The 115,343-nt window shown below is 42.4% G+C and carries 117 protein-coding genes (2 of these 117 running past the window's edge); 115 read left to right on the top strand and 2 right to left on the bottom strand.

Features of this window, described 5'->3' with window-relative positions; genetic code table 11:
* The 33 genes from mraY to pyrE form a co-directional block, all read left to right on the top strand.
* Positions 1-427, top strand: partial view of a phospho-N-acetylmuramoyl-pentapeptide-transferase gene (gene mraY / locus ACZ9AO_RS13045; protein ID WP_034313901.1) — the 3' end only. Its footprint begins 551 nt before the window's first position; 427 of the gene's 978 nt are visible here — the last part of the coding sequence; its start codon lies beyond the left edge, outside the window; it ends in the stop codon at positions 425-427.
* On the top strand, positions 428-1,780 hold the full coding sequence (gene murD, locus ACZ9AO_RS13040; protein ID WP_048684588.1) for a UDP-N-acetylmuramoyl-L-alanine--D-glutamate ligase: 1,353 nt from the start codon (positions 428-430) through the stop codon (positions 1,778-1,780). It abuts the gene before it with no gap.
* A 157-nt stretch (positions 1,781-1,937) separates the two neighbouring features.
* A complete protein-coding gene (spoVE, locus tag ACZ9AO_RS13035) occupies positions 1,938-3,038 on the top strand; it encodes a stage V sporulation protein E (RefSeq protein WP_095389937.1) in 1,101 nt (366 codons plus the stop codon).
* Between the two features lie 354 nt (positions 3,039-3,392).
* Positions 3,393-4,301 (top strand): UDP-N-acetylmuramate dehydrogenase, encoded by a 909-nt coding sequence (gene murB / locus ACZ9AO_RS13030; RefSeq protein ID WP_034313894.1) that lies wholly within the window; start codon positions 3,393-3,395, stop codon positions 4,299-4,301.
* Positions 4,302-4,430: 129 nt separating this feature from the next.
* A complete protein-coding gene (locus ACZ9AO_RS13025) occupies positions 4,431-5,213 on the top strand; it encodes a cell division protein FtsQ/DivIB (RefSeq protein WP_251538904.1) in 783 nt (260 codons plus the stop codon).
* Positions 5,200-5,892: a DUF881 domain-containing protein gene (locus ACZ9AO_RS13020; RefSeq protein ID WP_048684595.1), complete on the top strand. Its 693-nt coding sequence runs from the start codon at positions 5,200-5,202 to the stop codon at positions 5,890-5,892. The genes ACZ9AO_RS13025 and ACZ9AO_RS13020 overlap by 14 nt, the downstream gene beginning before the upstream one ends.
* Before the next feature lie 43 nt (positions 5,893-5,935).
* Positions 5,936-6,646 (top strand): DUF881 domain-containing protein, encoded by a 711-nt coding sequence (locus ACZ9AO_RS13015; protein ID WP_251538907.1) that lies wholly within the window; start codon positions 5,936-5,938, stop codon positions 6,644-6,646.
* The gene (locus ACZ9AO_RS13010) at positions 6,646-7,011 is read left to right on the top strand and encodes a small basic family protein (RefSeq protein WP_063596311.1); all 366 of its coding nucleotides are present in this window, start codon (positions 6,646-6,648) and stop codon (positions 7,009-7,011) included. Before ACZ9AO_RS13015 ends, ACZ9AO_RS13010 begins: the two co-directional genes overlap by 1 nt.
* 255 nt (positions 7,012-7,266) lie before the next feature.
* A complete protein-coding gene (ftsA, locus tag ACZ9AO_RS13005) occupies positions 7,267-8,565 on the top strand; it encodes a cell division protein FtsA (protein ID WP_034313882.1) in 1,299 nt (432 codons plus the stop codon).
* 44 nt (positions 8,566-8,609) lie between these two features.
* The gene (ftsZ, locus tag ACZ9AO_RS13000) at positions 8,610-9,767 is read left to right on the top strand and encodes a cell division protein FtsZ (protein ID WP_034313879.1); all 1,158 of its coding nucleotides are present in this window, start codon (positions 8,610-8,612) and stop codon (positions 9,765-9,767) included.
* A 371-nt stretch (positions 9,768-10,138) separates the two neighbouring features.
* Positions 10,139-11,065, top strand: coding sequence for a sigma-E processing peptidase SpoIIGA (gene spoIIGA, locus ACZ9AO_RS12995; RefSeq protein WP_476109204.1), 927 nt, complete (start codon positions 10,139-10,141; stop codon positions 11,063-11,065).
* A gap of 58 nt (positions 11,066-11,123) precedes the next feature.
* Entirely contained in the window at positions 11,124-11,843 is a 720-nt protein-coding gene (gene sigE, locus ACZ9AO_RS12990) for an RNA polymerase sporulation sigma factor SigE (protein WP_034313874.1), read from the top strand.
* 150 nt (positions 11,844-11,993) lie between these two features.
* Positions 11,994-12,773 carry an RNA polymerase sporulation sigma factor SigG gene (gene sigG / locus ACZ9AO_RS12985; protein WP_034313871.1) on the top strand — a complete coding sequence of 260 codons (780 nt, stop codon included), beginning with the start codon at positions 11,994-11,996 and terminating at the stop codon, positions 12,771-12,773.
* A gap of 228 nt (positions 12,774-13,001) precedes the next feature.
* Positions 13,002-13,271, top strand: a complete 270-nt coding sequence (locus ACZ9AO_RS12980) for a YlmC/YmxH family sporulation protein (protein ID WP_034313870.1) — start codon at positions 13,002-13,004, stop codon at positions 13,269-13,271.
* A 55-nt stretch (positions 13,272-13,326) separates the two neighbouring features.
* Entirely contained in the window at positions 13,327-14,154 is an 828-nt protein-coding gene (gene pgeF / locus ACZ9AO_RS12975) for a peptidoglycan editing factor PgeF (protein ID WP_048684601.1), read from the top strand.
* A gap of 2 nt (positions 14,155-14,156) precedes the next feature.
* Positions 14,157-14,828 (top strand): YggS family pyridoxal phosphate-dependent enzyme, encoded by a 672-nt coding sequence (locus ACZ9AO_RS12970; protein WP_476109203.1) that lies wholly within the window; start codon positions 14,157-14,159, stop codon positions 14,826-14,828.
* A 21-nt stretch (positions 14,829-14,849) separates the two neighbouring features.
* Positions 14,850-15,314 (top strand): cell division protein SepF, encoded by a 465-nt coding sequence (locus tag ACZ9AO_RS12965; RefSeq protein ID WP_034313864.1) that lies wholly within the window; start codon positions 14,850-14,852, stop codon positions 15,312-15,314.
* A 6-nt stretch (positions 15,315-15,320) separates the two neighbouring features.
* Positions 15,321-15,587, top strand: a complete 267-nt coding sequence (locus ACZ9AO_RS12960) for a YggT family protein (RefSeq protein WP_034313862.1) — start codon at positions 15,321-15,323, stop codon at positions 15,585-15,587.
* Between the two features lie 134 nt (positions 15,588-15,721).
* A complete protein-coding gene (locus tag ACZ9AO_RS12955; RefSeq protein WP_048684605.1) occupies positions 15,722-16,495 on the top strand; it encodes a YlmH family RNA-binding protein in 774 nt (257 codons plus the stop codon).
* Positions 16,496-16,580: 85 nt separating this feature from the next.
* Complete coding sequence (locus ACZ9AO_RS12950) at positions 16,581-17,096, top strand: DivIVA domain-containing protein (protein ID WP_034313857.1); 516 nt, start codon at positions 16,581-16,583, stop codon at positions 17,094-17,096.
* Between the two features lie 394 nt (positions 17,097-17,490).
* The gene (gene ileS / locus ACZ9AO_RS12945) at positions 17,491-20,259 is read left to right on the top strand and encodes an isoleucine--tRNA ligase (protein ID WP_476109202.1); all 2,769 of its coding nucleotides are present in this window, start codon (positions 17,491-17,493) and stop codon (positions 20,257-20,259) included.
* Between the two features lie 206 nt (positions 20,260-20,465).
* The gene (gene lspA, locus ACZ9AO_RS12940) at positions 20,466-20,936 is read left to right on the top strand and encodes a signal peptidase II (RefSeq protein ID WP_034313851.1); all 471 of its coding nucleotides are present in this window, start codon (positions 20,466-20,468) and stop codon (positions 20,934-20,936) included.
* A complete protein-coding gene (locus ACZ9AO_RS12935; protein ID WP_476109201.1) occupies positions 20,929-21,846 on the top strand; it encodes an RluA family pseudouridine synthase in 918 nt (305 codons plus the stop codon). Before lspA ends, ACZ9AO_RS12935 begins: the two co-directional genes overlap by 8 nt.
* Positions 21,847-22,042: 196 nt before the next feature.
* Entirely contained in the window at positions 22,043-22,585 is a 543-nt protein-coding gene (pyrR, locus tag ACZ9AO_RS12930; protein ID WP_048684666.1) for a bifunctional pyr operon transcriptional regulator/uracil phosphoribosyltransferase PyrR, read from the top strand.
* 176 nt (positions 22,586-22,761) lie between these two features.
* Positions 22,762-24,051, top strand: a complete 1,290-nt coding sequence (locus ACZ9AO_RS12925; protein WP_082196681.1) for a solute carrier family 23 protein — start codon at positions 22,762-22,764, stop codon at positions 24,049-24,051.
* 197 nt (positions 24,052-24,248) lie between these two features.
* Positions 24,249-25,184, top strand: a complete 936-nt coding sequence (locus ACZ9AO_RS12920; RefSeq protein WP_251538913.1) for an aspartate carbamoyltransferase catalytic subunit — start codon at positions 24,249-24,251, stop codon at positions 25,182-25,184.
* Positions 25,147-26,433 carry a dihydroorotase gene (locus ACZ9AO_RS12915; protein ID WP_476109200.1) on the top strand — a complete coding sequence of 429 codons (1,287 nt, stop codon included), beginning with the start codon at positions 25,147-25,149 and terminating at the stop codon, positions 26,431-26,433. Before ACZ9AO_RS12920 ends, ACZ9AO_RS12915 begins: the two co-directional genes overlap by 38 nt.
* On the top strand, positions 26,430-27,536 hold the full coding sequence (locus ACZ9AO_RS12910) for a carbamoyl phosphate synthase small subunit (RefSeq protein WP_048684617.1): 1,107 nt from the start codon (positions 26,430-26,432) through the stop codon (positions 27,534-27,536). The genes ACZ9AO_RS12915 and ACZ9AO_RS12910 overlap by 4 nt, the downstream gene beginning before the upstream one ends.
* Complete coding sequence (gene carB / locus ACZ9AO_RS12905; protein WP_053534349.1) at positions 27,515-30,721, top strand: carbamoyl-phosphate synthase large subunit; 3,207 nt, start codon at positions 27,515-27,517, stop codon at positions 30,719-30,721. Before ACZ9AO_RS12910 ends, carB begins: the two co-directional genes overlap by 22 nt.
* Positions 30,718-31,497: a dihydroorotate dehydrogenase electron transfer subunit gene (locus tag ACZ9AO_RS12900; RefSeq protein WP_476109199.1), complete on the top strand. Its 780-nt coding sequence runs from the start codon at positions 30,718-30,720 to the stop codon at positions 31,495-31,497. The genes carB and ACZ9AO_RS12900 overlap by 4 nt, the downstream gene beginning before the upstream one ends.
* Positions 31,494-32,435 carry a dihydroorotate dehydrogenase gene (locus tag ACZ9AO_RS12895; protein WP_251538921.1) on the top strand — a complete coding sequence of 314 codons (942 nt, stop codon included), beginning with the start codon at positions 31,494-31,496 and terminating at the stop codon, positions 32,433-32,435. Before ACZ9AO_RS12900 ends, ACZ9AO_RS12895 begins: the two co-directional genes overlap by 4 nt.
* Complete coding sequence (pyrF, locus tag ACZ9AO_RS12890; protein ID WP_054396936.1) at positions 32,407-33,123, top strand: orotidine-5'-phosphate decarboxylase; 717 nt, start codon at positions 32,407-32,409, stop codon at positions 33,121-33,123. The genes ACZ9AO_RS12895 and pyrF overlap by 29 nt, the downstream gene beginning before the upstream one ends.
* A complete protein-coding gene (gene pyrE, locus ACZ9AO_RS12885) occupies positions 33,117-33,752 on the top strand; it encodes an orotate phosphoribosyltransferase (protein WP_034313822.1) in 636 nt (211 codons plus the stop codon). The genes pyrF and pyrE overlap by 7 nt, the downstream gene beginning before the upstream one ends.
* Before the next feature lie 46 nt (positions 33,753-33,798).
* On the opposite strand, the gene ACZ9AO_RS12880 is transcribed toward pyrE, so the two are convergent.
* Positions 33,799-35,520, bottom strand: coding sequence for an Rqc2 family fibronectin-binding protein (locus tag ACZ9AO_RS12880; protein ID WP_134783284.1), 1,722 nt, complete (start codon positions 35,518-35,520; stop codon positions 33,799-33,801).
* 287 nt (positions 35,521-35,807) lie between these two features.
* Here ACZ9AO_RS12880 and ACZ9AO_RS12875 point away from each other — a divergent pair, with 287 nt between their 5' ends.
* The 18 genes from ACZ9AO_RS12875 (at position 35,808) to spoVM (ending at position 53,925) form a co-directional block, all read left to right on the top strand.
* Complete coding sequence (locus ACZ9AO_RS12875; RefSeq protein WP_262869245.1) at positions 35,808-35,936, top strand: hypothetical protein; 129 nt, start codon at positions 35,808-35,810, stop codon at positions 35,934-35,936.
* On the top strand, positions 35,936-38,614 hold the full coding sequence (locus ACZ9AO_RS12870; RefSeq protein WP_476109234.1) for a calcium-translocating P-type ATPase, SERCA-type: 2,679 nt from the start codon (positions 35,936-35,938) through the stop codon (positions 38,612-38,614). The genes ACZ9AO_RS12875 and ACZ9AO_RS12870 overlap by 1 nt, the downstream gene beginning before the upstream one ends.
* Before the next feature lie 157 nt (positions 38,615-38,771).
* On the top strand, positions 38,772-39,647 hold the full coding sequence (locus tag ACZ9AO_RS12865; RefSeq protein ID WP_251538924.1) for a YicC/YloC family endoribonuclease: 876 nt from the start codon (positions 38,772-38,774) through the stop codon (positions 39,645-39,647).
* A gap of 53 nt (positions 39,648-39,700) precedes the next feature.
* Positions 39,701-39,964 carry an extracellular matrix/biofilm regulator RemA gene (gene remA, locus ACZ9AO_RS12860; RefSeq protein WP_034313813.1) on the top strand — a complete coding sequence of 88 codons (264 nt, stop codon included), beginning with the start codon at positions 39,701-39,703 and terminating at the stop codon, positions 39,962-39,964.
* A gap of 10 nt (positions 39,965-39,974) precedes the next feature.
* The gene (gene gmk, locus ACZ9AO_RS12855; RefSeq protein ID WP_034313809.1) at positions 39,975-40,589 is read left to right on the top strand and encodes a guanylate kinase; all 615 of its coding nucleotides are present in this window, start codon (positions 39,975-39,977) and stop codon (positions 40,587-40,589) included.
* A gap of 3 nt (positions 40,590-40,592) precedes the next feature.
* Entirely contained in the window at positions 40,593-40,796 is a 204-nt protein-coding gene (gene rpoZ / locus ACZ9AO_RS12850) for a DNA-directed RNA polymerase subunit omega (protein WP_034313807.1), read from the top strand.
* Between the two features lie 226 nt (positions 40,797-41,022).
* Entirely contained in the window at positions 41,023-42,231 is a 1,209-nt protein-coding gene (gene coaBC / locus ACZ9AO_RS12845) for a bifunctional phosphopantothenoylcysteine decarboxylase/phosphopantothenate--cysteine ligase CoaBC (protein ID WP_476109198.1), read from the top strand.
* A 6-nt stretch (positions 42,232-42,237) separates the two neighbouring features.
* Entirely contained in the window at positions 42,238-44,649 is a 2,412-nt protein-coding gene (gene priA, locus ACZ9AO_RS12840) for a primosomal protein N' (RefSeq protein WP_476109197.1), read from the top strand.
* 95 nt (positions 44,650-44,744) lie between these two features.
* On the top strand, positions 44,745-45,230 hold the full coding sequence (def, locus tag ACZ9AO_RS12835) for a peptide deformylase (RefSeq protein WP_034313798.1): 486 nt from the start codon (positions 44,745-44,747) through the stop codon (positions 45,228-45,230).
* A complete protein-coding gene (gene fmt, locus ACZ9AO_RS12830; protein ID WP_251538928.1) occupies positions 45,227-46,186 on the top strand; it encodes a methionyl-tRNA formyltransferase in 960 nt (319 codons plus the stop codon). The genes def and fmt overlap by 4 nt, the downstream gene beginning before the upstream one ends.
* Complete coding sequence (gene rsmB / locus ACZ9AO_RS12825) at positions 46,173-47,525, top strand: 16S rRNA (cytosine(967)-C(5))-methyltransferase RsmB (RefSeq protein ID WP_476109196.1); 1,353 nt, start codon at positions 46,173-46,175, stop codon at positions 47,523-47,525. Before fmt ends, rsmB begins: the two co-directional genes overlap by 14 nt.
* Positions 47,525-48,619 carry a dual-specificity RNA methyltransferase RlmN gene (gene rlmN / locus ACZ9AO_RS12820; RefSeq protein WP_034313788.1) on the top strand — a complete coding sequence of 365 codons (1,095 nt, stop codon included), beginning with the start codon at positions 47,525-47,527 and terminating at the stop codon, positions 48,617-48,619. The genes rsmB and rlmN overlap by 1 nt, the downstream gene beginning before the upstream one ends.
* Positions 48,620-48,623: 4 nt before the next feature.
* Positions 48,624-49,373, top strand: a complete 750-nt coding sequence (locus ACZ9AO_RS12815; protein WP_034313784.1) for a Stp1/IreP family PP2C-type Ser/Thr phosphatase — start codon at positions 48,624-48,626, stop codon at positions 49,371-49,373.
* A 5-nt stretch (positions 49,374-49,378) separates the two neighbouring features.
* The gene (gene pknB / locus ACZ9AO_RS12810; RefSeq protein ID WP_476109195.1) at positions 49,379-51,412 is read left to right on the top strand and encodes a Stk1 family PASTA domain-containing Ser/Thr kinase; all 2,034 of its coding nucleotides are present in this window, start codon (positions 49,379-49,381) and stop codon (positions 51,410-51,412) included.
* A 23-nt stretch (positions 51,413-51,435) separates the two neighbouring features.
* Positions 51,436-52,317, top strand: a complete 882-nt coding sequence (rsgA, locus tag ACZ9AO_RS12805; RefSeq protein ID WP_053534359.1) for a ribosome small subunit-dependent GTPase A — start codon at positions 51,436-51,438, stop codon at positions 52,315-52,317.
* Between the two features lies 1 nt (position 52,318).
* The gene (gene rpe / locus ACZ9AO_RS12800) at positions 52,319-52,966 is read left to right on the top strand and encodes a ribulose-phosphate 3-epimerase (protein ID WP_476109194.1); all 648 of its coding nucleotides are present in this window, start codon (positions 52,319-52,321) and stop codon (positions 52,964-52,966) included.
* Between the two features lie 102 nt (positions 52,967-53,068).
* Positions 53,069-53,722 carry a thiamine diphosphokinase gene (locus ACZ9AO_RS12795; protein WP_048684650.1) on the top strand — a complete coding sequence of 218 codons (654 nt, stop codon included), beginning with the start codon at positions 53,069-53,071 and terminating at the stop codon, positions 53,720-53,722.
* 122 nt (positions 53,723-53,844) lie between these two features.
* The gene (spoVM, locus tag ACZ9AO_RS12790; protein WP_034313769.1) at positions 53,845-53,925 is read left to right on the top strand and encodes a stage V sporulation protein SpoVM; all 81 of its coding nucleotides are present in this window, start codon (positions 53,845-53,847) and stop codon (positions 53,923-53,925) included.
* 186 nt (positions 53,926-54,111) lie between these two features.
* On the opposite strand, the gene rpmB is transcribed toward spoVM, so the two are convergent.
* On the bottom strand, positions 54,112-54,300 hold the full coding sequence (rpmB, locus tag ACZ9AO_RS12785; protein ID WP_034313767.1) for a 50S ribosomal protein L28: 189 nt from the start codon (positions 54,298-54,300) through the stop codon (positions 54,112-54,114).
* A 253-nt stretch (positions 54,301-54,553) separates the two neighbouring features.
* Between rpmB and ACZ9AO_RS12780 the strand changes: the two genes are divergently transcribed.
* The 64 genes from ACZ9AO_RS12780 to ACZ9AO_RS12465 all read left to right on the top strand — a co-directional run.
* Complete coding sequence (locus tag ACZ9AO_RS12780; protein ID WP_048684651.1) at positions 54,554-54,916, top strand: Asp23/Gls24 family envelope stress response protein; 363 nt, start codon at positions 54,554-54,556, stop codon at positions 54,914-54,916.
* An 18-nt stretch (positions 54,917-54,934) separates the two neighbouring features.
* Entirely contained in the window at positions 54,935-56,605 is a 1,671-nt protein-coding gene (locus ACZ9AO_RS12775) for a DAK2 domain-containing protein (protein WP_476109193.1), read from the top strand.
* Between the two features lie 433 nt (positions 56,606-57,038).
* Positions 57,039-57,701, top strand: a complete 663-nt coding sequence (gene sdaAB, locus ACZ9AO_RS12770) for an L-serine ammonia-lyase, iron-sulfur-dependent subunit beta (RefSeq protein WP_034313754.1) — start codon at positions 57,039-57,041, stop codon at positions 57,699-57,701.
* A 37-nt stretch (positions 57,702-57,738) separates the two neighbouring features.
* Complete coding sequence (sdaAA, locus tag ACZ9AO_RS12765) at positions 57,739-58,623, top strand: L-serine ammonia-lyase, iron-sulfur-dependent, subunit alpha (protein WP_048684931.1); 885 nt, start codon at positions 57,739-57,741, stop codon at positions 58,621-58,623.
* Positions 58,620-60,671 carry an ATP-dependent DNA helicase RecG gene (gene recG, locus ACZ9AO_RS12760; RefSeq protein ID WP_054396921.1) on the top strand — a complete coding sequence of 684 codons (2,052 nt, stop codon included), beginning with the start codon at positions 58,620-58,622 and terminating at the stop codon, positions 60,669-60,671. The genes sdaAA and recG overlap by 4 nt, the downstream gene beginning before the upstream one ends.
* Positions 60,672-60,789: 118 nt before the next feature.
* Positions 60,790-61,347: a transcription factor FapR gene (gene fapR / locus ACZ9AO_RS12755; protein WP_034313744.1), complete on the top strand. Its 558-nt coding sequence runs from the start codon at positions 60,790-60,792 to the stop codon at positions 61,345-61,347.
* Positions 61,348-61,370: 23 nt separating this feature from the next.
* Positions 61,371-62,357, top strand: coding sequence for a phosphate acyltransferase PlsX (gene plsX, locus ACZ9AO_RS12750; RefSeq protein WP_476109191.1), 987 nt, complete (start codon positions 61,371-61,373; stop codon positions 62,355-62,357).
* 27 nt (positions 62,358-62,384) lie between these two features.
* A complete protein-coding gene (gene fabD / locus ACZ9AO_RS12745) occupies positions 62,385-63,332 on the top strand; it encodes an ACP S-malonyltransferase (RefSeq protein WP_034313737.1) in 948 nt (315 codons plus the stop codon).
* Positions 63,329-64,072 carry a 3-oxoacyl-[acyl-carrier-protein] reductase gene (gene fabG, locus ACZ9AO_RS12740; protein ID WP_053534365.1) on the top strand — a complete coding sequence of 248 codons (744 nt, stop codon included), beginning with the start codon at positions 63,329-63,331 and terminating at the stop codon, positions 64,070-64,072. The genes fabD and fabG overlap by 4 nt, the downstream gene beginning before the upstream one ends.
* Positions 64,073-64,129: 57 nt before the next feature.
* On the top strand, positions 64,130-64,363 hold the full coding sequence (locus ACZ9AO_RS12735; protein ID WP_034313729.1) for an acyl carrier protein: 234 nt from the start codon (positions 64,130-64,132) through the stop codon (positions 64,361-64,363).
* A 260-nt stretch (positions 64,364-64,623) separates the two neighbouring features.
* Positions 64,624-65,367 (top strand): ribonuclease III, encoded by a 744-nt coding sequence (gene rnc / locus ACZ9AO_RS12730; protein WP_251539082.1) that lies wholly within the window; start codon positions 64,624-64,626, stop codon positions 65,365-65,367.
* A gap of 20 nt (positions 65,368-65,387) precedes the next feature.
* A complete protein-coding gene (gene smc / locus ACZ9AO_RS12725) occupies positions 65,388-68,951 on the top strand; it encodes a chromosome segregation protein SMC (RefSeq protein ID WP_476109189.1) in 3,564 nt (1,187 codons plus the stop codon).
* 27 nt (positions 68,952-68,978) lie between these two features.
* Positions 68,979-69,995 carry a signal recognition particle-docking protein FtsY gene (gene ftsY / locus ACZ9AO_RS12720; RefSeq protein WP_034313721.1) on the top strand — a complete coding sequence of 339 codons (1,017 nt, stop codon included), beginning with the start codon at positions 68,979-68,981 and terminating at the stop codon, positions 69,993-69,995.
* 216 nt (positions 69,996-70,211) lie between these two features.
* Positions 70,212-70,544, top strand: a complete 333-nt coding sequence (locus ACZ9AO_RS12715) for a putative DNA-binding protein (RefSeq protein WP_034313718.1) — start codon at positions 70,212-70,214, stop codon at positions 70,542-70,544.
* Between the two features lie 11 nt (positions 70,545-70,555).
* Positions 70,556-71,896, top strand: coding sequence for a signal recognition particle protein (ffh, locus tag ACZ9AO_RS12710; RefSeq protein WP_034313716.1), 1,341 nt, complete (start codon positions 70,556-70,558; stop codon positions 71,894-71,896).
* A gap of 152 nt (positions 71,897-72,048) precedes the next feature.
* Entirely contained in the window at positions 72,049-72,321 is a 273-nt protein-coding gene (gene rpsP / locus ACZ9AO_RS12705) for a 30S ribosomal protein S16 (protein ID WP_048684918.1), read from the top strand.
* A 13-nt stretch (positions 72,322-72,334) separates the two neighbouring features.
* Positions 72,335-72,565 (top strand): KH domain-containing protein, encoded by a 231-nt coding sequence (locus ACZ9AO_RS12700; protein WP_048684915.1) that lies wholly within the window; start codon positions 72,335-72,337, stop codon positions 72,563-72,565.
* 221 nt (positions 72,566-72,786) lie between these two features.
* Entirely contained in the window at positions 72,787-73,173 is a 387-nt protein-coding gene (locus ACZ9AO_RS12695) for a YlqD family protein (RefSeq protein ID WP_034313711.1), read from the top strand.
* Positions 73,174-73,183: 10 nt separating this feature from the next.
* Positions 73,184-73,702: a ribosome maturation factor RimM gene (gene rimM / locus ACZ9AO_RS12690; protein WP_476109188.1), complete on the top strand. Its 519-nt coding sequence runs from the start codon at positions 73,184-73,186 to the stop codon at positions 73,700-73,702.
* Positions 73,702-74,436: a tRNA (guanosine(37)-N1)-methyltransferase TrmD gene (gene trmD, locus ACZ9AO_RS12685; protein ID WP_251538940.1), complete on the top strand. Its 735-nt coding sequence runs from the start codon at positions 73,702-73,704 to the stop codon at positions 74,434-74,436. The genes rimM and trmD overlap by 1 nt, the downstream gene beginning before the upstream one ends.
* A gap of 130 nt (positions 74,437-74,566) precedes the next feature.
* Positions 74,567-74,914, top strand: coding sequence for a 50S ribosomal protein L19 (rplS, locus tag ACZ9AO_RS12680; protein ID WP_034313702.1), 348 nt, complete (start codon positions 74,567-74,569; stop codon positions 74,912-74,914).
* A gap of 219 nt (positions 74,915-75,133) precedes the next feature.
* Complete coding sequence (lepB, locus tag ACZ9AO_RS12675) at positions 75,134-75,694, top strand: signal peptidase I (RefSeq protein WP_063231882.1); 561 nt, start codon at positions 75,134-75,136, stop codon at positions 75,692-75,694.
* Positions 75,695-75,711: 17 nt separating this feature from the next.
* Positions 75,712-76,584: a ribosome biogenesis GTPase YlqF gene (gene ylqF, locus ACZ9AO_RS12670; protein ID WP_048684908.1), complete on the top strand. Its 873-nt coding sequence runs from the start codon at positions 75,712-75,714 to the stop codon at positions 76,582-76,584.
* 155 nt (positions 76,585-76,739) lie between these two features.
* Positions 76,740-77,522, top strand: coding sequence for a ribonuclease HII (locus ACZ9AO_RS12665; RefSeq protein WP_476109233.1), 783 nt, complete (start codon positions 76,740-76,742; stop codon positions 77,520-77,522).
* Positions 77,523-77,534: 12 nt separating this feature from the next.
* Positions 77,535-79,457, top strand: coding sequence for a hypothetical protein (locus ACZ9AO_RS12660; protein ID WP_476109186.1), 1,923 nt, complete (start codon positions 77,535-77,537; stop codon positions 79,455-79,457).
* A complete protein-coding gene (locus ACZ9AO_RS12655) occupies positions 79,454-79,726 on the top strand; it encodes an EscU/YscU/HrcU family type III secretion system export apparatus switch protein (RefSeq protein WP_251538944.1) in 273 nt (90 codons plus the stop codon). Before ACZ9AO_RS12660 ends, ACZ9AO_RS12655 begins: the two co-directional genes overlap by 4 nt.
* 477 nt (positions 79,727-80,203) lie before the next feature.
* Entirely contained in the window at positions 80,204-81,364 is a 1,161-nt protein-coding gene (sucC, locus tag ACZ9AO_RS12650) for an ADP-forming succinate--CoA ligase subunit beta (RefSeq protein ID WP_048684894.1), read from the top strand.
* A gap of 18 nt (positions 81,365-81,382) precedes the next feature.
* Positions 81,383-82,285, top strand: coding sequence for a succinate--CoA ligase subunit alpha (sucD, locus tag ACZ9AO_RS12645; protein WP_048684890.1), 903 nt, complete (start codon positions 81,383-81,385; stop codon positions 82,283-82,285).
* Between the two features lie 118 nt (positions 82,286-82,403).
* Positions 82,404-83,270, top strand: a complete 867-nt coding sequence (dprA, locus tag ACZ9AO_RS12640; RefSeq protein ID WP_053534373.1) for a DNA-processing protein DprA — start codon at positions 82,404-82,406, stop codon at positions 83,268-83,270.
* Between the two features lie 265 nt (positions 83,271-83,535).
* Entirely contained in the window at positions 83,536-85,611 is a 2,076-nt protein-coding gene (gene topA, locus ACZ9AO_RS12635; protein ID WP_048684883.1) for a type I DNA topoisomerase, read from the top strand.
* A gap of 401 nt (positions 85,612-86,012) precedes the next feature.
* Entirely contained in the window at positions 86,013-87,320 is a 1,308-nt protein-coding gene (gene trmFO / locus ACZ9AO_RS12630) for an FADH(2)-oxidizing methylenetetrahydrofolate--tRNA-(uracil(54)-C(5))-methyltransferase TrmFO (protein WP_251538951.1), read from the top strand.
* Positions 87,321-87,379: 59 nt separating this feature from the next.
* Positions 87,380-88,282 (top strand): tyrosine recombinase XerC, encoded by a 903-nt coding sequence (gene xerC, locus ACZ9AO_RS12625; RefSeq protein WP_048684877.1) that lies wholly within the window; start codon positions 87,380-87,382, stop codon positions 88,280-88,282.
* A gap of 20 nt (positions 88,283-88,302) precedes the next feature.
* On the top strand, positions 88,303-88,830 hold the full coding sequence (hslV, locus tag ACZ9AO_RS12620) for an HslVU peptidase proteolytic subunit (protein ID WP_048684874.1): 528 nt from the start codon (positions 88,303-88,305) through the stop codon (positions 88,828-88,830).
* 12 nt (positions 88,831-88,842) lie between these two features.
* Positions 88,843-90,252: an HslU--HslV peptidase ATPase subunit gene (gene hslU, locus ACZ9AO_RS12615; protein WP_476109185.1), complete on the top strand. Its 1,410-nt coding sequence runs from the start codon at positions 88,843-88,845 to the stop codon at positions 90,250-90,252.
* 107 nt (positions 90,253-90,359) lie between these two features.
* A complete protein-coding gene (gene codY, locus ACZ9AO_RS12610; RefSeq protein WP_034313657.1) occupies positions 90,360-91,139 on the top strand; it encodes a GTP-sensing pleiotropic transcriptional regulator CodY in 780 nt (259 codons plus the stop codon).
* A gap of 745 nt (positions 91,140-91,884) precedes the next feature.
* Positions 91,885-92,280, top strand: coding sequence for a flagellar basal body rod protein FlgB (gene flgB, locus ACZ9AO_RS12605; RefSeq protein ID WP_063596280.1), 396 nt, complete (start codon positions 91,885-91,887; stop codon positions 92,278-92,280).
* Positions 92,280-92,738, top strand: a complete 459-nt coding sequence (gene flgC / locus ACZ9AO_RS12600; protein ID WP_063596279.1) for a flagellar basal body rod protein FlgC — start codon at positions 92,280-92,282, stop codon at positions 92,736-92,738. The genes flgB and flgC overlap by 1 nt, the downstream gene beginning before the upstream one ends.
* 22 nt (positions 92,739-92,760) lie before the next feature.
* Positions 92,761-93,069, top strand: coding sequence for a flagellar hook-basal body complex protein FliE (fliE, locus tag ACZ9AO_RS12595; protein ID WP_251538955.1), 309 nt, complete (start codon positions 92,761-92,763; stop codon positions 93,067-93,069).
* A 93-nt stretch (positions 93,070-93,162) separates the two neighbouring features.
* The gene (fliF, locus tag ACZ9AO_RS12590; protein ID WP_476109184.1) at positions 93,163-94,761 is read left to right on the top strand and encodes a flagellar basal-body MS-ring/collar protein FliF; all 1,599 of its coding nucleotides are present in this window, start codon (positions 93,163-93,165) and stop codon (positions 94,759-94,761) included.
* A gap of 12 nt (positions 94,762-94,773) precedes the next feature.
* The gene (gene fliG, locus ACZ9AO_RS12585) at positions 94,774-95,793 is read left to right on the top strand and encodes a flagellar motor switch protein FliG (RefSeq protein ID WP_063596276.1); all 1,020 of its coding nucleotides are present in this window, start codon (positions 94,774-94,776) and stop codon (positions 95,791-95,793) included.
* Positions 95,786-96,550 (top strand): flagellar assembly protein FliH, encoded by a 765-nt coding sequence (fliH, locus tag ACZ9AO_RS12580; protein ID WP_476109183.1) that lies wholly within the window; start codon positions 95,786-95,788, stop codon positions 96,548-96,550. Before fliG ends, fliH begins: the two co-directional genes overlap by 8 nt.
* Positions 96,551-96,552: 2 nt before the next feature.
* Positions 96,553-97,872 carry a flagellar protein export ATPase FliI gene (gene fliI / locus ACZ9AO_RS12575; RefSeq protein WP_476109182.1) on the top strand — a complete coding sequence of 440 codons (1,320 nt, stop codon included), beginning with the start codon at positions 96,553-96,555 and terminating at the stop codon, positions 97,870-97,872.
* Positions 97,872-98,321: a flagellar export protein FliJ gene (gene fliJ, locus ACZ9AO_RS12570; RefSeq protein WP_311292701.1), complete on the top strand. Its 450-nt coding sequence runs from the start codon at positions 97,872-97,874 to the stop codon at positions 98,319-98,321. Before fliI ends, fliJ begins: the two co-directional genes overlap by 1 nt.
* Positions 98,322-98,325: 4 nt before the next feature.
* Positions 98,326-98,934, top strand: a complete 609-nt coding sequence (locus ACZ9AO_RS12565; RefSeq protein ID WP_476109181.1) for a MotE family protein — start codon at positions 98,326-98,328, stop codon at positions 98,932-98,934.
* A 25-nt stretch (positions 98,935-98,959) separates the two neighbouring features.
* Positions 98,960-100,264 carry a flagellar hook-length control protein FliK gene (locus tag ACZ9AO_RS12560; RefSeq protein ID WP_476109180.1) on the top strand — a complete coding sequence of 435 codons (1,305 nt, stop codon included), beginning with the start codon at positions 98,960-98,962 and terminating at the stop codon, positions 100,262-100,264.
* 8 nt (positions 100,265-100,272) lie between these two features.
* Positions 100,273-100,908 carry a flagellar hook assembly protein FlgD gene (gene flgD, locus ACZ9AO_RS12555; RefSeq protein ID WP_476109179.1) on the top strand — a complete coding sequence of 212 codons (636 nt, stop codon included), beginning with the start codon at positions 100,273-100,275 and terminating at the stop codon, positions 100,906-100,908.
* A gap of 163 nt (positions 100,909-101,071) precedes the next feature.
* Positions 101,072-101,203 (top strand): hypothetical protein, encoded by a 132-nt coding sequence (locus ACZ9AO_RS12550; RefSeq protein WP_285856381.1) that lies wholly within the window; start codon positions 101,072-101,074, stop codon positions 101,201-101,203.
* Between the two features lie 86 nt (positions 101,204-101,289).
* Positions 101,290-102,558: a flagellar hook protein FlgE gene (locus ACZ9AO_RS12545; RefSeq protein ID WP_476109178.1), complete on the top strand. Its 1,269-nt coding sequence runs from the start codon at positions 101,290-101,292 to the stop codon at positions 102,556-102,558.
* Positions 102,559-102,584: 26 nt separating this feature from the next.
* Positions 102,585-102,821: a flagellar FlbD family protein gene (locus ACZ9AO_RS12540; RefSeq protein WP_207117682.1), complete on the top strand. Its 237-nt coding sequence runs from the start codon at positions 102,585-102,587 to the stop codon at positions 102,819-102,821.
* Positions 102,818-103,246: a flagellar basal body-associated protein FliL gene (gene fliL / locus ACZ9AO_RS12535; RefSeq protein WP_063596269.1), complete on the top strand. Its 429-nt coding sequence runs from the start codon at positions 102,818-102,820 to the stop codon at positions 103,244-103,246. Before ACZ9AO_RS12540 ends, fliL begins: the two co-directional genes overlap by 4 nt.
* 52 nt (positions 103,247-103,298) lie before the next feature.
* Positions 103,299-104,297, top strand: coding sequence for a flagellar motor switch protein FliM (gene fliM / locus ACZ9AO_RS12530; RefSeq protein ID WP_063596268.1), 999 nt, complete (start codon positions 103,299-103,301; stop codon positions 104,295-104,297).
* Complete coding sequence (gene fliY, locus ACZ9AO_RS12525) at positions 104,287-105,504, top strand: flagellar motor switch phosphatase FliY (RefSeq protein ID WP_318291408.1); 1,218 nt, start codon at positions 104,287-104,289, stop codon at positions 105,502-105,504. The genes fliM and fliY overlap by 11 nt, the downstream gene beginning before the upstream one ends.
* A 17-nt stretch (positions 105,505-105,521) precedes the next feature.
* Entirely contained in the window at positions 105,522-105,884 is a 363-nt protein-coding gene (locus tag ACZ9AO_RS12520) for a response regulator (RefSeq protein WP_048684828.1), read from the top strand.
* Between the two features lie 15 nt (positions 105,885-105,899).
* Complete coding sequence (locus ACZ9AO_RS12515) at positions 105,900-106,559, top strand: flagellar biosynthetic protein FliO (RefSeq protein ID WP_476109177.1); 660 nt, start codon at positions 105,900-105,902, stop codon at positions 106,557-106,559.
* Complete coding sequence (gene fliP / locus ACZ9AO_RS12510) at positions 106,556-107,221, top strand: flagellar type III secretion system pore protein FliP (protein ID WP_063596265.1); 666 nt, start codon at positions 106,556-106,558, stop codon at positions 107,219-107,221. Before ACZ9AO_RS12515 ends, fliP begins: the two co-directional genes overlap by 4 nt.
* 14 nt (positions 107,222-107,235) lie before the next feature.
* A complete protein-coding gene (fliQ, locus tag ACZ9AO_RS12505; protein ID WP_048684818.1) occupies positions 107,236-107,505 on the top strand; it encodes a flagellar biosynthesis protein FliQ in 270 nt (89 codons plus the stop codon).
* Positions 107,506-107,508: 3 nt separating this feature from the next.
* Positions 107,509-108,285 (top strand): flagellar biosynthetic protein FliR, encoded by a 777-nt coding sequence (fliR, locus tag ACZ9AO_RS12500; protein WP_476109176.1) that lies wholly within the window; start codon positions 107,509-107,511, stop codon positions 108,283-108,285.
* Position 108,286: 1 nt separating this feature from the next.
* A complete protein-coding gene (flhB, locus tag ACZ9AO_RS12495) occupies positions 108,287-109,369 on the top strand; it encodes a flagellar biosynthesis protein FlhB (RefSeq protein ID WP_476109175.1) in 1,083 nt (360 codons plus the stop codon).
* A gap of 41 nt (positions 109,370-109,410) precedes the next feature.
* Positions 109,411-111,447: a flagellar biosynthesis protein FlhA gene (gene flhA / locus ACZ9AO_RS12490; protein WP_476109174.1), complete on the top strand. Its 2,037-nt coding sequence runs from the start codon at positions 109,411-109,413 to the stop codon at positions 111,445-111,447.
* The gene (gene flhF, locus ACZ9AO_RS12485) at positions 111,444-112,601 is read left to right on the top strand and encodes a flagellar biosynthesis protein FlhF (protein WP_421161957.1); all 1,158 of its coding nucleotides are present in this window, start codon (positions 111,444-111,446) and stop codon (positions 112,599-112,601) included. Before flhA ends, flhF begins: the two co-directional genes overlap by 4 nt.
* On the top strand, positions 112,585-113,445 hold the full coding sequence (locus ACZ9AO_RS12480) for a MinD/ParA family protein (RefSeq protein ID WP_476109173.1): 861 nt from the start codon (positions 112,585-112,587) through the stop codon (positions 113,443-113,445). Before flhF ends, ACZ9AO_RS12480 begins: the two co-directional genes overlap by 17 nt.
* A gap of 10 nt (positions 113,446-113,455) precedes the next feature.
* A complete protein-coding gene (locus ACZ9AO_RS12475) occupies positions 113,456-114,553 on the top strand; it encodes a protein-glutamate methylesterase/protein-glutamine glutaminase (RefSeq protein WP_476109172.1) in 1,098 nt (365 codons plus the stop codon).
* A gap of 21 nt (positions 114,554-114,574) precedes the next feature.
* Entirely contained in the window at positions 114,575-115,114 is a 540-nt protein-coding gene (locus ACZ9AO_RS12470) for an Hpt domain-containing protein (protein WP_476109171.1), read from the top strand.
* Positions 115,048-115,343, top strand: partial view of a chemotaxis protein CheW gene (locus ACZ9AO_RS12465; protein ID WP_476109170.1) — the start only. 1,282 nt of this gene lie beyond the right edge of the window; the window shows 296 of its 1,578 coding nt (coding positions 1-296); it begins with the start codon at positions 115,048-115,050; the stop codon falls past the right edge of the window. The genes ACZ9AO_RS12470 and ACZ9AO_RS12465 overlap by 67 nt, the downstream gene beginning before the upstream one ends.

The raw sequence follows: 115,343 nt of genomic DNA, 5'->3' as shown, positions 1-115,343 counted from the left end.
ATCAGCCATTGCCTTTGGTGCTTTTGCCATTTTGGCCTGGAGTCAGTCACAATATGATGTCGCCATTTTTTCGGTGGCGGTTGTCGGTGCAGTACTCGGATTTTTGGTATTCAATGCACACCCGGCAAAGGTTTTCATGGGGGATACGGGTTCCTTGGCCCTTGGGGGAGCGATCGCAACCATCGCCTTGTTAACGAAGCTTGAAATCCTCCTGGTAATCATTGGCGGAGTCTTCGTCATTGAAACGCTCTCGGTCATCCTTCAGGTAGGATCTTTTAAAACGACTGGTAAACGTATTTTTAAAATGAGTCCGCTTCACCACCATTATGAGCTTTCCGGCTGGTCGGAATGGCGTGTTGTCGTCACTTTCTGGACAGTGGGGCTGCTGTGTGCGGTACTCGGAATCTATTTAGAGGTGTGGATATAATTGAAAGAGACTGCAAAGTATTCAGAGAAAAAGATATTAGTATTGGGTTTGGCAAAAAGCGGAGTGATGGCAGCTTCGCTTCTACATAAATTAGGTGCTTTCGTGACGGTTAATGACATGAAGCCATTATCGGAAAATCCTGAGGCTCAAGGTCTTCTTGAACAGGGAATCAAAGTCATCTGCGGCAGTCATCCAATCGAGCTTCTGGATGAGGGGTTCGAGCTGATCGTGAAAAATCCGGGAATTCCCTATCGGAACCCTATAGTAAAAGGGGCATTGGAAAAAGGGATTCCTGTTATCACGGAAGTTGAACTGGCCTACCAGATAAGTGAAGCACCTTTCATAGGAATCACTGGTACAAATGGGAAAACGACCACGACAACATTGATATACGAAATGTTGAAGTCCGGTGAAAAATCCCCTCTGATTGCCGGTAATATCGGGACAGTGGCATCTGGTGTTGCTGAACATGCAAAACCAGATGACTCGATCGTCATTGAATTATCATCGTTTCAGTTAATGGGAATAGACGAATTTCGTCCTGAAATCTCAATCGTGACAAATTTGTATGATGCACATTTGGATTATCACAGTTCTAAACAGGAATATGTCGAAGCAAAAGCTGCCATCACGAAAAATCAAATAGCATCAGATTTCATGATTTATAATGCAGATCAAGATCTTGTTTTATCCATGGCGAAAGAGACCAAGGCTGAACTTGTTCCTTTTTCAGCTGAAGTGAAACATGAGAATGGAGCATATGTGGAAGATGGTGCCGCCTGTTTCCGAGGGGAAAAAATCATTGAAGTTTCAGAGATAGCCCTTCCCGGGAAGCATAATTTGGAAAATGTGCTCGCCGCCATCTCAGCGGCCAAGCTGAAGGGTGTAACTAATGAAGCCATTCAGACTGTACTGAAAACATTTTATGGTGTGGAACACCGTCTGCAGTTCGTGGCAACGATCGATAACCGTAAATTTTATAATGATTCGAAAGCGACGAACATTCTTGCAGCATCCAAAGCGTTAACATCCTTTACGGAACCTGTCATTTTATTGGCAGGCGGTCTGGATCGCGGAAATGAATTTGATGAGTTGAAACCGGCGATGAAAAATGTCAAAGCCGTGATAACTTTTGGTGAAACGGCGGAAAAAATTGAACGGGTAGCCAAAGAAATAGGAATAGCGAATATAAAACGTGTCGATAATGTAGAAAAGGCCGTGCCGGCTGCATTTGAATTATCAAATGAAGGCGACTGTATTCTTCTCTCCCCGGCTTGTGCAAGCTGGGATCAATATAAAACTTTTGAGCAAAGAGGAGACATGTTTATGGAGGCCGTGCATAAACTTAAGTAAGAGCTTTCGCAGAGAGAAGTGAACCTGCTTCTACGTTGACACCATGAAAAAAAGCGATAATGAGCCGTTATCGCTTTTTTTTTGACTAAAGTGCTGACAAGCAATCAGCACTGATGTTTATATTCGTAGGCTAAAAACTTCCTAGAGGTGGATGTCCGTGCCATTAAAAAAATCGAATCCTGATCTCATTCTCATTATCGTCACCTTAAGTCTTTTGACTGTTGGATTAATCATGGTTTACAGCGCGAGTGCCATTTGGGCAACATATAAATTTGATGATTCGTTTTATTTTGCTAAAAGGCAGTTGCTTTTTGCCTGCGTCGGTGTCATAGCCATGTTTTTCATCATGAATGTGGATTACTGGACGTGGCGGACATGGGCCAAAATCCTTATCATCATTTGTTTCATTATGTTACTGGCTGTGCTTGTACCAGGTATAGGGATGGCGAGAAATGGTTCGAGGAGCTGGATTGGTGTGGGTGCTTTTTCGGTCCAACCCTCAGAGTTTATGAAGCTGGCAATGATCGCTTTTTTAGCTAAGTTTTTATCAGAACGGCAAAAGCTGATCACCTCCTTTAAAAAAGGGATGCTTCCATCCTTGGGTTTAGTGTTTTTGGCATTTGGTTTGATCATGTTACAGCCGGACCTTGGAACGGGAACGGTAATGGTTGGAACGTGCATTGTCATGATTTTTATTTCCGGGGCAAGAATCAGTCATTTTGTCGGTTTGGGGCTAATTGGGGTAGCAGGTTTTATCGGTCTGATTTTGTCAGCGCCTTACCGGATAAAAAGGATCACGTCATTTCTGGATCCATGGGAAGACCCTTTGGGCAGTGGATTTCAGATGATTCAATCGTTTTATGCAATCGGGCCAGGGGGATTGTTCGGATTGGGACTCGGGCAAAGCCGCCAAAAGTTTTTCTATTTACCCGAACCGCAGACTGATTTCATTTTTGCCATACTTTCCGAGGAACTTGGCTTCATCGGGGGTTCTCTTGTCATTTTATTATTTGCGCTAATGCTTTGGCGGGGCATTCGGATCGCACTTGGTGCCCCTGATCTATACGGGAGCCTTGTAGCGGTGGGAATCATTGCAATGGTCGCCATTCAAGTGATGATCAATATAGGGGTGGTAACGGGACTTATGCCGGTTACGGGTATCACCTTGCCCCTCTTAAGTTATGGCGGTTCATCGCTGACGCTCATGTTGATGGCGATTGGGGTGCTCCTGAATATTAGCCGATATTCGAGGTTCTGAAATAAGTAATAAATGTGGTTTGGCAAAAGGGAAGTCCTGTTGAACGCAGGGCTTCCCTTTTTTACGTTGAAAACCCTTCCAGGAAAAACAATTTTTTGGTGGGGCTTGCCGAAATTTAGAAATAAATGAAATGCCGCTTAAATATTACCATGTATGAATGTTGGGGAATCCACAATAAATATTGGCAATACGTCTTTGTTTAGACTATAGTATAAGAGGGTTAGGCCGTACTGGGGCTTGCTTCTGTTCATTTTTCTGCTAAAAAGGCGTTATTAATCTTGTAATATAAGTGACCTCATGGAAGAGGAAATGAAAATTATAACTTGGAATTTTGGAACAACAAGGAGGTTTATCATGGATAATGTGATAAAGCAATTAACTGAAATGAAAATCGGCAAAGTTCTTGAACAGGAACCGCTTGCAAATCATACAACTATGAAAATTGGGGGGCCGGCTGATTTATTCATCATGCCGTCATCCATTGAAAATATAGAAAAAACGATGCAGGTCATCAAAGAAAATGGGATGCCGTGGAGGGTGATTGGCAGGGGCTCGAACCTGCTGGTCAGTGATGGCGGAATTGAAGGTGCCGTGCTTAAATTGGGTAGAGGACTTGATCATCTCGAGATAAATGGGACGGAGATCAAAGCAGGAGCTGGGGTATCACTTGTCAGCCTCTCCGTACAAATCAGTAAAAAAGGATATGCAGGATTGGAATTTGCCAGTGGGATTCCTGGTTCCGTCGGCGGAGCAGTCTATATGAACGCTGGTGCACATGGTTCCGATATGAGTGAAATCCTCAAGCAGGCACATGTTCTTTTTGAAGATGGAACTTTAGCTTGGCTTTCGAAAGAGGAAATGGAGTTTTCTTATCGAACTTCTCTGCTTCAGAAGAAAAGACCTGGTATCGTACTGGAAGCAATTTTTCAATTGACAGAGGGGGATAAAACCGAAATCGTTGAAAGAATGCAAAATAACAAGAATTATCGTAAAGATACCCAGCCGTATAATCTTCCATGTGCCGGGAGCATATTTAGGAATCCACTTCCACACCATGCTGGTAAATTGGTCGAGAATGCAGGCCTGAAGGGACATTCTATTGGCGGAGCTCAGATTTCACCGATGCACGGGAACTTCATCGTTAACACAGGTAATGGAAGTGCAGCGGATGTTCAAGCCTTGATACAGCATGTGAAGGATACTGTATATGATAAATTTGAAGTTGAAATGGAAACAGAAGTGGAGATCATTGGAAGAAAATAATGAGATTCATTATATCCAAATATTGTGATATAATGTGTTACCTTTAAAGTTTGTTAAGAACATAATATTGAGTTTTCTTGATTTCGCACTGTCAAGAACCATCCATTTTTTCAGGAAGAGGTGAAGGGGATGGAAAAGGGAAAAATCGTTTCCATTGAGGACCGCATCCCGAAATTAAAACAATTAAGAAAAAGCAAAGCAAACAGGCGACTTGTTCTTTTGCTGTCCCTTTTCTTCATTCTTGTTGCTTGTGTGCTATATTTCTTATCCCCGTTGAGCTATGTGAAATCCGTGCAGGTAGAGGGGAATCGGTATATTACTTCCAAACAGATCATTAAATTGAGTAAGGTGAAGAAGGATCGAAGCATCTGGAAGGTTGATACAGGGACAGCCGAAGCCAATATCAAAAAAAATCAAGAAATAAAAAGCGTTAAGGTGACACCGGTATTTCCTAATTCCATTAAAATTACGGTTTCGGAACATAACAGGATGGCATATTTGTCCAATAATGGGAAGTTTGCACCCATTTTGGAAAACGGGTCCGTTTTAGAGGAGTTAGCAACAGGAGAAATTCCAGTATTTGCCCCTGTTTTAATTGGTTTCAAAGAGGGTAAACCATTAAAGTTGCTTTTAGAAGAGCTGGACAAGCTTCCTGTCGAGATCCAGAATGCCATTTCGGAAATTCATTACGCTCCTACAAAAACCGATGAATACCATATCGTCATGTTCATGAACGATGGGTTTGAAGTAAGTGCGACAAGCCGGACTTTATACGAGAAAATGATTCACTATCCATCGATAGTCAGCCAGCTGGATCCAAATGTAAAGGGAGTCATCGATCTGGAAGTGGGTTCTTATTTTAAAGCATATGAAGACGCTGAACAAAAGGAAGACTCCAATGAGGAAAATTAATGGCAAACGGGTGGTTTTACCCCTTGTTTGCGTGGTTCTCGGATTCATGATTGCCTTCTCTTACAATCTGACCAAAGAAGGTGAAGGTGCAGGGAAGGACAAAGCCTGGGATCAGGAATATGAGCTCAGGCAGCAGCTGATCGAACAAGAGAAGCAGAACCGGGAACTTCAAAAGGAACTCCTCCAGAAGCAAGAAAATGTATCCCAAATAGAAAAAGACCTAGCGCAGGAAAAGCAGCTTTTTTTCAATTTGGCAAAGGAAACGGAAAAATACCGAATGTTTCTCGGAAAAGTGAAAGTAAAAGGCTCAGGCCTTCAGGTGACGCTTGAAGATGGTACAGATATGGAATCAGAAGCCAATGTTAATAATTACCTCGTCCATGAACAGCATGTCTTCAAGGTCGTCAATGAACTATACATATCAGGTGCAGAAGCTGTTGCGATTAACGGTCAAAGGTTAAATCATGATTCATACATAATCTGTAATGGGCCTGTGATTACAATTGATGGCCATCAGCATCCTGCTCCCTTCATCATATCTGCGATAGGGGACCCGGAAGTCCTGGGTGCTTCACTGGATTTACCGGGTGGCATCAAGGAACAGCTGGTTAATGAGAATATTATCTTTACAGTGGAAAAACAAAAGAATATCATTTTTGATCCAATTATTGGAGGGTGATCGTGACTGCCGGATTCGATGAAAGATTGGTGAGAAACTGGAAATGAAAAAAAAGCTTTCTTTTAGTTTGGTTACGTTGATTGCTGGCTTCATGCTCGCTATTCAATTCAATTTGGTGAATCAGCCTGTTGTATCCGATACAAGGGATATGTGGGAACTGAAAAATGATTTATTGAAAGAACAGCAGACCCAGGCGGAATTAATAGAGGGTATCAGTAAGCTTGAGGGAAAAATAGCATCTTATGAAACAAAGAAAAATGAGGGTAAAGAAGAAGTCTTGCGTGACACCCTGATCGAATTGAAGACTGACGCAGGTTTGACCGAAATAAGAGGTAATGGGGTAGTCGTATCTATACAGCCTATCAAGGCCGATATCCTTCTCGGTGAGAAGGTCAAGTATATTTCACCAGTATTGATCATTCGGCTCATTAATGAAATGTATAGGTATGGCGCTGACGAAATTTCCATTTCAGGACAAAGGTATATATCAACATCGGTTATTCGTGATATTAATGGGCAGCCGAAAATGGACGGATATCCTCTGGTTCATTACCCGGTCGAAGTGCAGGCAATAACCGTTAATCCAAAGAAACTGAAGCAGCGCATTGAAGGTTCCGAACTTATGGATGATTTCTTTATAGACAATTTTGAAGTGCAGATTAAGGTGCCTTCCGGCGAGTTGACATTGCCGGCTTATCAAAATGCTATTAACGTGGAACATATGGAACCCATTATGGATGGGGGGGAATCGTAATGTGGCTTTCAGTTTTTGGTCTGTTGATTGGAATCACCCTTGGTTTTTTGGTGGATTTTGATATTCCCCATGAATATTCAAATTATCTCTCCATTGCCGTGCTTGCTGCTTTTGATACCTTATTTGGGGGGATACGGGCTCATTTGCAAAATCTTTATGATGAAGTTGTATTTGTAACAGGATTCTTCTTTAATATTGTTTTAGCCGCAGGTTTGGCTTTTCTAGGTGTACATCTTGGTGTAGACTTATATTTAGCCGCAATCTTTGTGTTCGGTGTCAGGCTCTTTCAAAATATTGCCCTGATTAGAAGGATCCTGATTGAAAAATGGTCCATTTCCCGGAAAAAGCAGAAAAAAAATCTATAATTTTAAAGGGAATTAAGTTATAAATGACGAATAGTTTATGGCAGTATCTAGTTTTTTTAGTAAATCAGTCTCGTAGAGAAGCGAACAATATGCACCATAAAGTACGAGTTTTGTTCGGGAAATACAAAATGAAACGCTTATCTATGAAATTCGTCAGTTGTTGTAAACAGTTCTGTTATTCTATAATGTATAAGTCTTCGATATAAAAATGTTATTCTACTAATACATGTATAAAACTGAAGGAGGTGCCATGGAATGAACAGCAACGAAATATACGTAAGTCTTGACATCGGTACATCCAGTGTAAAAGTTATCATTGGGGAAATGGTCAATGACACATTAAATATAATCGGTGTAGGAAATGTTAAATCAGAAGGGCTCAAAAAGGGTTCGATCGTCGGTATAGATGAAACCGTCCAATCCATTCAAAAGGCTATAGAGCAAGCAGAACGGATGATAGGGATGGAGATAACAAAGGTAATCGTCGGCATAAGCGGAAATCATGTGACGCTTCAGCCGTGTCATGGGGTAGTAGCGGTATCCAGTGACAATAAAGAGATAACCGAGCATGACGTTTTCCGTGTCAGGGAAGCAGCGGAGTTAATAACGATACCATCCGACAGGGAAATCATCGACGTGGTGCCGATTCACTACAAAGTTGATGAACTTGATGAAATCAGTGATCCACGGGGCATGATAGGTGTCCGGTTGGAAATGAGAGGGATTTTAATCACAGGTCTTCGGACAATTTTACATAATACGCTGCGCTGTGTGGAAAGGGCAGGATTGGAAATAACCGATATCGCCCTTCAGCCCTTAGCCGCAGGTTCCCTTGTTTTATCCAAGGATGAAAAAGAACTTGGTGTGGCACTTGTCGATATTGGCGGGGGTTCCACGACCCTGGCAATTTTCGAACAAGGCTATTTACAATATACGTCTGTGATACCTATAGGCGGGGAAACACTTACGAAAGACCTTTCCATCGTTCTAAGGACGACTATGGAAGAAGCTGAGAAAATAAAAGTGAAGCATGGACATGCCTTTTATGATGACGCGTCTGAAGATGAAGTATTCCAAATACCGATCATCGGCAGCGATCAGCAACAGACCTGCAACCAGTTAATGCTTTCGGATATCATTGAAGCGCGGGTGACCGAAATATTCGAGTTGATTCAAGATGATTTGAAGAGACTTGGCTTCCAGGATATACCGGGTGGTTTCGTGTTGACCGGGGGCGTCGTCAAGATGCCGGGTGTCCTGGAGCTAGCTCAATATGTGTTCCAAAACCGAGTAAGGACAGCTGAACCCAATTACATCGGTGTTAGGGAACCCCAATACACCACGGCTGTTGGTTTGATTAAACACGCATGCAAGAAAGAGAGAATGCAAAAAAACACCGCTAATAAAACTCCTGTAGCAGCTGGACAAGCTCAAGAAGATAACGACCAGCGCAGCCAGAAGGTTTCTCAGAAAAATAAAGAGAACACGGCTAAAAAACAAGGTGAAAAAGGTGAATCTAAATTCAAAAAAATCCTGGGTTACTTTTTTGAATAACAATCATTAAGAATCGGGAATTTCGTCAAAATAGGAGGATTGTCATGTTGGAGTTTGATTCTAATCTAGAACAATTAGCAACGATAAAAGTAATAGGTGTTGGCGGCGGCGGAAACAATGCGGTAAACAGAATGATCGAGCATGGTGTACAGGGTGTTGAGTTTATTTCTGTCAATACTGACGCACAGGCTCTTAATCTATCAAAAGCAGAAATCAAAATGCAAATCGGTGGGAAGCTTACACGCGGTTTGGGTGCAGGTGCCAATCCAGAGGTAGGAAAAAAAGCTGCTGAAGAAAGCAAAGAGCAGATTGAAGAAGCGCTTAAAGGTGCCGATATGGTATTCGTAACGGCTGGAATGGGCGGCGGTACGGGAACAGGGGCAGCTCCTGTCATAGCGGGCATTGCTAAAGATCTAGGGGCCCTTACAGTGGGTGTAGTTACCCGTCCATTTACTTTCGAAGGCCGAAAACGTGCAACACAGGCACAAGGCGGCATTTCATCCATGAAGGAATCGGTTGACACACTGATCGTCATTCCGAACGACCGCCTCCTTGAAATCGTCGATAAAAGCACGCCAATGCTTGAAGCATTCCGTGAAGCGGATAATGTACTTCGCCAAGGTGTACAAGGGATTTCAGATTTAATTGCTGTTCCAGGTCTTATTAACTTGGACTTTGCCGATGTGAAGACGATCATGTCCAACAAAGGTTCAGCTCTTATGGGAATCGGGATTTCCTCCGGGGAAAACCGTGCGGCGGAAGCGGCGAAAAAAGCCATTTCCAGTCCGTTGCTTGAAACATCGATTGATGGCGCCCAAGGCGTACTGATGAATATTACCGGTGGTACGAACCTAAGTCTTTTTGAAGTCCAGGAAGCGGCCGATATCGTGGCTACGGCATCCGATCAAGACGTCAACATGATTTTTGGTTCTGTTATCAATGAAAACCTTAAAGACGAAATCGTCGTTACGGTAATTGCTACAGGATTTAACGAGGTTGAAGCTTCAATTCGGCCTACTGGACGTCCAACACTCGGACAGCAGCAGCAATCAAGACCTCAGACACAACAAACGCCACAGTCTAACGTGAAGCGTGAAGTGAAGAGGGAAGAAGTCAATGAACAGCCTGCACGTAATGCCAATCAAGGTGATGAGGCTTTGGATATTCCAACATTCCTCCGTAACCGTAACAGACGCCGTTAATACCGACGTTATATGCCGTTCCCATTTGGGGACGGTTTTTTGTCGTTAATAAAATGCATTCCTAGACGGAATTGTGCTGGATGTTACCTGGGCAGAAGGGAGCTTCCGTCTTTTGTTCACTTCCATTCATTAATGTAAAAAGATGAGAGAGAAATTATTAAACTTTTATAACATAAATCGACAGCAGTAAAAGGGAGCAGGATAGTCTCTAAGACAGTATTGAAAATATCAATAGCTGATTTTCTACAAAAAGGGTAAAAATGACTGAAAAACTCTTAAGTTTTCAGTACAAAAAGTGACACACTTTCTTAGGGCAGTACGCTATACTTTTTGCTAGTGGAAGGTTAGTTCATATAAGGAGGGGAGGGCGTTTGACTTTATATTTAGATGTGATCTGGTTATTGAATTGGTTATTTGACTGCCTCCTTTTATATTGGACCGCAATCATTCTCAAACGAAGGGTAGCTCTTTGGCGGGTATGCATCGGCGGATTGATTGGTTCCTTCATTATCGTATTGGCATTCACTCCTTTTTATGCAATTGCCGACCGGGTATACATGAAGATTTTAGTATCCATGGTCATGGTGCTGGCAACCTTTGGGTTTAATAGGTTAAAACTATTCGTGAAATCGGTGGCCACTTTATATTTTGTGACATTTTTATCGGGAGGAATCCTTCTGGGACTTCACTACCTATTTGAATTCCAAATCGTGTCCAAGGACCCTGGTCAATATGCCGGAATCAATCGTTTTGGCGACCCTGTCAGCTGGATATTCATCATGATCGGGTTCCCGCTCGCATGGCAATTTTCCAAGCGAACACTAGAAGGGATGGAAATGACCAAGCTTACACATGAACAAATGGTTTCGGTCTCGGTTAAAATTTCTGACTTTGAAGGAACGTTTCATGGATTGGTGGATAGCGGCAATCAACTATATGACCCGATTACACGTTCCCCAGTAATGATCATTTCTCTTTCAGGCGCGGAAACAGGAATTCCGAATGATATGCTAGAGCTCTTTAAAAACCCCGATACCCTGATTAGTCAGGAAGTGCAGCCCGAATATTCATGGACAGGAAGAATGCGTGTCATCCCTTATAAAGTCGTAGGTCATGAACATCAGCTGTTAACCGCAATCAAACCGGATTATATTAAAATCGTTCAAGGAGAAAAAGAATTTCATGTCAAGCAGGGTCTCATTTCGTTTACCTTTCAACAACTCTCTCCCGACAATAGCTATCAATCTATCGTTCACCCGAAGATGTTAACCGGCATACCGGTGCAAACTGCCTCCTGAACCATCGATTCACTCTTAAATTTGACCCATAATCCGTTTATTAGAAGGGAGAATTATTTTGAAGAAATTCATTCTTCGGCTTACTTACTTTTGGTACAAACTATTGTTCAAGCTCGGATTGAAAACGGACGAAATATTTTATATAGGAGGGAGTGAGGCACTGCCGCCGCCCCTTTCAAAGGAAGAAGAGGCAATACTGATCAATAAATTACCAAATGGCGATGAAGCTGCACGCTCGATCTTGATTGAACGTAATTTAAGGCTGGTTGTTTATATTGCCAGGAAATTCGAAAATACAGGCATCAACATTGAAGATTTAATTAGCATAGGCACCATAGGTTTGATCAAAGCTGTGAATACATTCAATCCTGAGAAGAAAATAAAACTGGCTACATATGCATCGAGATGCATCGAGAATGAAATATTGATGTATTTACGCAGAAATAACAAAATCCGCTCTGAAGTTTCTTTTGATGAACCACTGAATATTGATTGGGATGGAAATGAACTTCTGTTATCCGATGTACTTGGAACCGATGATGACATTATCACGAAAGACCTTGAGGCAAACGTTGACCGTAAGTTGCTGACAAAAGCACTTACACAGTTATCGGAACGTGAAAAACAGATAATGGAACTCCGTTTTGGACTTGCAGGAGGAGAAGAAAAAACCCAAAAGGACGTTGCCGACATGCTGGGCATTTCCCAATCTTACATTTCGCGTTTGGAAAAACGGATTATTAAGAGGCTTCGTAAAGAATTTAATAAAATGGTGTAAAAAAATAAAGTGCTTGAATGTCAATCAAATCAATACTTCGGTAGCTATATTGAAAAATAATCGGGATTTTCTGTTCTAGCCTTGTGCATATTTTTTCCTCCCGCGGAAATACTGTTTTTTGTACAGCGCTCCTGTGAGGAGGGAATAATTTTGTCTCGTAATAAGGTTGAAATCTGCGGTGTGGATACATCAAAATTACCGGTTTTAAAGAATGAAGAAATGAGAAAACTCTTTAAAGAACTGCAAGATGGCGATATTTCAGCAAGAGAGAAACTGGTAAACGGGAATCTTCGACTCGTTCTAAGCGTCATTCAACGCTTCAACAATCGGGGAGAGTATGTAGATGATCTATTTCAGGTAGGCTGTATAGGGTTGATGAAGTCGATAGATAACTTTGACCTAGGTCAAAATGTTAAGTTTTCAACGTATGCTGTACCGATGATTATTGGAGAAATCAGAAGATATCTTCGTGACAATAATCCGATTCGGGTATCCCGTTCTTTAAGAGACATCGCTTACAAAGCTTTGCAGGTAAAAGAAAAGCTCATAAGCCAGACCCTTCGTGAGCCGACAGCTGAAGAAATCGCCAAGGTGTTGGAAGTACCTCATGAAGAAATTGTTTTTGCACTAGATGCTATACAAGATCCAGTTTCACTTTTTGAACCGATTTATAATGATGGCGGGGATCCGATTTATGTACTCGACCAACTGAGTGATGAAAAAAATAAAGATAGTACCTGGATTGATGAAATAGCTATAAATGAAGGCATGAGACGGTTGAATGACCGGGAAAAAATGATCCTTCGCAAACGGTTTTTCCAAGGGAAGACGCAAATGGAGGTAGCCGAGGAAATCGGCATTTCACAAGCACAGGTCTCCCGCTTGGAAAAAGCGGCAATCAAGCAAATGAATAAAAATATCCAACAGTAGAAGCTGAGCATGAGAAAAAGTTAGCTGAAGCGGGCAGGGAAAAAATGTCGATACCCGCTTCATAGCTACTTATCCATTGCGGCTTTTTTATTTTGTTGAAAATCCCTTCCGGAAGGGATCGTGAATCGGGGACGTTTATTTATCGTAATCTTCATCCTTGAGCGCATCTTGTCATATACATAGGAATAGGACCTTCATCTATGATGAATTTTTGAGGAGCTGAGTGATGTGACCAGGATTTCAGAATTTCAAATAAAGGATATCGTCAATATAGCGGATGGAAAGAAGTTGGGTAATATGTCAGACCTTGAAATAAATACGGCCACGGGGAAAATAGAGGCCATCGTCGTTTCAAATGGCACCCGATTAATGGGTTTTTTTGGAAGAGAACAAGACATTGTGATTCCATGGCGCAAAATAAAAAAAATCGGTGCGGATGTCATACTTGTTGAACATCAGACGGTATTTCAAGGAGAACTGAAAGATGAACGTTTTTAAAGGTGCATGGCGCAAATATATGATACACTAGACTAAAAATAAAGAGGTTTTTAGCATGAAAGAGCCATTTGTTTTAATAAAAGACCAATATATGCTCATTGACAGCTGGAGACAAAAAAATCTCCAGCTCGTAGCGGGCTTCACCACAAAAAATGGGGGAGTCAGTACAGGTGAATTTCAAACATTGAATACCGGTTTTCATGTCGGGGATAAACTTGGTGATGTCCAGGGAAACCGCAGGATTATAGCCGATAAGCTGATGTATCCGCTTAATGAATGGATAGGGGCCGAGCAGACACATGAAACGAATATCCATCAGGTTACCAGCCGAGATTGCGGGAGAGGTGCTGCGGATTATGATTCAGCCTTTAAAGCGACTGATGGATTCTATACGAAGGACCCAAACGTTCTATTGACCCTTTGCTATGCAGACTGCGTGCCCTTATACTTTCTTGCTCCGGCACATGGTATGATTGGGGTGGCACATGCTGGCTGGAAGGGCACGGTTAATGGGATTGCACGAAAAATGGTTGAGGCATGGCTGAATGAGGGTATAAAAGCAAGTGAGATATTTGCTGTTATTGGACCTTCGATTTGTTCGAAATGCTATGTAGTTGATGATTATGTCATGGATTTAGTGCAGAATTTGCTGGTAGATATTGACGAAAAGCCCTATAATTTAATCAGTGAAGGACAATATCAGTTAGACCTTAAGCAACTTAATGCATTGATTCTTCAAAAATCAGGAATTCCAAATAGTCAGATCGACGTTACATCATACTGTACAAGCTGTGATCATGAATTGTTTTTTTCACATCGCCGTGATAACGGGAAGACAGGCAGATTGATGAGTTTTATCGGTTGGAAGGAGGATTTAGAGTAACAGTGAAAGTAGTGGACAATTTAAAAAACATCGAAGAAAAAATAAATATAGCATGTGAAAATAGTGGAAGGGACCGTGAAGCGATAAAGTTGATCGCAGTGACGAAATATGTTTCGGTCGAGAGAGCGAAAGAAGCATTGGAAGCGGGAATACTTGATTTGGGCGAAAACCGTGACGAAGGTCTATTGGCTAAATATGAAGTGCTGAAGGACAAGCCAAACTGGCATTATATTGGTTCCATGCAAACACGCAAAGTGAGGAATGTCATCGATAAAATTTCATATATCCATTCATTGGATCGAATTTCTTTGGCAGAAGAAATTCAAAAACGCGCAAATGAGCCGATAAACTGTTTAGTGCAGGTGAACGTATCTGGTGAGGAATCAAAACATGGTCTGAATCCAGAGGCGACTATTGATTTCATAAAAGGGTTATCTACTTTTGATAAGGTGAATGTTGCAGGATTGATGACGATGGCTCCATTGACCGATGATGAACGGATTTTGCGGGAATGCTTCCGGAAACTGAAAGGCATCCAGGTCGAAGTACAAGCTTTGGAGTTGAAGCATGCCCCCTGTACTGAATTGTCCATGGGTATGTCCAATGATTTCATGATTGCCATTGAGGAAGGCGCTACAATGATCCGGATTGGTACAGCACTTGTAGGCGAATAATTTTAAGGAGGTACGCTATAGATGTCGTTCGTATCAAAATTTAAATCTTATTTCGCGCTGGATGATGAGTATGAGTACAGGGATGAAGTGGTGGAAGAAGAGGAGGCTGAACCAAAAGTCGTGAAGTCAGCTAAACAGCAGCAGTCAGCTTCTGCAGGGAATAATACCAATCAGAATATCGTAAGTTTGCAAAGCGTACAGAAATCTTCTAAAGTAGTATTATTGGAGCCGCGTGCTTATGCAGAAGCCCAGGAGGTAGCTGATCATTTGAAAAACAGGCGCGCAGTAGTCGTGAACCTTCAACGAATCCAGCATGACCAAGGAAAGCGAATCATCGATTTTCTAAGTGGGACTGTCTATGCAATCAGCGGGGATATCCAAAAAATCGGAACAGATATATTCTTATGTACCCCGGACAACGTCGATGTTTCCGGTAATATTACCGGCTTCGCCGCCGAAGAGGAGTACGAAGAAGCGAGGTGGTAATGGTTAATGGGTCTAGTGCTTCAGGGTTTATATTATTTAATTGAAATTTATTCAATGGCATTAATCGTTTACATATTGATGTCATGGTTCCCCAATGCAAGGGAGACATCAATCGGTCAATTTTTGGAAAAAATTTGCGAACCGTATTTAGAACCGTTCAGAAAGTTCATTCCTCCACTTGGCATGATTGATCTTTCACCTCTTGTGGCCTTGCTGGTTCTTAATTTTGCCAGCGGTTATGGAATCTATTACTTACAGACATTAATTGGATGATCAACAATTAACCTGACATGCATATTACTACACAGTCGGAACATTTTCCGCTGTGTAGTTGCAACGCAGAATGAGTTCAATCAATTCCTTATGATCGACCATTAAATTGATAACTAAGGAGCATTTATTCAATCATGAGTATTTATCAGCATTTCAGGCCGGAGGAAAAAGATTTTATCGACCAGGCTATGAATTGGATTGATCAGGTTAAACATTCCTACGCTCCGAAACTATCTGATTTTCTTGATCCGCGTCAGCAGGAAATCCTTACTTCCTTAATAGGGAATGATCCGGAAGCGAAACTGCAATTCAATGGCGGGAGCGATTTCGTAGAGCGAAAACGTGTGCTCATTTTCCCTGATTATTACTCTCCTGAACCATCTGATTTCAATATCTCCTTATACGATATCTCCTATCCAAAAAAATTTGTAACGCTTGAACATAGGCAAATACTTGGAACCTTGATGTCACTAGGGGTAAAACGTGAAAAATTTGGTGATATAATAGTGACGGAAGAGCATATTCAATTTATAGCTGCCGAAGAGATGGATTCATATCTCACTGGGAATCTGGAGAAAATAGGGAATGCTTCCGTTTCCATCAAACGGCTTCCAATCGAGAATATCGTCCAAGTTAAGGAAAAGTGGGAAGAGCAAGTAACCACCGTCAGTTCTCTTAGGCTTGACAGTGTGCTATCGGCCGTCCTGAATTTGTCCCGTCAAAAAACCCAGTCCTTGATAACGTCAGGAAAAGTAAAGGTGAATTTCAAGCAAACGGAAAACGTCTCGGAAGAATGCCGTGAGGGTGACACACTTTCCATCAGAGGTTTTGGCAGATGTAAAATAACTTCAATCGATGGGAAAACCAAGAAGGATAAGTGGAGAATCTCGTTAGGCAGACAAAAATAATTCAAGAAAAAGCAGGAATCATAAATTTATTGTCGAATATAGAGTTTTAACATACTAGAGTAGAAACCGTTCTGGAGGTGCCGTAATGCCCTTAACCCCGATAGATATACATAACAAGGAATTTAACAAAGTATTTCGAGGGTATGATGAAGATGAAGTAAATGAATTTCTCGACCAGGTCATTAAAGATTATGAACTGATTTTGAGGGAGAAGAAGGAACTTGAAGATAAACTGAACGAGACTTTCGATCGTTTGGGACATTTTACGACAATTGAGGGTACACTTAACAAGTCGATTATTGTCGCTCAGGAAGCAGCCGAAGAATTAAGGCGCAATGCCCAAAAAGAAGCGAAACTGATCATAAAGGAAGCAGAGAAAAATGCTGACAGGATTGTAAATGAGTCACTTGTGAAAGCAAGGAAAATAGCGATGGATATTGAAGATTTGAAAAAGCAATCCAAAGTATTCCGGACACGTTTCAAAATGCTTGTCGGTGCACAGCTGGATTTGCTGGACAATGACGATTGGGATCATCTTCTGGATTATGAAGTGGATGCGACTGAAATAGAATTAAATGAGAGAGTGGAAGAGGAAATTTAAACGATCCCTTGACTTTGAACACTTTTTTCGCATATAATTTTTTAACAATACAATTCATTATGAAATTAGACGATGACAGGGAAAGTAAATTCTTCACACACTTATTTTTAGCGAACCGGGGATGGTGAAAGCCCGGAATAAGCGAAGATATTGAAGATCACCCTTGAGTTCTGAGTTGAACCTGCTTTTGCAGTAAGTAAATGAAGCGTTTCATTCACGTTACGAATGCTCGAGAGGTTGGATTCACTTCGTGAATCTTTCTAGCCAGGGTGGTACCGCGGGAAGCAAAGCTTTCTCGTCCCTTTTTTAGGGATGAGAGGGCTTTTTATTTTGGCCGGATATCAAGTCATCGGTTCGAATGAATTTTTTTAAAAGACGGATGGAGGATTTTATGATGGAATACAAAGATACCTTATTGATGCCTAAAACTGAATTTCCAATGCGGGGGAATTTGCCGAAGCGTGAACCGGAAATCCAAGAAAAATGGAAAGAAATGAACATCTATAAAAAAGTGCAAGAACAAACGGAAGGACGTCCTTTATTCATTTTGCATGATGGACCTCCATATGCCAACGGCGATATCCACATGGGCCATGCAATGAATAAGGTTTTAAAGGATTTCATTGTCCGATTTAAATCGATGAGCGGTTTTCAAGCACCGTATGTACCTGGCTGGGATACACATGGGCTTCCAATCGAAACGGCATTGACGAAAAAAGGCGTGAAACGGAAAGAAATGAGCGTTGCCGAATTCAGAAAGCTTTGTGAAGAGTATGCTTATGGCCAGATTGACAATCAACGTGAGCAGTTTAAGAGAATAGGGGTCCGTGGTGATTGGGAAAATCCTTATATCACATTGAAACCTGAATATGAAGCACAGCAAATCAAGGTATTCGGTGAAATGGCGAAAAAAGGCTACATTTATAAAGGGAAAAAACCTGTTTACTGGTCCCCTTCAAGTGAATCAGCGCTAGCCGAAGCCGAAATCGAATATCAAGACAAACGCTCTGCTTCGATCTATGTTGCTTTTGAAGTCACAGATGGCAAAGGAGTAATCGATGAAGGCGTCAAGATCATCATCTGGACGACAACTCCATGGACGATTCCGGCTAATCTTGGTATTTCATTGCATCCGCAATTAAATTATGTAGTAGTGGCTGTCGAAAATGAAAAATTCTTAATTGCTGAGGCACTGCTTGAATCGGTTACGGAAACATTAGGCTGGGAAAACCCGTCCATCCAAAAAACAGTAAAAGGGGGCGAGTTGGACCGTGCTGTTGCCAAACATCCTCTTTATGACCGTGAATCTTTAGTGATGTTAGGTGAGCACGTAACGACTGAAGCTGGAACGGGCTGTGTTCATACTGCGCCAGGTCATGGTGAAGATGACTTTATCATTGGGCAAAAATATGGCTTGGACGTACTTTGTCCTGTAGATGAAAAAGGGGTCATGACGGAAGAAGCAGGGGAATTTGCCGGATTATTTTATGATCAAGCGAATAAACCGATTACCGAAAAATTAACTGAAGCTGGCGCGTTATTGAACTTGACGTTCATCACGCACTCTTATCCACATGACTGGCGGACGAAGAAGCCAACGATCTTCCGTGCAACAGCACAATGGTTCGCGTCAATCAAGGACTTCCGCAATGAACTTCTGGAAGCGATTGAAGAAACGGAATGGGTACCGGCTTGGGGCGAAACGCGCCTATTCAATATGGTCCGTGACCGTGGGGATTGGTGTATTTCCCGCCAACGCGCTTGGGGCGTGCCAATTCCAGTGTTTTATGCAGAAAATGGCGAGCCGATCATTACGGATGAAACCATCGACCATATTTCAAACCTATTCCGCGAACACGGTTCAAACATCTGGTTTGAGCGTGAAGCGAAAGATCTTCTGCCTGAGGGCTATACACATGAAGGCAGCCCGAATGGTATCTTCACGAAAGAAACGGATATCATGGACGTATGGTTCGATTCCGGTTCTTCTCATCAAGCGGTACTTGAAGAAAGAGACGACTTGCAACGCCCTGCTGACCTTTATTTAGAAGGGTCCGATCAATATCGCGGCTGGTTTAACTCATCACTTTCAACAAGCGTTGCCGTTACAGGCAAAGCACCATATAAAGGTGTACTTAGCCACGGGTTCGCATTGGATGGCGAAGGCCGTAAAATGAGTAAGTCGATTGGGAATGTTGTACTGCCATCCAAGGTCATGAACCAACTGGGTGCAGATATCTTACGCCTTTGGGTAGCTTCGGTGGATTACCAATCGGATGTCAGGGTTTCCGATCCTATTTTAAAACAAGTTTCGGAAGTTTACCGTAAGATCCGTAATACTTTCCGCTTCCTGTTAGGGAACTTGGATGGATTCAATCCTAAGACCGATAAAGTGGCTGTTCAAGAATTGCCTGAAGTCGATCGATACATGCTGGTTAAATTAAATAAACTGATCAAACAGTCGAAGCTAAGTTATGAAAATTATGAGTTTGCTACCATTTATAATATGGTCAATAATTTCTGTACACAGGATTTAAGTTCGTTCTACCTTGATTATGCTAAAGACATTCTTTATTGTGAAGCACCAAATGGGAAAGAGCGTATGGCCATCCAAACGGTCCTTTACGAATCATTGGTCAGCTTGACTAAATTGGTATCACCGATCCTCTCTCATACAGCTGATGAAGTATGGGCGTTCATTCCGGGTGTAACGGAAGAAAGTGTACAGTTGACATTGATGCCTGAAGAAATTTCCATTGATGATGCTGAAGTCATTGAAGCAAAATGGACGGCGTTCATGGATGTCCGTGATAATGTTCTGAAAGCATTGGAAGAAGCCCGGAACCAGAAGGTCATCGGAAAATCACTGAATGCTAAAGTGACGGTATATGTTAATGAAGAAACGAAAAACCTGCTTGATGGCATCAAGGAAAGCTTTGAACAGCTATTCATCGTATCTGAATTTGAAATCGCTGGAGAAGTGGCAAGTGCCCCAGCTGAAGCGGTTAAACTTGAGGATATAGCAATCCTTGTTACAAAAGCAGAAGGTGAAACGTGTGAACGTTGCTGGAATGTTTCGAAGGAAGTAGGTCAAGTGGAGGATCATCCAACACTTTGCCCGCGTTGTGCTACAGTCGTGAAAGAACATTACGTGAATCAATAATTCCTGCAAAAAAGCCGGCCCTATATGAAGGGCCGGCTTTTTTGTGTGAATGAAAGCTAAAGCCCCAATCGGGAATTTTGCCTTTATCCAATCTTCCCGATATTCTTAAAGAACAGTTAGCGGACTTCTGTTTTTCGGATTAGTCATTATTTCTAGTTTATGCTACAATTCAAAAGTGAAGATTTGATTAGTTTGGGGGAAAAAATGTGTTTTATTATTTGATTGCCCTTTTGGTCATAGCTCTCGATCAGCTGACAAAATGGATGATTGTGAAAAAAATGGAGTACGGAGAAAGCATTGAAATTATTGAAAACCTTCTATATATCACCTCGCATCGTAATCGTGGGGCAGCATGGGGAATTCTACAAGGTCAAATGTGGTTTTTCTACATCATCACCATCGCTGTCATTATTGGACTTGTCTATTATATTCAGAAAATGGCGAAGGAAAGCATTTTGCTCGGAGTTGCACTTGGTCTCATGCTAGGCGGTGCGATTGGTAATTTCATCGATCGTGTTGCTCGTCAGGAAGTAGTGGATTTCGTTCATACCTATATTTTCAGCTATAGTTTCCCGGTATTTAATGTTGCTGATGCTGCGCTTTCAATTGGTGTCGGACTGCTCGTGATTCATATGTTTTTAGAAGAAAAAAACGCTAAGGAGAAAGATAATGGATAAAAGGTTATACAGCATCGATGAAACACTAAAAGGAGTTAGGATTGATAAGGCCCTTTCCACTTTAAATGAGGAATGGTCTCGCACGCAAGTCCAGCAATGGATCAAGGAAGATCACGTTTTGGTAAATGGCGCGGTTATTAAGACGAATTACAAAGCCGTTCCTGGCGATACAATCGAAGTGACGATTCCAGAACTTGAGGAATTGGATGCGGTAGCAGAGGAAATGGATTTGGATATCTATTATGAAGATGCAGATGTACTCGTGGTTAATAAACCGAGCGGTATGGTCGTCCATCCGGCACCGGGACATGTATCTGGCACGCTTGTAAATGGATTGATGGCTCACTGCAAGGATCTTTCTGGAATCAACGGTGTCATGCGTCCTGGAATCGTCCATCGGATCGACAAAGATACATCAGGGCTATTGATGGTTGCCAAAAATGATATGGCACATGAGAAACTGGTACAGCAGCTCGTTGACAAAACGGTTACCCGTAAGTATCAAGCTGTAGTTCATGGTGTGATCCCTCATGATTTCGGAACGATCGATGCACCGATCGGCCGCGATAAAAAAGATCGCCAAAGCATGACTGTCACAGATTCGAATGCCAAAAATGCCGTCACGCATTTCCGTGTCATCGAACGCTTCAAAGATTTCACTTTGGTGGAATGCCAGCTTGAAACAGGAAGGACGCATCAAATCCGTGTTCATATGAAATACATTGGTTTCCCACTGGCGGGAGATCCTAAATATGGTCCAAAAAAGACCCTGAAATTGGATGGACAAGCGTTGCACGCCGGTCTTCTAGGTTTCATTCATCCACGAACAAATGAGTATATGGAATTCGAAGCTCCGATTCCGGAGGAGTTTGAAAATCTAATTAATCAATTACGTAGAAGTAATGATTGACAAATTCATTTTTTTGATATATTATAATAACAACTTAATAAGAACCTTTAACACAGTTCAGAGAGACTGAGAAGGAAACGGATACGCAAAGTGGGATAATTATGCCCATGGCGATAAAATCCTCATGCCTTCTTGGCATGAGGATTTTTTTGTTGAAATTGACTTATCAGAAAAAAGAATCGGGGTGGCCGACGTGTTGAATGAGAAAGCCATAGTACTTGATGAGCAGGCCATTAGCAGAGCCTTGACAAGGATTGCCCATGAAATCATTGAGAAAAATAAGGGGATTGAGGATTGCGTCTTAATCGGGATACGTACACGCGGGATTTTCCTCGCTGACCGACTTGCAAAGCGCATCAATCAAATAGAAGGCAAGGAAATAGAGCTGGGTGAACTGGATATTACACTTTATCGCGACGACCTTTCGAAAAAGACCAATGATGGGGAACCCATCGTAAAAGGTTCGGACATTCCGGTCAATATCACTGACAAGAAAGTGATTTTAGTGGATGATGTTCTTTTCACAGGCAGAACCGTTAGAGCGGCAATGGATGCTCTGGTGGATTTGGGAAGACCTTCGCAGATCCAGCTTGCCGTATTAGTGGATAGGGGACATAGGGAACTGCCGATTCGCGCGGATTTCGTCGGTAAAAACGTTCCGACTTCCCAATCTGAAAAAATTACAGTTACTTTAACAGAAGTAGATCAAGTAGATCAAGTTACTATATTAGAAAACTAAACACCATGAAAATTTCATATTACCCTTTTAAAGACAGTCCAGAGAGGCTGGCAAAGGGGAGTCAATCGGAAGAGCTATGCCCATGTATAGGCATTTACCTTCTGAGAAACCCTCTTTGTATACTGCAAAGAGGGTTTTTACAGTTTTGATGGAATTTTCATGAGGGGGATACGGAAATGGAAGAAATGAAAAGGGACATCGTACTGGATGTCGAGGACGTGCCAAAGGCTGGACAGTGGATTACGTTAAGCATCCAGCATTTGTTCGCCATGTTCGGCGCAACGGTGCTGGTGCCATTCCTGGTAGGTTTAAGCCCGGCGGTAGCACTGGTTTCAAGCGGGTTGGGAACACTTTCGTACTTATTGATAACGAAAGGTCAGATACCAGCTTATCTCGGTTCATCTTTCGCTTTCATTACGCCAATCATCGCGGCTAAGGCTTTGGGAGGTCCGGAAGCGGCCATGATCGGCTGTTTTGCGGCAGGGTTCATATATGGGATTGTAGCTTTGATCATCCAAAAAGTCGGTTTGAGCTGGTTAATGAATATACTTCCTCCGGTTGTGGTGGGTCCGGTGATTATCGTAATCGGATTAAGCCTTGCCGGAACGGCAGTGGACATGGCAATGTATGATCCGCAAGATAAATACAGCGTCACTTATATAATTATAGCGCTGATCACTTTAGCGGTAACAATCATCTGCAACGTATTCTTTAAGGGATTCATTAACTTGATCCCCATTTTAATGGGAATCATAGTGGGCTACGGCTGTTCGGCTGTAGCAGGTATAATAGATTATGAACCAATCAAGGCAGCAAAATGGTGGGAAATGCCTGAATTCATGTTTCCGTATGTAACCTATACACCGACCTTCTCATGGGAAGTCATTGCCATCATGGTACCGGTTGCCATCGTAACTTTATCAGAACATATCGGTCACCAGATGGTACTGAGCAAAGTAGTCGGCAGAAACTTTTTGGAAAAGCCAGGTTTGCATCGCTCGATTTTAGGAGATGGCGCAGGAATCATGATTGGGTCCTTCATCGGTGGGCCGCCGCTGACTTCGTATGGTGAAAATATTGGGGTCCTGACTATGACGAAGGCTTACAGTGTCTATATCATCGGAGGGGCGGCATTGACTGCAATCATCTTTGGCTTTAACGGTAAGATTTCAGCAGTCATCAGCTCGATACCTACAGCTGTGATGGGCGGCATTTCCATCTTGCTCTTCGGTATCATCGCCTCAAGTGGATTGAGGATGCTAATTGATAATAAGGTCGACTTTGACAAGAAAAGAAACCTGATGATAGCTTCAGTCATCCTGGTGTTAGGAATCGGAGGAGCGTTCGTACAACTATCGGAAACGGTATCGCTTTCCGGAATGGCACTTTCAGCCATCGTCGGAATCCTTCTTAACTTGATTCTTCCTGACCGGGAAAAAATATCCGGAGATATATTTGGAAAATAAGATATTGCATCAAAACAATAGATCACCTTTTAAAAGAAGTCCAGAGAGGCTTAAAAGGGTGTTGCTGTAAAGATGAATGAGAACGGAGAAAAGTGTAAACCATTCCGTGTCCTCACAATCTTTATGACCTACACCCTGTCCTTAATGGCGGGGTGTTTTTTATGCCCCGCATCACAAATGTGAGAGGAGCAGGATCGATGAAAAAATTATTGACCATGAATGAATTGACAATAAGTGAGATTGAAGGGATTTTACATGAGGCAGAGTGTTTTGCCAACGGAACCAGCTGGATTCCAAAGCAACTGACCACAGTTGCCAATCTCTTCTTTGAACCAAGTACACGTACAAAATCAAGCTTTGAAATGGCTGAAAGAAAATTGGGACTTGAGGTCATTCCTTTTGATGCGGGTACATCATCCGTGTTAAAAGGCGAAACCTTATATGACACAGTTAAAACGTTAGAAGCGATAGGTGTAAATGCCTTGATCATCCGTCATGAACAGGATAATTATTTTGACGAATTGAATGAGAAGATCGCGATTCCAATAATCAATGCAGGGGATGGCTGCGGAAATCACCCAACCCAATCATTACTGGACTTATTGACGATTAAACAAGAGTTTAAAAGTTTCAAAGGTTTGAAGATTGCGATAATCGGTGATGTAAGGCATAGTCGGGTTGCAAAATCGAATGCAGAAGCACTGACTCGTTTAGGAGCGAATGTCGTATTTTCGGGTCCGCCTGAATGGTTTGACAGAACAAACAGTTTAGGAAGGTATGAAGACATCGATCATGCGGTAGCTACATCAGATGTGGTCATGCTGCTCAGAATACAGCATGAAAGGCATATTGATAAATACGATCAGGCAAATGGAGATTACCTGGAAAAATTCGGCCTGACCAAACAACGTGAAAAAAATATGAAACCGGATGCGATCATCATGCATCCTGCACCAATAAACCGCGGTGTTGAAATAGACAGTGATTTAGTCGAATGCAGCCGCTCGAGAATTTTTAAACAAATGGAAAATGGCGTGTTCATTAGAATGGCCGTATTAAAAAATGTGCTTGAACAAACCGAAGGGGGAAACATCCATGAAAACAGTAATCAAAAATGGAGTATTGCTAGATAATCAAAACTCATTCAAAAAAGCGGACATTGAGATAGAAGGCAAGGTCATCACAAAGATCGGCGAGGACTTGGCGACGGAAAATTGTAACGTAGTTGACGCTGGAGGATTACTGATTACACCTGGGCTTGTTGACCTGCATGTCCATTTACGCGAACCGGGCGGTGAACATAAGGAAACAATCGCAAGCGGGACGCTTGCAGCGGCAAGAGGCGGTTTCACTACGGTAGCGGCGATGCCTAATACAAGGCCAGTTCCTGATACAGTGGAGAACCTAGAAGCGCTTAACAGGAAAATTGAAGAAACGGCTCATGTCAGGGTACTCCCATATGCATCCATTACGATTAGGGAAGCTGGCAAGGAGCTGACCGACTTTGCTTCACTAAAACAAACGGGTGCTTTCGCCTTTACAGACGATGGCGTAGGAATTCAAGAAGCCGGGATGATGCTGGAAGCGATGAAACGGGCAGCAGCTCAAGATATGGCCATTGTTGCTCATTGTGAAGACAATAGCTTAATCAATAAAGGCTCCGTCCATGAAGGAAGATTCTCAAAAGAACAGGGGATCAATGGAATTCCGTCGGTATGTGAAGCTGTACATATCGCCCGGGATATACTTCTTGCCGAAGCGGCAGACTGCCATTATCACGTGTGCCATATATCCACTAAGGAATCGGTAAGGACGGTAAGGGATGCAAAGCGTGCAGGTATCCGCGTCACCGCCGAAGTAACACCGCATCACTTATTATTGTGTGAAGATGATATACCGGGACTTGATACGAATTATAAAATGAACCCGCCATTAAGGGGCCGTGAAGATCGGGACGCGTTGATTGAAGGACTGCTTGACGGAACCATCGATTTTATAGCAACAGACCATGCCCCGCATGCGGCAGAGGAAAAGGCGCAGGGAATGCAGCTGGCTCCTTTCGGAATCGCAGGATTGGAAACGGCCTTCCCGCTGCTTTACACCGAATTGGTTAAAAAGGGCGTCATAACATTAAAGCAATTGATCGATTTCATGACAATCAAACCATCCGAAAGCTTCTCCCTTCCTTATGGAGAGCTAAAAGAAGGTGCTACTGCGGATATCGTACTCATCGATTTGGAAACGGAAAAAGAAATTAATGCTGAAGAGTTTGCTTCAAAAGGGAAAAATACACCTTTTAATGAAAAGAAATGTTATGGCTGGCCAGTCATGACGATTGCAGAAGGAAAAATAGCTTGGGAAAAAGGACGTGTTCAAGGATGAAAAGACAGCTAATTTTAGAAGATGGGACAGTATTCCTTGGGGAAGCATTCGGCGGGGACGTAGAAAAAATAGGTGAAGTCGTTTTTAACACAGGAATGACCGGTTACCAAGAGATTCTATCCGATCCATCGTATTGCGGTCAAATCGTTACACTTACGTATCCATTAATCGGGAACTACGGGATAAACCGCGATGACTTTGAATCCATCAATCCAGCCATAGCAGGATTCGTCGTTAAGGAAACAGCAGAACTTCCTTCCAACTGGCGAAACCAATTATCACTAGATGAATATCTGAAAATGAAGAACATACCTGGAATAAGCGGAATCGATACGAGAAAGCTGACAAGAATCATCAGGAAATCAGGTGCACTAAAAGGGGCGCTTTGCAATATCAATAAAGATGCAAGTGAAGTGGTTTCCCAATTGAAGGCAACAGTGATTCCTTCTAATCAGGTAAAACAGGTTTCAACAAAAGCACCTTATTCCAGCCCGGGCAGAGGCCCGCGGGTTGTTCTTGTAGACTACGGCATGAAGCATGGGATTTTACGTGAGTTGACGAAGCGCGGCTGTGATGTCGTGGTTGTACCTTATAACGTCACGGCCGAAGAAGTGATGCAATACCATCCGGATGGCGTGATGCTTTCAAACGGCCCTGGAGATCCGAAAAGTGTTCATGAGACGCTCGAAATGATCCGTACAATCCAAACGCAAGTACCGTTATTCGGAATCTGTTTAGGACATCAATTATTCGCACTTGCAAACGGGGCGGATACGGCAAAATTAAAATTCGGCCATCGAGGTTCGAATCATCCGGTTAGGGACCTTCGTACCGGAAAGGTATCCATCACATCTCAAAATCATGGATATACAGTTGAAGAGCTTTCCATTGAAAGTACAGATCTTATTGTGACACATACAGCATTGAATGACGATACGATTGAAGGTCTGCGCCATAAAAAGTATCCAGCTTTCACCGTACAATATCACCCGGAAGCATCACCAGGTCCGGAAGATGCCAACTACCTATTCAATGAATTCTTACAAATGATTGAAGCTGCAACCAACAAGGGGGAAAAAACATGCCAAAACGCAATGATATAAAAAGCATCCTAGTAATTGGTTCCGGTCCGATCGTCATCGGACAGGCCGCCGAGTTCGATTATGCAGGAACCCAAGCGTGTATAGCCTTAAAAGAAGAAGGCTATCGAGTGATCCTGATTAACTCTAACCCTGCGACAATCATGACAGACACTGAAATGGCTGACGCGGTTTATATCGAACCGATCACATTGGAATTTGTCAGCAAAATCATTCGTAAAGAGCGCCCGGATGCATTGTTACCTACCTTGGGCGGACAGACTGGCTTGAACATGGCAGTTGAGCTTGCCGAATCAGGAATCCTGGAAGAATGCAATGTCCAAATTCTTGGGACCAAACTTTCGGCTATCCAACAAGCGGAAGACCGTGACCTTTTCCGTACGCTAATGAATGATCTGGGGGAACCAGTGCCTGACAGTGACATTATTCATAACCTGGAAGAAGCTTATACATTTGTTGAACGAGTCGGCTATCCGGTCATTGTTCGTCCAGCCTTCACGCTTGGCGGAACGGGCGGTGGGATTTGTGATAACGAAGAGCAGCTTATCGAGATCGTTGAGGGTGGCCTGAAAAGCAGCCCGGTTCACCAATGTCTGCTTGAGAAGAGCATTGCCGGTTTCAAAGAAGTGGAATATGAAGTGATGCGTGATTCCAATGATAATGCAATAGTTGTTTGTAATATGGAAAACTTCGATCCTGTCGGTGTCCATACAGGCGATTCAATCGTTGCGGCACCAAGCCAAACATTAAGTGACAGAGAGTATCAAATGCTTCGAAATACGTCTTTGAAGATTATCCGCGCCTTGAAAATTGAAGGTGGATGTAATGTTCAGCTTGCGCTAGATCCAAACAGCTATCAATATTATGTCATTGAAGTGAACCCAAGGGTCAGCCGTTCTTCGGCACTTGCTTCAAAAGCGACTGGGTATCCAATTGCAAAGCTAGCAGCAAAGATAGCCGTTGGTTTGACGCTCGATGAAATGATGAACCCTGTCACTGGCAAAACCTATGCCAGCTTTGAACCGGCACTGGACTATGTCGTTACGAAAATTCCGCGCTGGCCTTTCGATAAGTTCGAAAGCGCCAACCGTAGGCTCGGTACCCAAATGAAAGCGACCGGAGAAGTCATGGCAATCGGCCGTACATTCGAGGAATCAATCTTAAAAGCTGTGCGTTCCCTTGAAGCGGGTATATTCCATCTTAATTTGAATGACGAGTTTGAGGATGGAAAGATAGAGAAACGGATCAGAAAAGCCGGAGATGAACGGTTATTCTATATCGGTGAAGCGTTAAGAAGGGGAAAAACGATCGAAACCATCCACGAATGGAGCCAGATCGATTTATTCTTCTTGCATAAGTTGAAAAAGATAATCGACTTTGAAAAGCAGCTTAAAGAACATTCTTTTGATTGTGAAGTATTGCAAAAGGCTAAAGAACTAGGGTTTTCTGATAAAACGATCGCGGAAATATGGGGAGTTCCCGAAATTGATGTCTATGAATACCGGAAACAGCAAGGAATCATCCCTGTTTACAAAATGGTTGATACATGTGCTGCCGAATTCGAATCGGAAACTCCGTATTTTTATGGGACATACGAAGATGAGAATGAATCCATCGTCACTGACAAGAAAAGTGTCATTGTTCTGGGATCAGGCCCAATTCGGATCGGGCAAGGAGTAGAGTTTGATTATGCGACCGTACACTCTGTATGGGCCATTAAGGAAGCGGGATATGAAGCGATCATCATCAACAACAATCCAGAAACAGTTTCGACGGATTTCAGTATCTCCGACAAACTTTATTTCGAACCATTGACTATTGAAGATGTCATGCATGTCATCGATTTGGAAAAACCGGAAGGGGTCATCGTACAGTTTGGCGGACAGACAGCTATCAACCTTGCAGATGGTCTTGTTGAAAGAGGAGTGAAAATCCTTGGTACTTCACTTGAAGACCTGGATAGGGCGGAAAATCGAAATAAATTTGAAAAAGCACTTAAGGATTTAGGCATCCCTCAGCCAAAGGGCAAAACTGCAACATCGGTTGATGAAGCGATCATCATCGCTGAAGATATCGGGTACCCGGTTTTAGTAAGGCCATCGTATGTCCTCGGAGGAAGAGCGATGGAAATCGTCTATAAACAAGAAGAATTGCTGCATTACATGAAAAATGCCGTAAAAATAAATCCGGATCATCCTGTCCTGATAGACCGCTACTTAACGGGTAAGGAAATCGAAGTGGATGGTATTTCCGATGGAGAAACGGTCGTTATCCCTGGGATCATGGAGCATATTGAGCGCGCCGGCGTCCATTCAGGTGACTCGATTGCAGTCTATCCGCCACAAAACTTAACGGAAAAACAAAAAGAAGTAATCATTGATTATACGACCCGATTGGCAAAAGGCTTGAATATAATTGGTCTCTTGAACATTCAATATGTCATCAGCAATGAAGAAGTGTATGTGATTGAAGTAAATCCACGTTCCAGCCGAACCGTTCCATTCTTAAGTAAGATTACGAATGTGCCGATGGCTAACTTAGCCACGAAGGTCATCTTGGGCCACACGCTTGAAAGCCAAGGTTACAAATCGGGGTTAGTGCCAGAACAAACTGGGGTCTATGTGAAAGTGCCGGTCTTCTCATTTGCGAAATTAAGAGGTGTGGACATCTCACTCGGACCTGAAATGAAATCGACCGGTGAAGTAATGGGGAAAGATAGCACCCTTGAAAAAGCTTTATATAAAGGGCTGGTCGCTTCCGGTTTCAAGATCAAGGGGCATGGTTCGGTGTTATTGACGATATCGGATAAAGATAAGCAAGAAGCGCTGCTTTTAGCAAGGCGTTTCCATAATATCGGCTTCAAGCTGATAGCCACCAGCGGAACTGCTGCCCTATTGGAGCAATCAGGAATCCCGACTGCGATTGTCGGAAAAATTGGCGAAGAAGGTACAAACCTGCTGGATGTCATCCGGAACGGGGAAGCGCAATTTGTCATAAATACTTTGACAAAAGGTAAGCAGCCGGCACGGGATGGTTTTAGAATCCGACGTGAATCGGTTGAAAATGGAGTGACATGCCTAACATCACTTGATACGGCAGAAGCCATTTTAAGAGTGATAGAATCCATGACCTTCTCGGCAGAAGCAATGGGAAAAACGGAAAAAAGTCGTGAGGTGAGCTATATATGATCAAGAAGGAAAGAATGAAGGTGTTAAATCATAAGGAACTGGCCCCATCCATCTTTGAACTTACCCTGCAAGGTGAATTGGTTTCAGAGATGAATCAACCAGGCCAGTTTGTCCAAGTCAAGACAACAGAAGGCACTGAGCCATTGTTAAGACGCCCGATTTCGATTTCTTCTTACAACAGCAGTGAAAAACAGTTCACGATGATATACCGGGCTGAAGGTAAAGGAACGACACTGTTATCGCAGCGTAAAGAGGCGGAAGCGGTCGATATCCTTGGACCTCTTGGCAACGGATTTCCCGTTCATGAGGCTAAACAGGGTGAAACGGCATTATTGGTTGGCGGCGGGATTGGTGTCCCGCCCCTGTATCAATTATCAAAAATGTTGGTTGCGAAAGGTGTTACGGTAATCCATGTATTGGGCTTCCAGACCAAGTCAGCCATCTTTTACGAAAAAGAATTCAGTGAATTAGGTGATACCTATATTGCCACGGTGGATGGTTCATACGGGACAAAAGGATTTGTTACGACTGTAATAGACAATCTGGAGCAAGAGTTTGCAACGATCTTTTCATGCGGGCCTACACCAATGTTAAGAGCCTTGGAATCGGGCTATCGTGAGAAAAAGCTTTTCCTGTCACTTGAGGAAAGGATGGGATGCGGCATCGGTGCATGCTTTGCTTGCGTGTGTCATACAGGGGATGATCCAACTGGTTTCAGTTATAAAAAGGTTTGCAGCGATGGACCCGTATTCCGGGCAGGAGAGGTGGTATTATGAGCAGGCTTTCAGTTGAATTACCAGGATTACACTTGAAAAACCCGGTCATGCCAGCATCTGGATGCTTTGGATTCGGCCGTGAATACAGTCAATTTTTCGACTTGGATATTCTTGGGGCGATCATGATCAAAGCGACCACTCCTGAGCCGAGGTTCGGCAACCCGACTCCGCGTGTTGCGGAAACCTCTTCGGGAATGCTGAACGCCATCGGTCTGCAGAATCCAGGCTTGGAAAAGGTCATCAGTGAAGAACTGGCCTGGCTAGGTAGGTATGATGTTCCCATCATTGCCAACGTTGCAGGTTCGCAAATAGATGACTATGTAAAAGTTGCCAGTGAAATAAGCAAGGCGGGGAATGTGAAAGCACTTGAATTGAATATCTCTTGTCCGAATGTAAAAGAAGGAGGCATAGCTTTCGGTACGGTACCGGAAGTTGCCAAAGAGGTAACCAAGGCGGTAAAGGAAGTATCTTCCGTCCCAGTCTATGTGAAGCTTTCACCGAATGTCAGTAATATTGTGGATATGGCCAAAGCGGTTGAAGATGGCGGGGCCGACGGGTTGACAATGATAAATACATTAGTCGGCATGCGATTGGATTTAAAAACGGGCAAACCGATCCTTTCTAACAGAACGGGTGGATTATCTGGTCCTGCAATAAAACCTGTAGCGCTCCGGATGATTTATGAGGTTAGCCAGCAAGTTTCTATTCCAATAATCGGAATGGGCGGCATCGCTACGGCGGAAGACGTCATTGAATTTTTCTATGCGGGTGCCAGTGCTGTTGCGGTGGGAACCGCGAACTTCGTGGATCCCTTTGTATGCCCGACCATCATCGAAGAATTACCGAAATTGTTGGATGAGCTGGGATTTGACCATATTTCAGAATGTACCGGAAGGAGCTGGAAGCAAAATGAAACAGTCACTAATAATCGCTCTTGATTTCCCTGACCTCCTTCAAACGGAGACATTCCTAAAACAGTTCCATTCGGAAAAACTGGCTGTAAAAGTGGGGATGGAATTATTTTATCAGAATGGTCCATCAATCGTTTCTTTCGTAAAGGAGCAAGGTCACGATGTGTTTTTGGACTTGAAGCTTCATGATATTCCAAACACCGTTAAAATGGCCATGACCGGATTGGCAGCTTTAGGCGCTGACATGGTCAATGTACATGCGGCAGGTGGACAAAAAATGATGGAAGCAGCCATGGAAGGTCTGGATAAGGGTACGTCCGCTGGTAAAAAACGACCATTATGCATTGGGGTTACCCAACTGACGAGCACGTCACAAGAACAAATGAATGCTGAGCAAAACATTGCCGGGTCTCTGGAAGATTCGGTCCTCCATTATGCAAAACTTACTAGACAGGCAGGATTGGATGGCGTCGTCTGTTCTACCCATGAAGTAAAGAACATACATGAACGCATCGGTCATGAATTCTTAACCGTCACACCTGGAATCCGAAGTGCAGGTGGACAGACGCATGATCAAAAGAGAATTGCCACGCCTGAACAAGCTAGGGATTTTGGAGCGGATGCCATCGTTGTAGGGAGAGCCATAACGGGGGCGGCAGATCCATTAAGGGCGTATTTGGATATGAAAGCAGCTTGGGAGGGAATATCATGTTAAATAATAAGATAGCTGAACATCTATTGGAAATAAAAGCAGTGTACCTACAGCCGAATGACCCCTTTACTTGGGCATCTGGAATTAAATCACCCATTTATTGTGATAATCGCTTAACCCTTTCATACCCAGAGGTTCGCAATGAAATAGCGGAAGGATTGAAAGGTTTAATTGAACAGCATTTCCCTGAGGCTGAACTGATTGCGGGCACAGCAACTGCCGGCATTCCGCATGCAGCTTGGGTGAGTGAAAAATTAAATGCACCGATGTGCTATGTTCGATCCAAAGCCAAGGAGCACGGAAAGGGCAATCAAATCGAAGGCCGCGCAGTTCCAGGACAAAAAGTGGTGGTTGTAGAAGACTTGATTTCAACCGGCGGAAGTGTGATTACTGCTGTTAACGCGCTGAAAGAGGCCGGATGTGATGTTCTAGGAGTCGTTTCGATCTTTACTTACGAATTGGAAAAGGGAAAAGAAAAATTCGAAGCTGAGGGCATTATTAACCATTCGTTGAGTGACTACTCTACTTTGATAAAAGTCGCTAATGATAAAGGGTACATCACGGCAGAAGAATTGGAAAAGCTAAAAAAATGGCGGGAGAATCCGGCTGATACAGCTTGGATTTCGGCATGAAAATAGAGGGGGCCCAATCACTTAGGACTGGGCCCCCTCTATTTTTTTACTCCTTTACCGCTTCCTTTAAGCGTATAACAGTATCGGCATCCGGTGTAATATAAACGGTCTGCTGCTGGTCATAGATTACGAACCCGGGCTTGGAACCATTCGGTTTCTTAACATGGCGAACCTGTGTGAAATCAACGGGCACTGAACTCGATTGCTTTGCTTTACTGAAGAAAGCTGCTAATACGGCTGCCTCTTTTATCGTTTTTTCACTTGGCGATTCATTTCGAATCACAACATGTGAGCCGGGTATATCTTTGGTATGAAGCCATATTTCATCACGGCGTGCAAACTTATTCGTTAAATAATCATTTTGTTTATTATTCTTCCCGACAAAAATGAGATCTCCATCCGTAGCATAATATGTTTCAAGCTGCGGTTTTGCATTTGCAGGCTTTTTCATGCCTTTTTTCTTTTTTTGCCTAATGTATCCTTCTTCCTGAAGTTCTTCGCGTATCTCCTCTATATCCCTGGGTGACGCTGATTGGAGCTGCTGATGCAAGGCTTCGAAGTAGGCCAATTCCAATTTAGTTTTTTCGATTTGTTCTTGGACCACTCCGACTGCATTTTTGGACTTTTGGTATCTGGAGAAGTACTTTTGTGCATTATCTGACGGATTTTTTAATGGGTCAAGCGGGATGGTGACCATACTTTGTTCTTCATCATAATAATTGACGACTTCTATTTCCTTCATGCCTTTTTTCATTTGATATAGATTAGCTGTAAGCAGCTCACCGAACAACTGATACTGTTCTCCGCGTTCAGTATCTTTCAATGTACGTTCGAGCTTGCCGATTTTTTTTGAGTTCTTTTCGATTTCATTAGTAATGAAACGTTCTACATCCTGGCTTTTTTGCTTAACCCGATCTCTTTCTGCCTTTCCGAAGTAATAGCGGTCCAGCATCTCGCTCAATGAAGAAAACGTACGTTGATTCCCAGACAGATGCTCTAGTGAAAGCATATAAAAAACTTCTTTATTTCCATCTTGTTTGATCGTGGCAGCATATTTCTGTTCCGAGATTTCCTGGATAATCTTTAAAAAGGCTGTTGGAAGGGTCGTGCTGTTGGCAAGTCCGGCCCGGTAGACGGCTTCCTTTGCAACTAATGGTGAAACTCCTGAAAAATGGGCAACAAGCTGTCGATCCAGCTTTCCTGCATTGAAGTCAATATTCTTCCTGATATCGTCCTCGGTAGCCTTGAAGGGATCATTCTTTTCCTGTGCGGGTGGAGCCTTATATTCCTGGCCGGGCAATATCGCCCGATAACTGTTGACGGCATGTGAAACATGCTTAATGCTGTCCAAAATCATATTTCGTTCTTTATCTACTAAAACAATGTTGCTGTGTCGCCCCATGATTTCGATGATTAACTGCTTTTGAGAGACATCGCCAAGCTCATTACGGCCCTTCACTTCAAAAATGATCATCCTATCAAGTTCATATTGATAAATATTTTCTATCGTATAGCCTTCGAGGTGCTTCCTAAGAAGCATGCAGAACATGGGTGCCTCTTTGGGATTTTCATAACTTTCTTCGGTCATTTGCACCCTCGAATAACTTGGATGGGCTGATAATAAGAGCTTATGGTTCTTACCTCCAGCACGAACAACCAGTATTACTTCATTTTTATAAGGCTGATGTACCTTATTGATTCGTCCACCTTCTAATAAAGAAGCGATTTCTTCCGTCATCGCTTTTGTAAATAATCCATCAAATGACATTCTATTTTTACTTCCTTTACATAAGATTTTCTAAGAACTCATTTTTGCCGGGCGTTATAAATGCATCACGGCTGCCCATTTTAGTTAATCACAATTTCTTTAGCGAACTGGGTGAAAGCAGCAGTTCAGTACAGTGAATGGGTGCTTTTTTTATTTCCTGATATTGAATAAAAAATTGGTCCATTCATCATGATTACAGTTCGTTCATACAAAAAAAATATCCGGATCGTTCTTCTTTCCGCAATTCTGTTTAATTATAGCATTATTTTGGACGAGTCTGAATAATCATGGAAGAAGAGCAGGTTGTTTTATGTATCGGTAAGCAGGCAGGTGTTGGAAGAGTAAAGCAAAAAGCGCCTGTTGAGATGTATACAGGAGCCTATTTCATTCTATTCAAAGGGATGTGTGATACTTGATGGAGTTCAGGGAAATGAATAATCAAGAAATGGAGAAAGCGCTTCAAACAAACGTTACACACGGTTTGGACGATGATGTAGTAAAGGACAGGCTGCGAAAGAATGGTTTTAACGAATTGAAGGAAGGAGAAAAACAGTCAGCCATTCTTTTATTTTTCGCCCAATTCAAAGATTTCATGGTCATAGTTTTACTTGCCGCGACATTGGTTTCCGGGATATTGGGTGAATATATCGATGCGATTGCCATCATGGCGATTGTTTTTTTGAATGGATTACTTGGTTTTTTTCAAGAACGGAAGGCAGAAAAATCCTTGGATGCCTTAAAGGAAATGGCTGCGCCGCAAGTTAACGTGCTTCGAGATGGCCAGTGGATGAAAATCCCATCGAGAGAAGTGGTTGTTGGGGATATCCTGAAGTTTTCGAGCGGTGACCGTATTGGTGCCGATTTACGGATCATCGACCATTCAAGCCTTGAAATAGAAGAGTCGGCACTTACCGGCGAGTCACTCCCGGCCGTTAAATGTTCTGATCCATTGATGAATGAGGTTGATGGTATCGGTGATCAGGAAAATATGGCGTTTATGGGAACGATGGTGACAAGAGGGAATGGAGTCGGAATCGTAATCGCTACAGGAATGAATACGGCGATGGGAAAGATTGCGGATCTCCTGCAGACTGCAGAAACAAAAGAAACACCGCTTCAACGGAGGTTGGAGCAGCTAGGCAAAATCTTGATCGTCACGGCCTTAATATTAACTGTAATCGTGGTCCTGACTGGTGTCATTCAAGGACATGATCTTTATACGATGTTTTTGGCCGGGGTATCTTTGGCTGTTGCGGCGATTCCCGAAGGCTTGCCGGCCATTGTGACGGTAGCCTTGTCTTTAGGTGTTCAGCGTATGATCAAACAAAAAGCGATTGTCCGTAAGCTTCCGGCCGTAGAAACGCTTGGCTGTGCAACAGTGATTTGCTCAGATAAAACAGGTACACTGACACAAAACAAAATGACGGTGACGAAGGTTTGGAGTGGAGGAAAAACTTGGGATGTCGGCGGTACTGGTTACAATCCGGTCGGAGAATTTTCTTTAGAGGGAGTTTCAGTTGCCCCAAAAAACCATAATGCCTTGCTTCAAATAATTACATTCGGCATGCTCTGTAATAAAGCTGAGTTAAAGGAGAATGGTAAACAATATATTCTAGACGGTGATCCGACAGAAGGGGCGATGTTGGTCGCGGCAATGAAAGCGGGATTGACGAGGGAACACCTATCTAAGAGGTTTACGATAGTAAAGGAGTTTCCATTTGACTCGAGCCGCAAAATGATGAGTGTCATAGTTAAGGATGATAAAGATAATCATTTCGTTATCGTAAAAGGTGCCCCGGACGTTTTGATTGCCCAGTCCGACACGATTCTTTGGGAAGGAAGGTCGGAAATATTAAATCGGGAGAGTAAGGAAAGGGTGCAACAGGACATGAATGGGCTTGCTTCGCAGGCACTTAGAATGATTGCTGTAGGTTATAAACCTCTTTCAAAAGGAACGATTTTGCTGCATGAAACCGAAGCTGAGCGTAATTTGACCTTCATGGGACTGCAGGGCATGATCGATCCCCCGCGTCCGGAGGTGAAACAGGCAGTTAAGGAATGCAGGGACGCCGGGATCAAAACTGTCATGATTACAGGCGACCATGTGATAACCGCAAAGGCAATTGCTAAAGAGCTTGGAATTTTAAAAGGAAAAGACCGTGTACTTGAAGGACGGCAATTGGCGGACATGGAAGTCGGGGAACTTGAGGAAGTTGTTGAAAGTGTTTCGGTATTTGCCCGAGTTTCCCCGGAACATAAGTTAAAAATCGTAAAAGCCTTGCAAAATAAAGGACATGTCGTTGCAATGACAGGGGATGGTGTCAATGATGCCCCTGCGATAAAATCAGCGGATATTGGTATATCCATGGGCATCACGGGGACTGATGTTGCTAAAGAAGCTTCTTCCTTGATATTGGTTGACGATAATTTTGCCACAATAAAATCGGCCATCAAAGAAGGCAGGAATATTTACGAAAACATCAGGAAGTTCATCCGTTACCTGCTTGCTTCAAATGTTGGGGAGATTTTGGTCATGTTTTTTGCGATGCTATGCGCCTTGCCATTACCATTGATACCAATCCAGATCTTATTCGTGAACCTTGTAACCGACGGATTGCCTGCGATGGCATTGGGCCTGGATGCCGCAGAAGAAGATGTAATGAAAAGAAATCCAAGAAATGCCAATGAAGGTGTTTTTGGAAGAGGGCTTGGCTGGAAGATCATCTCACGCGGTTTTCTGATAGGGGTTTCCACATTGATTGCATTTTATGTTGTATATCGTGCAAATCCGGATAACCTTGCTTATGCACAAACGATTGCTTTCGCTACCTTGGTCCTGGCTCAGCTTATACATGTATTCGATTGCCGAAGTGAACGTTCGATCTTCTCGAGAAATCCATTCGGTAACCTTTATCTAGTGGGGGCGGTACTATCCTCCCTATTATTGATGGTAGCCGTCATGTATGTGCAGCCTTTACAAACCATCTTTCATACGGTACCGATTTCGGGAAGGGATTGGCTATTAGTAATAGGAATGGCATCCATACCAACTTTTTTACTGGCTGGAACCTTTTTAGCAAGAAAAGCACAATGATATATGGTATAATCTTTAAGGTGGTAGAGTCTTGCTCTATTGCCTTTTTATTTTTGTAGTATTTTATTTGTAAGCTAATGTTTCCGTACTTTAGCTAATATATAATGAATGTTAAAAGGCCAAATTACTACATTATGTTTTGATAGGATGTGGAACCATGGTTACCAGTATGACGGGCTATGGAAGAGAAGAAGCGGAAAACGAACAGGTCAGGGTTTTTGCTGAAATCAAGACCGTTAACCATCGTTTTTGTGAATATACGATTCGAATGCCGCGCCAGCTTTTGGTTTTGGAAGAAAAGGTAAAAAAGAAGGCGAATCAATACATAAGAAGGGGACGGGTGGAAATCTTCATTACAGTGGAAGGTGAGAGCCTGGTTTCCAAAAAGGTGAAGATCGATTGGGATCTTGCTGATCAATATGTGGGATTGATGGATGAAGTCAAGGGAAAATACAATCTGGAAAGTTCAATTACATTACAGGATATGCTGCAACTTGATTCGATTTTCATGACGGAAGAAGTACCTGCGGTTCCTGCCGATTTGGAATCCCTGTTAATGAAGGCTGTCACGGGGGCATTGGAAAATCTAAAAAAAATGCGGGATCTGGAAGGTCAGGAACTTGCCTCGGACATGAAACGCCAGCTTGAAAAGTTTGTTGAGATTGTAGCAGGGGTCAAAATGCATGCACCTTCAGTCGTCGAAAAATATAAAGCCCGATTGGAAATCAAACTGGCCGAGTTGACTGATGGATTGATTGAAGATAGCCGTATTGTGACAGAAGCGGCCATTTTTGCTGATAAATGTGATATAAATGAAGAACTGACCAGACTCGATAGCCATGTACAGCAATTTTCAAGGACCCTTACCCATAGTGAACCAATTGGAAGGAAACTTGACTTCCTTGTCCAGGAAATGAATAGGGAAGTCAATACGATTGGATCAAAGGCAAATGATTCGGCCATTACGAAAGAAGTGGTGGAAATGAAAAGTTTGCTTGAAAAATTAAAGGAACAGGTTCAAAATATCGAGTAGTCGGTTTATGATGAACCTAACAAGGTGACAATAGATATGAATGGGGGACAAAAATGTCAATTAAGCTCATTAATATTGGTTTTGGGAATATCGTTTCCGCGAACCGGATCGTATCCATCGTGAGCCCTGAATCGGCTCCGATAAAAAGGATCATCCAAGACGCCCGAGATCGCGGATCCTTAATAGATGCTACATATGGTAGAAGAACCAGGGCCGTTATAATTACAGACAGCGACCATGTTATCTTATCTGCCGTTCAACCGGAAACGGTTGCTGCACGGCTACAAGATAGAGATGACAGCGTAGAAGAGGGGTAACTGAAACAATATGAGAGAAAAAGGTTTATTAATCGTTTTGTCCGGACCATCCGGTGTTGGTAAAGGAACTGTTAGGAAGGCGATTTTTTCTCAGCCAGGAACGGCATTCGAATATTCAATTTCGATGACGACAAGGCTGCCTCGCCATGGTGAAGTGGACGGAGTGGACTATTTCTTCAAAAAACGCGAGGAATTCGAAGCACTGATCGAAGAAGGCAAATTGCTGGAATATGCTGAGTTCGTCGGTAATTATTATGGAACACCCGTGGATTATGTCCGTGAAACAATCGATTCCGGAAAAGATGTATTTCTGGAAATAGAAGTTCAAGGAGCTAAACAGGTCCGGGAGAAGTTCCCTGAAGGACTTTTCATTTTCCTTGCTCCTCCGAGTTTGACTGAACTCGAAAGCCGCATCGTTACTCGCGGAACCGAGACGGAGGAAGCGATAAAAGGCCGGATGAAAGTGGCCAAGGAAGAAATAGAACTTATGGATCTGTACGATTATGTTGTTGAAAATGATCATGTGGATGCAGCATGTGCTAGAATTAATGCAATTGTAATTGCCGAGCATTGCCGTCGGGAAAGAGTTGCAGTTTTATATAAAAAAATGTTGGAGGCGGAATAAATCATGTTATATCCATCAATTGATTCTCTATTACTTAAAATCGATTCTAAATACTCACTTGTATCGGTGGCAGCTAAACGCGCCAGGGAAATGCAAATTAAAGATAATTGCCTTATAAAACCGGTTTCCCATAAATCGGTAGGTCGTGCCCTTGAAGAAATTCATTCCGGTAAATTGACTTACGATAATTCTTACGAAGAAAACTAAGAGAACACAGAGCTTGACCTATCGGGCCTGACACCCTAAAGCAAACAGGAGCGTTACATTTGGAAAGTGCTTCCTTCCTGCGGCCAAGGTGTCAGGCCTGTTTGTATTGATTTTTTTAAAAGTAATGTTTGGGGGAATCCATAGGTTATTGCGCATTTCAAATGAAATTTCTTCGGTTTTCCGTCATAATTAGAAAGAATAGAATGTATAGTTAGGGGAAATTTGCATGCTTATCGATAAAAAAGTACTTCTTTGTGTCACCGGCGGGATTGCTGTATATAAGGCTGCTGCCCTGACAAGTAAATTAACTCAGGAAGGTGCGCATGTTAAAGTGATCATGAGTGAATCGGCACGTAAGTTCGTGACGCCGCTCACCTTTCAGGCACTTTCGAGAAATGATGTGTACACAGATACTTTTGATGAGAAGGATTCTTCAGTCATTGCCCACATCAACTTGGCTGATTGGGCTGATATCATCCTGTTGGCTCCAGCTACAGCCAATGTCATTGGCAAAGTAGCCAATGGAATCGCGGATGATATGATCACGACCACCCTATTGGCAACGGAAGCACCTGTTTGGGTTGCGCCGGCAATGAACGTGCACATGTACGCACATCCAGCGGTTCAGAAAAATATGGAGACACTTCGGTCGTTTGGATATCAATTCATTGAACCGGGTGAAGGGTATTTGGCCTGCGGATATGTAGGGAAAGGACGATTGGAGGAACCTGAAACAATCGTAGAACATCTTAATCGATATTTCAATGAACGCAAATTACAGCAACAGCCTCTTAAAGGAAAGAAATATTTAATAACGGCAGGACCGACACGTGAAGCGATTGATCCGGTGCGTTTTGTGACGAATCATTCCAGCGGCAAAATGGGTTATGCCCTAGCCGAAGCGGCAATTGAAATGGGCGCTGAGGTGACATTGATTACCGGCCCAGTGAACTTGACGCCACCTCCCAAGGCTAGTGTAATACCAGTGGAATCAGCTGCAGATATGTATGATGCGGTATTCGATCAGTTCGCTACCAGTGATGTCGTAATCATGACGGCTGCAGTGGCGGATTATAAACCGAAGGTCTATCATACTCGAAAGATGAAAAAGCAGCCAGGGGAAAATGTGATTGAATTTGAACGGACAAAGGATATCCTAAAGGAACTCGGTGAAAATAAAACTCATCAGATTTTGGTGGGCTTTGCGGCTGAAACGAACAATGTTGAAGAATACGCAAGAGGAAAATTAGTCAAAAAGAATGCAGATATGATCGTTGCCAATAATGTTACCGTCGCAGGGGCAGGATTTGGAACGGATACGAACATCGTGACCATTTACGATAAAGATGGAAGTGCTACCGAACTTCCAAAAATGAGTAAAGCGGATATAGCTAAAAGCATCCTGGCAGAAGTATCTCGCAAGCAAAAGGAATGATGTCTTATGGATATAGCATCCGTCATCGTGGATGTACCTGCTAAACAAACGGATCGAGAATTCGACTATCGCATCCCTGAAAAGTGGAACCAAGTCATCAAGCCCGGAATGAGAGTCATCGTCCCATTCGGTCCAAGAATGGTGCAGGGGTTCGTCACAGGCTTAAAAGCTAAAAGCGACTTTGCGAAATTACGCTTTATAAAGGAACCAATGGATTTGGAGCCCATCCTTAATGATGAATTGCTTCAGCTCGGTGACTGGTTGACCAATGAGGCGATGTGTTTTAAAATTTCAGCGCTACAGGCCATGCTTCCGGCAGCAATGAAAGCAAAGTATGAAAAAGTTATTAAAGTCGTTGAAGATAAAAAGGATCAGCTCCCTCCCTCCATTCAAAACCTTTTCGGAAAAAATGATTCACTATCTTGGAAAGACGTGATTGAAGGGGAGAATGCCTCCCTGGTCCAAAAGGAAATGCAAAATGGCAATCTTGAGCTCGAATATAATGTGAAAAACCGACTTAACAAGAAGACGGTCCGAGTCATTAAATCTTTGCTTTCCCCTATGGAACTGAAAGAAATGGCATCAGCCATATCCAGCCATGCAAAAAAACAACAGGAACTCCTTCAATACTTTATTGAACATCAAGAACCCATCCCGTTAAAGGAATTGCTTGAATTGATGAACACATCAAGCGGTACCGTCAAATCCCTAGTGTCAAAAGGGGCCTTGGCTGAAAAGGATCAAGAAATATACCGTGATCCTTATGAAAACCGTGTGTTCGAAAAATCCATTCCCTTTACACTGACAGCTGAACAAACCGCTGCATTGAAGCCGATCCAAGAGAAAATACATCATGATGAACATGATGTCTTCCTTTTATATGGTGTAACCGGCAGCGGGAAGACGGAAGTGTATCTGCAGGCAATTGCCTCTGTCATTGAAAAAGGGAAGGAAGCCATCATGCTTGTACCTGAAATCTCCTTGACGCCACAGACGGTGAAGAGGTTTAAGGAACGTTTTGGGGAGCAGGTAGCTGTCATGCATAGCGGTTTATCCGTAGGTGAAAAATATGATGAATGGCGGAAAATTCACCGCAAAGAAGTAAAAGTGGTGGTCGGGGCGCGTTCTGCCGTGTTTGCTCCTTTTGAAAACCTGGGGCTGGTCATCATTGACGAAGAGCATGAATCCAGTTATAAGCAAGAAGAAACGCCAAGGTACCATGCTAGGGATGTTGCCATTGAAAGAGCAAAATCATATGGTTGTCCGGTTATTCTTGGCAGCGCCACACCTACACTTGAATCTTTTGCGCGAGCCAAGAAAAATGTCTATAAATTATTGACCCTTAGCCAGAGGATGAATAAAAATGCTTTGCCAGCAGTGGATATTGTAGATATGAGGGAAGAACTAAGAACGGGAAATCGTTCCATGTTTTCGGAGCTGCTCTTTACCAAGCTGAAAGACCGGCTTGATAAGGGGGAGCAAACTGTCCTGATGCTAAATAAAAGGGGACATTCTTCCTTTGTGATGTGTCGAAGCTGCGGATTGGTCATCAACTGCCCTAATTGTGACATTTCACTTACATATCATCGCTTTAATGATATAATGAAATGCCATTATTGTGGGTTTGAAGAGGGAATGCCTTCCGTTTGCCCTGAATGTGAAAGTGAACATATAAGGTTCTTTGGAACAGGCACTCAAAAGGTTGAAGAAGAGCTTGCAAAAATCCTCCCTGAAGCAAGGGTCATACGAATGGATGTTGACACGACGAGTAAGAAGGGTTCACATGAGCGATTGCTGAATGCCTTTGGTGAAGGAAAGGCGGATATATTGCTAGGCACCCAAATGATAGCCAAGGGCCTTGATTTTCCTAATATCACTCTTGTTGGAGTCCTTTCAGCCGATACGATGCTACATCTGCCTGATTTCCGTTCTTCGGAAAAGACATTTCAGCTGCTGACGCAGGTCAGCGGAAGGGCGGGACGTCATCAGCTTCCGGGAGAAGTGGTCATCCAAACCTATACGCCTGAGCACTACAGCATCGAGCTTTCTGCCCTGCAGGATTATGATGCTTTTTATGAACGGGAGATGTATCTAAGGAGGCAAAGTCATTACCCTCCATATTATTATGTTGTCCTGATAACCGTTTCACATGAAGATTTAATGAAGACGGTGAGTGTTACTGAGAAAATCACCAATTATTTAGGCTCGCGATTGAATCGGGATTCTGTCGTACTTGGTCCGGTTGCTTCGCCCATTAGTCGAATCAACAATAGATATCGCTATCAATGTCTGATAAAATACAAACGAGAGCCGGACCTGAATCAGCATTTACGCACACTTTTAGAGCATTACCAAAAAGAAACCGCTCAGAATCATTTGCAGATTTCAATAGATTTAAATCCACAGATCATGATGTAATTATTTAAGAGATGGATGATTACCGCGAGCTGTTACAGCTTGCGTTTTTATATAATGAAGTGTTGTTTTTCATATCTAGGAGGGTACCTTTAATTTTGGCTATTTTACCGATTGTTTTGTTTCCTGAAAAAATTTTACAACAAAAATGCGATAAAGTAACAAGTTTTGATAAAAAGTTGGCAAAGCTGTTAAATAACATGTATGAAACGATGGTGGAGGCGGATGGCGTTGGACTTGCAGCACCTCAAGTTGGCGTGAAAAAGCAAGTGGCCGTCGTTGAAATAGAGGAAGGATCAGGTGCAATCGAACTGATTAATCCGGAAGTGCTGGAATTGGAAGGAGAACAGACAGGTGTTGAAGGATGCTTGAGCTTCCCGAGTTTATATGGTGAAGTAGTGCGTCCTTACCGTGTCAAAGTCCGGGCACAAGACCGAAAAGGATCTTATTTCGAGATAGAAGCGGAGGATTTCCTTGCAAGGGCCCTTCTGCACGAAATCGATCATCTGCAAGGAGTCTTATTTACAAGTAAGGTTTCCCGGTATATTTCGGAAGAAGAGTTAGAAAGGTATGGAGAAGAATGACAAAAATAATTTTTATGGGTACACCGGACTTTTCGGTGCCGGTATTGAAAAGAATCATTGATGAAGGGTATGATGTGATCGCTGTTGTCACACAGCCCGATCGTCCAGTGGGCCGCAAAAAGGTGCTAACGCCGCCGCCAGTTAAAGTTGAAGCCGAAAAGCATGGGATACCCGTTTATCAGCCTGAAAAAATCCGGGAAAAAGAAGAACTTGAAAAAATCATTGCATTGAATGCTGATTTAGTGGTGACGGCGGCATTCGGACAAATTCTTCCGAATGAATTGTTGGATGCCCCTAAGTACGGTTGTATTAATGTACATGCCTCCCTGCTTCCTGAACTGCGTGGAGGGGCGCCAATTCATTATTCCATTTTACAGGGGAAAGAAAAGACTGGGATAACCATCATGTATATGGCAGAAAAATTGGATGCCGGTGATATATTGACTCAGTCGGAAGTTACTATAGAGGAAGAAGACAATGTTGGTACACTGCATGATAAATTAAGCAAGATAGGGTCGGATTTACTTGCGGAGACACTTCCAAAACTTATAAATGAAGAGTTACAGGCAATCAAGCAAGATGATGCTAAAGCATCTTTTGCGCCCAACATCAAACGGTCGGAGGAAAAAATCGACTGGTCGAAATCAGGGGAAGACATCTATAACCATGTACGCGGCCTGAATCCTTGGCCTGTTGCTTATACAACCTTAGACGGTTCCATTATGAAAATATGGCAAGTAAAGAAACTTGAAGCTGGCAAGCAGGCCTTGCCGGGCACGGTCATTGATGTACAAAATGATGGTTTCATCGTTTCGACAGGCAATGAGACGGCAATACTAGTAACAGAACTGCAGCCTTCAGGAAAGAAAAAAATGCCGGCGAAAGATTACTTGCGCGGAGCCGGATCGTTCATTAAAGCAGGCATGAAGTTAGGAGAACAGAATGAAGCAAACTAAAAAGGGAGTACGTGAAATCGCTCTCGATATTTTGGAATCTGTAGAGAAAAACCAATCCTACAGTAACCTATTATTGAACAACTTGATTAAAAAGCACCAGTTATCCGCCGTGGACAGCGGTTTGCTTACAGAGATAAGCTACGGTACCATCCAGCGGAAAATGACTTTGGATTATTTTTTGAACCCGTTTATTAAACAACCTAAAAAAACGCAAAGCTGGGTAATCAATTTACTTAGACTTTCCGTTTACCAAATGGTCTATTTAGATAAAGTGCCTGATCATGCAATCATTTTCGAGGCTGTAGAAATTTCCAAAAAGCGCGGACACAAGGGCACCTCTTCGATGGTCAATGGTGTGCTTCGTAATATTCAAAGAAATGGTGTTCCTTCTTTAGAGGAAATTAAAGATGATCTGGAACGGCTTTCCATAGAGGTGAGTCATCCTATTTGGCTGGTCCAGCGTTGGGTAGAGCAATTTGGTTATGAAAAAACCAAGGAAATGTGTGAAATCAACTTAACTGCGCCATTACAGACAGGACGTGTTAATTTAAAGAAGATTTCACGCCGTGAACTGATCAGCATATTAACGGAAGAAGGATATGATGTTGAAGCGAGTGAAGTCGTTCCCGAAGCAATCGTCAGCTATAAAGGGAATCTTGCTCATTCACAAAGCTATAAAATGGGGTATTTATCGATTCAGGACGAGAGTTCAATGCTAGTTGCCCATGCATTGGGTGCGAATGAAAATGATGCTGTGCTCGATTGCTGTGCGGCACCTGGAGGGAAAACGACCCATATCGCAGAAGGCTTGACCACAGGACAAGTATATGCGCTCGACCTTCATGAGCATAAGGTCAAGCTCATTAAAGAGCAGGCGGAGCGCCTAAAACTCAGAAACAATATTAAGACAATGGCCCTTGATAGCAGAAAAGTGCAAGAGCACTTTAATAAGGAAGGGTTTGACAGGGTCCTGATCGATGCACCATGTTCCGGGTTGGGAGTCATGCGCCGGAAGCCTGATGTAAAGTATACTAAAACAAAAGATGATATAATGAAACTCTCAAGTATACAACAACAATTATTGGAATCGGCTGCCCCGCTTGTTAAGCAAGGCGGACGGTTAGTATATAGTACCTGTACGGTGGATAAAGAAGAAAATGACAAAGTCGCTGCAGCATTTTTGGAAAGCCATCCGGATTTTGAAAGCGATGCAACCTTGTCCACAAGAATGCCTGAAAGCGTTCAGCCATATATCGAGGGTCATACGCTGCAAGTTTTTCCGCAATATTTTAGCAGTGACGGATTCTTTATTGCGAGTTTTAGAAAGAAGGTGCTGTAATGGCAGAAATCACTAAATCATCTAGAGTAAGAAAAGACACGACACCAGAAAAACCATCGATCTACTCATTGGAGCTTCACCAAATTAAAGAATGGCTTCTACAAAATGGTGAGAAGGCATTCCGGGCCGAGCAAGTATATGACTGGCTTTATAAAAAGCGTGTCTCCAGTTTTGAAGATATGTCCAACCTTTCGAAATCATTACGGGATAAGTTGGAGTCGCAATTCACCTTCACAACATTGAAGACTTTGATTCAGCAAACGTCCAATGACGGAACGATGAAGTTTTTATTTGAACTCCAAGATGGATATTCGATTGAAACGGTGCTGATGCGTCATGAGTACGGAAACTCCATTTGCGTGACAACGCAGGTAGGTTGCAGAATTGGCTGTACATTCTGTGCTTCGACACTAGGCGGTTTAAAGCGGAATCTTGAATCAGGGGAAATTGTTGCCCAGGTCGTTAAAGTTCAGCAAGCACTTGACGAGTCGGAAGAGCGTGTTAGTTCCGTCGTTATCATGGGAATCGGTGAACCGTTTGATAACTACGATAATATGATGTCATTCTTGAAAAATATAAACCATGAAAAGGGCTTGAACATAGGGGCGCGTCATATTACCGTTTCCACAAGTGGAATCATTCCTAAAATCTATAAGTTTGCCGAAGAAAGCATGCAAATAAACTTTGCTGTTTCCCTTCATGCACCGAATACGGAATTGAGAAGTAAATTGATGCCGATCAATAAGGCCTACAAACTTCCAGACCTGATTGAGGCCATCAAATACTATACAGAAAAAACAGGCCGCCGTGTAAGTTTTGAATATGGTCTATTCGGTGGCGAAAATGATTCAGTGGAGCACGCTGAAGAATTAGCAGCTTTAATAAAAGGGATAAAATGCCATGTGAACTTAATACCGGTTAACTATGTACCGGAACGCAACTATGTACGAACACCTCGGGACCAGATTTTTGAGTTTGAAAAAACATTGAAGAAGCGCGGCATTAATGTAACGATCCGAAGGGAACAAGGCAGTGATATTGACGCAGCCTGCGGCCAGCTTCGGGCCAAGGAGCGCAAAGAAGAGACGAGGTGACCCTATGAGGGCAATATTTAAGACAGACCGTGGAAAAGTCCGCCAGCATAATGAAGATAATGGCGGAATCTTTAAGAACTCGGAAGGCGTTCGCCTTGCCATCGTTGCAGATGGCATGGGCGGCCACCGTGCCGGGGATGTAGCCAGTGCAATGACGATAGACCTTCTGAAAAAGGGCTGGGAAGTATCCACCGGAATCGAAACGGCAAATGATGCCGAAGATTGGCTTAAGCAGCAAATCTTCACGGTCAATCAGTTGCTTTTTGAACATGCAGAAGCGAATACGGAATGTAAGGGCATGGGGACCACCATTGTTGCAGCCATTTGCACCGACAAGTTTGCTACCATTGCCAACATCGGGGACAGCCGGTGTTATTTGTATAATGAGAGTGGTTTTAAGCAGGTCACGGAAGATCATTCACTCGTTAACGAATTGGTCCGTTCCGGTCAGATTTCGAAAGAAGATGCCGAAAACCATCCACGGAAAAATGTTTTATTACGAGCCTTGGGGACAGAAATGCAAGTGGAAATGGACATTATGACGGTCATCTTCGAAGAAAATGATTTACTATTGCTTTGTTCGGACGGATTGACGAATAAAGTGAGTGAACTGGAACTGGAAGAAACGGTAACCAATGCACAGTCACTTGAAGAAAAGGCGAATTCATTAATAGATAAGGCCAATCACTACGGTGGGGAAGATAATATCACCCTTGTGCTTGTTCAATTTACTGAAGAAAGTGAAAGCAGGTGAATTGAATGTTGATTGGCAGAAGGATCAACGGCCGTTATAAACTGATCCAGATGGTCGGCGGCGGCGGTATGGCTAATGTTTACCTTGCAAGGGATATGATCTTAGATAGGGATGTTGCATTGAAAATCCTTCGCATGGATTTTAATAATGACGAAGAGTTCATCAAGCGCTTCAATCGGGAAGCCCAATCGGCAACCAGTTTGGCCCATCCCAATATCGTAAGTATTTATGATGTTGGTGAAGAAGATTCCATCTATTATATTGTAATGGAATACGTTGACGGTTTTACACTTAAGCAATACATACAAAAATATTATCCAATTCCAGTTGATGAAGCCTTGGATATCATGAGGCAAATCACGGCAGCGATTTCCCATGCCCATCATAATGGGATCATCCATCGTGACATCAAGCCACAGAACATTTTGATTGATAAGGAAGGAACCGTCAAGATTACGGACTTTGGCATTGCATTGGCCCTAAGTGCAACAAACATAACGCAGACCAACGCAGTCTTGGGTTCGGTTCATTATTTATCTCCGGAACAGGCCAGAGGCGGTATGGCCAATAAGAAATCGGACATTTATTCACTTGGCATCGTCATGTTTGAATTGTTGACGGGGAGATTGCCTTTTTCGGGTGAATCAGCCGTGTCGATAGCTCTTAAACATTTACAATCGGAAACTCCTTCACCAAAACGCTGGAACTCTGAAATACCCCAGAGTGTGGAAAATATTATCTTGAAAGCGACAGCCAAAGATTCATATTACCGCTATGAGAGCGTGGACTCGATGGAAGATGATATACGGACGTCGCTTAATCCGGAGCGTTCCAATGAACCTCCTTTTGCGATTCCCGAAGATCATGATGCAACAAAAGCCATCCCAGTCATAACGGATGATCAGCTTTCAAGCATCGATGAGACAATCATTAGGGGTCCTGAAAAAAATACGTTAGTTTATGCGGACGATGAGGAAAGTGAATCAGAAGCAGAGAGTAATTCAAAAAAGAAACAGAAGAAACAAAAGAAACAGAAAAAACAAAAAAACAAGTCGGAACACAAAGGTAAAAAACGAAAGAACATGCCAGCGATCTTGGTGACCACCTTTTTAGTTCTCGCACTGCTTGCAGTTTTATCTGTCACAGTTTTACCTCCCCTCCTTGTCTCGAAGGAAGTGACGATCCCTGACCTTAAAGGGGAAGAATTGGATGACGCCATTACTGAATTGCTTGAACTGGATTTGGAAATTGGAGATACGATCGAGATTGAAGATGAAGAGGTTGAAGCTGGTCTTGTGATCAAAACCAATCCTAAGGAAGGTAAGACGGTCAAGGAAGGTGCAGTGATCGATATTTATCAAAGCGTTGGTAAAGAGACGATTTCATTGTCCAGCTATGAAGGTCGAGATTACTCTGATGTTAAATCCCTGCTTGAAAAAATGGGATTCAAAAACATTAGCGTTACTGAAAAATATGATGACAGTGCTCCCGGCACGATCATAGAACAATCGCCTTCTGGTGCCACTGAGGTCGTACCATCCGAAACGGAGCTTGAGCTGACGGTCAGTAAAGGGGCAGATCTCCTGAGCTTGAAGAACTTAACGGGGTTCAATGAGGCTGGCCTTAATGATTATTCAAGCGAGAGTGGAATAAAGGTAGAGATCGAAGAAGAAATCTATGATGATTCCGTAGCGGAGGGGCTTGTCATTTCCCAGTCACCGGAACCTGCTACGAAGGTGGAAAAGGGCAGTACTGTGAAAGTGGTCATTTCAAAAGGGAAAGAAGAGATTCCGCCCAAGAGTGTAACGGAGGAAGTCAAAATCGAGTATGATCCGGTTGAGCCAGGCAAAACACAAAAAATACAAATTTTCATCGAGGATATCGACAACAGCATGACGGAGCCTCAAGAAACATTCTATATATTGGAAGATGCGAAGAGAACGATCGAATTAATGGTTTCCCCGGATAAGAAAGCAGGATATAAAATCATGCGGGACAATCAGGTCATCATTGACGAATCCGTCTCATATCCAGAATAAATTTAAGAATTAGGAGTGTGGTTATGCCCGAAGGAAAAATAATCAAAGCATTAAGTGGATTTTATTATGTCCTTGATGGTGAAGAGGTCTATCAATGCCGTGGAAGGGGCCTGTTCAGGAAGAATAAGGTGACCCCGCTCGTTGGTGATTATGTTGTTTTTGAAGCGGAAAATAAAACGGACGGGACCGTGACCGAAATAAAACCGCGAAAGAATGAATTGATACGTCCGCAAATCTCGAATGTAGACCAGGCAATCCTTGTCTTTTCGGCAGTGGAACCTGATTTCAGTCCAGCCTTGCTTGATCGATTTCTCGTATTGATTGAAGATAACGAAATCGAACCGATTATCGTCGTGACGAAACTGGACTTGGTTACAGCTGAAAACCAAAAGAAATTGTCTCAGTATATCAAGGACTATCAGAAACTTGGCTATACTGTACTGGAGACATCTTCCGTCACCGCTGGAGGGATTGAAGAACTAGTGCCGTATTTAGAAGGAAAGACCAGTGTATTTGCGGGGCAGTCCGGTGTTGGGAAATCGTCTTTGCTGAATGCGATCAATCCGGAATTGGCTTTAAAGACGGATGATATTTCTTCACATCTGGGACGCGGGAAGCATACGACCCGGCACGTTGAATTGATCCATATTGGCTCTGGACTTGTCGCGGATACTCCAGGGTTCAGTTCACTTGAATTCATGGAAATGGAAGCTGAACGGCTTTCCTATTGCTTCCCTGAAATGCATAAGCATGGGGAAGACTGTAAATTCAGGGCCTGTCTGCACGATAAAGAACCGAAATGTGCAGTGAAGGAAGCGGTGGATTCCGGGGAAATTCCCCGTTATCGATACGAGCATTATATGCAATTCTTAGAAGAAATAAGAGATAGAAAGCCGAGGTATTAAAATGGTTAGAATCGCACCATCCATTTTATCAGCTGACTTTGCAAAATTGGGAGAAGAAATTCTTGATGTGGAAAGGGGCGGAGCGGATTTGATCCATGTGGATGTCATGGATGGGCATTTCGTGCCGAATATAACGATAGGCTCACTAATTGTTGATGCTATCCGCCCAGTAACGAAGCTTCCGCTTGATGTTCATTTAATGATTGAACAACCTGATCGTTATATCGAGTCCTTTGCGAAAGCGGGAGCCGATTATATAACTGTACATGTAGAGGCCTGCACACATTTGCATCGAACGGTTCAATTGATTAAATCTTTTGGTGTAAAGGCAGGCGTGGTGCTTAATCCAGCCACTCCGGCTTCCTTGATACAACCTATAATCGAAGATATTGACATGGTATTGTTGATGACGGTTAATCCGGGTTTTGGCGGGCAAAAGTTCATTAAATCCGTTCTTCCGAAAATTGCCGAAGTGAAGGCGATGGCAGGAAAGTATAATCAAAATCTCGAGATAGAGATTGATGGTGGAGTAAATGAAGAAACGGCTAAACTATGTATTGAACAAGGGGCGACAATCCTGGTGGCCGGTTCGGCAATATATGATCAGGAAGATCGACACGCAGCGATTCAAAAGATTCGGGGAAAGTGATATAAGCCGACACTATCATATTCATATGATGGTGATCGGCTTTTTTTATCAATTAAACTAAGGCACCTTGGATATGATTATATATGGAAAAGGATGATTTCGATGATTATCAGTATAATGGCTGGAGGTCCGGAATGTTTTTGGCCGGATTTGACATGGTATAAGGAGAAGACAGATCTTTGGGTCGGGGTTGACAGGGGAGTATGGTCTCTGCTTGAAAAAGGTATCGAACCTAAGTACGGTTTTGGGGATTTTGATTCGGTTTCGGAAGGGGAATACGAAAAGATTGAGCAAATGCTGCAAGAAATCAATCTATATTCCTCGGAAAAGGATGAAACGGATTTAGAAATCGCATTTAAATGGGCAATGGGGCAAAAGCCAAGAGAAATTCACATTCTGGGCGCAACCGGGGGAAGAATGGACCATTTTCTCGGGAATATCCAGTTGCTCCAAAAAGAAAGTGTCCTCCCTCATCATGGCGATATGGATATATACATAGTCGATCGGCAAAATATAATCACAGTAAAGACAGCAGGTTCTTATGAGGTCACTGCTTTGAAAGATAAGAAATACTTGTCCTTGCTCCCAGTAAACGCTGAAGTCACCGGCATTACTCTTTCGGGTTTCAAATATCCGCTGGACGATGCAAGCTTGGAAATGGGTTCGACGCTTTGCATCAGCAATGAACTAATTTCCGAATCTGGGAATGTTTCATTTGAGAAAGGCATATTAATGGTGATAAGAAGCAGTGATTAAAATTCATGCTTAGAGCAGATTCGGATATAATTACGATCATCCTATATCCGCTTAAAAGCTTATGTTGTAATAGAAAAATTCCACTTCATCTTTAATTGTGGGATGCAAAGAGGAGGGGCATGATGAAATTTTATACGATTAAATTGCCAAAAGTTCTGGGCAGTTTGGTAAGGGCTATGCTCGGAGCGTTTAAAAAAGGCTGATACTTATCTCCATGACACCTCTCAAAATAAGGGAGGTGTTATTTCTTGGTAAAAAAGGGCGGCCATCCATTAATGGGTGAAGGCATCCTTCTTGATGCAGACTGGACCTGGTCAAAGATTTGAAACCATCCCCATTAAATACCGGCCATTACAAGTAAAAAGGCATCCTAAGAGGATGCCGTAACATTATACGCGTTCTACTTTGCCCGATTTAAGAGCTCTTGCAGAAACGTATACACGTTTAGGTTTACCGTCAACTAAAATACGTACTTTTTGAAGGTTAGCGCCCCATGTACGCTTGCTAGCGTTCATTGCGTGAGAGCGGCTGTTACCAGAACGAGTTCTTCTTCCAGTGATTACACATTTACGTGCCATGTCAAATTCCCTCCTAACTACAACAAGCTTAAGTTTTTCGCAGTCGTCTTAAGTCTTTGTAAAATACTTTAATAATTTATCATACCTACCGCTAGAATGCAATACTTCAGTTAATTACTTTCAAGAAAAAAACCTTGACATACATCCTTCGAAATTGAATTATATAGAGTGCCGTAAGACATTTACTTTTAAAACCAGAGACATTATAGTAAAATGTCTTTAGTTGATTTGATTTTTTGGGAGGGAAAAGAAAATGTCTATCGAATTACAAACGAAGTATGGACAAATTGATATCTCTAATGATGTTATCGCAACTGTAGCAGGCGGCGCAGCCGTGGATTGCTATGGAATTATAGGAATGGCTTCCAAAAAACAATTTAAAGACGGCATTGCCGAAATTCTAAGAAAAGAAAACTTTACTAAGGGTGTAATTGTCCGTCAAGAAGAGGAAGAAGTTCATATCGATATGTATATTATCGTAAGTTATGGAACGAAAATCTCGGAAGTTGCACATAATGTGCAATCAAAGGTAAAGTACACTCTGGACAAAACTGTAGGATTAGCTGTTGATTCCGTTAACATTTTTGTACAGGGAGTTCGTGTGACGAACCCTTAAGTATAGGAGGAAAGTTTTGTGTCAATTACAAGTTTGAACGGAAAGCGCTTTGCAGAAATGATCATTCAAGGTGCCAACCATTTAGCGGCTAATGCCCAAATGGTTGATGCATTGAATGTTTTCCCTGTTCCGGATGGAGATACAGGAACGAATATGAATTTATCGATGACTTCGGGAGCGAAGGAAGTGCAAAATAACGTCCAGGAACACATCGGAAAAGTGGGTGCGTCCCTTTCAAGAGGATTGCTTATGGGCGCACGCGGCAATTCGGGAGTTATCCTTTCGCAACTGTTCCGCGGTTTTGCTAAAGCGATTGAACATAAATCGGAAATCAATAGTGAAGAATTTGCCCAAGCTTTTGAAGCAGGGGTTCAAACAGCTTATAAAGCCGTTATGAAACCTGTTGAAGGAACCATTTTAACGGTTGCAAAAGATGCAGCCAAGCAAGCGGTTTCATCAGCAGCAAAGCATTTAGACCTTATTCAGGTAATGGAAGAAATCGTTACGGAGGCAAATGCTTCATTAAAACGCACACCTGATCTTCTTCCAGTCTTAAAAGAAGTGGGTGTCGTTGATAGCGGCGGGCAAGGGTTGGTGTTCGTATATGAAGGTTTCCTTGCTGAGCTGAAAGGTGAAGCCCTTCCAGTCCGATCCGCTAATGGTCCAAGCATGGATGACATGATCAGTGCCGAACATCACATGAATGTACAAGGACATATGAACACGGAAGATATCGTGTTTGGCTACTGTACGGAATTCATGGTCCGATTGGAAAGTGAAAAACTTGCCAATCAATCATTTGATGAAGAAAAATTCAGAAATGATTTAAGTGAATACGGAGATTCTTTACTAGTCATCTCAGATGATGAAGTCGTCAAAGTACATATTCACTCTGAACAGCCTGGCACGTGCCTGAATTATGGACAGCAATATGGTAGTTTAATAAAAATGAAAATCGATAATATGCGTGAACAGCATACTGCGATTGTAGGTGAGACGAATACACCGCTTCAAACTAAACCGCCCACCAAAGAGAAATACGCTGTAGTGTCAGTGGCGATGGGCGCTGGCATCAGCGAATTATTCAAAAGCATCGGCGCTAAGTCCGTCATCGAAGGCGGGCAAACGATGAATCCTAGCACGGAAGATATCGTTAAAGCTGTCGAAGGGGCATATGCAGATCATGTGATCATCTTGCCTAATAATAAAAATATCATCATGGCCGCCAATCAGGCTGCTGATGTACTTGGGGATCATGTGACTGTCATTCCAACGAAAACAGTACCACAGGGAATGGCTGCGTTGTTGGCTTTCAACCCTTCACTTGATGCCGAAGAGAATAAAAAAGCGATGATCGAAGCCCTTTCGCATGTGAAAACGGGCCAGATTACTTATGCTGTCCGGGATACCAACATTGACGGTCTTGCAATCGAGACCGGGGACTTCATGGGAATTGCTGAAGGCACCATCAAGGTGAAGGATAAAGACATGACTAAAGCGGCAAAAGATCTTCTCTCCGATATGATTGACGAAGATTCAGAAATCCTTACCATTTTATATGGTGAAGATGCCACTGCTGAAGATGTCGAAAGTCTTGTTGCGTTTTGTAATGAGAATTTCGAAGACGTTGAAGTTGAAGTCCATAATGGGAAACAACCTTTATATTCTTTCATTTTTTCAATTGAATAAGTAGAGAACATGAAAATAAGGGAAACCTATCCGTCACAATGTTTGGAGGATCCCGAAAAAAATAAAAGGCAATAAACTGCATATGTCATTAGGCTATGCAGTTTTATTGTGGCTGTTTTCACATACTTTGTTGCTATTTACCAGATAGTGAGTTGTGGTTGATTTCCCCTCCAGATGCTCGCTTTCCGCGGGGCGGGCGGTGAGCCTCCTCGGCGTAAACGCCTGTGGGGTCTCACCTGTCCCGCTGCTCCCGCAGGAGTCTCGCACTTCCGCTCCAATCAACCTTAAATAGTTTCGTTTTAAAAACAACAATCTTTACGAAAAGAGCCTTTATTTTTATGAAAAGAAGGATTACGGACAGCATAATTGTAATTACAATATATCAGGCTTTATTATTAAACTGACTCCAAGTGAATAGAAGGAGGAGCTAATCATGAAATTTAGAAGTGTATTCGATATAATTGGTCCTGTTATGATCGGCCCCTCTAGTTCCCATACAGCAGGAGCTGCAAGGATCGGTAGGGTTGCCAGGAATTTATTCGACCGGGAACCAAAATGGGCCCATATTTCTTTTTACGGATCGTTTGCCAAAACCTATAAAGGCCATGGAACGGATGTAGCCATTGTAGGAGGCTTGCTTGATTTTGATACATTTGATGAGAGAATCAAAGAATCGCTGGAAATAGCACGCAAAAAGAAAATGAAAATTACATTTCGAGAAGAAGAGGCAGTACCGGAACATCCCAATACAGCAAAAATAACAGTTGGTGATGATGATGGTGAACTGGAACTTGTCGGAATATCGATAGGCGGGGGAAAGATCGAAATCGTCGAATTGAACGGGTTTAAATTGAGGCTTTCCGGGCATAACCCTGCCATACTCGTCGTTCATGATGATCGATTTGGTGCCATAGCCAATGTTTCAAACATATTAGCCAAGCATCAAATCAATATTGGCCAAATGGAAGTCTCCCGAAAAGAGAAAGGGCAGATGGCCTTGATGACGATTGAAGTGGACCAAAACCTGGAGGATCACGTCATAGCTGAAATTACAGCACTCCCCAATATCACTCAAGTAGCAAGGATTGTGGATTGATAGAGCAATCGTTTCCACTTAGGAAGGAGAAGAAATCATGTTTCGAAATGTAGCGGAATTAGTAGAATTAGCTGAATCAAAGCAGAAAAAAATTTCAACGCTGATGATAGAGCAGGAAATGGAAGTAACGGGAAAAAGCCGTGAAGAAATCATCCGCCAGATGGGAGTCAATCTGGATGTAATGGAACAGGCAGTTGAAAAAGGACTTCAAGGTGTACGGTCCGTTTCCGGCCTGACGGGAGGGGATGCAGTCCTTCTTCAGAATTACATTAAATCCGGAAACTCCTTATCCGGTGAACTGCTGTTGGATGCGGTAAGCAAAGCCGTGGCAACAAACGAAGTGAACGCAGCCATGGGAACGATTTGTGCGACACCGACTGCCGGATCTGCTGGTGTTGTGCCTGGTACCCTTTTCGCTTTGCAAAATAAATTAAAACCGAATCGGGAACAGAAAATTGAGTTCCTATTTACAGCAGGGGCGTTTGGTTTTGTAGTAGCGAATAATGCTTCTATCTCTGGAGCCGCAGGGGGCTGTCAGGCGGAGGTCGGTTCTGCTTCGGGTATGGCGGCGGCAGCCATCGTTGAAATGGCAGGAGGGACACCGGCACAAAGTGCAGAAGCGATGGCAATCACATTAAAGAACATGCTTGGTCTTGTGTGTGATCCTGTTGCTGGGCTTGTGGAGGTGCCTTGTGTGAAACGTAATGCCATGGGTGCAGCCAATGCCATGGTTGCAGCAGATATGGCTTTAGCGGGTATCACAAGCCGCATACCGTGTGATGAAGTAATTGATGCGATGTATAAAATCGGGCAAACGATGCCATCTGCTCTTAGGGAAACTGCACAAGGAGGTTTAGCGGCTACACCGACTGGGCGGGAGTTGGAAGCGAAAATCTTTGGCTTACCGCTAAATAAGAAGTGAACTCGACTTTACGCGAACCCATTACCGCAGTAAAAGGCATTGGGGCCGAAACGGCAGCAGCTTTGGGGGAAATGGAGATCCATACCGTCGCGGATCTCCTTGAGCACCTCCCATATCGCTATGAAGATTACCGGTTGAGGGATTTAGAAACGGTCGAGCATGATGAACGGGTTACTGTAGAAGGCAAAGTTCATACAGTACCCACGTTAGGGTACTTCGGAAAGAAAAAATCCAGGCTCACGATTAAAGTTTTGACTGGGAGATATTTAATAAATGTCATTTTTTTTAACCAGCCTTATCTGAAGCCGAAGCTTGCGATAGGCGAAACCGTAACGGTAACGGGAAAGTGGGATCGTCATCGCCAAACCATTACAGGCTCGGAATGCCATGTTGGTGATCGAAGCCGGGAGAAAGAGTTCGAACCGGTGTACTCAGTGAAGGGCAGCATTACTGTCAAAGGGCTCCGCCGCTTTATCTCCAATGCATTTTCTGAATATGGGACAATGATAGAAGAAAATCTGCCCCCGCAATTATTGGCGGCATACAAACTGATGCCGCGTAATGATGCTCTTCGTACCATGCATTTCCCTCAATCGGCCAATGAGGTGAAGAAGGCCCGACGCCGTTTTGTGTATGAAGAATTTTTATTGTTTCAACTTAAAATGCAGGCACTTCGTAAAGTGCAGCGGGAGCAGTCAAAAGGAATAGGCCAGGAGTTTGACATGGAGCGGCTGGAAGCCTTCGTTGAAACCCTCCCTTTTCCTTTGACGAACGCTCAGAATAGGGTCGTTGAGGAAATAATGAATGACATGAAATCTCCCTACAGGATGAATCGTTTGCTTCAAGGGGATGTCGGGTCTGGGAAAACGGTGGTTGCCGCCATATGCCTGAAGGCGACGATTACAGCAGGTTTCCAAGGTGCACTTATGGTCCCCACGGAAATCTTGGCTGAGCAGCATACACAATCCCTGAAAGCCATGTTGGAACCGAGTGGAGTAAAGGTCGCATTGTTGACAAGTTCGGTAAAAGGCAAAAAGCGCAAGGAACTATTGCAAATGCTGGAATCCGGGGAGCTGGATCTTTTGATAGGAACTCATGCATTGATTCAAGATGAAGTGAATTTCCGGAACTTAGGTCTTGTCATAACGGATGAACAACATCGTTTCGGAGTGGAGCAGCGCCGCATCCTTCGAGAAAAAGGTACCAATCCAGATGTACTTTTCATGACGGCTACACCAATTCCGCGAACTCTCGCAATTACAGTGTTTGGGGAAATGGACGTCTCGACGATCGATGAAATGCCTGCCGGGCGTAAAGCGATAGAGACCTATTGGGCGAAACACCAAATGCTTGATCGGATCTTATCCTTTGTCGAAAAGGAACTAAAGAAAGGGAGACAGGCTTACGTCATCTGTCCATTGATTGAGGAGTCGGAGAAACTCGATTCTTTACAGAATGTTCTTGATGTTCATGCAATGCTGACACAATACTTTGCGAACAGGTACAAAGTGGGTCTTATGCATGGACGTCTGCCCGCGGATGAAAAGGAAGAAGTGATGCAGCAGTTCAGTGCCAATGAAGCGCAAATCCTTGTTTCCACGACGGTCGTCGAGGTTGGGGTGAATGTTCCAAATGCAACGGTAATGGTCATTTATGATGCGGAGCGCTTTGGACTTTCACAGTTGCACCAGCTACGCGGAAGGGTTGGACGGGGGAGCGATCAGTCCTTTTGCATCCTGCTGGCTGATCCGAAAACGGAAGTCGGCAAAGAGCGGATGAAAATCATGACTGAGACAAACGATGGTTTTGCCCTTTCCGAAAAAGATTTGGAACTCCGTGGACCCGGGGACTTCTTCGGTAAAAAACAAAGCGGCCTTCCCGAATTCAAGGTAGCCGACATGGTCCATGATTACAGGACCCTTGAAGTGGCAAGGATGGATGCAGCAAAATTGATTGCATCCCAAAGCTTTTGGCATTCCCCGGAGTATGCACCTTTGCGGGACTATTTAGAGGGAACGGGAGTATTTACGGGAGAAAAGCTGGACTGAACCCAATAAAAAACCAATAGCAGATTGTGAGATTTTACGCAATATCTTGCAATCTGTTTTTAAAATATATATACTACTATTAGTACCTAGTCATAATACTACGGATGGTGACCTTCAAATGCGAAGAAATAAGAAGGAACGCCAGCAATTATTAATCGAAACGATTAAACAGAATCCTTTTGTAACGGATGAGGAGCTGGCTGAAAAATATTCGGTGAGCGTCCAGACCATTAGGCTTGACCGTCTTGAATTATCGATACCGGAACTGCGTGAACGGATTAAAAGCGTGGCCGAGAAAAAATTCAGTGACGAAATCAGGGCATTGCCTTTGGATGAAATCATCGGGGAAGTAATTGATCTTAATTTAGATGATAATGCAATTTCGATTTTGGATATAAATAAAGAGCATGTCTTTAAGCGGAATGGAATCGCAAGGGGACATCACCTTTTTGCCCAAGCAAACTCATTGGCTGTGGCAGTCATAAATGATGAATTGGCATTAACTGCGAAAGCATCCATTTTATTCACTCGTTCTGTAAAGGAAAATGAAAGAGTGGTAGCTAAAGCGAGGGTTAAAAACGTGGACCACACCAACGATCGTTCCGTGGTGGAGGTTAGAAGCTACGTAGGTAATGAACTGGTTTTTAAAGGCGAGTTCGAAATGTATCGCTCTTAACTTGCTAGTAAAGGATGAAAAAAATGAAGATAACAATAGATGCAATGGGTGGCGATAATGCTCCCAAGGCACAGGTTTTGGGAGCAATGAAAGCTGTCGAGGCTTTTTCCGATGTGGAAATTACCTTGATAGGCAATGAATCCGAGATTAACCAATACTTAGCGAAGCATGGCCGAATAAGGGTTATACATACTGATGAAAAAATATTAAGTACCGATGAACCTGTTCGTGCGGTTCGCCGCAAGAAAAGCGCATCGATGGTATTGGCTGCACAGCAAGTGGCTGACGGAGAAGCGGACGCATGCATTTCTTCAGGCAATACGGGGGCGCTAATGGCTGCAGGTTTGTTTGTGGTCGGAAGGATAGAAGGCATTGAACGTCCGGCATTGGCTCCCACCCTTCCGACGATCGATGGCAAGGGTTTTGTATTACTGGATGTAGGCGCGAACTCCGATGCGAAACCGGAGCATCTCCTTCAATTCGCCATAATGGGGTCTGTTTATGCCCAAAAAGTGCGGGGAATCGAAAAGCCCCGTGTCGGATTACTTAATATCGGAACAGAAGAAAAAAAAGGGAATGAACTGACTAAGCATGCCTTTACATTACTGCAGCAATCATCGGAGATATCCTTTATAGGTAACGTAGAGGCAAGGGACCTCCTAAACGGGCCGGCGGACGTTGTCGTGACGGACGGCTTCACGGGAAATATGGTGTTAAAGACGCTGGAAGGTACTGCTATGGGCGTATTCAAAATGGTGAAAGCTGCCTTGATGAGCAACCTCAAAAGTAAGTTGGCTGCATCAATGGTAAAGCCAGAACTAAAAGTCATAAAAAATAAAATGGATTACTCGGAGTATGGCGGTGCTGGCCTCTTCGGTTTGAAGGCCCCTGTCATTAAGGCGCATGGTTCTTCAGATGCGAATGCGGTCTATAATGCTATACGCCAGACTCGCGATATGGTTGGAAATGACGTCATATCGACAATTGCGGAGACAATAGAAAAACAATAATAAATCATAGAGGCAGGGGAGTAACAGATGGGTAAAATTGCTTTTGTCTTTCCAGGACAAGGATCACAATCAATAGGAATGGGGCATGGCCTATTTCAGGAAAAAGAGCGTGCTCAGCAAATTTTTCGATCAGCAGATGAAAAACTTGATTTTCCGCTTACGGAATTGATCTTTAATGGCACACAACAAGAATTAACGGTGACTTATAATGCACAGCCAGCCTTATTGACTACGAGTTATGCTTTTGTCAAGGAGTTGGAAGAAGCGGGAATCAAACCCGATTATACTGCCGGGCACAGTTTAGGTGAATATACGGCATTAGTGGCATCTGGTGCAATTTCTTTTGAAGATGCCGTATATACAGTGCGTAAACGCGGTGAATTCATGGAAGCTGCGGTACCGAATGGTCAAGGCTCAATGGCTGCGATTTTGGGAATGGACCGTGAAGCTCTATCTGAAGTCACTTCTGAAATTACGGCCACAGGTGAATCCGTTCAATTGGCCAATATTAATTGTCCAGGGCAAATCGTCATTTCAGGCACCTCCGAAGGGGTTAAACTTGCAAGTGCAAAAGCCAAGGAAAATGGGGCTAAACGGGCTCTTCCTCTTGAAGTGAGCGGACCGTTCCATTCTGAATTAATGAAACCGGCAGCAGAAAAGTTACAGGGTGTCCTTGATGAAGTAAGCTTCAAACAGGCAGAAATTCCTGTCATTTCAAACGTAACGGCTAAGCCCATTACAGCACCTGCCGAAATAAAAGAAAAATTAATCGAACAGCTGTATTCACCGGTCCTTTGGGAGGACAGTGTGAAAAATCTACTTGAATTGGGCGTGGATACGTTCATCGAGGTTGGCCCAGGGAAAGTGTTGGGCGGATTGATAAAGAAAATTGATCGTTCCGTTCAAATTCATTCGGTATCCGATATAGATACTCTAACTAAAACAATTGAAACATTGAAGGGGGTACAAGCATGATCCTCGAAGGTAAAAAAGCACTTGTAACGGGAGCATCACGAGGTATTGGCAGGGAAGTTGCATTGGAACTTGCCCGTCAGGGAGCAGACGTTGCCATTAACTATTCCGGCAGTGAGGCAAAAGCGAATGAAGTGGTTGACGAAATCAAGGCATTGGGCCGGAAAGCATTCGCCATCCAATGCGATGTTGCAAATAGTGAATCAGTGACAAGCATGATCAAAGAGGTGGTCGAACAATTTGACAGAGTGGACATCCTGGTTAATAATGCCGGCATCACACGTGATAACCTATTGATGCGCATGAAAGAAGATGAATGGGATTCTGTGATCAATACGAATCTTAAAGGCGTGTTCCTATGCACCAAAGCTGTTACAAGGCAAATGATGAAGCAGCGCAGCGGCAGGATCATCAATATGGCATCGATAGTCGGCGTCAGCGGAAATGCAGGGCAGGCTAACTATGTAGCGGCTAAAGCAGGTGTCATCGGTTTGACTAAAACGACGGCAAAGGAACTTGCATCAAGAGGCATTACGGTCAATGCGATTGCCCCAGGTTTCATCTCAACGGATATGACTGGGGAATTGCCTGAAGACGTCCAAAAAGCCATGCTGGACCAAATTCCGCTTGCACGTTTCGGTGACCCTAAAGATATTGCTGCAGTGGCGTCTTTCCTTGCTTCCGATGCAAGCAAATATATGACTGGGCAAACTCTTCATGTAGATGGCGGCATGGTCATGTAAGTTTTCTTTGATTTTTTTCGAAATTAATTTATAATGTCTTGAGGGGAGGTGAACACATTGGCAGATGTATTAGAAAGAGTAACTAAAATCGTTGTAGATCGTTTGAACGTAGAAGAATCAGAGGTAAAACTTGAAGCTTCTTTCAAAGAAGATCTTGGTGCCGATTCCCTTGATGTAGTTGAACTAGTCATGGAATTCGAAGACGAGTTTGATATGGAAATTTCGGACGATGACGCTGAAAAAATCGCCACAGTAGGTGATGCTGTGAATTACATACAAAGCACTATGTAATGAATTGTCATTTGACTAAAAGCTCCGTTTTTTAACGGGGCTTTCTCTTATTGCTTAAAGAAGTTTGATTCAGCGGCAGATAACGGAATGAGCATGTTCACGTGTATGCTCCGCCTGCATGCAGTGTCTTTTGCCTTTAGTTTTCTTTAAGCGGATAATCATGTATGATGGTACATAGGGAAGCTTGACAGGAATTCCTGCCAGGTTTCTTTTTATATATTGGAAAAATATGCTTTTTGAACCGTGGAGGGTTTTGTGTGATGCGTAGGAACGGAAATAATCGTAAACCATCAATCAAGGAAAATAAATTCAAACAGTTGCAAGAAAATCTGGGTTTTCATTTTAAAGATGAAAACTTATTGAAACAAGCTTTTACACATTCATCTTATGTGAATGAGCATCGCCGTAAGCCTTATGAAGATAATGAAAGGCTTGAATTCTTGGGGGACGCTGTACTTGAACTGACCATCTCTAAATACTTATATCAAAAATATCCGATGATGAGCGAAGGTGAACTTACCAAACTAAGGGCAGCCATTGTGTGTGAGCCTTCACTTGTTGCTTTTGCCAATAGCCTTACTTACGGGGAATATGTATTACTCGGAAAAGGGGAAGAAATGACAGGTGGAAGGGAACGCCCTGCCATGCTTGCGGATGTATTCGAAGCCTATATTGGTGCTTTGTACCTTGATCAAGGATTAGAGCCAGTTGTGCAGTTTTTGACGAATGTCGTGTTTCCGAAGATAGACGAGGGTGCTTTTTCTCATGTGATGGATTATAAGAGCCAGCTTCAGGAGCTGATCCAGCGCGATGCCATCGGTGTCCTGCAATATAAGATCTTGCAGGAAAAAGGACCGGCCCATAATCGGGAGTTTGTTTCGACGGTCTCCCTGAATGGGGAAGAACTTGGCTCTGGAATAGGAAAGTCCAAAAAAGAAGCGGAGCAGCATGCAGCCGAGCATGCATTGATCGTTTTAAAAGAAAAAAATCAACAAGATAGTTGAACAGTAGAGGGGGAAAGGTCATGTTCCTCAAACGTTTGGACGTTGTAGGATTTAAATCTTTCGCAGAGAAAATTTCGATAGATTTTGTACCTGGTGTCACGGCAGTGGTTGGACCAAACGGAAGCGGTAAAAGTAATGTGACCGATGCAGTCCGGTGGGTCCTTGGAGAGCAGTCTGCGAAATCACTGCGTGGAGCAAAAATGGAAGATATCATCTTTTCGGGAAGTGACACGAGGAAAGCGTTGAATTTTGCGGAAGTATCATTGACCCTTGATAACGAGACCAATTCCCTGCCGATCGACTTTCATGAAGTCAGTGTGACAAGGCGTGTATATCGATCGGGAGAAAGTGAATTTTTCATTAATAATCAAGGTTGCCGTCTGAAAGACATCATAGACCTTTTCATGGATTCCGGTCTTGGGAGAGAAGCGTTTTCCATCATCAGCCAAGGGAAAGTGGAAGAAATCCTTAGCAGTAAGGCTGAAGAAAGACGAGTGATTTTTGAAGAAGCAGCCGGTGTCCTGAAGTATAAAACGAGAAAACGAAAAGCGGAATCGAAGCTGACGGAAACACAGGATAACTTAAACCGTGTCCATGATATCCTCCATGAATTGGAGGGGCAGGTGGAGCCGTTAAAAATTCAGTCTTCCCTCGCCAAGGAATTTTTGGCGAAGAAAGACGAGCTAGAGCAAATAGAAGTGGCTTTAACCGTTTATGAAATTGAAGAGCTTTATGAAAAATGGGAAAAACTATCACAGGAACTTGAAAAACATAATGAAATGGAACAGCAAATGGCAGGACAGCTTCAGGACAGGGAAGCGCATCTCAAAAAGTTAAGGAATAGTCTTGCGACGCTTGAGACATCGATCAATGGCCTTCAGGAGATTCTCCTGAATGCCAGCGAAGAACTTGAAAAGCTTGAAGGCCGTAAAGAAGTTTTGAAAGAACGGAAAAAAAATGCCGCCCAAAACAAGTCACAGCTGGAAAAAGCGATTGTGGAAGGTGAGGCTGCTGTCGAGCGTTTGTCTTTGCAAAAGGAAAGAGAAACGGAAATCCTGCATGCACTGAACTTGGAAGTGAAAGGGATTTCTGAAACCTTACATGAAAAACAAAAAAGCCTCGGTCTATTCAATAGTGATATCGAAGCGGTGATCGAAGCGAAAAAGAGTGACTATATCGAGTGGTTGAACAAGCAGGCCTCGGCCAAAAACGAAAAACAATACCTGCTTCAGCAGCTTGCGCAGCAGGAACATAAAAATGCAAAACTTGATATGGAAAATGAAAAGTTCTTAACTGAAAGAATGGAAATCACTGCTAAAAAAATGGAATATTCACAGCTGATGGACAATATGACCAAGCAGCTTGAAGAGCATGTCACTTATTTCCGAAATCAGCAGAATAAATTGAATGCGGCAAAAGATACGTATCAAAAACAAGAAACCACCCTTTATAAGGCCTATCAATTCCTTCAACAGGCTAAATCGCGTAAGGAACTGCTTGAAGAAATGGAAGATGATTATGCAGGCTTCTTTCAGGGTGTAAAAGAGGTTTTGAAAGCGAAAGAAACCCTTCGAGGCATTGAAGGGGCAGTTGCGGAATTGATAAAGGTTCCAAAGGAATATGAAACGGCCATTGAAACGGCTTTGGGCGGAGCGATGCAGCATGTTGTCGTGGAACGCGAAGAGCATGCCCGGGAAGCCATTTCCTTCTTGAAGAAAAATAGGTATGGGCGTGCGACTTTCTTGCCTTTATCAGTCATAAAGGCAAGAGAGATATCAGCTAACCAATTATCGATGCTGAAGAGCCATTCAGCTTTTGTAGGGACTGGTTCCTCATTGATCCAATATGATGATAGGCATGCAGCGATTGCTGAAAACCTATTAGGAACAGTGATTATCACCACAGATTTAAAAGGGGCAAATGACCTGGCGAAAATGATGCAGCACCGTTTCCGCTTCGTAACACTTGAAGGGGATATCGTCAATCCAGGTGGTTCAATGACTGGTGGAGCCTTAAAGCAAAAAACGACCTCCCTGCTTTCAAGGAAAACGGAATTGGAGGAGCTCCAACAAAAACTTGCTGCCATGGAAGTCAAAACGAATCAGCTTGAAAAGCAAGTCAAACAGCTCAAAGTGGATGTGGGTGTTCAAGAGCAAACGCTTGAACAAACCAGAAAAACGGGAGAGAGACTTCGATTACAAGAACAAACCCTTAAAGGGGAACTCCGTGAAGTGGAGCTTCAGGAAAGAAATGTGAATGAACGGCTGCATCTTTACGATTTGGATAAAAATTCATATTTAGAAGAACAACAGCAAAAAACGGCAAGACTTGAAGAGCTGGAAGAACTTTTGGAATCATGTAAATCGGAAATTGAAGGTCTGGACCGGTTGATTTCCGAAATGACCGAACAAAAGCAATCACAACAATCTTCAAAAGAGAGTCTTGCTGAAGAAACGAATGAACTGAAGGTAATGCTCGCTTCCAAGCGTGGCCAGCTGCAAAACCAAAAAGAGAAGATGGAACGCATTGAATCGGATCTTTCTAAGGAATCAAGCAGGCTTGCTGAAAACAAAGATGATTTAGGGCTCCTGACCAATGAAATGACAGACAGTTCAAGCGGGGAAGAGTCCCTGGAAGATATGGCTCAGCAGAAATTGCTCGATAAAAATGGAGCAATTGAAGGAATCACCATAAAAAAACAGGAAAAAAACGAGCTTCTAATGGAAGTTGAAACGCTCGAACTGTCCTTGAAAGAAGAAAATCGACTTTATAGAGGCATTGTCGAAGTGATAAAGGATGAAGAAGTGAAATTAACTCGTCTGGATGTCGAACTGGAAAATCGCCTCGACCACTTGCGAGAAGAATATACCCTTTCCTTTGAAGGTGCTAAAGAACAGTATCCATTGATGATGCCTGCCGACGAAGCTCAAAAAAGGGTGAAGCTCATCAAGCTTGCAATCGAGGAACTGGGGACGGTGAATTTAGGTGCAATTGATGAATACGCACGTGTAGCTGAACGCTATGAATTCCTTCTTAGTCAAAAGGAAGACCTTCAACAGGCGAAAGATACATTATTCCAAGTCATCGATGAAATGGATGATGAAATGAAACGCCGCTTTGCTGATACTTTCTATTCGATCCGTAAAGAATTCGAACAAGTCTTCAAAGCTTTATTTGGCGGAGGCAGAGCGGAGCTGAAACTGACGAATCCTGATGATTTGCTAAATACAGGGGTGGATATCATTGCACAGCCTCCCGGAAAAAAACTGCAAAATTTGAGCCTCTTATCCGGCGGAGAACGAGCATTGACAGCCATAGCCCTTTTATTCTCCATTCTAAAAGTGCGTCCTGTTCCTTTCTGTATCCTTGACGAAGTCGAGGCAGCGCTAGATGAGGCGAATGTCGTCCGGTTCAGCCAATTTTTAAGAAAGTTCAGCAGGGAAACGCAGTTCATCGTGATTACACACCGCAAAGGCACGATGGAAGAGGCAGATGTCCTATACGGCATTACGATGCAGGAGTCAGGCGTCTCCAAACTTGTTTCCGTCCGGATGGAAGAATCAGAAAACTTTATGGAAGTTTAAAATTCATGAATTAGAGGAAGTGGGACAATGAGTTTTTTCAAAAAGTTAAAAGAGAAATTTACTACTCAGGAAGAAAAAGAAAAATCAGTTGAAGCAGAAGTATCCATTGGGGAAAAATTCAAACAAGGTTTGACAAAGACGAGGAATTCCTTTACTGGAAGGGTTAATGAACTTGTTGCCCGTTATCGGAAAGTGGATGAGGACTTCTTTGAAGAACTTGAAGAAATCCTGATACAGGCTGATGTAGGCTTTGATACTGTGATGGAACTGATTGATCAATTAAAAATGGAAGTCAAGCTTCGCAATATCTCTGATACGAGGGAAGTGCAGTCCGTTATTTCCGAAAAGCTTGTTGAAATCTACCAAGGTGATGATGAAGCGACTTCTAGCCTGAATATACAAGAAGAAGGTTTGACGGTCATTTTGTTTGTAGGGGTTAATGGGGTAGGTAAAACGACGACCATTGGTAAACTTGCCCACAAATTCAAAACAGAAGGAAAATCTGTCGTATTGGCTGCAGGGGATACCTTCCGTGCCGGTGCGATTGAACAACTTGAGGTTTGGGGTGAGCGTGTCGGTGTCAGTGTAATCAAACAGGGTGAAGGCTCTGACCCAGCAGCTGTCATGTTCGACGCCATTCAGGCCGCCAAGGCACGAAAAGCGGATATCCTTATCTGTGACACTGCCGGTCGCTTGCAGAATAAAGTGAATTTAATGAAGGAATTGGAAAAGGTGAAACGTGTAATTGAACGTGAAGTACCAGGTGCACCACACGAGGTGCTGCTTGCCCTTGATGCGACAACTGGGCAGAATGCCCTTATCCAGGCCAAGACATTCAAGGAAGCGACAAATGTTTCCGGTATTGTTTTAACAAAGCTTGATGGCACCGCAAAAGGTGGAATTGTTTTGGCGATTCGCAATGAATTGGCCATTCCCGTTAAATTTGTCGGGCTAGGTGAAAAAATGGATGATCTACAGGAATTCGATGCCGAGAAATATGTTTATGGCCTTTTTGCTGATATCATCGATAAAGAAGAGGTTTAAGGGAAAATTGTAAGCCGGAAGAGTTCATTCTCTTCTGGTTTTTTTACCATGATAATTGGAGGACCAATTGAAGAAAGGTCCAAAAAAGAAGCGGAAAATGAAAAAATAATGCTTTGCAAACACGTGGTAAGGAGTTTAACTTGACATCAAATAAACAAGGCTTTACAATATTAACTTGTAAAGGGTTTTCACTTAACAGCAGGGAGGCTTGCTAAGATGCTTGAAAAGACAACGCGGATTAATTATTTGTATGACTTTTACCAATCGTTGTTAACAGAGAAGCAGCAGAGCTACATGTCCCTCTACTATCTGGATGATTACTCTCTTGGCGAGATTGCCGATGAATACGAAGTCAGTAGGCAGGCAGTCTATGATAATATAAAAAGAACAGAAGCGATGCTTGAGGAATATGAAGCAAAGCTATTGTTATTTCAAAAATTTCAAGAGCGTAACCAGTGGATTGCGAATATGAAGGGACTCATAGAAAAGGAATCCTTTTCAAAAGAGAAGCTGCTAGATGCAATCACAACGCTTGAGAAGTTGGATTAGGAGGCGGCAATATGGCATTTGAAGGATTGGCCGACCGACTGCAGAGCACGATGCAAAAGATCCGTGGAAAAGGGAAGGTCAACGAAGCGGACGTTAAAGAAATGATGCGTGAAGTTCGATTGGCCCTGCTTGAAGCGGATGTTAACTTTAAAGTCGTGAAGGATTTTGTAAAACGTGTCAGTGAACGTTCGGTAGGTCAGGAAGTGCTGAAAAGCTTAACCCCCGGTCAACAGGTAATTAAAGTAGTTAAGGAAGAATTGACTGAGCTGATGGGCGGCGAACAGAGCAAGATTGCCGTTGCCTCGAAACCACCGACTGTCATTATGATGGTAGGTCTTCAAGGTGCTGGTAAAACGACGACCACCGGAAAGCTTGCCAATCTTCTTAGAAAAAAATACAACCGCAAGCCATTGCTCGTTGCGGCTGATATTTACCGTCCGGCGGCGATTAAGCAGCTCGAAACACTTGGCAAACAATTAAGCATGCCTGTTTTCTCCCTTGGGGACCAGGTCAGCCCTGTTGAAATTGCCAAACAGGCAATTGAAAAAGCTAAGGAAGAACATCATGACTATGTGTTGATTGATACCGCAGGCCGTCTTCATGTGGATGAAAACTTGATGGGCGAACTGAAGGATATCAAAGAGTTGACAAAACCTGATGAAATCTTCCTGGTTGTCGATGCGATGACAGGTCAGGATGCGGTCAATGTAGCCCAAAGCTTCAATGAACAGCTAGGCCTGACAGGAGTCGTATTAACAAAACTTGATGGGGATACACGTGGTGGTGCGGCACTTTCAATTCGTTCAGTCACCGACACGCCGATCAAATTCGTCGGTATGGGTGAAAAATTGGATGCACTTGAAGCGTTCCATCCAGAGCGGATGGCGTCAAGGATCCTCGGCATGGGTGATGTATTGACCCTTATCGAAAAAGCACAGGCCAATGTAGATGAAGAAAAAGCGAAAGAATTAGAGAAAAAGATGCGTACCGCCACTTTTACCTTTGATGATTTCCTTGATCAGCTTGGTCAGGTGCGGAATATGGGACCGCTTGATGATATTCTGAAAATGATTCCCGGTGCGAATAAAATGAAAGGGATGGACAACCTTCAGATCGATGAGAAACAGATCGGTCATGTTGAAGCTATCATCCGTTCAATGACAACGCATGAAAAGGAACATCCGGAAACCATGAATGCATCCCGCAAGAAACGGATTGCAAAAGGAAGCGGCAGATCGATTCAAGAAGTGAACCGTCTACTGAAGCAATTCGAAGAAATGAAAAAGATGATGAAACAGGTCACGAACATGCAAAAAGGAAAGAAAAAGGGATTCAAATTCCCGTTCATGTAAGGTTTATTTCAGGTTTAAACTGAGGCGAATACGGGTCGAAGCCATGTATCTCAACACTTTTTTTACCTGTTAAGAAAAAAACCTTTACAAACATGCAAGACATTTGATATTATACTATCTTGTGTGAAACTATTCGGAGGTGCTTATTTAAAATGGCAGTAAAAATTCGCTTAAAACGTATGGGAGCTAAAAAATCTCCTTTCTATCGTATTGTAGTTGCAGATTCTCGTTCACCACGTGACGGACGTTACATTGAAGTGGTAGGAACTTATAACCCGGTTGCTCAACCAGCTAAAGTTGAAATCAACGAAGAGCTTGCTCTTAAATGGTTACAAGATGGAGCTAAACCATCTGATACAGTTCGTAACTTATTCTCTACACAAGGCATCATGGAAAAATTCCATGTTGCAAAAAACAGCAAGTAATCGACGGTAGTTGATGAAAGCACTTATTGAAACGATTGTTTCAGCACTTGTGGATTATCCGGAAGAGGTCATCGTGACCTCCAAGGAAGAATCCGACCGGATTGTTTATATCCTCTCCGTTCATAAAGAGGATATGGGCAAGGTGATCGGTAAACAAGGGCGTGTTGCTAAGGCGATTCGGACTGTGGTATATGCAGCAGGATCTTCACAGCAGAAGAAAATCTATTTGGAGATTTCCGAATAAGGAGGGTTAATACCCCTCCTTTTTTTGTACTTCAAGAAAGTGAAATTTCGACTTGGATCCTAATTGAATAGACCCGGACTTTAAACTTTACGCCTTTTTAAGACGCATCTTTTACCGATTTACGTTATACTTAAGAGAATGACCCCCATTTCAAAAAGATTACCCCATCATACATATTTTTTGAAGGAAATAAGAAATCATAGATAATAGGAGGTGCTGGAATGAAAATTCTCCAAAATGTAATCGTTAACCAAGTATTAACGGAATCCAGCAAGAATCAGCTCCTCGAGAAATACAAGTCAAAACGCCTTCAGCTTCAAAAAGAGAGTGAACAGCTTCGCTTTGAACTGAAAAAACTTGAAAAAACAAGAACTCTCCAACCTGCTAGTCTCCGTGCTCATTTTGAAAAAGAAATAAACCAGAGGCAAGAAAAAATTAAACTGCTTGAATTTCAAATGGAGCAGTTGGAGATCCTTCCCGCAGGTAGTGAATTGAAGGAACGGGAAGTTCAAAGTATCATTGATGTGGAAATTGGGGCAGATTGGGACGAAATCATGGCAACGAAGACCATTGTCATAAAAGATGGAATCGTCTCGGAAATTCGTTAGAGGTGAAAGAATGGAAAAATGGTTTAATGTAGGTAAAATTGTCAACACACATGGTCTTTTAGGAGAAGTCCGTGTGATTTCTTCAACAGACTTTCCAGAAAAACGGTACAAAGTTGGAAATACTCTGTATCTGTTTAGGGACACGGAGAAAAAAACCTTGCCCCTTATCATCAGGTCGCATCGCACCCATAAAAACTTTAACCTATTGACGTTCGAGAATTATTATAACGTCGGACAGGTTGAGGCATTTAAAAACGGGGTCCTGAAAGTGAAGGAAGCACAGCTTGGTAAATTGGACGAAGGTGAGTTCTACTTCCATGAAATCATCGGCTGTTCGGTATTTACGGATGAAGGAATGGAAGTTGGGGAAATCGTTGAGGTTCTTACGCCTGGTGCCAATGATGTTTGGGTCATTAAGAAAGCTGGCAGTAAGGACATCCTGATCCCGTATATTGAACAAATTGTTAAAGAAGTGGATATTTCCGCTAAAAGGGTAATCATTACACCGATGGAAGGACTTTTAGACTGATGAAAATCGATGTGCTTTCGCTTTTTCCAGAAATGTTCGAAGGGGTATTTGGTTCGTCAATCTTAAAAAAGGCTGCGGAAAAGCAGGCTGTGAGCTATAAGGTGACCAATTTTCGAGATTATGCAGATAATAAGCATTCGACGGTAGATGATTATCCTTATGGAGGCGGTGCCGGAATGGTATTAAAGGCACAGCCGATCTTTGATGCTGTGGAAGCTCTTAAAGAGCAAGGGGAGCTAACCCCAAGGGTAGTCCTCCTTTGTCCCCAGGGAGAGCGTTACACGCAGAAAAAAGCCGAAGAGTTTGCTGAAGAGGAACATCTCATTTTCATTTGCGGGCATTATGAAGGGTATGATGAGCGCATCCGGGAGCATGTCGTAACGGATGAAATATCTATTGGTGACTTTGTGCTTACAGGCGGGGAATTGGGCGCAATGGTCATTATTGACAGCGTTGTTCGCTTGCTGCCGGGCGTTTTGGGAAATGTTGACTCCCCGATCCTTGATTCCTATTCTTCTGGTTTGTTAGAGCATCCCCATTATACTAGACCTGCAGATTTCCGGGGGATGAAAGTTCCCGATCCGCTAATATCCGGGAATCATAAAAAAATCGATGAATGGCGGATGAAGGAATCTCTGCGCAGAACTTGGATTCGACGTCCGGATTTGCTCGATAGTTATGAACTATCGGAAGTTGAAAAAAAATTATTGTCCGAGATTAAAAAAGAAGACTGATGTCTATTGCATCGACGTTTAGAGTATGATAGGATATACCTTGTGACTTGGGCAAAATGCTCAGTCTTATAACGATGTTCCGCTGCAAACAATAAGTATTTGCAAGAGCGTCCAGGAGGAGTTGAAATCGATGCAAAATCTTATTAACGAAATCACAAAAGAACAACTTCGCTCAGATCTTCCATCATTCAGACCTGGTGACACAGTACGTGTACACGTAAAGGTTATTGAAGGAACTCGCGAACGTATCCAGTTGTTTGAAGGCGTTGTAATCAAACGTCGTGGCGGCGGAGTTAGTGAAACTTTCACAGTGCGTAAGATCTCTTACGGCGTTGGAGTAGAACGTGCTTTCCCTGTTCACACACCAAAAATTGCGAAACTAGAAGTTATCCGTCACGGTAAAGTACGTCGTGCGAAACTTTATTACCTACGCGAACTTCGTGGTAAAAAAGCACGTATTAAAGAAATTCGTCGTTAATTTTTCGAATATCTTCATGCGGGTTTACCATGATCCACATAAGGTGAATAACCAAACAGTATCATGCAAAAAAGGGAGCTTGTTTATCAGGCTCCCTTTTTGCACTTTAAGAAACGATATGAATGCACATAGGGTGAAAGCTATATAGAATCCTGCTCGCTATAGCGTCCGCAACATGTTAAAATAATTGTTGATATGCTTCAAAAAGGGTGGGTAAGGATGGCGAAAAAGAAAAATGAATTGTGGGAATGGACAAAGGCGGTCATAATCGCGGTTATAGCGGCGACGCTGATTCGTTATTTCCTCCTGGCTCCTATTGTTGTGGACGGTAATTCCATGATGCCGACATTAAAGGATACGGACCGCATGATCGTTAATAAAATCTCCTATTCGATTGGCGAACCCAAAAGATTCGACATTATCGTTTTCGAAGCTCCAGAAGGCAAAGATTACATAAAGCGGGTCATCGGATTGCCAGGGGAAAAAGTGGAATATAGAGATGATACTCTTTACGTGAATGGAAAAGCTTATGATGAGCCATACTTGGATGAATATAAAGAACAATTGATTGATGGCGGGGCTTTGACGGAACCTTTTACATTAAGTGATGTCATAGAACAAGGAACGGTGCCTGAAGATCACCTATTTGTCCTGGGGGATAATCGCCGTTTCAGCAAGGATAGCCGCCATATTGGTGTAGGTGTCGTTCCTTACGATAAAGTGTTAGGAAAAACTAAATTAGTTTATTGGCCGATCGAAGACTTTCGATTGGCGGAATAGTAGGAAGGTGGATTCCATTGACAATACAGTGGTTCCCTGGCCATATGGCCAAAGCAAGACGGGAAGTAACAGAGAAATTAAAACTGATCGACATCATCTTTGAACTTGTGGATGCCCGGATTCCGGCATCTTCACGAAATCCGATGATCGACGAAATCATTCAGCATAAACCGAGGGTCATCCTTTTGAATAAAGCTGATATGGCCGATCCGGCAAAAACGAATATGTGGCTGGAACATTATAAATCGCAGGGGAAAACGGCGATTGCCATTAACTCACAGGCAGGAAACGGTTTAAACCAGATTACAGCTGCATCCAAAAATCTTTTAAAAGAAAAGTATGAGCGGATGGAATCAAGAGGAATAAAGCCGAGAGCGATCCGTGCCATGATAGTCGGCATTCCTAACGTGGGGAAATCGACTTTAATCAATCGACTTGCCAAAAAGAACATTGCCAAAACAGGAAATACACCTGGAGTCACTAAAGCGCAGCAATGGATAAAAGTGGGTAAGGAATTGGAATTGCTCGACACGCCGGGGATTCTCTGGCCGAAATTCGAGGATCAAGAAGTAGGTTTGAAGCTTGCGTTGACAGGTGCGATCAAGGATACGATTTTAAACTTGCACGAAGTCTCATTATACGGCCTTCGCTTTTTGGAAAAAGAATACCCGGAAAGACTGAAATCCCGTTATAACCTGGATGTAATTCCACAGGAAACGCTCGAATTGTTCGATGCTGTCGGAAAGTTCAGGGGCTGTTTAGCATCTGGGGGCTTCATCGATTATGACAAAACCGCAGAGTTGGTCGTACGTGAAATCCGTTCAGAAAAGATGGGCCCGCTTACGTTCGAGGTTCCTTCGGATTATGAAAAGGATGATATCCCCGAATAAGATTAACATTGACTTGAGTGTTGTAATACGGAGCTGGAGTTGGATGTCGAAAAGATTTTTTCTTTTTGATGTCTCTTTTCCGCTCCGTATTTTTGTCTGAACTGTAGAAAAGAAGCAAGACTGCCGATAATTAAAATGATGGGTGATAAAAGATGATAACTGCAATGATCATTAAGGAAATCTCCTTAAAGTTAAAGACGATAAGAGAGCCGGAAGATTTATTTTTACAGAAATGCCGGGAGGACGGACGGAAGGGAGTAACCGACTTAGTAAACAAATGGCAAAGAACTTATGAAAAAGAACAACAGGTAAGGGATGCTTTCACGGAAATGACAGAGTTTGAAAGGCAATTACGGAAACAAGGGTTTTCCATTCTCGCTGGCATCGATGAAGTGGGAAGAGGACCTCTTGCAGGACCGGTTGTGACAAGTGCAGTCATCTTGCCTGATTCTTTTTATTTGCCAGGGCTTAATGATTCTAAAAAGATTCCGGAGTCAAAAAGGGAACAGTTTTATGAGATGATTTTTAAGGAAGCGATATCCGTAGGTGTAGGTGTTGTACATAGCGAAGTAATTGATGAAATCAATATATATCAAGCTACGAAAAAGGCAATGGTGGCTGCAGTGAACGATCTGTCAGAACTTCCGGATCATTTGTTGATCGATGCGATGGAACTGGATGTGCCGATTCCCCAGCTTTCGCTCATAAAGGGGGACGCAAGAAGCATTAGCATCTCTGCGGCATCCATAATAGCCAAGGTGACTCGTGATAGGATGATGAAGGAATATGGTGAAAAATATCCGGAATATGGTTTTGAAAAGCACATGGGTTACGGGACAAGCCAACATTTAGAAGCGCTCGACATACACGGGCTTACACCTTGGCATAGAAGAAGTTTTGCACCAGTTAAGGAAATCGCTGCACGAACGAAGGAATAAGGGGGGGGATGAGTGGTGCAATCCATAAAAAGCAGTCAACCCGTAGCTTCACCCATTGAAATAAAAGGAACTGCGAGTTTGAAAAACGGGCAAATCCTTTTCGGGAAGGTGAATAAGTTTTTTCGTAACCAAACGGCCGAGGTACAGGTTGGCCATCAAAAAATGGTTGCCACTCTTGATATCCCGCTTCGTACAGGAGTGAAGTATTGGTTTCAAGTGCAGCAACCAATTGAGGGGTGTGTCGTGTTAAAAGCTTTAGATTCCCCCAATTTGAACGTTTCTGGCTTAAAGGGAACAGTTGCACAATTGATCGCTCACCTCGGCATAAAACCTGAACCTGCCGCAACCAAGCTTGCCGAATACCTGCTGACAAACCGCCTTCCGATAACCAAGGAAACTTTTCAATCCGCTTTGCAATGGTTAAAAGCTGCTGATGCTGCAGAAGTTGGTCTGCCTGTAATAAAAACAATGTTCATTCAGCAACTGCCTTTTGTAAAAGGTGTATTTGATGCATTATTTACGCAGTCCAAAGGTGAACCTTTCCACAAACTCCTCAGTGGCTTCAGGCAGCAGCTGCAGGATGGTGGGGCAGTAACGAGGACTGCTTCCAAGCTAATGGAGGTATTGGACTCTTTACATGTTGCCAAACAGAACCAGTTTCAACAAATCGGTTTACAAAAACTTGTGACCGCTTGGCTGGATTCCGATTCAACGCCAGAAATGAAATCCGGGGCATTTTCCCTGCTTCAAAAGACGGGTTTCGTTCCAAAGGGAATGACGGAATCCGTCTTTCTGGAAAGTTTAATGGATGGAGCTGAGGTTAGGTCCGGTATTCCTAAAAATTCAGCGATTGATAAATTACACCAAGGATTTCAGTTGCTTTCCGCTGCTAAAGGCGGAGCATTTGCACAAGTTGAAGAAATCGAAATGGCTATTAACCGCATATTGAATAGTCATGATCATGAGAAGGCAAAACTGCCGATTGATATCCACTCGATGCAGAGAAAAAACATTTCTGCAGAAAAACTTACCCCTCTTGCCTTTCATTTACTCCAGAATGCTTTTGCCGAAGCGATAGCTACAAAGGCAGTAGACGGAAAAATTGAAGTGAATGACCTTATAGGCTACTTGAATAAGGACACAGAGCAAGTAGCTGAGTCGAAGGGTAAAGCTGCTGAATTACTGTTTCGGTCGCTTAATAAGCCTTCTGAGGCCCAATACGCTAGGATTAATGAGAAGCTGGTCCTTTCACATGTATTGTCAGCTGATTTTCAAACAATCGATTTCACCCATGGAACTTCTGTCGCACACCAACTGAAAGAAATGACCAAGATCCTTGGACTCCAGCTGGAACATGCACTCATTAATCTTCCAGGAGATGATTTGGCGGATTTCCCCAATGATTTAGAGACACTTAAACCGCTGCTGCTTAAATTGCTGAATGAGCAAATTCCGGCAGCTATCAAGGAAATGGCAGAACAAATCCTGAATCGGATTACTGCGCAACAGATCCTTTCACAGGAAAACGGGCCGATTCAGAATTTACTCCTTACACTTCCACTCAATCTGGGATCTACTAGAACGGATCTGACGTTACAATGGAGCGGAAGGAAGACAAAAGAAGGCAAAATAGACCCGGATTACTGCCGAGTCCTATTTTATTTAGAATTGGAGCACCTTGAAGAGACGGTCATCGACATGCAGGTTCAAAACCGAATCATAAAAGTGACGGTCATCAATGGGCATGGTGCAACCCTTGAAGAGGCAGCCGGTCAATATCTTGACATCCTGAGAGAGAATCTTGGGAAAATGGATTACAGATTATCAGGAGTTTCGTTTGTAAATCCCGTATATGAAAAAGAGCGGGACCTTAGGGGGGAACCGATTCCTTTTACAGAAGCAGGTTCATATAGTGGAGTGGATATTCGAATATGATAAATGATAAACGAAAAGAAGCCATTGCTTTAAAGTATGATCAAAAGACATCCAAAGCGCCCGTCATATTGGCCAAGGGGAAAGGGAAATCGGCTGAAACTATTATGGAAAAGGCCATGAAACTCGATATACCGGTCCAAAGGGACGAATCGCTTGCTGCACTTTTAGGTCAATTGGATATTAATCAAACGATTCCTGAAGAATTGTATGGAGCTGTTGCAGAGGTATTTGCATTCATTTATAAAGTTGACAAGGACATGAATCGGTAGGAGACTACCCATCTGGTTTCACCAAAGGGTTTCTGTTGGTTTATGTAGAATATTAGGGAAATTACTGACGATTTTTCATTATATTAAAAAAATACTAAACTATTTGTTAAAGGACAAGGCGACAGGGCTTTGTCCTTTTACTTTTCTTTGAATCAAGACCAGGATAACCGTAGTTTTTCATGAGAATATCTTTGGATCAATAAATTGAAAAGGCTTTCATGGAAGTGTTTTTGATAGAAATATGACTCTTTTTGTACTAGAATTGCAGATCCGAAATAAATGATTTTAATAAGAAAAAAACACAACGGCGCAGAAGGTTTTTTCTATTTTTTTAAAGGGTAAGGAAGTATATTGTAATAATATTTTAAAAATTATGTGAAAGAATATTATGCACGAGGGAGAATTTTGTTGTAATATGATAGAGAAAACACGCATTAAATTTCAAGGTTGTTTTTTAGTAGATAAGGAGGATGGGAAATGAATATCCATGAGTATCAGGGGAAAGAGATATTGCGACAATACGGGGTATCCGTTCCAAATGGCCGGGTTGCCTTTACTGTTGATGAAGCAGTTGAAGCAGCGAAGGAGTTAGGTACGGAAGTTGTTGTCGTCAAAGCTCAAATTCATGCGGGCGGCCGCGGTAAAGCCGGCGGAGTCAAGGTAGCAAAGAATCTTGATGAAGCACGTACATATGCAGAAGAGATTCTTGGCAAGACACTGGTGACCCATCAAACGGGACCTGAAGGCAAGGAAGTTAAGCGTTTACTTATTGAAGAAGGCTGCGACATTACGAAAGAGTATTATATCGGGCTTGTCCTTGACCGTGCTACGGACAGTGTCGTATTGATGGCTTCTGAAGAAGGCGGTACGGAAATTGAGGAAGTGGCCGAAAAGACACCAGAGAAAATATTCAAAGAAGTAATCGATCCGGTTGTAGGCCTGACTGGTTTCCAAGCACGGAGGATTGCATTCAATATCAATATTCCGGCTCCACTTATAAATAAAGCTTCCAAACTGATGATTAACCTATATACAGCTTTCGTTGAAAAGGATTGCTCAATCGCAGAAATCAACCCATTAGTGGTAACGGGTGACGGCGATGTAATGGCGCTTGATGCTAAATTGAACTTCGATGATAATGCGATTTACCGCCATAAGGACATCGCGGAGTACCGTGATTTGGATGAAGAGGATGCGAAAGAGATTGAAGCATCAAAACATGGCCTAAGTTACATATCGCTTGACGGAAATATCGGATGCATGGTTAATGGTGCCGGGCTTGCTATGGCTACGATGGACATCATTAAACATTATATGGGAGATCCGGCTAACTTCCTTGACGTTGGTGGCGGCGCCACTGAGGAAAAAGTAAAAGAGGCTTTCAAAATCATCCTTTCCGATCAAAATGTTAAAGGCATCTTCGTTAATATCTTCGGAGGAATCATGAAATGTGACATCATTGCTACAGGCGTCGTGGCTGCTGCCAAAGAGCTTGGACTGGATGTCCCTCTTGTTGTTCGTCTTGAAGGAACGAATGTGGACCTTGGCAAAAAGATTCTAAAAGAGTCAGGTTTAAATATTACGGCTGCTGAATCAATGGCAGATGGAGCACAAAAAATAGTATCACTTGTAGGATAATAGGCAGGGGGGAACATAATGAGCGTTTATATTAATAAAGATACGAAAGTGATCGTTCAGGGAATCACTGGTGCAACAGCATTATTTCATACAAAACAAATGTTGGAATACGGCACGAAAATCGTAGGGGGAGTCACTCCGGGTAAAGGTGGAACAGAAGTGGAAGGGGTACCTGTATTCAATACAGTTTCCGAAGCTGTCACTGAAACCGGTGCGAGTGCATCTGTTATCTATGTACCGGCACCATTTGCTGCCGATGCAATTCTTGAAGCCGTAGACGCAGAACTTGATCTTGCCATTTGTATCACGGAACATATTCCTGTACTGGATATGGTCAAGGTGAAGCGCTACATGGAAGGCAAAAAAACTCGCTTGATCGGACCGAACTGCCCAGGTGTCATTACTCCTGAAGAGTGTAAGATTGGTATCATGCCAGGGTATATCCACAAAAAAGGCCATGTAGGCGTAGTTTCTCGTTCTGGAACTTTGACATATGAAGCTGTTCACCAATTATCGCAAGCAGGCATCGGGCAATCTTCGGCTGTCGGTATCGGTGGAGATCCCGTTAACGGAACGGATTTCATTGATGTTTTAAAAGCGTTCAATGAAGATCCGGAAACACATGCGGTGATCATGATCGGGGAAATCGGCGGAACGGCGGAAGAAGAAGCGGCAATCTGGGTGAAGGAAAATATGACTAAGCCAGTTGTTGGTTTCATTGGTGGCCGTACGGCTCCTGCCGGTAAACGCATGGGACATGCTGGTGCCATTATCTCAGGAGGAAAAGGGACGGCTGACGAGAAAATCCGCGTAATGAACGAATGTGGAATTAAAGTTGCCGAAACTCCATCCGTAATGGGAGAAACATTGATTTCCGTTTTAAAAGAAAAAGATATTTACGAACCTTGTAAAACACATTGATTTAAGCTTGGCCGACCTTTTTTTGGGTCGGTCTTTATTTCCTCGAATTTCCTCGGGAGAGACCAAGTACATCACTATCAACCTACCTTTAAAAATATCCGATTAGGGGCGTTTCCGATTGAATAAAAAAGAAAAGTTAATCCATCTCCATCATTGCCGCGGAGCAGGATGGAAAACAATCCAAGCAATCATGTCCAAAGACCCATCATTATCTTCCCTGTTCACGACGAATTACGTTGAATGGGCAAAAATGCTCCCTATCCCTTCAAATAAGCTTAACCTCTTTCTCAAAGATTTACATTCACTCCATTCCATCGAAAAACTTAAAAAATACGAAGATAGCCAAATCCATTGTTTGACGATCTTCGATGATGAATATCCTTTTTTGTTAAAGCAAATATTCGATCCTCCGTGGGTTCTTTATTTTAAAGGTGATAAGAAGCTTTTAACAAGGAAGAATACCCTAGGTGTTGTTGGAACACGCAAGCCAACCTCGTATGGGCTGGAGGCCTTAAAAACGATTCTATTACCGCTTGTAAAGAAAAAGTTCGTGATCATAAGCGGAATGGCGGCTGGAATCGATGCAGAGTCACATAAGATCACATTAAGGGAAGGCGGAGATACGATCGGGGTTTTAGGCGGAGGGCTTAAGCAAATATATCCGAAATCCAATTTTACCCTTGCTGAAGAAATCATGAATAAAGGCCTGCTTATATCTGAGACTCCACCGGAAGTGAAGGCGGAACCATGGATGTTTCCACTTAGGAATCGAATCATCAGCGGATTATCACAGGGCGTATTCGTGGTAGAGGCAAAAGAAAGAAGCGGTTCCCTTATTACGGCACAAGCTGCTTTGGAACACGGCAGGGAAGTATTTGCGCTTCCTGGTAATGTTACGAGCCCTGAATCACTGGGTACCAATCAATTGATTTATGATGGTGCCAAACTTGTTTTTAGCTCCAGGCAGATCGAGGAAGAGTTTTGAACAATATAATATAGAAGATAGACGGAGAATCAAACGGGAAAATTGAAAAAATAGGTGCTTTTTTTGAAGGGTGGGTTGAATTATTAGACAAAAAGGTTGAAAATATTGTAAAACTGTTATAAGTTTTGCAAATGGCACCTCTTGTCAAAAAACTAGAAATAAATGAATCAGCATGCTTTGAAAAGTAAAGAGGTGTTGACAAATGATTTTTGAATGATTAATAATAGTGAAGATTTATATTACCTCTTTGAGGAGGATTTATTGGATGTCAGAATACTTAGTGATTGTGGAATCGCCCGCAAAGGCGAAAACAATAGAACGTTACTTGGGAAAAAAATATAAAGTAAAGGCTTCCATGGGGCATGTACGTGATTTGCCTAAAAGTCAAATGGGTGTCGATGTTGAACATGAATATGAACCTAAATATATAACTATCCGCGGCAAAGGCCCGGTTTTAAAAGAATTGAAAACTGCTGCAAAAAAAGCGAAAAAAATCTATCTCGCGGCTGACCCCGACAGGGAAGGGGAAGCAATTGCCTGGCATTTGGCTCACAGTCTTGATGTTGACGTTAACTCAGATTGCCGCGTGGTATTCAACGAGATCACGAAAGAGGCTATCAAGGAATCATTTAAATCGCCAAGGCCAATAAATATGAAATTGGTTGATGCTCAGCAGGCAAGAAGGGTCTTGGACCGTTTGGTCGGATACAATATAAGCCCGTTATTGTGGAAAAAGGTGAAAAAGGGCTTAAGCGCGGGACGGGTCCAATCGGTTGCTGTACGGATGATCATTGACCGGGAGAAGGAGATCAAAGATTTTATCCCGGAAGAGTATTGGACAATCAAGGCTGATTTTGTAAAAGGAAAAGAACAGTTTGAAGGTTCTTTCTTCAGCCTTGGCGGTGAGAAGAAAGAATTAAATACCGAAGAGGACGTCAAAAAAGTGCTCGCTTCTTTAAATGGCGGCGAATTTACGATAGGAGCTGTGGCTAAAAAGGAAAGAAGGCGCAATCCAGCAGCACCTTTTACAACTTCTTCCCTGCAACAGGAAGCGGCACGTAAATTGAATTTCCGTGCGAAGAAAACCATGATGCTTGCTCAGCAGCTTTATGAAGGAATCGAGCTTGGCAAGGAAGGTACAGTCGGGTTAATCACATATATGAGAACCGATTCGACCCGGATTTCAGATAGTGCCAAAGAGGAGGTCCATACGTTCATTCAAAATAGTTATGGTAAAGAATATGTTCAGGTCGAGCAGCGCAAGGAGAAAAAACAAACTAATGCCCAGGACGCGCATGAAGCCGTCAGGCCAACAAGCACATTACGTGAACCGGGCGTAGTCAAGGAGTTCTTATCCAGAGATCAATTCCGTCTTTATAAATTGATTTGGGAACGATTCGTTTCCAGTCAAATGTCTTCGGCGGTCATGGATACGATGAGCATCGACCTGCATAACGGGGATGTCATCTTCAGGGCTAATGGTTCAAAAATTAAATTTCCGGGTTTCATGAAGGTATATGTTGAAGGGTCCGATGACTCGGTGGAAGAAAAGGAAAATGCACTTCCTGATGTGAAAAAAGGAGATCAATTCTTTTCAAAAGATATCGAGCCGAAGCAGCATTTCACACAGCCTCCGCCCCGATATACTGAAGCACGTCTGGTCAAGACCCTAGAGGAACTGGGAATAGGCCGTCCGTCTACATATGCGCCTACCTTGGATACGATCCAAAAACGGGGCTATGTTACCTTGGATAATAAACGGTTCATCCCGACAGAGCTTGGTGAGATCGTTCTCGAATTGATACGCGAATTCTTCCCGGATATTCTCGATGCAGAGTTCACTGCCAAGATGGAACAGGAATTCGACAGCGTTGAGGAAGGCAATATTGAATGGATTAAGGTCATCGATGAATTTTATAAAGAATTTGCAATTCATTTGGCTAAAGCCGAAGTCGAGATGGAGAAAATTGAAATCAAAGATGAACCTGCAGGTGAAGATTGCGTGGAGTGCGGACATGGGATGGTCTTTAAGATGGGGCGTTATGGAAAGTTCATGGCATGCAGTAATTTCCCGGATTGCCGTAACACCAAACCAATCGTCAAGGAAATCGGGGTCAAATGCCCAAAATGTAAAGAAGGAAATATCATTGAAAGGAAAAGTAAAAAACGCCGCATATTTTACGGGTGTGATACTTACCCTGGATGTGATTTCATATCTTGGGATAAACCGCTGCCGCGGAGTTGTCCAAAATGTGAAGGTACACTTGTTGAGAAAAAACTCAAAAAAGGTGTCCAGGTCCAGTGCATGGATTGTGATTTTAAAGAAATGCCCCAAGCATAAAAAAGGCCTTGAAATCGTTTACTTTCCTTGTGAACTATCGAAAAACCCTAAGTATAAATGGACTCGGCATCTGCCGGGTTTCTTTATGTTCAGGGAAGTATGATATCATGGTGATAGGTGGATTTACTTCCAAGAAGAAAATGGATAAAGCTTGAAACTTTTTTATTTAGGCCTTGTGATGTAAAATTCAGTGGACAAGTACATTCTTTTAAAGATATAATTCCTATTTGCGTCCGTTACCCTTTTAGTAAATAAGGATGGCATATTTTTAAAATAATCGTTAGCAGGAATGAGTATTTCGGGTATAAATACATAGATATCGTTAAAAATGAAACTTCTGGAAAGCAGTTTTAATGATAAATGATCCTGTCTTATCATATCTATACATGGAGGTTCGAAAAATGAAAGAAACAAAAGTAAGTGTAATCGGTGCTGGGCTTGCTGGAAGTGAAGCGGCGTGGCAGTTAGCTAAAAGAGGAATTAAAGTCGATCTATATGAAATGCGCCCTGTAAAACAAACGCCAGCCCATCATACCGATAAATTCGCTGAACTTGTTTGTTCCAATTCACTTCGGGCAAATACGTTAACAAATGCAGTTGGTGTATTAAAAGAAGAAATGCGTATACTGGATTCGGTCATCATGTCCGCAGCGGATGCTTGTGCTGTACCGGCTGGCGGTGCATTAGCCGTTGATCGTCATGAATTTGCCGGTCTTGTTACGGAAAGGGTCAAAAATCATCCAAATGTGACGGTCATTAATGAAGAAGTGACGGATATTCCGGAAGGTCCTACCGTCATTGCAACCGGCCCGCTTACAAGTCAGTCACTATCTGATAGCTTAAAGCAAATCATGGATGAAGAATACTTGTACTTCTATGATGCTGCCGCACCAATTCTTGAAAAAGAAAGCATCAATATGGATAAAGTATATTTGAAATCCCGTTATGATAAAGGGGAAGCAGCTTATTTGAACTGTCCGATGACGGAAGAAGAGTTTGACCGCTTTTATGATGCATTGATTGCTGCTGAAACAGTCCCGCTTAAAGAATTCGAAAAAGAAATCTTTTTTGAAGGCTGCATGCCGATTGAAGTGATGGCATCACGTGGGAAGAAAACGATGTTATTTGGTCCATTGAAGCCTGTTGGCCTAGAAGATCCAAAAACGGGAAAACGCCCTTTTGCTGTAGTTCAATTGCGTCAGGATGATGCGGCAGGAACACTTTACAATATTGTTGGTTTTCAGACACATTTGAAATGGGGGCCGCAAAAAGAAGTATTGCAGCTCATACCTGGATTGGAAAATGCGGAAATTGTACGTTATGGGGTCATGCATCGAAACACTTTCATAAACTCACCTAATGTTTTGAAGCCAACGTACCAATTCAAGAATCGGGATGATTTATTCTTTGCCGGTCAGATGACTGGCGTTGAAGGGTATGTTGAATCGGCTGCGTCGGGACTTGTCGCAGGTATCAATGCTGCAAGGATCGTCGAAGGTTTGGAGCCTATCATTTTCCCTGCGGAGACGACGATGGGCAGTATGGCAAGGTACATAACGTCGACGAATGGTAAGAGCTTCCAGCCGATGAATGCCAACTTTGGATTGCTTCCAGACCTTGAAGTGAGAATCAAATCCAAAAAAGAGCGGAATGAAACGCATGCTAAACGCGCTTTGGACACAATTCAGAACTTTGTGAAAAATTTGTAAAATATTTGCCTGCTGTTTTAAAGTATGATACTATTTATTAGCCTTTGCGAGGTGTTTCCATGATTAATCAAAAAAAGGCATTATCATCCTTCATCGAATATTTACAAATTGAAAAGAACAGTTCACATTACACCATTGAAAATTACAAACGTGATATTCACGAATTTTTCCTGTTCCTTAATGAACAGGGGATTGAGGACATCACGTCTGTTGAATATCTTGATGTCCGGTTATATTTAACGAATTTATATGAGAAAAAACTTTCTAAGCGCACTGTTGCAAGAAAAACTTCTTGCTTGAGGAGCCTTTATAAATTTTTACTGCGTGAAGGTGATGTGAAGGATAACCCTTTTTCCCTTGCTTCTTTACCTAAAAAGGATCAAAGACTGCCACGTTTTCTCTATGAGAAGGAAATGGATCAGTTGTTTTCTTCTTTAAAGAAAGATTCACCGATAGGAATAAGGAACAATGCCTTACTGGAATTATTGTATGCTACAGGCATTCGCGTAAGTGAATGTTGTGATATTAAACTGCAGGATATCGATCTTTCCTTAGGGACAGTACTGATCCATGGAAAAGGAAAAAAAGATCGCTACGTTCCGGTTGGTAGATATGCACAGGAAGCGATAGATTTATACATACGTACAGCCAGGATGGAATTGACTTCGTCTGACGCCAAGGCGCATGTTTATTTATTTGTTAATTTTCGTGGAGACCCTCTGACACCTAGGGGAGTTCGCTATATATTGAATGAATTGATTAAAAAGTCAGCCGCAGATGGAAGTCTTCATCCCCATATGCTAAGGCATTCGTTTGCTACACACCTATTGAATAATGGGGCGGACATTCGCACGGTTCAGGAATTGCTTGGTCATTCAAAAATTTCATCAACGCAAGTGTATACGCATGTTACAAAAGACCAATTGAAAAAAGTCTACAATGCATCACATCCGCGGCCTTAAATGTTGAAAGGGGACACTTTATGACAACGATATTTGCAGTGCATCATAAAGGTGAATGTGCCATGTCCGGTGATGGGCAGGTTACTTTAGGAAATTCAGTAGTGATGAAGCATACAGCGAGGAAAGTAAGAAAAATCTTTAATGGTAATGTACTTGCAGGTTTTGCTGGTTCCGTTGCAGATGCTTTCACTTTATTTGAGATGTTCGAAGCTAAACTTGAAGAGTATAATGGCAATCTTCAGCGCGCTGCCGTTGAAATGGCAAAGCAATGGAGAAGTGACAATGTATTGAGAAAGCTTGAAGCCATGCTAGTCGTGATGGATAAGAACCATTTACTGCTCGTTTCTGGCACCGGGGAAGTAATTGAACCGGATGACGGGATTCTCGCCATAGGATCGGGAGGGAATTATGCATTGGCAGCCGGCAGGGCATTAATGCGGTTTTCCAGCGACCACTTATCGGCAAAGGAAATCGCTCAATCATCTTTACAAATTGCAGCGGAAATTTGTGTATTTACAAATACGAATATAATCGTGGAAGAGTTGTAAGGAGGAGCGCAAATGTCAAAAAAAGCTAATTTAACACCGAGGCAAATCGTTGAAAAACTGGATCAGTATATCGTTGGGCAGCGTGAGGCAAAACGGGCAGTGGCAGTGGCTCTTCGGAATCGCTACCGACGTTCCCTTCTCTCGGATCAACTTCGTGACGAAGTCGTTCCGAAGAATATATTAATGATTGGACCGACAGGTGTTGGGAAAACAGAAATAGCTCGGAGAATGGCTAAATTGGTGGGTGCTCCTTTTGTAAAAGTTGAAGCAACGAAATTTACGGAAGTCGGGTATGTCGGCCGGGATGTAGAGTCCATGGTCCGTGATTTGGTGGAGACTTCCGTCCGCCTCGTGAAGGAAGAAAAGATGGCCAGTGTAAAGGAACGGGCAGAAGAAAATGCAAATCGCCGTTTAATAGAGCTATTAGTGCCATCGACTAAAAAACAGAGTAATTTCAAGAATCCTCTTGAAGTCTTTTTTGGAGGCAATAACAATCAAGACGAACAGGATCCGGAAGAAAATTCCGAAGATTTAAGTTTGCAGGAAAAAAGAAAAATCGTCGCTGAAAAGCTGGCTAATGGTGAGCTGGAAAGTGAAATGATAACGGTCGAAGTGGAAGAACAGGCTGCTTCTATGTTTGATATGCTCCAAGGTTCGGGGATGGAACAAATGGGGATGAACATGCAGGACGCTTTAGGAAGCTTGATGCCGAAAAAAAGCAAGAAGCGCAAATTGAAAGTAAGTGAAGCGAGAACCGTTTTAACAAATGAAGAAGCGTCAAAATTGATTGATATGGATGAAGTAACTTCAGATGCTGTATACGGGGCTGAGCAAAATGGGATTATCTTCATAGATGAAATAGACAAAATTGCCAGTAAGCAATCTGGAAGTTCATCAGCGGATGTATCAAGAGAGGGTGTACAAAGGGATATCCTGCCAATTGTTGAAGGTTCAACAGTAGTGACTAAATATGGTTCAGTTAAAACGGATCATGTCCTATTCATTGCTGCAGGGGCCTTTCATATGGCTAAGCCATCCGACCTAATCCCGGAATTACAAGGTAGATTCCCAATTCGTGTAGAATTGAACAAACTGACTGTAGACGACTTTGTGCGGATTCTGCATGAACCCGATAATGCCTTGTTAAAACAATACGTTGCTTTATTGGAAACTGAAGGTATAGAAATTGAATTTTCTGACGATGCTGTTCGTAAGATAGCAGAAGTGGCCTTCGAAGTAAATCAAAACACAGACAATATTGGTGCAAGAAGACTTCATACCATTTTGGAACGGTTGCTTGAAGACTTATCTTTTGAAGCTCCGGAAATAACGATGGAGAAGATTACAATTACCCCCCAATATGTCGAAGGTAAGCTTGGTTCTATCGCCCGGAACAAAGATTTAAGCCAGTTTATCCTTTAATTAGAAACAATTTTGGCAATGATTTGCCTAAGCAATGAACATAAAATTACGGAAATACAACTTCATAGTTATTGTGAACCATGGTATTTTTAGGAGGAACAAATCAAATGAACTTATTAGCAAAAACAAGAAAAATCAATGCAATGCTCCAAAAAGCAGCAGGTAAAGCAGTTAACTTCAAGGAAATGGCTGAGAGTTTAAGTGAAGTTATCGAAGCAAATGTATTCGTCGTCAGCCGCCGCGGGAAATTACTTGGCATCGCAGTAAGTCAGCAAATTGAAAACGAACGCATGTACAAAATGTTGGAAGATAAACAATTCCCTGAAGAGTACACAAAAAACCTGTTCAATATTCCTGAAACCTCTTCGAATCTTGATATCGAAAGCGAATATACTGCTTTCCCAGTCGAAAACAAGGAACTTTTCTCAACTGGATTAACAACGATCGTACCGATTATGGGTGGGGGAGAACGTTTAGGAACATTGGTTCTTGCCCGTTTACAAGAAAAATTTCACGATGATGATTTAATTTTGGCTGAATATGGTGCGACTGTAGTCGGTATGGAAATCCTTCGTGAAAAATCAGAAGAGATAGAAGAGGAAGCTCGTAGTAAAGCTGTCGTTCAAATGGCGATTTCCTCGTTATCTTACAGTGAATTGGAAGCAATAGAGCACATCTTTGAGGAACTTAAAGGTAATGAAGGTCTGCTTGTAGCATCAAAAATTGCAGACCGTGTCGGCATCACCCGTTCCGTTATCGTAAATGCCCTAAGGAAACTGGAAAGTGCTGGGGTCATTGAATCACGTTCTCTTGGAATGAAAGGTACTTATATCAAGGTATTGAATGATAAATTCCTTCTTGAATTAGAGAAGCTTAAAAATAATTAACATATAGAAAGGCAGTCCTTGAAAAAAGGGCTGCCTTTTTTTGATATTTGGATGTGTTACTGTCCGGGACAAACAGGTAAATACGGTGAAGGGCAGGGGGAGGGAAAAGAGGTAATTCAGATAAAATGGACATGTGAATATGGGCATGCTTTCTGTTTGAAGCAGAAAGTAGTTAAATATTTCCTATAAAGGGTAATTATATTATTATAACAGTCGAAATGGTGTAAATGAACGATAGGATAACTTTTTGATTCTTAAAAGACTATTGATAACGGTTTTAGTCATAGGGAAATTTGTCGAATGGTTCAAAACTTTGATAAAAACGGTTTTTTTTAAAAAAAGAAAAAAATGCAGCAATCCGTTGTTTCTTATAAATCCTTTATTTTAAAGGGTGAAATCAACTAAAATAAAATAAATATTTGAAAGTAAATGTGAAAATTAGTTCTAAAGTATCAGGTATATAGATAGGTTTTTCGATATGATATAAAAGTTAATAGAAGTAAAATTTGGTTAATATGTAGAATATCATATTAAAATGTAATATTACGTAATATTACCCTACAATGATACTAAGAAAAAAGACAAATTTGAGCAATTTGTGACAAATTTCGACGATAATAGGTCTAAAGTCTACGTATTGTTTATGGACATAGTTATAATGTTTCTTTAAAATTAAAACGTAAATCCGCTGGGTTAATTTATTGATAAAGTAATTATCTGTCAATTATAGAAAGAGGTGATCGATATGGAATTATTTTCGAATACTTTCCAATCACTAGAAAATGCCCTTGATTATTCTAATGCAAAACAAAAAGTCATTTCACAGAACATAGCTAATTCGGACACGCCTAATTATAAAGCTAAAGATGTTGACAAAACAAAGTCCTTTAAGGCAGAGCTGGAATCTTCCCTCGAGTCATATCGTACCGATGAAAGACATTTTACCTTCAAATCAGAGGGAAGTCATGCTTCTCACATCGTGGCGCAGAAAAATGTCCGATATAACAACAATGGAAATAGCGTGGACATTGATAAGGAAATGACGGATCTTGCTGCCAATCAAATTTACTATAATGCAGTAACCGACAGGCTTTCGGGTAAGTTTCAATCATTGCAGAATGTAATTAGAGGAGGTAAGTGATGGGGATCTTCCAAAGTATAAACATGACCGGATCTAGCCTGACGAGTCAAAGGGTTAGGATGGATGTAATCTCTGCTAATATGGCTAATGCCGATACGACCAGGGCGGAATATGACGCTGAATCGAAAACATGGAAGCCATACACAAGAAAATCGGTTGTGTTGCAAAGTAAGGAAAATGGTTTTTCGAGTTTCTTAAACGCAGCATCCGGAAAAACGAGCGAAGTAGGGAATGGAGTGAAGGTGACTGGAATAGTGGAAGATAAAACACCTTTCGAACTGGATTACAATCCCGACCATCCTGATGCCAATGAAGATGGTTATGTTGAAATGCCAAATGTCGACCCACTTAGGGAAATGGTTGATTTAATGAGTGTCACACGTTCATACGAAGCGAATGTGACAGTTCTAAATGCATCAAAGGGAATGATGATGAAAGCTTTGGAAATCGGAAAATAAAATTTTGAAAGGAGATGTTGTCATGGAGGGGATTTCTCTTTCGGCAGTGACCAATGCAAATCATCTACTAAAAAAAGATCATAGTAATACTAATACACCATACGAAGCACAGAGGGATTTTGCGTCGGTATTAAAAGAATCAATGAATAAAGTCAACGAAACACAAGTGGCATCTGATGACCTTACAACCAAATTGGTTAATGGAGAGGATGTTGAGCTTCATTCGGTGATGATAGCTTCACAAAAAGCCAGTGTCACCATGCAGGCTACATTAGAGGTTCGGAATAAGGTTGTGGAAGCCTACCAGGAAATGATGAGAATGAGTATATAGCATTCATTTTTTAACCTCATAATATAGAGAAAAATGACCAGGGGGAAAAGAAATCCCCCAATCATAAATTCATAGACTGACCGGGGGATTTAAATGAATGAAGTACTAGTGAATTTTAAAAACAAAATAACTGCTTACTGGACGAGCCGCAGTAAAAACCAAAAAATCATGATGGTTGGTTCAGCAGCATTAATTATCATCATCATTACGACGGTTTCAATTTTAACCACGCGTACGACGCTGGTGCCCTTATACTCCAACTTAACTCCATCGGAAACGGGGAGCATTAAAGAGAATCTAGACAGTCAAGGGATTATGAATGAAGTTTCTGAAAATGGAACGACCATAAAAGTTCCTGAAGAAAGACTGGATTCACTTAAAGTGGAACTGGCAGCAGAAGGAATTCCGGAATCGGGCAGCATCGATTATTCCTTTTTTAGTCAGAGTGCCGGTATCGGCATGACTGAAAATGAATTCAATGTCATTAAATTGGACTCGATGCAAACGGAATTGGCCAGTTTAATAAAAAAGATTGATGGAGTGGAAGATGCCAGTGTAATGATCACTCTTCCTGATGAAGGAGTTTTTGTCAGTGATTCAGCTGGGGAAGCGTCAGCATCCATTGTATTGAATACGAAACCCGGTTATAAATTTGAGGAAAGTCAAATCAATTCCCTTTACCATCTTGTCTCAAAAAGTGTTCCGAATCTCCCTACAGATAATATCGTCATTATGAACCAAGAGTTTGAGTACTTCGATCTTGAAAAACAAAATTCTTCTTTTGCGTCCGCATTTGCTACCCAAAACGAAATAAAAAAAGAAATAGAACGCGATATTCAAAGACAGGTACAAAATATGCTTGGAACGATAATGGGAAGAGACAAAGTCGTAGTTTCAGTCACGACAGACATCGATTTCACTCAAGAAAATCGGGAAGAGAATTTAGTTGAACCGGTCGATGAAGAAAATATGGCTGGGATTGAGATTTCTGCGCAAAGAATCAATGAATCGTATAGCGGGGACGCAGCGGGGGCAGGAGGCGTTCCGCAAAGTGAGGATTCCTCAGATTCATTGGGAATCCAATATGCTGAAGGCACAAACGGTTCCGGTGATTATGAAAAAGTGGATGAAACGATAAATAGTGAAGTGAACCGAATCAAGAAAGAAATAGTCGAAAGCCCATATAAAGTTAAAGATTTAGGTATTCAAGTCATGGTCGAGCCGCCTTCAGCTGACGATCCGGATTCTTTATCTCAACAGAGTGTGGATGATATTACACAAATCCTAGGTACGATAATACGCACGACAATCGAGAAAAAAGCTGAAGGGGAAGAACTGACGGACGAGGAGCTTAATAATAAAATTGCGATTTCCGTTCAGCCGTTTAACGGAAAAATGAAGGTGCAAAAAGATGAAACGAATCCATCGTTACCAATTTGGGCGTACATCGTCGGCGGAGTGCTAATACTTGCCATTATCATTCTATTAATCTTATTCCTCCGGTCCCGAAAACAAGCTGAAATGGAAGAGGAGTACGTGGTTGAAGAGGAAGAGGTCGTATTCGAAGTTCCGGATTTGAACAAAGAGAAGGAAACGGAAGCATCCTTAAAAAGAAAACAATTGGAGAAACTTGCAAAAGAAAAGCCGGATGAATTTGCAAAATTATTAAGAAGCTGGATAGCGGAAGACTAGGAGGCTTGGAAAGTGACAGAAAGAAAAAAAAAGGCCGGATTGACTGGCAAACAGAAAGCTGCCATCCTCCTTATTTCCTTAGGCCCGGATGTTTCTGCATCCGTATATAAGCATCTTACTGAAGAGGAAATTGAGAGATTGACCCTTGAAATCTCTGGAGTGAGGAAAGTGGACTCCCATGATAAAGAAGAAATTCTGGAAGAATTCCATAATATTGCTTTGGCACAGGATTACATCTCGCAGGGCGGGATAGGATATGCGAAGCAGGTGCTAGAAAAAGCATTAGGCACTGATCAGGCAACTGCCATCATTAACCGTTTAACATCATCCTTACAGGTTCGTCCATTCGACTTTGCACGAAAGGCAGATCCTGGACAAATCTTGAATTTCATCCAGAACGAGCATCCGCAGACCATTGCATTAATCCTGTCTTACCTTGATCCCACACAGGCTGGACAAATATTGTCTGAACTTCCGCAAGAGGTGCAGGCCGATATTGCAAGAAGGATTGCATTAATGGATAGCACTTCTCCGGAAATCATCAATGAAGTGGAGCAAATACTCGAAAGGAAACTTTCTGCGACCGTAACCCAAGATTATACACAGACTGGTGGAGTTGAAGCTGTTGTAGATGTGTTGAATGGTGTTGACCGCTCAACGGAAAGAACGATTTTGGATGCACTTGAAATCCAAGATCCGGAGCTTGCTGAGGAAATCAAGAAACGAATGTTTGTTTTTGAAGATATCGTGACCCTTGATGGCAGGGCGATTCAGCGAGTAGTCAGGGAATCTGATAACGAAGACCTTAAACTTTCTCTTAAAGTGGCTAGTGATGAAGTGAAGGAAATCGTCTTTCGAAACATGTCAAAACGCATGGTTGAAACGTTCCAGGAAGAAATGGAATTTATGGGACCGGTACGTTTGCGTGATGTGGAAGAAGCACAATCAAGAATTGTTGCCGTCATTCGAAAACTGGAGGAAACTGGTGATATTGTGATAGCCCGCGGCGGAGGGGATGATATCATTGTCTAGGATTATCAAATCCCAGCAGGCTAACCAGGAGAAAAGCAAAAAGATTGCAATAAAAGTTCGCCATTTCGACTTTCTTCAAAATGATGATGCAGATGAGCGGAAAAACCTTCATTATCTTCAATTTGATGAATTTCTCAATGATGCTAAACAGGAAGCGGAAACGTTATTGCTCGAAGCTAAACAAAAAGCCCAAGCGATTGCTGCCGAAATCCAGCAAGACCGAGAACAATGGGAGAATCAAGAGAAAGCAATGTTTATCGAACAAGCTCAAAAAGAAGGGTATCGGCAGGGAGTAGAAGATGGTATTCAAAAGGGTTATAACGAGATTACAGCGGAAATAGCCTTCGCTAAGGAAGTGGTAGAGTCTTCTAAAAAAGATTATCGGCACCACATTGAATCAGCTGAGACGGTTATTTTGAATCTTGCCCTGAAAGTGGCAGAGAAAATTATCGGGCAACAGCTTGAAAAAGATGAAGTGTCTTTTTTATCCATAGTCAAAAGTGCCATCAAAGAGGTGAGGGATTATCGTGAAGTGCAATTGCATATCCATCCGATCCAATATCAATCGATTCTTTCTCATAAAGATGAATTGATGGCAATCTTTCCGAAAGATACCGAGTTGTATATCTTTCCGGATGATGAGCTTGAAGAAAGCAGCTGTATCATTGAATCCGAAAAAGGAAGGATGGATGCCAGTGTCGACAGTCAGCTGCAGGAAATAAAAGTGAAACTAACTGAAGTGCTGGAAGGGGAGTAGAGATGAAAACTAGAGACCTATTGGCCTTAGTTGATGAAGTTGATCCTTTCAAACATTATGGACGGGTCAAACGTGTCGTGGGGCTAATGATAGAATCTCAAGGCCCTGAAAGCTCTGTAGGCGATGTTTGTTATATCTATACAGGTATACAAAAAAAGAAAAATAGAATCTTGGCTGAAGTTGTCGGCTTCCGTGATGAAATGGTTATTTTAATGCCGTTTACAGCAGTTAGTGATATTGCACTGGGTTGTATCGTGGAAGGGAGCGGACGGAGCCTTGAGATAAAGGTGGGAAGTGGGCTGATTGGCAAAGTAGTCGACCCATTGGGACATCCTATAGATGACTCTATGCTTCCAAAAGGTCTCTCGACAATTTCTGTGGATCAAGATCCGCCGAATCCGATGAAACGACCTCCCATTAATGAGCCGATAGATGTTGGAGTTCGAGTGATTGATAGTTTATTAACAGTTGGAAAAGGACAACGTGTTGGTATCTTTGCAGGGAGCGGTGTCGGGAAAAGCACGTTGCTTGGAATGGTGGCAAGGAATACGACGGCGGACTTAAATGTAATCGGTCTTATTGGAGAACGGGGCCGTGAAGTTCGGGAATTCATTGAGAAAGATCTTGGACCAGAAGGGCTGGCACGATCAATCGTTGTAGTTGCGACATCTGACCAGCCAGCGTTGATGAGGATAAAGGGTGCTTTGACGGCAACTGCCATCGCTGAATATTTTCGTGATAAGGGATTGAATGTGATGCTGATGATGGATTCGGTCACGAGGGTTGCGATGGCCCAGAGGGAAATTGGGCTTGCCATCGGGGAACCGCCGACGACCAAAGGGTATACGCCATCCGTTTTTGCCATCCTTCCAAGGTTACTCGAAAGAACGGGAACAAATCAGTTGGGTACCATTACAGCTTTTTATACAGTTCTCGTCGACGGTGATGATATGAATGAACCGATTGCTGATGCTGTCAGGGGAATTTTGGATGGTCACTTCATACTGGACCGTAACTTGGCCAATAAAGGACAATTTCCAGCGCTTAATGTATTAAAGAGCATTAGTCGTGTCATGAACAATATTGTTGGTGAAAAGCATAAAAACGCTGCAGAAAAATTGCGGGCAAGTTTATCAACCTATATGGAGTCGGAAGATTTGATAAATATAGGAGCTTATAAGAAGGGTTCTTCCAAACAAATTGATCATTCAATTACACGCTATCCGGACATCATTTCATTTTTAAAGCAAGGAACCCATGAAAAAGCTTCTAAAGTTAATAGTATCAACGCCCTTGTCGAATTGATGGAGAAAGGTGATTAATGATGATTTATCAATATAAATTCGAGAAGATCCTGTCCATCAAAGAAAAAGAAAAAACCGATGCACTAGCTAAATATAATGCCGCTTTAAAAAAATTTGAAGAAGTGGCAGAAAAATTATATAAGCTTTTAAAGAAAAAAGAAGAGTTGCTTGAGTTTCAACAGGAGAAGCTACGAAATGGATTATCCGTTCAGGATATTCGTCATCATCAGTTATTTATGGACAATTTGGAAAAACTCTTAAGCATCTGTCAACAGGAAGTCATTGAAGCGCGATACAAGATGAATACTCAACGGGATATATTAATGGAAAGAAATGTCGAGGTTAAAAAGTACGAAAAAATGAAAGAAAATGATTTTCTTGAATTTCTCGATGTCATGAAGGAAGCTGAGAACAAAGAAATGGATGAAATATCTATCCGGCAATACTTAAGCAAAGGCGTAAGGTGATGGAATGCGTAAAAAAAGTGAATCTAATGAATTGGAAGAAAGCAAGATAAGCAAGTTTCAATGGTTTCTTGTCATCTTCATTCCATTAATCTTTGCGGTAACTGTAGCGTTGATCGTTTTTACCGTTGCAGGGGTGAATGTAGTGGAAAAGGCAAAGGAAATGTCGGCGAAAATACCCTTCATTGAATCGGATCAAAAGGGTGAAGAGAATGGTAAATCAGCGAAGAATGATGAGAAAGTTTCCATGAAGCTCGAAAAATTAGAAACCGAGATTGAAAATAAGGAAAAAGAGATAGAAAAGCTTGAGGGCATCATTGATACACGTGACAAGGCCATTGAGAAGGCAGAAGCGGAAAAACAGCAGCTTCAAACAGAAATGAATCAACTTAAGGATGGTCAGAATAATAGTAAACAAGCGTTCAAAGATATAATCCGTACTTATGAAACGATGGCTCCCAAGAGAGCTGCACCTATCATTACAGAAATGAATGATGAAGATGCAGTGGAAATTCTCTCAAGTATGAAAGCAGCCACTTTAGCTAAGGTTTTGGAGCAAATGACAACAGCTGATGCTGCAAGATTAACGAAGAAACTAACGGAACAAGGTTCTTAAGCGGAAAGAGTGAGGAGGTGAATAGATGAATTCAGCCATTAATTCTTTACTTCCTTTGGCATCATTGAATCTAAAGGTACCAATTAAGGCAAATCAGCAAACTAATTCAGGGTTTGGTTCCGTCCTTCAATCATCCATGGGGGCAGAACCCCCCATTCAATCGGATATGGCAGCCATCACTGAAGGACGAATGTCTGTAATAAAGGATTTGCTTGGTTTTTTGAAACTTGAAAGTTTGAGTGATACAGGGGAAGAGAATGCAGCCGTTGCCCCTACAGTAAACCAACAAGACAACAACCATATTTTACAGGTCCTAACAAATGTAGCTGGAAATGATGAGGATGCCCTTGCTGATTTCTTAGCGAGCATCGAGGAACTGGATTTAGAACAAGAAGTGGATGACTTCAGCCTGAATCCACAAAGTTTGTTATCTGCCAATGTCATGGAACTGTATACAATCCTGAAAAAAGTTACTGTATTGAGCGAAGAAGAATGGCAAGACCTCCCCTTATCTGGTGTGGTGAATCTTTTGAAACTGGTGAAAATTCAAGCTCTTCTCTCGGAGAATAAGGATATGACACAAGATGAAGCGGCCATCCAGAAACAAATGAAACGCCTGCTTGAAGGGATAACGGGAAAGCTGGAGAAATGGCTGTCCAATCAGTCTAAATCAGAAATTGACCGATCTTTTAACACGTTGGAGAAAGGGCAAACTAAAGCCATAGAAACATTGAAAAGCGCATTCTCGCAATTATCCGGGAGTGACAAGGTAAATAAGGACGGGACAGTGGGCAGCGGTGTGACTTTGCAAAGTACGGATAGCGGTAAACATCAAGGGCCTGGTATGCCTTTTCTCATGACAAAGCTGGAACAATTCGTCTTGGCAGCTCCAAAAGGTGAGCAAACCGTCAGTCAAGAAGAGTTTGTTAAGCAATTTGAAAATATTTTAAGTAAGGCTAACTTTAGCGGAACTAACGGTGTAAATAAACTGTTGATCAGATTGAATCCTGAACATTTAGGGTCCCTAAGAATCGAGTTGATTCAAAAGGATGGTATGCTGTCAGCCAAGATTCTGGCTACTACTGCCCAGGCCAAAGATATGCTGGAGAATCAGATTCATGGTTTAAAACAAGCCTTTAGCGGACAAAACATTCAAATTGAAAGAATTGAAATATCACAGGCATTCAATGCTTTTAACTCTGAGAAATTCAGCCAGAAAGATGCGGAAGAACATAATGAACAACAGGAGAGTAAGGAAGAAAACAATGATGAGCCGGAAAGCGAGTTTATGGGATCCCTTGCCGATGCTCTGTTAAATCTGGAAGTGTAGGTGAAAAAATGAGGACCATCGATACGTCGCTATTATTACCAAAATCTCAAACTGAAAACAGAAAAGCCGGGGATGCATTGGGAAAAGATGATTTCTTGAAATTGTTGCTTACCCAGCTTCAAAACCAAGATCCTTCAAGTCCGATGGATAATACGGAATTCATCGCCCAAATGGCCACTTTTTCTTCTCTGGAACAGATGATGAATATGGGAGCCCAATTGGAAGAAATAATTGGGATCAATCAACAAAATAGTTTAATGGACTATAACTCTTTTGTAGGAAAGGAAGTAACTTGGCACAAATTGGATGAGGGAGATGACGACCTTGCGATAGAAGAAGGGACAGGCATCGTTAAATCCATCCAATATAAGGGGGATGGTGTTTATTTTCTTTTAGAAGATGGCACAAAGCTTGAACCCGCAAATATTTCAGCAATGAAACAAACAAGTTCCACGGCGAATAGCCTGACGGCGGCAAGTGAATTAATAGGCAAGCGCGTTTCCTGGATGGACGAAAAAAATGGAGAGTCGTCCGCTGTCGTAATCTCGGTATCCATGAGTAATGGCAAGCTGCAAATTGAAGTGGATGATGAAAACAAAACCAAGTTATCATCAGGGCAATTGATAAAAATCGCTGAAGCTTAAGGGGCAGGAATATGAATAAACTTGGTTTTCAAGCAGATTCCGCTGAGCTGATGTCACAAACCAAATTACAGTTTAGGCAAAGGCAGATGATCCCACAAGGCTTTCGACAGCATTTCCGCAAACTTGGGACAAAATAGCCCATAAAGCCAATGAGGCCAACAAGATGGGGGTAACCGAAGCTCTTTTCATTACAGCTAATGCGGCACTCATAGTAAGCACGGAAAACAACAAGGTCATCACGGTCATGGACAGAGATGAAGCAACATCACAAACACGAAAATCAATGGAACCATAATTATAGATAAATAGGCTGGACTTGGAAAAGGAAGCCTGGACTGCGGAATGACGGAAGCAGTCGTTATATGAAAGGGGAGCTTTTACATGCTTCGTTCAATGTATTCGGGAATAAGCGGATTAAAAAACTTACAAACAAAATTGGATGTTATCGGGAATAACGTTGCCAATGTCAATACATATGGTTTCAAAAAAAGCCGTGTGACATTCAGTGATGCGATGAACCAAACGGTATCTGGTGCAAGTGCAGCAACAGCCAATAAAGGCGGAACCAATTCCAAACAAATTGGATTGGGCTCCACGATTGCTACAATCGATACGATCCATACACAGTCAAGCCTGCAAACCACCGGCCGCGATCTTGATTTAGGGATATCCGGTGATGGCTATTTTGTCGTCAAGCAAGGTGATTCTCTTTCATATACACGTGCAGGTAACTTTTATCTGGATGATAATGGTACGCTTGTAAACGCGAATGGTTTGAAAGTACAGGCATACAAGATTGATGAAAACGGGAAACGATCAAAAACGATTGGCGACGTTGCTGTTAACGTCAATGCGATTTTACCTGCCATTACCACTACTAAAATATCAGTAAGTGGAAATCTAGCTTCTGACGCAATTGATGGTACCGTATTTAGCCAGCAAATGAAAGTTGTGGATGAAAAGGGAAAAGAACGAACGGCAACTATCTTTTTCCAAAAAAACGGTGATGATAAATGGGAGCTATTTGATGAAGAACCTGCTGCTTTGGGGGATACCTCAGCAACTAAACCAAAGCAGTTCACTTCAGTGAATTTCGATGCTAATGGTCAGATTGTGGCAGCAGATAAAACCCAGGCAGGTCAAACCATTAACATTTCAAGCGGCAATGAGGATGACTCGGATACAGCAGCAGTTGATGAAAGCGTTCAAAAGGTTAATTTGGATTTTGATTTCTCGAACCTCACTCAAGTTAAAGGTTCCACCACTGCTCTTGTCAATCCGGACGGTAATAAAGAAGGTAAACTGGAAAGTTTTAATATTGGTTCGTCAGGCGAAATAAATGGCGTTTATTCCAATGGACTTATCACAACCATAGGCCAACTGGCCGTTGCCAAGTTTTCCAATGCATCAGGCTTGACGAAAACGGGTGGTAATACTTTTCAGGAATCAATCAATTCAGGTACTGCAAACATCAATATCGCAGGTGAGGGGCGCGGTGTGATTGCATCAGGTTCATTGGAAATGTCCAATGTGGATTTATCCGAAGAATTTACTGAAATGATCGTTGCTCAACGTGGTTTCCAGTCGAATTCCAGGATCATTACGACGTCGGATGAAATTTTACAGGAATTAGTTAACTTAAAACGATAGGTTAAGGGAGGGAGGAGCCAGGTCTTTTGCTCTGGCTCCTAAATATCATTATCAAAGTCAGAAGGCTCAATGGCAAATGCTTTCATATAAATGCATTGTACATAGACACAGTCGAGTCATTGCCAGATACGACCATTACTTTTACAAATGGTAAGAAAATCGTTGTGCTAGAGAAGGAAGAGGAACTGGTTGCAGCTATCATACAATTTTATCGTACCGTTAATGTTCTCGGTTTTCGTAAGGATGTGGAGGAAAGTTCATGAAAAAAAACCTATTGACTATTATGTTGATTATACTCGTGGCTATAACGCTTGTTGGTGTCATAGCGGTCGTGGTTGTGACAAAGTTATCTGATCCCACATCTGCCGAAGATAAACCTAGCATTGACGAAATTGTGGAATCATCAGTGGAGGTTCCTGAAATTACTACGAATCTTGCCGGCAATGATTATATTAAAATCTCATTTATGGTTCAAACAGAAAATAAAAAAGCAAAAGAAGAGTTGGAAAAAAGAAATTTTCAAGTGAAAAATATCATCATTACCGAACTATCCGAAATGAAAGCGGAAGAGTTAACCGGTAAAAAAGGCAAGGAAAAGCTTCAGGAAGCTTTAAAGACTAGAATGAATGAATTAATGGAAGAAGGAAAAGTTGAAAAGGTTTATATAACTTCCTCGATTCTGCAATAAGAACATCCTTGCTTCATTAAATTAGAAGGGGAAGCTTTGGAGGTGAGTGTTAATGTCCGGGGAAATATTATCGCAAAATGAAATCGATGCTTTGTTATCGGCCATTTCCACAGGGGAAATGGATGCAGATGATTTAAAAAAAGAAGAAGTAGAAAAAAGAGTGAAAGTATACGACTTTAAAAGGGCGCTTCGGTTTTCAAAGGATCAAATCCGGAGTTTGACTAGGATACACGAGAACTTTGCCAGGCTGCTGACCACATACTTTTCTGCTCAGCTCAGAACATATGTCCAAATATCCGTTGCTTCTGCAGATCAAATACCATACGAAGAATTTATCAGATCGATTCCGAAAATGACTATCATTAATGTTTTTGAGGTGCCGCCCTTGGATGGCCGAATCATTCTTGAGGTCAACCCGAATATCGCATATTCCATGATGGATCGCGTTTTGGGCGGGCGGGGCATAAGCGTGAATAAGGTGGATAGTTTAACGGAAATAGAAACGAAAATCATGTCGAATTTATTCGAGAAGGCTTTTGAGAATTTACAGGAGGCTTGGGGAACGATTGTTGACATAGACCCGGTGATGACTGAGTTCGAGGTGAATCCACAATTCCTGCAGCTGGTTTCGCCCAACGATACAGTTGTGGTCATTTCCTTGAATACACAAATCGGAGAAACGAGCGGAATGATTAATGTTTGCATTCCTCACGTCGTATTGGAACCGATCATACCAAAGTTGTCCGCTCATTATTGGATGGAAAATTCCCAAAAGGAAAAAATCCCGGAGGAAATCATGATTTTGGAAAAGCGTATCCGAAACGCAGATCTTCCCATTATATCCGAACTTGGTTCCACGGACATTACCATCGAGGATTTTTTGCTGCTTGATGTTGGCGATGTCATCGATTTAAATAAGGCAATCGATGAACCTTTGACGATTACCATTGGAGGGATCCCGAAATACAGCGGGCAGCCAGGAAAAGTAGGAAAAAAACATGCTATCCAGATTCTTGATATTTTGAAAGGGGGAGACGAAGATGGTAAGTGATGGAATGCTTTCACAAGACGAGATAGATGCCCTTTTAAAAGGTACAAGTGATATAGAGGATGAGGTGTTCCCTCTTTCGATTGATGATTATTTATCAATGATGGAACTCGACACCCTCGGTGAAATTGGTAATATCTCCTTCGGAAGTTCGGCCACTGCTCTATCCACGTTGTTGAATCAGAAAGTGGATATCACCACCCCGACGGTTACTTTAATTGAAAGGGGACAGATCGCGGAAGAATTCCCGCATCCGTACGTAGCGATTCAAGTGCAATATACAGAAGGTTTTTCAGGTATAAATATGCTGGTAATCAAGCAGAGCGATGCAGCTATCATTGCAGATTTGATGCTTGGCGGAGATGGGGGGAATCCTTCTGACCTTCTTGGGGAAATTCAATTGAGTGCTGTCCAGGAAGCCATGAACCAAATGATGGGTTCTGCTGCGACATCCATGTCGACCATTTTCAGTAAAAAAGTGGATATTTCACCACCTAGCGTAGATTTACTTAACTTTTTAAATGGTGTTGGTGAAAATGCGATACCTGACGAAGATTTATTTGCAAAAATCTCGTTCCGCCTCCGTGTCGGTAACTTAATTGACTCCAGCATTATGCAATTGTTGCCGTTAGAGTTTGCTAAAGGGTTAGTTTCTGAATTATTAAATGGGACGGGCGAAAGCCAACCTGCCGATATGAATACGCAAAAAGCACTGAGTGATCCAGAAATGAACATTCCGACTCAGGAGCCGGCACCATTCCAGGATAACCGGACTGATCGATCGGTAAATGAAACTTATGGACAAGGCGGTCATCAAACCCAACCCATGAACCAAATACCGAATGTACCACAACATTTTGGAGTTTCATCCGTACCAACAGGACAGCCGGTGAATGTTCAGCCTGCCAGTTTCACTAGTTTCCAGCCTTATCAGCTTCAGGAGCCTGAAACGAAAAATCTCAGCATGCTGATGGATATCCCCTTGCAAGTGACTGTGGAACTTGGAAGAACGAAACGCTCCGTAAAGGATATTTTGGAGCTTTCCTCCGGATCGATCATCGAATTGGATAAATTAGCAGGAGAGCCAGTGGATATCCTGGTAAACAGCCGTTTGATAGCAAAAGGTGAGGTAGTGGTGATTGATGAAAACTTTGGAGTGCGTGTTACGGATATCATGAGCCAAAGTGAACGATTAAATAAAATAAAATAATTTGGGGGACGAAAATAATGGCTAATAAAATTTTAATTGTGGACGATGCAGCATTTATGAGAATGATGATAAAGGATATCCTTTCTAAAAATGGTTTTGAAATAGTCGGGGAAGCAGCAGATGGCGCCCAAGCAGTGGATAAATATAAAGAAACCCATCCGGATCTTGTAACGATGGATATTACCATGCCCGAAATGGATGGTATTACAGCGTTAAAGGAAATTAAAAAGATAAATCCTCAAGCTAAGGTCATCATGTGTTCAGCGATGGGGCAGCAAGCCATGGTCATCGATGCGATCCAGGCGGGTGCAAAAGACTTTATCGTGAAGCCATTCCAGGCAGACCGTGTTTTGGAAGCCATAAATAAAGCATTAAGTTAAGAAGGTGTCTTCATATTGGTATTAATTAAAAAATGGCTTCAGTTCTCACTGATGATAGCAGTATTCTACTCTGGGGCCATACAGGCCCATGCGGAAGATCTTGAAAAAACAGTGAAGGATGTTTATGAACAGCCAGATGATTTAAAGGTGGATAAAGGTGAATCAATAGACTCGAAATCTACCAAACAGGCAACGAATTCTGACAAAGTGGGGATAACCGTTTGGGAGTTTCTGAGGATGATATTTGCTACTATTTTTGTAGTGGCCCTTCTATATATCCTATTAAAGTTCATTAATAAAAAAAGTAAATCGTATCAAAAGGCAAATTCAGTGGAGAATTTAGGCGGTACGGCCCTTGGTGCAAACCGTTCTGTTCAGCTTGTTAAGGTCGGCGGGCGAATATTGGTGATCGGGGTCGGCGAAAATATTCAGCTTTTGAAAGAAATAGATGATCCCGAGGAATATGAACAGCTTTTGAAAAATCACAACGATAAGCTCGATCAAATGATCCAGCCTGGGGAACTTGCAATGAAGTTGAAAAATAAGTGGTTGAAGAAAAGGGGTTCAGAAACCGCTAGTTTCTCTGCAGAGTTCAAAAGTCAACTTGATCAAATGTCTGATAGCAGGAAAAAGCTGTTAAAGGAGCTTGATAGGAAAGGAAGAGACAATGAATGAATGAGTTCATGGAGTTTTTTAATAACAGTGATCCGACTAATGTCTCTACTTCCGTCAAACTTGTTCTTCTAATGACTGTCTTATCGCTGGCTCCAAGCATATTGATCTTGATGACCTGTTTTACAAGAATCATCATTGTCCTGAGCTTTGTGAGAACATCGCTAGCTACACAGCAGATGCCGCCGAATCAGGTGTTGGTCGGCTTGGCACTTTTCATGACATTTTTCATAATGGCACCGACTTTTCAGGAAGTGAATGAAAAGGCATTAACCCCATTATTTAATGAAGAGATAGATTTAGAAGAGGCATATGTACAGGCCTCGATACCATTCAAGGAATTCATGAGTGCCCATACAAGGCAAAAGGATTTGGCGTTATTTTTGGATTATGCCAAGGTGGATAAGCCTGAAACGATACAGGACATTCCCTTGACTGCCTTTGTACCTGCTTTTGCAATCAGTGAAATCAAAACAGCTTTTCAAATTGGCTTCATGATTTTCATTCCCTTTTTGGTTATTGATATGGTCGTTGCAAGTGTTCTGATGTCGATGGGGATGATGATGTTGCCGCCAGTCATGATTTCCCTGCCATTTAAAATCCTCCTTTTCATTCTTGTTGATGGATGGTATTTAGTGGTGAAGTCTTTATTACAGAGTTTTTAAGCAGGTGAGAAAAAATGAGTGCAGATTTTGTTATTGATATAGCAGAAAAAGGAATTTATATGGTATTGATAATTGCCGGTCCATTGATGGTAATCGCTCTTATTGTAGGACTAGTAGTAAGCATCTTTCAGGCGACTACACAGATTCAGGAACAAACCTTGGCATTTGTTCCGAAAATCGTCGCAGTCTTATTGGGACTCATTTTATTGGCTCCATGGATGCTGAGCCACCTATTATCATATGCAAATGAAATATTCGGCAATCTGAATCGATTTGTAGGGTAGGGCATGGAGGAATTATTTCCGCACTTTCCCGCCTTTTTATTAATTTTAGTCCGGGTCACTACGTTTTTCGTGGCCATGCCGATTTTTTCGTACCGTTCTATACCGGTACAACATCGGGTCGGGCTTGGAATCTTCCTTGCCTGGATCATGTACTACACCATCGATGCTCCGGTTCTGGAATTGGATGTGACGTTTTATTTATTGATCATGAAGGAAGCGCTTGTTGGCCTTTTCATTGGGTTTACAGCGTATATGATTTTGTCGGCCGTTCAAGTCGCTGGCGGATTGATTGATTTTCAAATGGGTTTTTCAATAGCGAATGTCATCGACCCCCAAACGGGGGCACAAAGCCCGTTGATGGGACAATACCTTTATACGATCGCTTTATTATTCCTATTGAGCACTAACGGACATCATTTGCTTTTGGATGGAATTTTTTATAGTTATCAGTTCATCCCGATTGACCAATTATTTGTACCATTCGGAGATCATGCACTGATAGAATATTTGGCCAGAGCTTTCAGCAAAGCTTTCATGATTGCTTTTCAAATGTCCATACCTGTAGTGGGAAGTATTTTCTTAGTGGATGTCACGCTGGGGATCCTTGCCAGGACAGTCCCTCAATTAAATGTGTTCGTTGTCGGTATTCCAGTGAAAATCATTGCCGGCTTAGCGGTTATCATACTGGTAATGGGGATGATGATGACAGTTGTCACTCAACTCTTCAATTTCTTGCTTTTGACCATGCGTCATCTAATGCAGTTGATTGGAGGCGTTTGATGTGGAGAGGTTTCAGTTGGATTTGCAGTTTTTCGCAGGTGAGAAGACCGAAAAGGCGACTCCCAAAAAACGTCAGGATTCGAAGAAAAAAGGTCAGGTGGCAAAGAGTCAGGATGTAAATACCTCTGTGAATTTACTTGCAGTGTTTTCAGTATTATTGCTTATGGGACCGTACATGTATAATCATCTGCTCGGTCTCATGAAAGAATATCTGCAACATTTTACCTTGACTAGATTCAACGAGGAATATATGCAAATTATCATGATTGAGGTTTTAAAGGAGATGGGCCTTATCCTGGGACCCGTTTTCGCAGCAGCGTTAGTGGCTGGGATATTGGCTAATGTCATGCAAGTCGGATTTTTGTTTTCGACTGAATCCATTCAGTTCAAACTTGAAAAATTGGATCCCATTAAAGGATTCAAGCGTATTTTTTCAATGAGGGCCATTGTTGAATTATTGAAATCCATTCTTAAAATAGCATTTGTTGGTTTTGTTGCCTCTTATGTACTATGGCAGCGCATGGATGAGATTATGATCTTATCACAGATTTCTGTGGAAGAAGCAATGGCAACATTGGCGGATATTACGATAAAAGTAGGATTTTATGCCGCTGTGGCCTTATTGTTCATTGCTCTATTAGACTATTTGTATCAAAAATATGACTTTGAAAAAAACATCCGGATGTCCAAACAGGATATTAAGGATGAGTATAAAAATTCCGAAGGGGACCCGCTCATCAAATCCAAGATAAAGCAAAAGCAGAGGCAGATGGCCGCTCAAAGAATGATGCAGGAAATTCCCGATGCGGATGTGGTCATCACCAACCCGACGCATTTTGCCATTGCTTTAAAATATGATCAAGAAAAAGCTGAGGCTCCGTATGTAGTGGCAAAGGGCGTTGATTTTGTTGCGCAGAAAATTAAATTCATTGCTAAAGAAAACGATGTGATCATGGTGGAAAATCGGCCTTTGGCCAGGTCTTTATATGATCAAGCTGAATTAGGCCAGGCGATACCTGAAGAGTTCTTTAAGGCGGTCGCTGAAATACTGGCCTTTGTATATAAAACCAAAGGTAAACTGTAAAGAAGTAATAAGGTAACCCGCTAGTTAGGAGAGAAAAAAACATGCGAGCAAGAGATTTAGTTGTTATATCGAGCGTCATCATGATCGTTGCCATGTTGGTCATTCCATTGCCAACCTGGTTGTTAAGTATTTTACTCCTATTAAATATCTCTCTTGCGTTGCTGGTTCTATTGACTACGATGAATATGAAAGAGCCTCTCGAATTTTCAATCTTTCCTTCCTTGCTCCTTTTACTGACGTTGTTCAGGCTGGGGTTGAATGTTTCCACGACTCGTGCCATTTTGACATATGGTGATGCTGGGGGAGTTGTAGAAACCTTTGGTTCATTTGTAGTCGGCGGTAACGTGCTTGTAGGATTAGTTGTATTCATCATTTTGGTCATCATCAATTTCATCGTGATCACGAAAGGTTCCGAACGGGTCTCGGAGGTGGCGGCAAGGTTTACGCTGGATGCGATGCCAGGGAAACAGATGGCCATCGATGCAGATTTAAATGCTGGGATGATCTCCGAAAACGAAGCTCGTGCCAGAAGGGAAAAAATTAGTAACGAAGCAGACTTTTATGGATCCATGGATGGAGCGAGTAAGTTTGTTAAAGGGGACGCCATAGCGGGCATCATCATTGTCATCATTAACTTGATTTTCGGTATGATCATTGGCGTCATGCAATTGGACATGAGCTTTGGAGAGGCAGCCGTCCATTTTTCCATGTTATCGGTTGGTGACGGTATCGTGAGTCAGGTACCAGCTTTATTGATTTCTACAGCTACGGGAATAGTTGTAACCCGGGCTGCCTCGAATGGAAACCTCGGAGCGGACATTGTTGAACAGTTATTTCAATTTCCCAAAATGCTTTACCTAACAGCAGCAACCATTTTCCTTTTAGGGTTATTCACTCCCATTTCTGACTTATTCACCATTCCGATTGCTGCTTTATTAGTCGTTGGTGGGTATACGATTTCAAGGATTCCGAAGCAGGACGAAAGTGAAATACAAGAAATGGAAGAAGTGTTGGAAACCGATGAAATGAAAAGTCCAGAAAGCGTCATTAACCTTTTAAGTGTCGACCCAATCGAATTTGAGTTTGGATATGGATTGATTCCGCTTGCGGATGCCAATCAAGGGGGAGACCTACTGGACAGGGTCGTCATGATCCGCAGGCAGCTTGCAATTGAATTGGGGCTCGTGATCCCGGTTGTCAGAATACGTGATAACATTCAGTTGAATCCCAATGAGTATCGGCTGAAGATTAAAGGAAGCGTCATGGCAAAGGGTGAATTGCTCCTTAATCATTTCTTGGCCATGAGTCCGGGGATGGAGGATGATTCAATAGAAGGAATCGATACAATAGAACCGTCTTTCGGTTTACCAGCCAAGTGGATCACGGATGACATGAAAGAACATGCCGAGTTGTTGGGTTATACAGTTGTGGACCCGCCAAGCGTTGTATCCACTCATTTGACGGAAGTCATAAAGGCCAATGCTCAGGAATTATTGGGGAGGCAGGAAACGAAACAATTGATCGATCATCTTCACGAATCGGCACCTATACTGGTGGAGGAAGTCACTCCGACTCCTTTGTCTATAGGAGATGTACAAAAGGTATTGGCAAAATTATTGAAGGAAAAAGTTTCAATAAGGAACTTACCGATCATTTTCGAAACACTTGCTGATTATGGCAAGTTATCGACTGACACAGATTTGCTTACTGAGTATGTCAGGCAGAATTTAGCCAGACAAATAACGAATTCTTTTATTACGGATGAAAATAGAATTAAAGTCATAACATTATCGGGGAAAGTGGAGAAGACCATCGCGGATGGTGTACAGCAAACCGAACATGGTAATTTTTTATCATTGGATCCAACTCTATCGCAATCCATATTGGAGGCAATTGCAGCCAAATTGGAAGAGCTGACCCTAATGGATCACCAACCGATTTTACTCTGCTCTCCAGCAGTAAGGATGTATGCCCGGCAATTAACTGAACGTTATTTTCCTAATGTACCGATTCTTTCATACAATGAACTCGAATCGAATGTAGAAGTACAAAGTGTAGGGGTGGTGAATTTCGATTGAAAGTAAAGAAATATTTGGCACCAACAATGAACGAGGCAATGAAGCGAATAAGGGAGGAACTAGGCAGTGATGCGGTAATCTTAAGTTCAAAGGCTGTATATACTGGTGGTTTCTTAGGGTTATTCAAGAAGAGGAATATTGAAGTCATTGCAGCAATGGACCCCATGTCCCAGTCTAACCAAACCGTGACCAAACAAAAATCGAAGAAGTTGCCATCAAAGCTGGAAATGGCAAGTCATGCCCTTGAATCTAATGAAGGCAATAGGGAAAGTGCTGCCTTATTAAAAGAAATCGAAGGTTTGAAAGATATGATAAAGAGCTTGCAAGTCTATTCTCCTGATCGAAAATATCCGGGGAAACTGCAGAAAATGCATGAATACCTAACAGGGCAGGAAGTGGATCGTTCACTTCGGTCCAAAATCATGGATGAACTTCTTGAAAAATGGTTCGTTTTTAAACAACAATCCACTGATGAAGAGGTTCAAGTTTGGTTGGAAGAAGCCATGTTCGGGATTTTGGAAAAGGTCGATAATGGAAAAACCGGGCTGCAAAAAAAGTATATTAATTTTGTTGGCCCGACAGGTGTGGGAAAGACGACGACCCTGGCAAAAGTGGCTGCAGAAACCATGTTGAAGCATGATAAAAAGGTGGCTTTCATTACGACGGATACGTACAGGATTGCTGCAATAGATCAACTTAAGACATATGCCAAGATCTTAAACGTTCCCATAGAAGTGGCTTATAATCTGGAAGACTTCAAAAGGGCGGCTGAACGCTTCTCACATTATGATTTTGTTTTTATTGATACGGCCGGAAGGAATTTCCGTAACGCGCAATATGTTAAGGATCTTAATGAAATCATCCATTTTACAGATGAGATGGAAACCTATTTAGTTCTGTCATTGACTTCTAAACAGAAGGATATGGAAGATATTTATCGACAGTTTGCTGCCATACCGCTTAAACAGGTCATTTTTACAAAAGCGGACGAAACTTCCACTTTCGGGCCTGTATTCAATTTTATACACACTCATAAATTAGGAGCCGCCTATATAACAGATGGACAGAATGTACCGGACGATATTGAAATAGCTACATCATCACAGCTAATGAAAATGGCTTTTGGGGCTAAAAAATATGAAAGATCAAGCTGAGAATTTACGAAGAAGATTGGAAGCCCGCCAAAATCAATCAATGGCCAAAACGATTGCCGTTTTAAGCGGTAAAGGTGGAGTGGGAAAATCAAACTTTTCTTTGAATTTTTCCATTGCCTTATCCCAAAGAGGGAAAAAGGTACTGTTGTTCGACATGGATATCGGTATGGGGAATCTTGATATTTTGATCGGTGAACACTCGCCCTGCAGTATTATTGATTTTTTTGAATGTAGGTTGAAGGATATCATTATGTCAGGACCGGGAAATATTTCAATCATTTCAGGAGGAACAGGGATGACGAATCTCTTTTCACTTAATGAAGATAAGTATACCCGCTTTAATGAAGAATTCAGTTTATTGCTGGCAAATTACGATTATATCTTATTTGATATGGGTGCAGGCATCACTGAGGATTCCATGAAATTCCTGTTATGTGTGGATGAATTGGTCGTTATCACGACGCCTGAACCTACTTCCATCATGGATGCATATTCCGCAATGAAATATATTCATTCAGTAAACAAAGAGATTCCATTCTTCCTAGTTTGCAATCGTGTTTTCTCGAGTAAAGACGGCAATGAAACGATTAAGCGGCTACAAAATGCGCTAGTGAAATTTTTAGGTCTGGAAGCTGTAGCTCTAGGTTACTTGCCAGATGATAGAATCGTACCCAAATCTGTTGCCAAACAAATGCCCTTTCTCCTTTTCGATTCTGAAGCTGATGTATCCAAAGCCATCGTGGACATTGCTTCGAGATATGCAAATCATTCATTTGGGGAAGAATTGACTTTGCAAAAAAGCCGTTTCCTCCAAAATATAAAGAGATATTTTTTGGGAAAGTAGGTCTCCTTCTATGGATAAAGTAAAAGTGCTGATAGTGGACGATTCTGCATTTATGAGAAAGTTAATCTCAGGGTTTTTGGCAGAAGATAGCAGGATGGAAATCATCGGGACTGCCAGGAATGGAATAGATGCCATAGAAAAAATAAAGACTTTAAAACCCGATGTCGTGACTTTGGATGTGGAAATGCCGATTATGGACGGGTTGGAAGCATTAAACCGGATCATGAATGAATGTCCAACCGCTGTAGTCATGTTATCAAGCACAACAAAAAAAGGAACGGAAAATACATTGGCCGCGATGAACAGCGGAGCCTTTGATTTTGTGGCTAAACCTTCGGGAGCCATTTCATTGGACTTACATAAAATCAAGAAAGAACTCCATGAAAAAGTTATGGCTGCCAGCAGGGCAAATGTTCACATACTAGAAAAAAATGCGAGAAATATTGAAAGAAGCCCATCCGTTTGGGAAAAATATAGTAAAATAGATTCAATAGTATCGTCAATAAATGAAAAAAATCGAAGAAAATGGTTCTATGGATACAAAAAAATAATAGTTATCGGTACATCAACAGGAGGCCCGAGAGCTCTGCAGACTGTCTTGACAGGACTTCCAGAAGACATTGATGCTCCTATACTCATTGTCCAGCATATGCCCCCCGGTTTCACAAAATCCTTGGCAACACGCCTGAATTCGTTATGCAAGATTAAAGTGAAGGAAGCTGAAGAGGGAGAACTGATTCAAAAAGGTGTCGCCTACATCGCACCTGGAGGTTATCACTTGAAAGTGAGGAAAGTCGGAATGAGCTGGGCAATCCTTTTGGATCAATCCGAATTGCGTAATGGACATCGCCCGTCGGTTGATGTGCTAATTGAATCGGTGAGTGAAATGAATGATTATGCGAAAATAGCCGTTATTATGACCGGGATGGGGATGGATGGGTCAAAGGGGCTTACCAAGCTGAAAAAAAAGGGTCCTTTAAAAGCGATAGCCGAATCACAGGAGACTTCAATCGTTTTTGGTATGCCTAAGGCAGCAATCAATACCAAGTTAATAGATAGCATAGAGGATGTAGAAAAAATAGCTAGAGCGGTAATAAGCTATTGTTAACACGTGGAGGTGTGAGATTGTATGGATATGAATCAGTATTTAGAGGTATTTATTGAAGAAAGTAAAGAACATCTTCAAACATGCAGCGAACAGTTGCTGGTACTCGAAAAGAACCCGGAAGACCTCTCGATTGTAAACGAAATCTTTCGTTCCGCCCATACCTTAAAAGGGATGTCGGCAACTATGGGTTATGAGGATCTAGCCAATTTAACTCATAAAATGGAGAATGTTTTGGATGCGATCCGAAACAGTCAAATCGTTCTTTCGCCTGAATTGTTTGACGTGATATTTTTAGCGGTAGATGATTTAGAAGCGATGGTCATGTCCATTGCTGAAGGTGGAGATGGAAAAAGAAATGTGATGGGGGTTGTCCATCAGCTGGAAAAGATTGAAAAAGGCGAGTCGCCCGTTTCTTCAACCATTGCAGAAGTGATAGCAGCTTCTGCCGTCCTTGAAAAGGAGGAAATGACTGTTGTAGAGTACGATGAATTTGAATGGACAGTACTACAGTACTACAGCAGTCAAAGGATCAGGGATTCAGCAGCTTCGAAATTTCGATAGGGTTGCGTGAGGACTGTCTTTTAAAAGCTGCCAGGGTGTTTATGGTTTTTGAGGTGCTTGAAAAGTCCTGTGAAGTAATCAAGTCACACCCACCCGTCGAACTTTTGGAAGAAGAGCAATTCGATCAGCGATTTACCATCACGGTGGTAACAAGGGAATCGAGTGATGAGATAAAGAATAAAATCATGAAGGTTTCAGAAGTGAATCAAGTTGTTGTAAATGCACTTAA

The sequence above is a fragment of the Peribacillus sp. TE19612 genome (assembly GCF_056279465.1).
The sequence above is the reverse complement of the archived record's forward strand: the minus strand, read 5'-3'. Positions and strand labels throughout refer to the sequence as shown.

Coding starts and splice junctions, on each gene's coding strand:
- remA (WP_034313813.1), top strand. CDS start 39,701: ATGTCAATTAAGCTCATTAATATTGGTTTTGGGAATATCGTTTCCGCG.
- flgD (WP_476109179.1), top strand. CDS start 100,273: ATGAGGACCATCGATACGTCGCTATTATTACCAAAATCTCAAACTGAA.
- ACZ9AO_RS12915 (WP_476109200.1), top strand. CDS start 25,147: ATGAAAACAGTAATCAAAAATGGAGTATTGCTAGATAATCAAAACTCA.
- sdaAB (WP_034313754.1), top strand. CDS start 57,039: ATGAAATTTAGAAGTGTATTCGATATAATTGGTCCTGTTATGATCGGC.
- rpsP (WP_048684918.1), top strand. CDS start 72,049: ATGGCAGTAAAAATTCGCTTAAAACGTATGGGAGCTAAAAAATCTCCT.
- murB (WP_034313894.1), top strand. CDS start 3,393: ATGGATAATGTGATAAAGCAATTAACTGAAATGAAAATCGGCAAAGTT.
- coaBC (WP_476109198.1), top strand. CDS start 41,023: ATGCTTATCGATAAAAAAGTACTTCTTTGTGTCACCGGCGGGATTGCT.
- rlmN (WP_034313788.1), top strand. CDS start 47,525: ATGGCAGAAATCACTAAATCATCTAGAGTAAGAAAAGACACGACACCA.
- carB (WP_053534349.1), top strand. CDS start 27,515: ATGCCAAAACGCAATGATATAAAAAGCATCCTAGTAATTGGTTCCGGT.
- ffh (WP_034313716.1), top strand. CDS start 70,556: ATGGCATTTGAAGGATTGGCCGACCGACTGCAGAGCACGATGCAAAAG.
- ACZ9AO_RS12560 (WP_476109180.1), top strand. CDS start 98,960: ATGAATTCAGCCATTAATTCTTTACTTCCTTTGGCATCATTGAATCTA.
- ACZ9AO_RS12480 (WP_476109173.1), top strand. CDS start 112,585: ATGAAAGATCAAGCTGAGAATTTACGAAGAAGATTGGAAGCCCGCCAA.
- ACZ9AO_RS12880 (WP_134783284.1), bottom strand. CDS start 35,520: ATGTCATTTGATGGATTATTTACAAAAGCGATGACGGAAGAAATCGCT.
- codY (WP_034313657.1), top strand. CDS start 90,360: ATGAACTTATTAGCAAAAACAAGAAAAATCAATGCAATGCTCCAAAAA.
- fliP (WP_063596265.1), top strand. CDS start 106,556: ATGAATGAGTTCATGGAGTTTTTTAATAACAGTGATCCGACTAATGTC.
- spoVM (WP_034313769.1), top strand. CDS start 53,845: ATGAAATTTTATACGATTAAATTGCCAAAAGTTCTGGGCAGTTTGGTA.
- ACZ9AO_RS12695 (WP_034313711.1), top strand. CDS start 72,787: ATGAAAATTCTCCAAAATGTAATCGTTAACCAAGTATTAACGGAATCC.
- fliI (WP_476109182.1), top strand. CDS start 96,553: ATGAAAACTAGAGACCTATTGGCCTTAGTTGATGAAGTTGATCCTTTC.
- ACZ9AO_RS12545 (WP_476109178.1), top strand. CDS start 101,290: ATGCTTCGTTCAATGTATTCGGGAATAAGCGGATTAAAAAACTTACAA.
- rplS (WP_034313702.1), top strand. CDS start 74,567: ATGCAAAATCTTATTAACGAAATCACAAAAGAACAACTTCGCTCAGAT.
- ACZ9AO_RS13025 (WP_251538904.1), top strand. CDS start 4,431: ATGGAAAAGGGAAAAATCGTTTCCATTGAGGACCGCATCCCGAAATTA.
- pknB (WP_476109195.1), top strand. CDS start 49,379: ATGTTGATTGGCAGAAGGATCAACGGCCGTTATAAACTGATCCAGATG.
- rpmB (WP_034313767.1), bottom strand. CDS start 54,300: ATGGCACGTAAATGTGTAATCACTGGAAGAAGAACTCGTTCTGGTAAC.
- ACZ9AO_RS12920 (WP_251538913.1), top strand. CDS start 24,249: ATGAAAAAATTATTGACCATGAATGAATTGACAATAAGTGAGATTGAA.
- hslV (WP_048684874.1), top strand. CDS start 88,303: ATGACAACGATATTTGCAGTGCATCATAAAGGTGAATGTGCCATGTCC.
- fliR (WP_476109176.1), top strand. CDS start 107,509: ATGGAGGAATTATTTCCGCACTTTCCCGCCTTTTTATTAATTTTAGTC.
- sdaAA (WP_048684931.1), top strand. CDS start 57,739: ATGTTTCGAAATGTAGCGGAATTAGTAGAATTAGCTGAATCAAAGCAG.
- ACZ9AO_RS12955 (WP_048684605.1), top strand. CDS start 15,722: ATGAGTATTTATCAGCATTTCAGGCCGGAGGAAAAAGATTTTATCGAC.
- rnc (WP_251539082.1), top strand. CDS start 64,624: ATGCGTAGGAACGGAAATAATCGTAAACCATCAATCAAGGAAAATAAA.
- sucD (WP_048684890.1), top strand. CDS start 81,383: ATGAGCGTTTATATTAATAAAGATACGAAAGTGATCGTTCAGGGAATC.
- fliJ (WP_311292701.1), top strand. CDS start 97,872: ATGATGATTTATCAATATAAATTCGAGAAGATCCTGTCCATCAAAGAA.
- fapR (WP_034313744.1), top strand. CDS start 60,790: ATGCGAAGAAATAAGAAGGAACGCCAGCAATTATTAATCGAAACGATT.
- ACZ9AO_RS12910 (WP_048684617.1), top strand. CDS start 26,430: ATGAAAAGACAGCTAATTTTAGAAGATGGGACAGTATTCCTTGGGGAA.
- ACZ9AO_RS13020 (WP_048684595.1), top strand. CDS start 5,200: ATGAGGAAAATTAATGGCAAACGGGTGGTTTTACCCCTTGTTTGCGTG.
- ACZ9AO_RS12935 (WP_476109201.1), top strand. CDS start 20,929: ATGGATAAAAGGTTATACAGCATCGATGAAACACTAAAAGGAGTTAGG.
- rpe (WP_476109194.1), top strand. CDS start 52,319: ATGGTTAGAATCGCACCATCCATTTTATCAGCTGACTTTGCAAAATTG.
- rpoZ (WP_034313807.1), top strand. CDS start 40,593: ATGTTATATCCATCAATTGATTCTCTATTACTTAAAATCGATTCTAAA.
- fliE (WP_251538955.1), top strand. CDS start 92,761: ATGGAGGGGATTTCTCTTTCGGCAGTGACCAATGCAAATCATCTACTA.
- flhA (WP_476109174.1), top strand. CDS start 109,411: ATGCGAGCAAGAGATTTAGTTGTTATATCGAGCGTCATCATGATCGTT.
- pyrF (WP_054396936.1), top strand. CDS start 32,407: ATGAAACAGTCACTAATAATCGCTCTTGATTTCCCTGACCTCCTTCAA.
- gmk (WP_034313809.1), top strand. CDS start 39,975: ATGAGAGAAAAAGGTTTATTAATCGTTTTGTCCGGACCATCCGGTGTT.
- ftsA (WP_034313882.1), top strand. CDS start 7,267: ATGAACAGCAACGAAATATACGTAAGTCTTGACATCGGTACATCCAGT.
- rsmB (WP_476109196.1), top strand. CDS start 46,173: ATGAAGCAAACTAAAAAGGGAGTACGTGAAATCGCTCTCGATATTTTG.
- ACZ9AO_RS12655 (WP_251538944.1), top strand. CDS start 79,454: ATGATAAATGATAAACGAAAAGAAGCCATTGCTTTAAAGTATGATCAA.
- ACZ9AO_RS12895 (WP_251538921.1), top strand. CDS start 31,494: ATGAGCAGGCTTTCAGTTGAATTACCAGGATTACACTTGAAAAACCCG.
- pyrE (WP_034313822.1), top strand. CDS start 33,117: ATGTTAAATAATAAGATAGCTGAACATCTATTGGAAATAAAAGCAGTG.
- ACZ9AO_RS12715 (WP_034313718.1), top strand. CDS start 70,212: ATGCTTGAAAAGACAACGCGGATTAATTATTTGTATGACTTTTACCAA.
- fmt (WP_251538928.1), top strand. CDS start 45,227: ATGACAAAAATAATTTTTATGGGTACACCGGACTTTTCGGTGCCGGTA.
- lepB (WP_063231882.1), top strand. CDS start 75,134: ATGGCGAAAAAGAAAAATGAATTGTGGGAATGGACAAAGGCGGTCATA.
- ACZ9AO_RS12925 (WP_082196681.1), top strand. CDS start 22,762: ATGGAAGAAATGAAAAGGGACATCGTACTGGATGTCGAGGACGTGCCA.
- plsX (WP_476109191.1), top strand. CDS start 61,371: ATGAAGATAACAATAGATGCAATGGGTGGCGATAATGCTCCCAAGGCA.
- ACZ9AO_RS13015 (WP_251538907.1), top strand. CDS start 5,936: ATGAAAAAAAAGCTTTCTTTTAGTTTGGTTACGTTGATTGCTGGCTTC.
- fabG (WP_053534365.1), top strand. CDS start 63,329: ATGATCCTCGAAGGTAAAAAAGCACTTGTAACGGGAGCATCACGAGGT.
- ACZ9AO_RS12470 (WP_476109171.1), top strand. CDS start 114,575: ATGGATATGAATCAGTATTTAGAGGTATTTATTGAAGAAAGTAAAGAA.
- ACZ9AO_RS12865 (WP_251538924.1), top strand. CDS start 38,772: ATGGTTACCAGTATGACGGGCTATGGAAGAGAAGAAGCGGAAAACGAA.
- fliY (WP_318291408.1), top strand. CDS start 104,287: ATGGTAAGTGATGGAATGCTTTCACAAGACGAGATAGATGCCCTTTTA.
- ACZ9AO_RS12795 (WP_048684650.1), top strand. CDS start 53,069: ATGATTATCAGTATAATGGCTGGAGGTCCGGAATGTTTTTGGCCGGAT.
- ACZ9AO_RS12520 (WP_048684828.1), top strand. CDS start 105,522: ATGGCTAATAAAATTTTAATTGTGGACGATGCAGCATTTATGAGAATG.
- ACZ9AO_RS12550 (WP_285856381.1), top strand. CDS start 101,072: ATGGGGGTAACCGAAGCTCTTTTCATTACAGCTAATGCGGCACTCATA.
- ACZ9AO_RS12565 (WP_476109181.1), top strand. CDS start 98,326: ATGCGTAAAAAAAGTGAATCTAATGAATTGGAAGAAAGCAAGATAAGC.
- hslU (WP_476109185.1), top strand. CDS start 88,843: ATGTCAAAAAAAGCTAATTTAACACCGAGGCAAATCGTTGAAAAACTG.
- ACZ9AO_RS12815 (WP_034313784.1), top strand. CDS start 48,624: ATGAGGGCAATATTTAAGACAGACCGTGGAAAAGTCCGCCAGCATAAT.
- pgeF (WP_048684601.1), top strand. CDS start 13,327: ATGAAAGAGCCATTTGTTTTAATAAAAGACCAATATATGCTCATTGAC.
- ACZ9AO_RS12780 (WP_048684651.1), top strand. CDS start 54,554: ATGTCTATCGAATTACAAACGAAGTATGGACAAATTGATATCTCTAAT.
- ACZ9AO_RS12900 (WP_476109199.1), top strand. CDS start 30,718: ATGATCAAGAAGGAAAGAATGAAGGTGTTAAATCATAAGGAACTGGCC.
- ftsZ (WP_034313879.1), top strand. CDS start 8,610: ATGTTGGAGTTTGATTCTAATCTAGAACAATTAGCAACGATAAAAGTA.
- xerC (WP_048684877.1), top strand. CDS start 87,380: ATGATTAATCAAAAAAAGGCATTATCATCCTTCATCGAATATTTACAA.
- ACZ9AO_RS12475 (WP_476109172.1), top strand. CDS start 113,456: ATGGATAAAGTAAAAGTGCTGATAGTGGACGATTCTGCATTTATGAGA.
- ACZ9AO_RS13010 (WP_063596311.1), top strand. CDS start 6,646: ATGTGGCTTTCAGTTTTTGGTCTGTTGATTGGAATCACCCTTGGTTTT.
- fliM (WP_063596268.1), top strand. CDS start 103,299: ATGTCCGGGGAAATATTATCGCAAAATGAAATCGATGCTTTGTTATCG.
- rsgA (WP_053534359.1), top strand. CDS start 51,436: ATGCCCGAAGGAAAAATAATCAAAGCATTAAGTGGATTTTATTATGTC.
- ACZ9AO_RS12875 (WP_262869245.1), top strand. CDS start 35,808: ATGGAAGAAGAGCAGGTTGTTTTATGTATCGGTAAGCAGGCAGGTGTT.
- ACZ9AO_RS12870 (WP_476109234.1), top strand. CDS start 35,936: ATGGAGTTCAGGGAAATGAATAATCAAGAAATGGAGAAAGCGCTTCAA.
- ileS (WP_476109202.1), top strand. CDS start 17,491: ATGGAATACAAAGATACCTTATTGATGCCTAAAACTGAATTTCCAATG.
- fliL (WP_063596269.1), top strand. CDS start 102,818: ATGAAAAAAAACCTATTGACTATTATGTTGATTATACTCGTGGCTATA.
- ACZ9AO_RS12965 (WP_034313864.1), top strand. CDS start 14,850: ATGTCGTTCGTATCAAAATTTAAATCTTATTTCGCGCTGGATGATGAG.
- fliQ (WP_048684818.1), top strand. CDS start 107,236: ATGAGTGCAGATTTTGTTATTGATATAGCAGAAAAAGGAATTTATATG.
- ACZ9AO_RS12700 (WP_048684915.1), top strand. CDS start 72,335: ATGAAAGCACTTATTGAAACGATTGTTTCAGCACTTGTGGATTATCCG.
- flgB (WP_063596280.1), top strand. CDS start 91,885: ATGGAATTATTTTCGAATACTTTCCAATCACTAGAAAATGCCCTTGAT.
- trmD (WP_251538940.1), top strand. CDS start 73,702: ATGAAAATCGATGTGCTTTCGCTTTTTCCAGAAATGTTCGAAGGGGTA.
- ACZ9AO_RS12960 (WP_034313862.1), top strand. CDS start 15,321: ATGGGTCTAGTGCTTCAGGGTTTATATTATTTAATTGAAATTTATTCA.
- topA (WP_048684883.1), top strand. CDS start 83,536: ATGTCAGAATACTTAGTGATTGTGGAATCGCCCGCAAAGGCGAAAACA.
- rimM (WP_476109188.1), top strand. CDS start 73,184: ATGGAAAAATGGTTTAATGTAGGTAAAATTGTCAACACACATGGTCTT.
- ACZ9AO_RS12950 (WP_034313857.1), top strand. CDS start 16,581: ATGCCCTTAACCCCGATAGATATACATAACAAGGAATTTAACAAAGTA.
- sucC (WP_048684894.1), top strand. CDS start 80,204: ATGAATATCCATGAGTATCAGGGGAAAGAGATATTGCGACAATACGGG.
- smc (WP_476109189.1), top strand. CDS start 65,388: ATGTTCCTCAAACGTTTGGACGTTGTAGGATTTAAATCTTTCGCAGAG.
- fabD (WP_034313737.1), top strand. CDS start 62,385: ATGGGTAAAATTGCTTTTGTCTTTCCAGGACAAGGATCACAATCAATA.
- flgC (WP_063596279.1), top strand. CDS start 92,280: ATGGGGATCTTCCAAAGTATAAACATGACCGGATCTAGCCTGACGAGT.
- ftsY (WP_034313721.1), top strand. CDS start 68,979: ATGAGTTTTTTCAAAAAGTTAAAAGAGAAATTTACTACTCAGGAAGAA.
- fliF (WP_476109184.1), top strand. CDS start 93,163: ATGAATGAAGTACTAGTGAATTTTAAAAACAAAATAACTGCTTACTGG.
- trmFO (WP_251538951.1), top strand. CDS start 86,013: ATGAAAGAAACAAAAGTAAGTGTAATCGGTGCTGGGCTTGCTGGAAGT.
- priA (WP_476109197.1), top strand. CDS start 42,238: ATGGATATAGCATCCGTCATCGTGGATGTACCTGCTAAACAAACGGAT.